96 protein-coding genes, 1 tRNA gene and 4 pseudogenes (2 of these 101 running past the window's edge) are annotated in these 114,604 nt (G+C 65.0%); 50 read left to right on the top strand and 51 right to left on the bottom strand.

All coding sequences use genetic code 11. The features are described from left to right. The 8 genes from tssH to tssA all read right to left on the bottom strand — a co-directional run. Nucleotides 1-2,630: the 5' portion of a type VI secretion system ATPase TssH gene (gene tssH, locus AC1TXO_RS25200; RefSeq protein ID WP_486404232.1), read on the bottom strand. Its footprint begins 46 nt before the window's first position; the window shows 2,630 of its 2,676 coding nt (coding positions 1-2,630); the start codon lies at nucleotides 2,628-2,630; its stop codon lies beyond the left edge, outside the window. Beyond that, nucleotides 2,623-3,672, bottom strand: coding sequence for a type VI secretion system baseplate subunit TssG (gene tssG / locus AC1TXO_RS25195; protein WP_486406910.1), 1,050 nt, complete (start codon nucleotides 3,670-3,672; stop codon nucleotides 2,623-2,625). Before tssG ends, tssH begins: the two co-directional genes overlap by 8 nt. Beyond that, the gene (gene tssF, locus AC1TXO_RS25190) at nucleotides 3,636-5,498 is read right to left on the bottom strand and encodes a type VI secretion system baseplate subunit TssF (RefSeq protein ID WP_486404231.1); all 1,863 of its coding nucleotides are present in this window, start codon (nucleotides 5,496-5,498) and stop codon (nucleotides 3,636-3,638) included. The genes tssG and tssF overlap by 37 nt, the downstream gene beginning before the upstream one ends. Then, nucleotides 5,495-6,010, bottom strand: coding sequence for a type VI secretion system baseplate subunit TssE (tssE, locus tag AC1TXO_RS25185; RefSeq protein WP_486404230.1), 516 nt, complete (start codon nucleotides 6,008-6,010; stop codon nucleotides 5,495-5,497). Before tssE ends, tssF begins: the two co-directional genes overlap by 4 nt. A 129-nt stretch (nucleotides 6,011-6,139) precedes the next feature. Further along, nucleotides 6,140-6,628: an Hcp family type VI secretion system effector gene (locus AC1TXO_RS25180; protein WP_054891227.1), complete on the bottom strand. Its 489-nt coding sequence runs from the start codon at nucleotides 6,626-6,628 to the stop codon at nucleotides 6,140-6,142. 81 nt (nucleotides 6,629-6,709) lie between these two features. Then, a complete protein-coding gene (gene tssC / locus AC1TXO_RS25175) occupies nucleotides 6,710-8,203 on the bottom strand; it encodes a type VI secretion system contractile sheath large subunit (RefSeq protein ID WP_486404229.1) in 1,494 nt (497 codons plus the stop codon). Nucleotides 8,204-8,213: 10 nt separating this feature from the next. Beyond that, nucleotides 8,214-8,729, bottom strand: a complete 516-nt coding sequence (gene tssB, locus AC1TXO_RS25170) for a type VI secretion system contractile sheath small subunit (RefSeq protein WP_054891229.1) — start codon at nucleotides 8,727-8,729, stop codon at nucleotides 8,214-8,216. A gap of 57 nt (nucleotides 8,730-8,786) precedes the next feature. After that, nucleotides 8,787-9,824 (bottom strand): type VI secretion system protein TssA, encoded by a 1,038-nt coding sequence (gene tssA, locus AC1TXO_RS25165; RefSeq protein ID WP_486404228.1) that lies wholly within the window; start codon nucleotides 9,822-9,824, stop codon nucleotides 8,787-8,789. 383 nt (nucleotides 9,825-10,207) lie between these two features. Between tssA and tagH the strand changes: the two genes are divergently transcribed. The 16 genes from tagH (at nucleotide 10,208) to AC1TXO_RS25085 (ending at nucleotide 29,791) form a co-directional block, all read left to right on the top strand. Then, the gene (tagH, locus tag AC1TXO_RS25160; RefSeq protein WP_486404227.1) at nucleotides 10,208-11,569 is read left to right on the top strand and encodes a type VI secretion system-associated FHA domain protein TagH; all 1,362 of its coding nucleotides are present in this window, start codon (nucleotides 10,208-10,210) and stop codon (nucleotides 11,567-11,569) included. A gap of 48 nt (nucleotides 11,570-11,617) precedes the next feature. Beyond that, nucleotides 11,618-12,115, top strand: coding sequence for a type VI secretion system lipoprotein TssJ (gene tssJ, locus AC1TXO_RS25155; RefSeq protein ID WP_486404226.1), 498 nt, complete (start codon nucleotides 11,618-11,620; stop codon nucleotides 12,113-12,115). A gap of 15 nt (nucleotides 12,116-12,130) precedes the next feature. Then, complete coding sequence (gene tssK, locus AC1TXO_RS25150; RefSeq protein WP_486404225.1) at nucleotides 12,131-13,465, top strand: type VI secretion system baseplate subunit TssK; 1,335 nt, start codon at nucleotides 12,131-12,133, stop codon at nucleotides 13,463-13,465. Between the two features lie 6 nt (nucleotides 13,466-13,471). Beyond that, nucleotides 13,472-14,782: a DotU family type VI secretion system protein gene (locus AC1TXO_RS25145; RefSeq protein WP_486404224.1), complete on the top strand. Its 1,311-nt coding sequence runs from the start codon at nucleotides 13,472-13,474 to the stop codon at nucleotides 14,780-14,782. Beyond that, nucleotides 14,779-18,285, top strand: coding sequence for a type VI secretion system membrane subunit TssM (tssM, locus tag AC1TXO_RS25140; RefSeq protein ID WP_486404223.1), 3,507 nt, complete (start codon nucleotides 14,779-14,781; stop codon nucleotides 18,283-18,285). Before AC1TXO_RS25145 ends, tssM begins: the two co-directional genes overlap by 4 nt. Continuing rightward, nucleotides 18,282-18,944: a type VI secretion system-associated protein TagF gene (tagF, locus tag AC1TXO_RS25135; protein ID WP_486404222.1), complete on the top strand. Its 663-nt coding sequence runs from the start codon at nucleotides 18,282-18,284 to the stop codon at nucleotides 18,942-18,944. The genes tssM and tagF overlap by 4 nt, the downstream gene beginning before the upstream one ends. Further along, a complete protein-coding gene (locus tag AC1TXO_RS25130; protein WP_486404221.1) occupies nucleotides 18,941-19,660 on the top strand; it encodes a PP2C family protein-serine/threonine phosphatase in 720 nt (239 codons plus the stop codon). The genes tagF and AC1TXO_RS25130 overlap by 4 nt, the downstream gene beginning before the upstream one ends. 8 nt (nucleotides 19,661-19,668) lie before the next feature. After that, the gene (locus AC1TXO_RS25125; protein ID WP_486404220.1) at nucleotides 19,669-22,662 is read left to right on the top strand and encodes a protein kinase domain-containing protein; all 2,994 of its coding nucleotides are present in this window, start codon (nucleotides 19,669-19,671) and stop codon (nucleotides 22,660-22,662) included. Next, nucleotides 22,662-23,366 carry an ABC transporter ATP-binding protein gene (locus tag AC1TXO_RS25120; protein WP_486406909.1) on the top strand — a complete coding sequence of 235 codons (705 nt, stop codon included), beginning with the start codon at nucleotides 22,662-22,664 and terminating at the stop codon, nucleotides 23,364-23,366. Before AC1TXO_RS25125 ends, AC1TXO_RS25120 begins: the two co-directional genes overlap by 1 nt. Next, a complete protein-coding gene (locus AC1TXO_RS25115) occupies nucleotides 23,366-24,574 on the top strand; it encodes an FtsX-like permease family protein (RefSeq protein WP_486404219.1) in 1,209 nt (402 codons plus the stop codon). The genes AC1TXO_RS25120 and AC1TXO_RS25115 overlap by 1 nt, the downstream gene beginning before the upstream one ends. After that, on the top strand, nucleotides 24,567-26,351 hold the full coding sequence (locus AC1TXO_RS25110) for a formylglycine-generating enzyme family protein (protein ID WP_486404218.1): 1,785 nt from the start codon (nucleotides 24,567-24,569) through the stop codon (nucleotides 26,349-26,351). Before AC1TXO_RS25115 ends, AC1TXO_RS25110 begins: the two co-directional genes overlap by 8 nt. Nucleotides 26,352-26,421: 70 nt before the next feature. Beyond that, complete coding sequence (tagQ, locus tag AC1TXO_RS25105) at nucleotides 26,422-27,345, top strand: type VI secretion system-associated lipoprotein TagQ (protein ID WP_486404217.1); 924 nt, start codon at nucleotides 26,422-26,424, stop codon at nucleotides 27,343-27,345. 110 nt (nucleotides 27,346-27,455) lie between these two features. Further along, nucleotides 27,456-28,370 carry an Ssp4 family T6SS effector gene (ssp4, locus tag AC1TXO_RS25100; RefSeq protein WP_486404216.1) on the top strand — a complete coding sequence of 305 codons (915 nt, stop codon included), beginning with the start codon at nucleotides 27,456-27,458 and terminating at the stop codon, nucleotides 28,368-28,370. Beyond that, a complete protein-coding gene (locus tag AC1TXO_RS25095; RefSeq protein ID WP_486404215.1) occupies nucleotides 28,370-28,831 on the top strand; it encodes a hypothetical protein in 462 nt (153 codons plus the stop codon). Before ssp4 ends, AC1TXO_RS25095 begins: the two co-directional genes overlap by 1 nt. Before the next feature lie 38 nt (nucleotides 28,832-28,869). Then, on the top strand, nucleotides 28,870-29,304 hold the full coding sequence (locus AC1TXO_RS25090) for a hypothetical protein (protein ID WP_486404214.1): 435 nt from the start codon (nucleotides 28,870-28,872) through the stop codon (nucleotides 29,302-29,304). A gap of 16 nt (nucleotides 29,305-29,320) precedes the next feature. After that, the gene (locus AC1TXO_RS25085) at nucleotides 29,321-29,791 is read left to right on the top strand and encodes a hypothetical protein (protein ID WP_486404213.1); all 471 of its coding nucleotides are present in this window, start codon (nucleotides 29,321-29,323) and stop codon (nucleotides 29,789-29,791) included. A gap of 29 nt (nucleotides 29,792-29,820) precedes the next feature. Here the strand turns inward: AC1TXO_RS25085 and AC1TXO_RS25080 are convergent, their stop codons facing one another. From AC1TXO_RS25080 to AC1TXO_RS25065, 4 genes are all read right to left on the bottom strand, one after another. Then, a complete protein-coding gene (locus tag AC1TXO_RS25080; protein WP_486404212.1) occupies nucleotides 29,821-31,203 on the bottom strand; it encodes an NAD(P)-binding domain-containing protein in 1,383 nt (460 codons plus the stop codon). A 93-nt stretch (nucleotides 31,204-31,296) separates the two neighbouring features. Beyond that, a complete protein-coding gene (locus AC1TXO_RS25075) occupies nucleotides 31,297-31,497 on the bottom strand; it encodes a hypothetical protein (protein WP_486404211.1) in 201 nt (66 codons plus the stop codon). A gap of 127 nt (nucleotides 31,498-31,624) precedes the next feature. Next, entirely contained in the window at nucleotides 31,625-32,992 is a 1,368-nt protein-coding gene (locus tag AC1TXO_RS25070; protein ID WP_486404210.1) for an ATP-binding protein, read from the bottom strand. Nucleotide 32,993: 1 nt separating this feature from the next. Beyond that, nucleotides 32,994-33,710 carry a response regulator gene (locus tag AC1TXO_RS25065; protein WP_486404209.1) on the bottom strand — a complete coding sequence of 239 codons (717 nt, stop codon included), beginning with the start codon at nucleotides 33,708-33,710 and terminating at the stop codon, nucleotides 32,994-32,996. Between the two features lie 139 nt (nucleotides 33,711-33,849). Here AC1TXO_RS25065 and AC1TXO_RS25060 point away from each other — a divergent pair, with 139 nt between their 5' ends. The 4 genes from AC1TXO_RS25060 (at nucleotide 33,850) to AC1TXO_RS25045 (ending at nucleotide 38,633) form a co-directional block, all read left to right on the top strand. Beyond that, a complete protein-coding gene (locus AC1TXO_RS25060) occupies nucleotides 33,850-36,147 on the top strand; it encodes a TonB-dependent siderophore receptor (RefSeq protein WP_486404208.1) in 2,298 nt (765 codons plus the stop codon). 152 nt (nucleotides 36,148-36,299) lie between these two features. Next, nucleotides 36,300-37,583 (top strand): arsenic transporter, encoded by a 1,284-nt coding sequence (locus AC1TXO_RS25055; protein WP_486404207.1) that lies wholly within the window; start codon nucleotides 36,300-36,302, stop codon nucleotides 37,581-37,583. 170 nt (nucleotides 37,584-37,753) lie between these two features. Next, nucleotides 37,754-38,107 carry a type II toxin-antitoxin system HigB family toxin gene (locus AC1TXO_RS25050; protein WP_486404206.1) on the top strand — a complete coding sequence of 118 codons (354 nt, stop codon included), beginning with the start codon at nucleotides 37,754-37,756 and terminating at the stop codon, nucleotides 38,105-38,107. 52 nt (nucleotides 38,108-38,159) lie between these two features. After that, nucleotides 38,160-38,633 carry a helix-turn-helix domain-containing protein gene (locus AC1TXO_RS25045; RefSeq protein WP_486404205.1) on the top strand — a complete coding sequence of 158 codons (474 nt, stop codon included), beginning with the start codon at nucleotides 38,160-38,162 and terminating at the stop codon, nucleotides 38,631-38,633. A 569-nt stretch (nucleotides 38,634-39,202) separates the two neighbouring features. Here the strand turns inward: AC1TXO_RS25045 and AC1TXO_RS25040 are convergent. The 10 genes from AC1TXO_RS25040 to AC1TXO_RS24995 form a co-directional block, all read right to left on the bottom strand. After that, a tRNA-Thr gene (locus AC1TXO_RS25040) sits at nucleotides 39,203-39,278 on the bottom strand. 97 nt (nucleotides 39,279-39,375) lie between these two features. Next, on the bottom strand, nucleotides 39,376-39,630 hold the full coding sequence (locus AC1TXO_RS25035) for a hypothetical protein (protein ID WP_486404204.1): 255 nt from the start codon (nucleotides 39,628-39,630) through the stop codon (nucleotides 39,376-39,378). 21 nt (nucleotides 39,631-39,651) lie between these two features. Beyond that, a complete protein-coding gene (locus AC1TXO_RS25030) occupies nucleotides 39,652-40,032 on the bottom strand; it encodes a hypothetical protein (RefSeq protein WP_486404203.1) in 381 nt (126 codons plus the stop codon). 18 nt (nucleotides 40,033-40,050) lie between these two features. Then, the gene (locus tag AC1TXO_RS25025; protein ID WP_043211003.1) at nucleotides 40,051-40,257 is read right to left on the bottom strand and encodes a helix-turn-helix domain-containing protein; all 207 of its coding nucleotides are present in this window, start codon (nucleotides 40,255-40,257) and stop codon (nucleotides 40,051-40,053) included. 9 nt (nucleotides 40,258-40,266) lie between these two features. Beyond that, nucleotides 40,267-40,845 (bottom strand): hypothetical protein, encoded by a 579-nt coding sequence (locus AC1TXO_RS25020; protein WP_486404202.1) that lies wholly within the window; start codon nucleotides 40,843-40,845, stop codon nucleotides 40,267-40,269. 470 nt (nucleotides 40,846-41,315) lie between these two features. Beyond that, nucleotides 41,316-42,524 (bottom strand): methyltransferase, encoded by a 1,209-nt coding sequence (locus AC1TXO_RS25015; protein ID WP_486404201.1) that lies wholly within the window; start codon nucleotides 42,522-42,524, stop codon nucleotides 41,316-41,318. An 89-nt stretch (nucleotides 42,525-42,613) separates the two neighbouring features. Then, nucleotides 42,614-43,303: an ABC transporter permease gene (locus AC1TXO_RS25010; protein ID WP_486404200.1), complete on the bottom strand. Its 690-nt coding sequence runs from the start codon at nucleotides 43,301-43,303 to the stop codon at nucleotides 42,614-42,616. Further along, nucleotides 43,303-43,995 (bottom strand): ABC transporter permease, encoded by a 693-nt coding sequence (locus tag AC1TXO_RS25005; RefSeq protein WP_486404199.1) that lies wholly within the window; start codon nucleotides 43,993-43,995, stop codon nucleotides 43,303-43,305. Before AC1TXO_RS25005 ends, AC1TXO_RS25010 begins: the two co-directional genes overlap by 1 nt. A 55-nt stretch (nucleotides 43,996-44,050) precedes the next feature. Then, nucleotides 44,051-44,803: an ABC transporter substrate-binding protein gene (locus AC1TXO_RS25000; RefSeq protein WP_486404198.1), complete on the bottom strand. Its 753-nt coding sequence runs from the start codon at nucleotides 44,801-44,803 to the stop codon at nucleotides 44,051-44,053. Between the two features lie 12 nt (nucleotides 44,804-44,815). Next, nucleotides 44,816-45,589, bottom strand: coding sequence for an ABC transporter ATP-binding protein (locus AC1TXO_RS24995; protein WP_486404197.1), 774 nt, complete (start codon nucleotides 45,587-45,589; stop codon nucleotides 44,816-44,818). 643 nt (nucleotides 45,590-46,232) lie between these two features. Here AC1TXO_RS24995 and gabP point away from each other — a divergent pair. Continuing rightward, entirely contained in the window at nucleotides 46,233-47,621 is a 1,389-nt protein-coding gene (gabP, locus tag AC1TXO_RS24990) for a GABA permease (RefSeq protein WP_486404196.1), read from the top strand. Nucleotides 47,622-47,685: 64 nt separating this feature from the next. On the opposite strand, the gene trmL is transcribed toward gabP, so the two are convergent. Continuing rightward, nucleotides 47,686-48,141 (bottom strand): tRNA (uridine(34)/cytosine(34)/5-carboxymethylaminomethyluridine(34)-2'-O)-methyltransferase TrmL, encoded by a 456-nt coding sequence (trmL, locus tag AC1TXO_RS24985; RefSeq protein ID WP_486404195.1) that lies wholly within the window; start codon nucleotides 48,139-48,141, stop codon nucleotides 47,686-47,688. Between trmL and AC1TXO_RS24980 the strand changes: the two genes are divergently transcribed. Next, entirely contained in the window at nucleotides 48,140-48,577 is a 438-nt protein-coding gene (locus AC1TXO_RS24980) for a hypothetical protein (RefSeq protein ID WP_486404194.1), read from the top strand. The genes trmL and AC1TXO_RS24980 overlap by 2 nt on opposite strands. Before the next feature lie 484 nt (nucleotides 48,578-49,061). Here AC1TXO_RS24980 and ntrC read toward each other — a convergent pair whose 3' ends face one another. From ntrC to glnA, 4 genes are all read right to left on the bottom strand, one after another. Next, a complete protein-coding gene (ntrC, locus tag AC1TXO_RS24975; RefSeq protein ID WP_486404193.1) occupies nucleotides 49,062-50,498 on the bottom strand; it encodes a nitrogen regulation protein NR(I) in 1,437 nt (478 codons plus the stop codon). Beyond that, nucleotides 50,495-51,580 carry a nitrogen regulation protein NR(II) gene (gene glnL, locus AC1TXO_RS24970; RefSeq protein WP_486404192.1) on the bottom strand — a complete coding sequence of 362 codons (1,086 nt, stop codon included), beginning with the start codon at nucleotides 51,578-51,580 and terminating at the stop codon, nucleotides 50,495-50,497. Before glnL ends, ntrC begins: the two co-directional genes overlap by 4 nt. A 264-nt stretch (nucleotides 51,581-51,844) precedes the next feature. Further along, nucleotides 51,845-52,387: a chorismate mutase gene (locus AC1TXO_RS24965; RefSeq protein ID WP_486404191.1), complete on the bottom strand. Its 543-nt coding sequence runs from the start codon at nucleotides 52,385-52,387 to the stop codon at nucleotides 51,845-51,847. A 152-nt stretch (nucleotides 52,388-52,539) separates the two neighbouring features. Further along, nucleotides 52,540-53,946, bottom strand: coding sequence for a glutamate--ammonia ligase (glnA, locus tag AC1TXO_RS24960; protein ID WP_486404190.1), 1,407 nt, complete (start codon nucleotides 53,944-53,946; stop codon nucleotides 52,540-52,542). A 414-nt stretch (nucleotides 53,947-54,360) separates the two neighbouring features. On the opposite strand from glnA, the gene thiI reads away from it, so the two are divergent. Both thiI and typA read left to right on the top strand, forming a co-directional pair. After that, nucleotides 54,361-55,815, top strand: coding sequence for a tRNA uracil 4-sulfurtransferase ThiI (gene thiI, locus AC1TXO_RS24955; protein ID WP_486404189.1), 1,455 nt, complete (start codon nucleotides 54,361-54,363; stop codon nucleotides 55,813-55,815). Between the two features lie 127 nt (nucleotides 55,816-55,942). Beyond that, nucleotides 55,943-57,763 (top strand): translational GTPase TypA, encoded by a 1,821-nt coding sequence (gene typA, locus AC1TXO_RS24950; RefSeq protein WP_486404188.1) that lies wholly within the window; start codon nucleotides 55,943-55,945, stop codon nucleotides 57,761-57,763. A 190-nt stretch (nucleotides 57,764-57,953) separates the two neighbouring features. On the opposite strand, the gene AC1TXO_RS24945 is transcribed toward typA, so the two are convergent. Continuing rightward, on the bottom strand, nucleotides 57,954-58,358 hold the full coding sequence (locus tag AC1TXO_RS24945) for a YkgJ family cysteine cluster protein (RefSeq protein WP_054895281.1): 405 nt from the start codon (nucleotides 58,356-58,358) through the stop codon (nucleotides 57,954-57,956). Nucleotides 58,359-58,544: 186 nt separating this feature from the next. Between AC1TXO_RS24945 and AC1TXO_RS24940 the strand changes: the two genes are divergently transcribed. From AC1TXO_RS24940 to AC1TXO_RS24930, 3 genes are all read left to right on the top strand, one after another. After that, entirely contained in the window at nucleotides 58,545-60,995 is a 2,451-nt protein-coding gene (locus AC1TXO_RS24940; RefSeq protein ID WP_486404187.1) for a glycogen/starch/alpha-glucan phosphorylase, read from the top strand. A gap of 196 nt (nucleotides 60,996-61,191) precedes the next feature. Next, nucleotides 61,192-62,202, top strand: coding sequence for a class 1 fructose-bisphosphatase (locus AC1TXO_RS24935; RefSeq protein WP_054895279.1), 1,011 nt, complete (start codon nucleotides 61,192-61,194; stop codon nucleotides 62,200-62,202). A gap of 3 nt (nucleotides 62,203-62,205) precedes the next feature. Next, complete coding sequence (locus AC1TXO_RS24930) at nucleotides 62,206-62,802, top strand: DUF924 family protein (RefSeq protein WP_486404186.1); 597 nt, start codon at nucleotides 62,206-62,208, stop codon at nucleotides 62,800-62,802. Nucleotides 62,803-62,854: 52 nt separating this feature from the next. On the opposite strand, the gene AC1TXO_RS24925 is transcribed toward AC1TXO_RS24930, so the two are convergent. Next, nucleotides 62,855-63,580 (bottom strand): methyl-accepting chemotaxis protein, encoded by a 726-nt coding sequence (locus tag AC1TXO_RS24925; RefSeq protein ID WP_486406908.1) that lies wholly within the window; start codon nucleotides 63,578-63,580, stop codon nucleotides 62,855-62,857. 177 nt (nucleotides 63,581-63,757) lie between these two features. Next, nucleotides 63,758-64,744: pseudogene (locus tag AC1TXO_RS24920) on the bottom strand (cache domain-containing protein); the annotation flags it as partial. Between the two features lie 224 nt (nucleotides 64,745-64,968). On the opposite strand from AC1TXO_RS24920, the gene bamE reads away from it, so the two are divergent. Next, the gene (bamE, locus tag AC1TXO_RS24915) at nucleotides 64,969-65,223 is read left to right on the top strand and encodes an outer membrane protein assembly factor BamE domain-containing protein (RefSeq protein WP_486404185.1); all 255 of its coding nucleotides are present in this window, start codon (nucleotides 64,969-64,971) and stop codon (nucleotides 65,221-65,223) included. Then, the gene (locus AC1TXO_RS24910) at nucleotides 65,220-65,792 is read left to right on the top strand and encodes a lipocalin family protein (RefSeq protein ID WP_486404184.1); all 573 of its coding nucleotides are present in this window, start codon (nucleotides 65,220-65,222) and stop codon (nucleotides 65,790-65,792) included. Before bamE ends, AC1TXO_RS24910 begins: the two co-directional genes overlap by 4 nt. A 56-nt stretch (nucleotides 65,793-65,848) precedes the next feature. Here AC1TXO_RS24910 and AC1TXO_RS24905 read toward each other — a convergent pair whose 3' ends face one another. Next, a complete protein-coding gene (locus tag AC1TXO_RS24905) occupies nucleotides 65,849-67,213 on the bottom strand; it encodes a formimidoylglutamate deiminase (protein ID WP_486404183.1) in 1,365 nt (454 codons plus the stop codon). Between the two features lie 143 nt (nucleotides 67,214-67,356). Here AC1TXO_RS24905 and hutC point away from each other — a divergent pair, with 143 nt between their 5' ends. From hutC to hutG, 11 genes are all read left to right on the top strand, one after another. Beyond that, nucleotides 67,357-68,067 carry a histidine utilization transcriptional repressor HutC gene (gene hutC, locus AC1TXO_RS24900; protein ID WP_486406907.1) on the top strand — a complete coding sequence of 237 codons (711 nt, stop codon included), beginning with the start codon at nucleotides 67,357-67,359 and terminating at the stop codon, nucleotides 68,065-68,067. Next, complete coding sequence (locus AC1TXO_RS24895; protein WP_486404182.1) at nucleotides 68,064-68,639, top strand: HutD/Ves family protein; 576 nt, start codon at nucleotides 68,064-68,066, stop codon at nucleotides 68,637-68,639. The genes hutC and AC1TXO_RS24895 overlap by 4 nt, the downstream gene beginning before the upstream one ends. A gap of 449 nt (nucleotides 68,640-69,088) precedes the next feature. Then, nucleotides 69,089-70,768, top strand: coding sequence for a urocanate hydratase (gene hutU, locus AC1TXO_RS24890; RefSeq protein WP_486404181.1), 1,680 nt, complete (start codon nucleotides 69,089-69,091; stop codon nucleotides 70,766-70,768). Between the two features lie 156 nt (nucleotides 70,769-70,924). After that, on the top strand, nucleotides 70,925-71,893 hold the full coding sequence (locus AC1TXO_RS24885) for an ABC transporter substrate-binding protein (protein ID WP_486404180.1): 969 nt from the start codon (nucleotides 70,925-70,927) through the stop codon (nucleotides 71,891-71,893). A 26-nt stretch (nucleotides 71,894-71,919) separates the two neighbouring features. Then, a complete protein-coding gene (locus AC1TXO_RS24880) occupies nucleotides 71,920-72,771 on the top strand; it encodes an ABC transporter permease (protein WP_186665766.1) in 852 nt (283 codons plus the stop codon). Continuing rightward, nucleotides 72,768-73,598, top strand: coding sequence for a quaternary amine ABC transporter ATP-binding protein (locus AC1TXO_RS24875; RefSeq protein ID WP_054894807.1), 831 nt, complete (start codon nucleotides 72,768-72,770; stop codon nucleotides 73,596-73,598). Before AC1TXO_RS24880 ends, AC1TXO_RS24875 begins: the two co-directional genes overlap by 4 nt. Nucleotides 73,599-73,606: 8 nt before the next feature. Next, entirely contained in the window at nucleotides 73,607-75,130 is a 1,524-nt protein-coding gene (locus AC1TXO_RS24870) for an HAL/PAL/TAL family ammonia-lyase (protein ID WP_486404179.1), read from the top strand. A 23-nt stretch (nucleotides 75,131-75,153) separates the two neighbouring features. Beyond that, complete coding sequence (gene hutH, locus AC1TXO_RS24865; protein WP_486404178.1) at nucleotides 75,154-76,686, top strand: histidine ammonia-lyase; 1,533 nt, start codon at nucleotides 75,154-75,156, stop codon at nucleotides 76,684-76,686. Nucleotides 76,687-76,790: 104 nt separating this feature from the next. Next, entirely contained in the window at nucleotides 76,791-78,194 is a 1,404-nt protein-coding gene (locus AC1TXO_RS24860; protein WP_486404177.1) for an amino acid permease, read from the top strand. 15 nt (nucleotides 78,195-78,209) lie between these two features. After that, nucleotides 78,210-79,415 (top strand): imidazolonepropionase, encoded by a 1,206-nt coding sequence (hutI, locus tag AC1TXO_RS24855; RefSeq protein WP_486404176.1) that lies wholly within the window; start codon nucleotides 78,210-78,212, stop codon nucleotides 79,413-79,415. Between the two features lie 10 nt (nucleotides 79,416-79,425). Continuing rightward, nucleotides 79,426-80,229, top strand: coding sequence for an N-formylglutamate deformylase (gene hutG / locus AC1TXO_RS24850; protein ID WP_486404175.1), 804 nt, complete (start codon nucleotides 79,426-79,428; stop codon nucleotides 80,227-80,229). Between the two features lie 79 nt (nucleotides 80,230-80,308). Here hutG and AC1TXO_RS24845 read toward each other — a convergent pair whose 3' ends face one another. Further along, nucleotides 80,309-86,233: an NEL-type E3 ubiquitin ligase domain-containing protein gene (locus AC1TXO_RS24845; RefSeq protein WP_486404174.1), complete on the bottom strand. Its 5,925-nt coding sequence runs from the start codon at nucleotides 86,231-86,233 to the stop codon at nucleotides 80,309-80,311. Nucleotides 86,234-86,642: 409 nt separating this feature from the next. On the opposite strand from AC1TXO_RS24845, the gene pip reads away from it, so the two are divergent. The 7 genes from pip to AC1TXO_RS24810 all read left to right on the top strand — a co-directional run bounded on the left by pip (nucleotide 86,643) and on the right by AC1TXO_RS24810 (nucleotide 95,466). Next, nucleotides 86,643-87,614, top strand: coding sequence for a prolyl aminopeptidase (pip, locus tag AC1TXO_RS24840; protein ID WP_486404173.1), 972 nt, complete (start codon nucleotides 86,643-86,645; stop codon nucleotides 87,612-87,614). Next, a complete protein-coding gene (dtd, locus tag AC1TXO_RS24835; RefSeq protein ID WP_486404172.1) occupies nucleotides 87,611-88,048 on the top strand; it encodes a D-aminoacyl-tRNA deacylase in 438 nt (145 codons plus the stop codon). Before pip ends, dtd begins: the two co-directional genes overlap by 4 nt. A gap of 263 nt (nucleotides 88,049-88,311) precedes the next feature. Then, nucleotides 88,312-90,057 carry a glucan biosynthesis protein G gene (locus tag AC1TXO_RS24830; RefSeq protein ID WP_486404171.1) on the top strand — a complete coding sequence of 582 codons (1,746 nt, stop codon included), beginning with the start codon at nucleotides 88,312-88,314 and terminating at the stop codon, nucleotides 90,055-90,057. Continuing rightward, complete coding sequence (gene mdoH / locus AC1TXO_RS24825) at nucleotides 90,050-92,623, top strand: glucans biosynthesis glucosyltransferase MdoH (protein WP_486404170.1); 2,574 nt, start codon at nucleotides 90,050-90,052, stop codon at nucleotides 92,621-92,623. The genes AC1TXO_RS24830 and mdoH overlap by 8 nt, the downstream gene beginning before the upstream one ends. Nucleotides 92,624-92,899: 276 nt before the next feature. Beyond that, nucleotides 92,900-93,697 (top strand): transporter substrate-binding domain-containing protein, encoded by a 798-nt coding sequence (locus tag AC1TXO_RS24820; protein ID WP_486406906.1) that lies wholly within the window; start codon nucleotides 92,900-92,902, stop codon nucleotides 93,695-93,697. A 79-nt stretch (nucleotides 93,698-93,776) separates the two neighbouring features. Then, a complete protein-coding gene (locus AC1TXO_RS24815; protein WP_486404169.1) occupies nucleotides 93,777-94,739 on the top strand; it encodes an amino acid ABC transporter permease in 963 nt (320 codons plus the stop codon). Next, nucleotides 94,732-95,466, top strand: a complete 735-nt coding sequence (locus AC1TXO_RS24810; protein ID WP_486406905.1) for an amino acid ABC transporter ATP-binding protein — start codon at nucleotides 94,732-94,734, stop codon at nucleotides 95,464-95,466. The genes AC1TXO_RS24815 and AC1TXO_RS24810 overlap by 8 nt, the downstream gene beginning before the upstream one ends. A 263-nt stretch (nucleotides 95,467-95,729) precedes the next feature. Here AC1TXO_RS24810 and AC1TXO_RS24805 read toward each other — a convergent pair. The 13 genes and pseudogenes from AC1TXO_RS24805 to ubiE all read right to left on the bottom strand — a co-directional run. Beyond that, a pseudogene (locus AC1TXO_RS24805) lies at nucleotides 95,730-96,300 on the bottom strand (methyl-accepting chemotaxis protein); the annotation flags it as partial. Between the two features lie 198 nt (nucleotides 96,301-96,498). Continuing rightward, nucleotides 96,499-97,539, bottom strand: a pseudogene (locus tag AC1TXO_RS24800) (methyl-accepting chemotaxis protein); the annotation flags it as partial. A 154-nt stretch (nucleotides 97,540-97,693) separates the two neighbouring features. Next, entirely contained in the window at nucleotides 97,694-98,398 is a 705-nt protein-coding gene (locus tag AC1TXO_RS24795; protein WP_486406904.1) for a methyl-accepting chemotaxis protein, read from the bottom strand. 198 nt (nucleotides 98,399-98,596) lie between these two features. Beyond that, nucleotides 98,597-99,523 (bottom strand): annotated as a pseudogene (locus AC1TXO_RS24790) (methyl-accepting chemotaxis protein); the annotation flags it as partial. Nucleotides 99,524-99,709: 186 nt separating this feature from the next. Further along, on the bottom strand, nucleotides 99,710-100,417 hold the full coding sequence (locus AC1TXO_RS24785) for a 16S rRNA (uracil(1498)-N(3))-methyltransferase (protein ID WP_486404168.1): 708 nt from the start codon (nucleotides 100,415-100,417) through the stop codon (nucleotides 99,710-99,712). Then, complete coding sequence (tatC, locus tag AC1TXO_RS24780) at nucleotides 100,414-101,205, bottom strand: twin-arginine translocase subunit TatC (RefSeq protein ID WP_486404167.1); 792 nt, start codon at nucleotides 101,203-101,205, stop codon at nucleotides 100,414-100,416. Before tatC ends, AC1TXO_RS24785 begins: the two co-directional genes overlap by 4 nt. After that, entirely contained in the window at nucleotides 101,202-101,576 is a 375-nt protein-coding gene (tatB, locus tag AC1TXO_RS24775; RefSeq protein ID WP_486404166.1) for a Sec-independent protein translocase protein TatB, read from the bottom strand. Before tatB ends, tatC begins: the two co-directional genes overlap by 4 nt. Before the next feature lie 3 nt (nucleotides 101,577-101,579). Continuing rightward, complete coding sequence (locus tag AC1TXO_RS24770) at nucleotides 101,580-101,864, bottom strand: twin-arginine translocase TatA/TatE family subunit (protein WP_054894793.1); 285 nt, start codon at nucleotides 101,862-101,864, stop codon at nucleotides 101,580-101,582. Between the two features lie 111 nt (nucleotides 101,865-101,975). Beyond that, on the bottom strand, nucleotides 101,976-102,311 hold the full coding sequence (locus AC1TXO_RS24765; RefSeq protein ID WP_486404165.1) for a phosphoribosyl-ATP diphosphatase: 336 nt from the start codon (nucleotides 102,309-102,311) through the stop codon (nucleotides 101,976-101,978). Between the two features lie 2 nt (nucleotides 102,312-102,313). Then, nucleotides 102,314-102,706, bottom strand: coding sequence for a phosphoribosyl-AMP cyclohydrolase (hisI, locus tag AC1TXO_RS24760; protein WP_486404164.1), 393 nt, complete (start codon nucleotides 102,704-102,706; stop codon nucleotides 102,314-102,316). A gap of 72 nt (nucleotides 102,707-102,778) precedes the next feature. Next, nucleotides 102,779-104,389: a ubiquinone biosynthesis regulatory protein kinase UbiB gene (gene ubiB / locus AC1TXO_RS24755; protein WP_486404163.1), complete on the bottom strand. Its 1,611-nt coding sequence runs from the start codon at nucleotides 104,387-104,389 to the stop codon at nucleotides 102,779-102,781. Next, entirely contained in the window at nucleotides 104,386-105,009 is a 624-nt protein-coding gene (locus AC1TXO_RS24750; RefSeq protein ID WP_486404162.1) for a ubiquinone biosynthesis accessory factor UbiJ, read from the bottom strand. The genes ubiB and AC1TXO_RS24750 overlap by 4 nt, the downstream gene beginning before the upstream one ends. Then, nucleotides 105,009-105,779 (bottom strand): bifunctional demethylmenaquinone methyltransferase/2-methoxy-6-polyprenyl-1,4-benzoquinol methylase UbiE, encoded by a 771-nt coding sequence (gene ubiE / locus AC1TXO_RS24745; RefSeq protein ID WP_486404161.1) that lies wholly within the window; start codon nucleotides 105,777-105,779, stop codon nucleotides 105,009-105,011. The genes AC1TXO_RS24750 and ubiE overlap by 1 nt, the downstream gene beginning before the upstream one ends. 123 nt (nucleotides 105,780-105,902) lie before the next feature. On the opposite strand from ubiE, the gene AC1TXO_RS24740 reads away from it, so the two are divergent. The 3 genes from AC1TXO_RS24740 (at nucleotide 105,903) to AC1TXO_RS24730 (ending at nucleotide 107,537) form a co-directional block, all read left to right on the top strand. Next, nucleotides 105,903-106,178, top strand: coding sequence for a polyhydroxyalkanoic acid system family protein (locus AC1TXO_RS24740; protein WP_486404160.1), 276 nt, complete (start codon nucleotides 105,903-105,905; stop codon nucleotides 106,176-106,178). A gap of 131 nt (nucleotides 106,179-106,309) precedes the next feature. Then, nucleotides 106,310-106,732 (top strand): phasin family protein, encoded by a 423-nt coding sequence (locus AC1TXO_RS24735; RefSeq protein WP_486404159.1) that lies wholly within the window; start codon nucleotides 106,310-106,312, stop codon nucleotides 106,730-106,732. A 10-nt stretch (nucleotides 106,733-106,742) separates the two neighbouring features. After that, nucleotides 106,743-107,537 carry a phasin family protein gene (locus tag AC1TXO_RS24730; protein WP_486404158.1) on the top strand — a complete coding sequence of 265 codons (795 nt, stop codon included), beginning with the start codon at nucleotides 106,743-106,745 and terminating at the stop codon, nucleotides 107,535-107,537. Between the two features lie 95 nt (nucleotides 107,538-107,632). Here AC1TXO_RS24730 and AC1TXO_RS24725 read toward each other — a convergent pair whose 3' ends face one another. The 6 genes from AC1TXO_RS24725 to hslU form a co-directional block, all read right to left on the bottom strand. Then, complete coding sequence (locus tag AC1TXO_RS24725; RefSeq protein WP_486404157.1) at nucleotides 107,633-108,247, bottom strand: TetR/AcrR family transcriptional regulator; 615 nt, start codon at nucleotides 108,245-108,247, stop codon at nucleotides 107,633-107,635. A 4-nt stretch (nucleotides 108,248-108,251) separates the two neighbouring features. Next, entirely contained in the window at nucleotides 108,252-109,934 is a 1,683-nt protein-coding gene (gene phaC / locus AC1TXO_RS24720) for a class II poly(R)-hydroxyalkanoic acid synthase (RefSeq protein ID WP_486404156.1), read from the bottom strand. A 136-nt stretch (nucleotides 109,935-110,070) separates the two neighbouring features. Next, nucleotides 110,071-110,922: a poly(3-hydroxyalkanoate) depolymerase gene (phaZ, locus tag AC1TXO_RS24715; RefSeq protein WP_063546564.1), complete on the bottom strand. Its 852-nt coding sequence runs from the start codon at nucleotides 110,920-110,922 to the stop codon at nucleotides 110,071-110,073. Between the two features lie 60 nt (nucleotides 110,923-110,982). Further along, nucleotides 110,983-112,662, bottom strand: coding sequence for a class II poly(R)-hydroxyalkanoic acid synthase (gene phaC / locus AC1TXO_RS24710; protein ID WP_486404155.1), 1,680 nt, complete (start codon nucleotides 112,660-112,662; stop codon nucleotides 110,983-110,985). Between the two features lie 233 nt (nucleotides 112,663-112,895). After that, complete coding sequence (locus tag AC1TXO_RS24705; protein ID WP_486404154.1) at nucleotides 112,896-113,273, bottom strand: gamma-butyrobetaine hydroxylase family protein; 378 nt, start codon at nucleotides 113,271-113,273, stop codon at nucleotides 112,896-112,898. A gap of 153 nt (nucleotides 113,274-113,426) precedes the next feature. Continuing rightward, a protein-coding gene (gene hslU / locus AC1TXO_RS24700; RefSeq protein ID WP_486404153.1) for an ATP-dependent protease ATPase subunit HslU crosses the window boundary here: on the bottom strand, nucleotides 113,427-114,604 show its 3' portion. The gene runs 166 nt beyond the window's last position; 1,178 of the gene's 1,344 nt are visible here — the last part of the coding sequence; its start codon lies beyond the right edge, outside the window; its stop codon occupies nucleotides 113,427-113,429.

Here is a 114,604-nt window from a genome sequence, read left to right as displayed (position 1 = left end):
CCGATGCTGACACTGGCCAGCGGCTTGCCCTCGAGCATGCGCGTGAGGAACTCGCGGCTCATGTCCGGCAGCAGGCCGTTGGTCAGGATCGCGTCGATCATCCGCCCGCCGCTTTCGGTCTCGGTGCAGCGCGAGACGATCAGGTCCACCACCGCGTCGTCGTAGGCGAAGCCGACCTTGTGCGTGGCCTCCACGCGCTTGCGGATGCGCTCCAGCTGCAGGCGGGTGATGGCCTTGAGCATGGCGTCGCTGAGCGGGTAGTAGGGGATGGTCACCAGGCGGCCGAGCAGGGCGGGCGGGAAGATCTCCAGCAGTGGCTTGCGCAGCAGGGTGGCGACCGCATCGGGTTCGGGCAGGGTCTGCGGGTTGCTGCAGATGTCGGCGATCAGCTCGGTGCCGGCATTGGTGGTGAGCAGGATCAGGGTGTTGCGAAAATCGATCTGGCGCCCTTCGCCATCTTCCATCACGCCCTTGTCGAACACCTGGAAGAAGATCTCGTGTACGTCAGGGTGGGCTTTTTCCACCTCGTCCAGCAGCACCACGCTGTAGGGCCTGCGCCGCACGGCCTCGGTGAGCACGCCGCCTTCGCCGTAACCGACATAGCCCGGTGGCGCGCCCTTGAGGGTGGAGACGGTGTGCGCTTCCTGGAACTCGCTCATGTTGATGGTGATCAGGTTCTGCTCACCCCCATACATGGCCTCGGCCAGCGCCAGGGCGGTCTCGGTCTTGCCCACCCCGGAGGTGCCGGCGAGCATGAACACGCCGATGGGTTTGTTGGGGTTGTCGAGGCCGGCACGGGAGGTCTGGATGCGCTTGGCGATCATCTTCAGCGCGTGGTCCTGGCCGATGATGCGCTTGCCCAGGTGGCTGTCGAGGTTGAGCACGGTCTCGATCTCGTTGCGCGCCATGCGCCCGACCGGGATGCCGGTCCAGTCGGCGACCACCGAGGCCACGGCCTGGTAGTCGACCGTCGGCAGGATCAGCGGGTTCTCGCCTTGCAGGGCGCCCAGGCGCTGCTGCAGGTCGATGAGCTTTTCGCGCAGCTCATGGCTGCCCTGGGCATCGACCTCCTGATCGACCACGCCGACCTGCTCGCGCAGCTGGGCGCGGGTGGCCAGCAGATCGTCGACCAGGGCCTTCTCTTCGGCCCAGCGGCTTTCCAGGTCCAGCAGGCGCTGGCGTTCTTCGGCCAGCAGCGAGTCGGCCTGGGCCTGGCGTTGCCCGGTGGCGACGCCGATGGCTGCCTCGCGGGCGATGATCTGCAGTTCGACTTCCAGTGCCTCGATACGCCGACGGCTGTCGTCCACCTCGGCCGGCACCGCGTGCAGGCTGATGGCCACGCGTGCGCAGGCGGTGTCGAGCAGGCTTACGGACTTGTCCGGCAACTGGCGCGCCGGGATGTAGCGATGCGACAGCTTGACCGCAGCTTCGAGCGCCTCGTCGAGGATCTGCACCTGATGGTGCTTCTCCATGGTCGAGGCCACGCCGCGCATCATCAGCAGTGCCTTGGGCTCGCTCGGCTCGTCGACCTGCACCACCTGGAAACGCCGGGTCAGCGCCGGGTCCTTCTCGATGTGCTTCTTGTACTCGGCCCAGGTGGTCGCCGCCACGGTGCGCAGGCTGCCACGCGCCAGTGCCGGCTTGAGCAGGTTGGCGGCATCACCGGTACCGGCGGCGCCACCGGCACCGACCAGGGTGTGGGCTTCGTCGATGAACAGGATGATGGGTTTGGGCGAGGCCTGCACGTCCTCGATGACCTGGCGCAGGCGCTGCTCGAACTCGCCTTTCATGCTGGCACCGGCCTGCAGCAGGCCGACGTCCAGGCTGCGCAGCTCGACATCCTTGAGCGCGGGCGGTACGTCACCGGCGACGATGCGCAGTGCGAAACCCTCGACCACGGCAGTCTTGCCGACGCCAGCCTCGCCGGTGAGGATCGGGTTGTTCTGCCGACGGCGCATGAGGATGTCGACCAGTTGGCGGATCTCTTCGTCGCGCCCGACGATCGGGTCGAGCTTGCCACTGCGTGCCTGCTCGGTGAGATCGACGGTGAAGCGCTTGAGTGCCTCCTGCTTGCCCATCGCCGCAGGCGCCACGGCGCCGCTGGCTTCGCCGGGCACTGCCGCAGTGAAGCCGTCGCTGGCGGCCAGGCCGTTCTCGGGGGAGTCGCCGACGTACTCGTCGAAGCGCTCGCTCAAGGCCTCGACCTTGAGCTTGGCGAACTCGCCCGACAACCCCAGCAGGGCGTTGCGCAGGCTTGGCGTCTTGAGGATGCCGACCAGCAGGTAGCCGGTGCGCACCTGGCTTTCGCCGAACATCAGGCTGCCGTAGACCCAGCCGCGCTCCACCGCTTCCTCGACCTGCGAGGACAGATCGGTGATCGAGGTCGAGCCCCGTGGCAGTCGGTCGAGGGCATCGGTCAGGTCGCGGGCCAGGCGCGCCGGCTCGACATTGAACTGGCGCACGATGCGGTGCAGGTCGCTGTCCTGCAACTGCAGCAACTGGTGCAGCCAGTGCACCAGCTCGACGTAGGGGTTGCCGCGCAGCTTGCAGAATACCGTGGCGGCTTCGATGGCCTTGTAGGCGACGCTGTTGAGTTTGCCGAACAGCGCGGCGCGGCTGATTTCACCCATGTTCCTGACTCCTTGTGCAAGGCGGTTGGACCGGCTGCGCGGCGTAATAGCGAGCGAGCTTGAGGTCGTTGGCATCGTGTTGTGGACGGCCGAGCCAGGTGTCGAAACCCAGGCGCCTGCCGGCATCGAGTTGCAGCGCGGGCACCTGCTCGCGCGCGAGAATGAGGTTCAGATCCCAGTCCAGCTCGTGGCCCTGGTGTTCGGCGACCCAGGCCGCCAGTTCGATGAAGGCCTGCCCGCCGGGCAGCAGGGCGTGGTACTGCTCAAGTGTCAGCGGGCCGAGACACAGGCGGAACTTGTGCTGGCGGTCCCACACGTAGCGGCCCAGGCACAGGTCCATGCCGAGGCGGTTGGCGTGCACCCCGAGGCGGCTGCGTTCAGGCAGTTCCAGCCACTGACCGATGTACTCCTCGATGCGCACCGGCACGCCGAAATAGCTTGCCAGGATGCTGGCCAGGCCGTCCGGGTAGCGGGTTTGTGCCGCAAGGTGGCCGGAGTAGTGCAGCTTGGCGGTGTGCGGCAGCGGGCCTTGGTCCTGCAGCTCGGGTTGGCCGCGACCGCTCAGGGCGGCCAGGCGCGCCGCCCAGTAGTCGTCGCCGGGACGGTCGTGGCTGACGGTTGGCCGCGCCTCGGCCCAGGCGCGGTAGAACAGGCTCAGCAGGCGATGGTGGAAGATGTCGAGGAAGCGCTTGCTGGTGTGATCGGCGTGGTTGCGCTGGCGCTCGCGCATGTACTCGGTCAGGTGCAGCGGTAGCGGGCCGTTGGGGCCGCCGAGGCCGAAGAAGAACTGCTCCAGGCGTGCCGGCCCCTCGTCGGCCTGGCTAACCGAGGCCAGGGTGGCCGGGGCGAAGCTGCAATCCAGGCGCTGGCCCAGGCGCACCGGCTCGTCGGCCAGGCGCTGCGCGTGGCCGAAGCGCGGCAGCTCGGGGTGTTCGGCCTCCAGGCGACGCAGCGCCTGGAAGAAGTCGAATGCCCAGGGCTCGGCCTGCATCGCCTCGAGAATGTTCACAGGGTCGGCCTGCGCCCGGGCTTGGCTTTCCAGCGCATGATCTCGCCACGTTCGCTGGTGCGCAGTACGGTTTCGGTGAAGCTGTTGATCGACACGTAGCGGGTCAGGAAGCGTTCGAACACCGCGCCCAGCAAAAACACGCCGGTACCGCGGAACGCGTTTTCGTCGAACTCCAGGGTGATCTCCAGGCCGCGGCCGAACACGATCGGCCCGGGCATCGGCAGGCGACGGGTGCAAGGCTTGCTGCTGACTTCGCGCAGGCCGTCGATCTGCAGGTGCAGCGCGCTGTCCTGGCTGTCGCCGTACAGGCGCAGCAGCTCGCGCAGGGCAGCGGCGCCCTGGCCCTGCTCGGTCAGCGACAGGTAGTTGAGCGACAGCTGGCTGATCAGGCGCCAGGCGCGGTTGTCGTGGGCGTGGCTGGCCTTGGGGCGGCTGGGGCCGGCCAGGCAGCGCACGGCAGACACCGGGGCGCTGTCGGCGAGGCTGAAGTCGCTGCGCCCGTCGCCCACGCTCATGAACAGCGGCAGGTCGCGGTTGCTGCACAGCGCGCTGATGCCCAGCTGGCGCAGGTCGTGGCGGTAGGGCGCCTGTTGGCCATCGACCAGGCTGATGAAGGTTTCGCTGCCCATGTAGCTGGAGCGCGTGCCGTTGCGTCGCTGCTCGCTCGACAGCACGCGCTGCTCGCGGCGGATGATGTAGTAGGCCTGGTCGCGGCCATAACGTGACGGGTCGCGCACGGCGTAGAAGGGCAGGAAGTCCTGGTCGGCACCGGTGCCGTGGCCGGTGACGCGCTGCAGTGAATGGATCTCGAAGTCGGTGGGGCGGGTACGGTCGGCGATCACATGGTGTTCGTTGACCTTGTCGGTCAGGTGGATACGGTCCACCCGCCGCGGGAACAGGTTGATCGCCGGGGTGCAGAAGGGCACCAGGCGCTCGGCGCCGACGCTGTTTTCCAGCGAGGAGTCGAAGCGCTCGAACAGCACCAGCAGCTCAAGCTCCTGGCCGTTGCAGCGTTTTACCGCGCGCTCCAGGCCGGCGAAGTCGACGAACAGGAAACGCTGCGGCAGGGCGAAATATTCCTGCAGCAGGCGATAGCCCTGGAACGCCTGGGGCACCACCGGCAGCGCCGCTTCGCCGTCGTCGAAACCACAGGGGCGCAGGGCCTGCTCCAGCGGGATGCGCTCTACCCAGTCGGCGCCGGGCTGGCGGGCAAATACTGCGCAGGCGCTGCCCAGCAGTTGTTCGTAGAGGCGAAACGGAGTTTCGTCGGCGCCGTTGAGGTACAGCGGCAGGTGCGTGAGCGGCAGGCTCGAGAGCGGGATTTCGGCGCCGCTGCGCAGGGTCAGGCGCAGGGCGGCACGGGCCTTGGGCTCACTGGCGGCGAGGCGGCCGAGCACGGCACCCGGGTTGCCGAAGTACTCGGCGCGCGCGACCTGCAACGGCCACAGGGTGACGTCCTGGGTGCTGCGGAATTCGCACGGGGTCTGCGAGTCGCGGCCAAGGTTGGCGCGCAGCACGCTGCCGCGTGGCAGCGGGAAACCGGCGCTGAGCGAGCCCTCGTCGGGGTCGGTCTGCAGCTGCACCACGGTCATCGACGGCGTCGGCGCCAGGTAGTGCGGGTAGGCGATCTCCAGCAGGTTGTGGGTGAAGGTTGGGTACTCGGCGTCGAGCTTGAGCTGCACGCGTGCGGTGAGGTAGGCGAAGCCTTCGAGCAGGCGCTCGACGTAAGGGTCGGCGCAATCGATCCCGGACAGCGTCAGGCGTCCGGCGATCTTCGGGTATTCGCGGGAGAACTCCGCCGCGCTTTCGCGGATATGCCGCAGTTCCTGGTTGTACAGCTCGAGCAGGCGCGGGTTCATGCGCGTCTCCGACGTTCGGCGGGCGCCACGCGCACCTGGCCCGACTCCAGGTCCAGGTCGGTCTGCAGCAGCAGCGGCAGTGCCGCTGGCTGGGCCCAGAGGTCGCCTTCGATCTCGAAGCTCAGGGCGTTGGCATTCATCTCGCCGGGGGCGACCATGGCGCGCACCTTCAGGGTGTGGGCCAGGATCCGCGGTTCGTAGGTGGAAATGGCCTGGTGGATGATGCGCTCCAGTGCCAGCAGGTCGATGTTCGAGGCGCAGTTGCCGGCCAGCGCGGGCAGGCCGTAGTTGACCACCGAGTTGCCTGCGGGGGTGTTCAGGGTGCTGGCGCTGTCGAGCAGCGAGGTGGTGTTGAGCAGCCAGGCCAGGTCGCGCAGCACCGAAGCCTTGAGCTGTTGCAGCGACAGCACGCGTTTGTCCGGGGCTTCCTGCGGGTTGCCGGGATCATCGTCGGTCAGACGATCCAGCAGCGAGGGTTGCAGGCGGTCACGGGCGGCGATGTCGGCTACCACGGGTGGATTCCTTCGAGGGGTCGGGGTCGTGTCGCCTGCTTCGCGGGCCAGTCCGCGCCCACCAAGGAGGAGAGGGGGCATCCCTTCCCGGTGGGAGCGGGCTTGCCCGCGAAGCAGACGACGCCGCTATCAGATCTTGACGTTCTGACGCACGTTCCAGCCGTACTTGATCGCGCCGCCATCCTTGGTGCCGTCGGCTTTCTGCGGCTGGTAGTCCACGGTGACCTTGGCGAAGTTCAGGGTGACGTTCTCGGTCAGGCGGTCATCGCTGCCCGAGCCGCCGGTGCTCAGCGAGCTGATGATCACCTCTTCGAGGTTGATGATCAGGTACTCGACCTGGCTCTCGCCACCGGCCTTGCGTACGGTCAGCTTGACCTTGTCGATGTGCTTGCCGCTGGAGCAGTGCGCCATCAGGTTGGGGCTGGACTTGTCGACGTACTTGGTGATCGACAGGTCCTGGATGTTGACCTTGCCGGCACCGCCGCCACCGCCCATGTGCATGTTGCCGGACTGGGACATGCCCCAGCTCCAGTTCAGCACGTCGATTTCTTCCTTGTGGGTCTTGTCCGCGGACTCGCCCTTGATGTCGCCGATCTTGATGAAAATATCTACAGCCATGATGTCCTCGGAGTTTCGCGTCGGTTGGCGGTTCTATCGGGGCTGCTGCGCAGCCCATCGCGCAGCGGCCCCGGTTCAGGCTCAGGCCCCTTTGGCCGAAGGCAGCTTCGAGACCAGGCGCAGCGACACGGTCAGCCCTTCGAGCTGGTAGTGCGGGCGCAGGTAGAAGCGCGAGTTGTAGTAGCCCGGGTTGCCCTCGGCTTCCTCGACCACCACTTCGGCTGCAGCCAGTGGGTGCTGGGCCTTGGTGGTTTCGCTGGAGTGCGCCGGGTCACCGTCGACGTAGTTCAGGATCCAGTCCTGCAGCCAGCGCTGCATCTCGTCCTTTTCCTTGAACGAGCCGATCTTGTCGCGAACGATGCACTTCAGGTAATGGGCGAAGCGGCAGGTGGCGAACAGGTACGGCAGGCGCGCAGCCAGGTTGGCGTTGGCGGTGGCGTCCGGGTCGTCGTACTCGGCCGGCTTCTGCAGCGACTGGGCGCCGATGAACGCGGCGAAATCGGTGTTCTTCTTGTGCAGCAGCGGCATGAAGCCGTTCTTCGCCAGCTCCGCCTCGCGGCGGTCGGAAATGGCGATCTCGGTCGGGCACTTCATGTCCACGCCACCATCGTCGGTAGGGAAGGTGTGCGCCGGCAGCCCCTGCACTTCACCGCCCGATTCCACGCCACGGATGCGCGAGCACCAGCCGTAGTACTTGAACGAGCGGTTGATGTTCACCGCCATGGCGTAGGCGGCGTTGGCCCAGGTGTACTTGCTGCTGTCGGCGCCGTCGGTGTCTTCCTCGAAGGCGAAGGCTTCGACCGGGTCGGTCTTGGCGCCGTAGGGCAGGCGCGCCAGGAAGCGCGGCATGGTCAGGCCGATGTAGCGCGAGTCTTCCGATTCACGCAGCGAACGCCAGCCGGCGTACTCCGGGGTGGTGAAGATCTTGGTCAGGTCGCGCGGGTTGGACAGTTCCTGCCACGAACCCATGCCCATCACCGTTGGCGATGCCGCAGCGATGAACGGTGCGTGCATGGAGGCGCAGACCTTGGACATCTCGCCGAGCAGCTCGACGTCCGGTGGCGACTGGTCGAAGTAGTAGTCGCCCACCAGGCAGCCGTAGGGCTCGCCGCCGAACTGGCCGTATTCCTCTTCGTAGAGCTTCTTGAACACCGGGCTCTGGTCCCAGGCGGTGCCCTTGAATTTCTTCAGGGTCTTGTGCAGGTCGGTCTTGGAGATGTTGAGCACGCGGATCTTCAGCTGCTCGTCGCTCTCGGTGTTGTTGACCAGGTAGTGCAGGCCGCGCCAGGCGCTTTCCAGTTTCTGGAAGTCGTCATGGTGGATGATCTGGTTGACCTGTGCGGTGAGCTTGGCGTCGATGGCGGCGATGATCTGCTCGATCGAGCCGATGGCGTCGTTGGAGACCAGGTTGGTCTGTGCCAGCGCCTGCTCGGCCAGGGTGCGCACGGCGCTTTCGACGGCCTCCTTGGCGCGTTCGGTCTTGGGCTTGAATTCCTGCAGCAGCAGGTTGGCGAATTCGCTGGCCTGCTCGGTGGCGGCCGGCTGGGGCTGGGTATCGCGCAATGGATCGGTCATGGCGGGCTCCTCAGGCGCTCGGCTCGTTGTCGGAAGGTTTCGGGGCGCTGGCCAGGGCCTGCAGCAGGGCAGGGTCCTTGATGGCCTTGAGGATGATGTCCTCGGCGCCGGTCTTGCCGTCCATGTAGGTCAGCAGGTTGGCCAACTGAGTGCGTGCCTCGAGCAGCTGGTTCAGCGCATCGACCTTGCGGGCCACGGCGGCCGGGCTGAAGTCGTCCATGCTCTCGAAGGTGATGTCCAGGCTCAGGTTGCCTTCGCCGGTCAGCTCGTTGGGGACGTTGAACGCCACCCGCGGCTTCATCGCCTTGAGCCGCGAGTCGAAGTTGTCGACGTCGACTTCGAGGAACTTGCGGTCGGCCACGGCGGGCAGGGGTTCGGCCGGCTTGCCGGCGAGGTCGGAGAGCACGCCCATGACGAAGGGCAGCTGGACCTTCTTCTCGGCGCCATACAGTTCGACGTCGTACTCGATCTGCACTCGCGGCGCCCGGTTGCGCGCGATGAATTTCTGGGAGCTGTCTTTGGCCACGTGGTTCCTCCTGGTCGCCGCTGGGGGCGCTGTCGTTCGTTGCGGCTTTCGGTGGTATCAGTCGTCCTGGGGCCCGCGCAGGTTTTCGAACTGCGAGAGGCCGTCGGGGATCAGGTCGCGCACGATGGTCGCGAAATCGGCGTCGACCAGGTTCTTCGCCCGGCGCAACAGCACCGGCAGCGGGCTGGAGGGCTCGTGGCGGGCGTAGTACTGGAGCAGGCGCTCGAGGCTCTGCTGCACGTCGTCGCGGCTGTTCACCTCGCCTGGCCGTGCGGCAGGGCGGGAGGCAGGCACGCTGGCGGACGGCGCCGAATGAGGGTCGTCGAGGGTGTCCGCCTGCGCCTCGCCGGCCTGGACGGCCAATGGCGTTCCGCCGGGGGCGTAGTCGGCCAGCACCTGCTGCGCCAGGCGTAGCGGTTGCTTGAGGGCAGACAGGTCGACACCGCTGGCCGAGCCGACCTGGTCGCTGACCCGGCGCTCGATCGCTTCACAGGCCTCACGGGCCTCGGTCAGGGCCTGGCGGGTCTGTTCGAGCTCGTCAGGGTCGGCGTCACGCAGGGCGGCGGCCAGTGCCTCGACGCTCAATTCCTCGCTGGCGAAGTGCTGCAGGCCGGCAGCGTGCAGGGCGGCACGCAAGGTGACCGGCCCGAAGGCGCGCGAGCGTGCCAGCACGGCCTCGCGCAGCAGGGCGATGTTGGCGTCGCAGGTCAGGCCGGACAGCGCGTTGACGCGCACCGTCGGGTCGTTGTCGTCGGAAGCGTCGAGTTGCGGGTGCAGGTGCAGCCAGTATTCGCCGAGCAGATCGCGGATCAGCCCCAGGCTGGCGGCAAGGCCGGTGAAGCCCTGCAGCGCAAGGTTGGACTGCACCAGGAAGTGGGTGATGCGCAGGTCCTTGCTGCGTTGCAGCAGGTCGGTGCAGGTCTGTTCGATGGTGCGCCACTGCGGCGGTTCGGCAGCTTGCACCGCGTCGCCCATGACCCGTTCCGGACGCCCTTGGGCATCGCGTTCGAGTTGCAGGAAGTCCGCGTCGTATTCGAGATCTTCACCGCAGGGGAAGTCTTCGGAAACAGCGGCGAGCAGCAGCGACGAGTTCACCAGTAATCGATCTCCATATCGGCTCGTGGCTGGGCTTTGATGCGCGAAGTTGCAAATGTGAACTGGCGCACAAACTTGTAGAAGAGTGAGCGATTGATATCACTGTGATATCAGTGCTTGGCTCTAAAGTTGCGCATTTATGGTTTATTTCCAAAATGCTGTCAAGGTAAGCTATCCGCCCCCGAGTGGAGGTGTGACCCAGTCTGCAGGATTGGACGCCCGCTTGTCGGATGCAATCAAAGTGCCTTGGTGCTGTGGTTAAATTCGCCGATCTGTGGTGATCCTGTAGTCATTGTGTCGAATAAGTGCGGCCGTTTTACAAGGCCGGGCCGCTGTCCCCTCATTTGAATGGAATCAAGATACATATATATGCAGGAGGCGTGATGGCACTTTGCCTAACTATCACTAGTTACCACAAGATCACTCCCGGACAATGTTCCGAGAAGACTGTGGAGAACGGTGCCGTCAGCATTGGGCGAAGTCCGAACAACGACTGGGTATTGCCCGACCCTGAGCGGTTGGTGTCTTCGAATCATTGTGTAGTCCAATTCCGAGATGGTCGTTACTACCTGACTGACAACAGCACCAATGGCGTTGAACTGGTACATGCGGGGGTGCGCCTTCGTCGTGGAAACAGCGAACCGCTGATGGATGGCGAAGTTATCCGCATCGGCGAATACGAGATCCAGGCGCGTATCGACTCCGGGTTCTCGCTGGGTGACAGCAGCCCGTCGGAGGCGCAGAGTTTCGAGGCCTTGCTGGCCAATCAGGCGCCCCCTTCAAGTGCCCCCATCGCGGCTGCGCCAGCGGCATTCCTGCAGGGAGCGTCGAGTCACGACACGCTGCCGGACATCTTCGACTTCCTCGGGCCTTCCAGTGTGCCGGCGGCCAGCCAGCCCGATCATGTCCCGGCCCAGCAGCACGACTTCCGCCCCCCGGCCCCGGTGACACCGGCATCCGCGCCGTCCGCACCTGCACCGGTGGCGCCCGGAGTGATCCCGGCTGACTGGAACCTGTTCGGTGATGCGCCGCCATCCGCGCCTGCACCCGAGCCCATCGCGCCATTGGCCCCGGCGCCTTCGCAGCAGGTTCCGCAGCCTGTGCCGGAGCCGGTATCCACGCCTGTGCCGGCGCCCTCCGCCACCCCGGTGGCCGAGCAGGCACTGCTGCAGGCCTTCCTGCGGGGTGCCGGCATCGAGCACCTGCGCATCGACGCCGACGATGCCGCTGCGCAGATGGAAGCGGTGGGCCGCAGCTACCGCCTGATGGTCGAAGGGCTGATCGACGTGCTGCGCGCGCGCAGCAGCCTCAAGGGCGAGTTCCGCATGCAGCAGACCACCATCGCCCCGGTGCAGAACAACCCGCTGAAGTTCGCTCCCAACGCCGACGAGGCGCTGTTGCTGCTGCTGCGCCAGGGCAACCAGGCGTTCATGCCGGCCGACCAGGCGGTGCGCGACAGTTTCGACGACCTGCGCGCCCACCAACTGGCGGTGATGGCCGGTGTCGAGGCGGCGATCAAGCACCTGCTGTCGCGCTTCGAGCCGGGCAGCCTGGAGGCCCGCCTGGCCCCGGCTGCAGGCCTGGCGAAATTGTTCGGCGGCTCGCGACAGGCTCACTGCTGGCAACAGTTCACCGAGTTGTACGGGCAGATATCCCGCGAAGCGCAGGACGATTTCCAGGACCTGTTCGGCCGCGAGTTCAGCCGTGCCTACGAGGCCCATAACGCCCGACTGCAACGCCCCTGAGGCTGATCCTCGGGGCAGGAAGAATACCAATACGTCATGAGGACGAGGATGAGCGCAACAAGACTGATCGCAGCCCTGGCTTTCGTGCTGCTCGGTGCCTGCAGCAAGGATGCGTCGGTCGTGCCGAGCTCGGACGCTGAGCCGGCAGAGCCGGGCGTCACCCTGTACTTCAGCGCCGCCGCCGGGCTCAACCCCGGCGCCGATGGCACGCCGGCACCGGTGCGGGTGCGCATCTTCGAGCTGAAGAACGCCGCTGCCTTCGAGCGCGCCGACTACTTCGCCCTGGCCGAACGGGCCCAGGCCACCCTGGGTGCCGACCTGATCGACCAGGACGAAGTGCTGCTGCAGCCCGGCCGCCAACTGCACCTGGACCGCCCGCTGAACCCGGCCACTCGCCAGGTCGGCCTGGTGGTGGGCTACCGCGAGGTCGACCGGGCGCAGTGGCGCAGCGTGCTGGCGGTGCCACCGCGTGACTACCAGATCAGCCTCGATGTGCGCGCCGTGCGCAGCGCCGTGGCCACCCCACAACCTGTGCCTGCCCGCTAGGCAAACGGAGAACCCATGTCCTGGAACAATCGCGTGGTCTGGTCGGAAGGCATGTTCATCACGACCCAGCATTTCCAGCAGCAGGACCGCTATCTGGAAAACCTCATCGACGCCCGCAGCCGACCGCTGTCCAATGCCGCCTGGGGGTTCTCCGAACTGCTGGTCGACCAGGGCCTGCTGGCCCAGGGCAAGCTGGCGATCCTCAGCGCCCGGGGCCTGCTCCCGGACGGCACCCCCTTCGACATTCCCCGTGACGACCTGCCGCCGCCGGTCCTGGAAATCCCCGACGACCTGCGCGACGGCGTGATCCACCTGGGCCTGCCGCTCAAGCGGGCGGGCGCTCGCGACACGGTCGACGAGGGCGACGCCGTCGATGGCGCGCGCTATGTGGCGCGGGTCAGCGAGGTGCGCGACGACAACGCGCCGTTCGAGAACCGCGCCCCGCTGGCCCTGGGCAGCCGTGCGTTGCGGCTGCTGCGCGAGGAAGATGGCCTGGGCGATTTCGCCGCGCTGAGTGTGGTGCGCATCCGCGAGAAACGCGCCGACCGGGCACTGGTGCTCGATGACAGCTACATTCCGCCGCTGCTGGATGTGGCGGCGAGCAACCCGCTGGCGAATTTCCGCAGCGAGCTGCTCGGCTTGCTGCACCAGCGTGGCGAAGCGCTTGCCGGGCGCGTGGTGGCCTCGGCCAACGGTGGTGCTTCGGAGATCGCCGATTTCATGCTGCTGCAACTGGTCAACCGCGCCCAGCCGTTGATCGAGCACCTGGGCCAGCTCAGCCCGCTGCACCCCGAGCGCCTCTACAGCGAACTGGTGGCACTGGCGGGCGAGTTCGCCACCTTCACCCGTGAGGGCCGCCGCCCGGAAAGCTTCCCGGTGTACCAGCACGATGACCTGGCAGCGACCTTCCAGCCGCTGATGGCCTCCTTGCGCGAAGCGCTGTCGATGCTGATCGACAGCAAGGCGGTGGCGATCCCTATCGTCGAGAAAGCCTATGGGGTGCATGTGGCGATGCTCGCCGACCGCAGCCTGCTGGACAGCGCCAGTTTCGTGCTTGTGGTGCGCGCCGACGTCCCCGGTGAAACCCTGCGCAGCCGGTTCGGCCAGCAGAGCAAGATCGGGTCGGTGGAACACATCCGCGACCTGGTCAACCTGCAGCTGCCGGGCATCGGCCTGCTGCCGCTGCCGGTGGCACCACGGCAGATTCCGTTCCATGCCGGCTCCACCTATTTCGAACTCGATCGCGGCAGCGAGCACTGGAAGCAACTGCAGCATTCGGGTGGCTTCGCCTTCTACGTCGCGGGCGAATTCCCTGGCCTGAACCTGGCCTTCTGGGCCATTCGAGGATAAGCCGCGATGCAGCACGACGACCCGCAGGCCAACGACCGCACGCAGTTCATGCCCCGCCCGGGGGGGCGCGGCCCGCAGCCGGGCGCTGCGCCCCAGGCCGCGCCCCCGCCACCGTTTAACGTACCTGCCGAGCCGTTGGCGCCGGGTCAGGGCGAGGGGCTCAACCCGCTGGAGCAGGCTGCCGGCCCGCTGCTGGCGCTGCTCACCCGGCTGCGCAACACCATCGCCCACCCGGCCCCGGCGAGCCTGCGTGCGCAACTGCTGGCCTACCTGCGCCAGTTCGAAGAGCGTGCCGAAGCCAGTGGTGTGCCGCGCAACGAGGTGCTGCTGGCGCGCTACGCCCTGTGCACGGCGCTCGACGAAGCGGTGCTGAGCACGCCCTGGGGCAGCAGCAGCGACTGGGGCAAGCAGAGCCTGCTGATCACCGTGCACAACGAGGCCTGGGGTGGCGAAAAGGTATTCCAGTTGCTCGAGCACTGCCTGCAGAGCCCGCGTGAGCGCCTGAACCTGCTGGAGCTGCTGTACCTGTGCACCAGCCTGGGCTTCGAGGGCCGCTACCGTGTGATGAACGGCGGCCGCGCCCAGCTCGAGGCGTTGCGCGAGCGTACCGCCGCGACCATCCGCAGCGCCCGAGGCGAAATCGAGCGCGAACTTTCGCCGCACTGGCGCGGCGTGTCGGTCAGCCGTGACCGCCTTGCCCAGTTCGTGCCGCCCTGGGTCGGGCTGGCCGTGGCCCTGGCCTTGCTGCTGCTGTTGCTGTTCGGCCTGCGCCTCAAGCTCGCTGCTGACGCCGAGCCGGTGTTCCGCGGCATCCATGCCCTGGGCGAAATCCCGGTGCAGGCCATGGACCGCCCGGTGGTGCAGCCCAAGCCGGTGGAGCGTCCGCGCCTGGCCGGCTTTCTCGCCGACGACATCAAGGCCGGTCGGGTTTCGGTGGAGGATGCGGTGGACCGCTCGGTGGTGACCATTCGCGGCGACGAACTGTTCGCCTCTGCCAGCGCCAGCATCAAGGGCGACTTCGAGCCGTTGATGCTGCGCATCGCCGAGGCGGTCGCCAAGGTCAAGGGCAATGTGCGCGTCACGGGTCACAGCGACAACCAGCGCATCGCCACGATCCGCTTCCCTTCCAACTGGGCGCTGTCCCAGGCCCGCGCCGAAGAGGTCAAGGCCATGCTCGCGGCGCGTACCGGTCAACCGCAGCGTTTCAGCGCACAAGGGCTGAGCGACACCGAACCACTGGCGTCGAACGATACCGCGCAGGGCCGGGCGAAGAATCGCCGGGTTGAAATCACTGTTCTGGCGGAGGGCGTCGAGTGAAGGCGTTTTTCAGTTTTGTCATCCGTTGGGTGGTCCCGGTACTGGGCCTGATCGCCCTCAGCCTGATCATCTGGTTCATCGGCCCGCTGCTGGACGTGCTGGCGCCGCCTGCGCCACGCTGGATCCTGATCATCCTGTTGTTCGCCGTGTGGATTGCCTACCGTGCCTGGCGCATCGTCCAGGCCCGTCGCCAGGCTGCGAAGGTCATGGAGAGCCTGGCGGCCGAGACCGCCCCGGACCCTGCGAGCCTGGCCACCGCCGAAGAGCTGGCGACCCTGCGCCAGCGCATGGACGAGGCCCTGGCGCTGCTGAAGAAGGCGCGCCTGGGCGGTGATGAGCGGCGCAACCTCTACGAGCTGCCGTGGTACGTGATCATCGGCCCGCCCGGCTCTGGCAAGACCACCGCGCTGGTCAACTCCGGCCTGCACTTCCCGCTGGCCGCGCAGCTTGGCGAAGGCGCCATCCGTGGCGTCGGCGGCACGCGCAACTGCGACTGGTGGTTCACCGACCAGGCCGTACTGCTCGATACCGCCGGGCGCTACACCACCCAGGACAGCCATGCCCAGGTCGACAAGGCCGCCTGGCTGGGCTTTCTCGACCTGCTGAAAAACCAGCGCTCGCGGCGCCCCATCGATGGCGCCTTCATCGCCATCAGCCTGTCCGACCTGTTGCTGGGCAGCGATGCCGAACGTGCGGCGCACGCCGTGGCGATCCGCACCCGTATCCAGGAGCTGTACAGCCAGCTCGGTGTGCGGTTCCCGATCTACCTGATGCTCACCAAGCTCGACCTGGTGCCGGGCTTCATGGAGTTCTTCGACAACCTGAACAAGGAGGAGCGCGCCCAGGTATGGGGCATGACCTTCGCGCTGGACGACGGCCAGCAGGGCGATGGTCCGCTGGCCCAGTTCGGCCAGGAGTTCGGCCTGTTGGAGCAACGGCTGAACCAGCGGCTGGTCGAGCGCCTGCAGCAGGAGCGCGATCCGGCGCGGCGCGACCTGGTCTACGGTTTCGTCCAGCAGTTCGCAGCACTGCGCGGCAACCTCGGCAGCTTCCTCGACGGCGTGTTCAAACCCAACGCCTTCGAGGCGCGGGCGCTGCTGCGCGGGGTGTACTTCACCAGCGGCACCCAGGAAGGCAGCCCGATCGACCGCCTGATCGGCAGCATGGCCCAGAGCATGGGCCTGGACCGCGCGCACCTGGCGCGCCAGAGCGGCACCGGGCGCAGCTACTTCATCGAGAAGCTGTTCACCGCCGTGGCCTTCGCCGAGCGCGGCCTGGTCGGCAGCAATCCCAAGGTCGAGCAGCGGCGCAAGTGGATCACCCGTGGCGCCCTGGCGCTGAGCGTGGCCCTGGTGCTGGTGGTCGGCACCCTGTGGACCCTGAGCTACCGGGCCAACCAGCAGTACATCGCCGAGGTCGACAGTCGCCTCAAGCCGCTGGGCAAGAGCGTGCAGGAGCTGAGCCCGGCGCAGCGCGAGGTGATCGAGGTGCTGCCGCTGCTCAATGCCGTGCGGCGCCTGAGCGATGATCCGCCGGCCTGGGCCGAGGGGCTCGGGCTGTACCAGGGCGACATGCTCGAGAGCGAATCCACCAGCGTCTACCGCAAGCTGCTGATCGCCATCTTCGCTCCGCGCCTGGTCACACGCATCGAGGAACAGCTGTACGCCGGTGGCCCGTCCGACTATCTGTACGAAGGGCTCAAGGCCTACCTGATGATGGCCGACAGCGAGCACTACGAGCCTGATTTCCTCAAGGCCTGGATCAGCCTCGACTGGGAACGCCATCTGCCGCGCGACCTGGCACCGGAACAGCGTCAGGCCCTGGAGCAGCACCTGGCCGCACTGTTCGACAAGCGTCCACCGAATGCACGCCTGGACCAACGCCTGATCGACGATACCCGCCGTCAGCTGCAGCAGTTGCCGGTCGCGCAACGCGTCTACGACCGGGTCAAGCGCCAGAAGCTGCCCGCCGGGGTCAGTGATTTCCGTATCAGCGATGCCGCCGGCCGCGACGCTGCGCTGGTGTTCCAGCGCAAGAGCGGCAAACCGCTGACCGACCCGCTGCCGGGGATCTTCACCGTCGAGGGTTACCGCAAGGCGTTTCTCGCCGCCAGCGTCGCCCACAGTGAAACCCTCGCCGAGGAGCGCTGGGTGCTTGGCCGCGAGCTGAGTGAGGCCAGTGATGCCAAGCGCCTGGCAGACGATGTTCGCCAACTCTACTACCAGGACTACATCCGTCATTGGGACGCGCTGCTGGCCGACCTGGATTTCGTGCCGATCACCAGTGTCGGGCAGGCCGCCGATGTGCTGCGGGTGCTGTCCGGGCCGACCTCGCCGATGAAGAAACTGCTGCAGGCGGTGGCCAGGGAAACCGACCTGCAACAGCCCACCACGCTGGACAAGGCCCAGGCCAAGGTCGAGCAGGCGGGCGTCGATCAACTGCGTCAGCGTCTTGGCGGCCTGCTCGGTGACACGCCGATCCCTGGCGCCGAGCCAGGGGCCCGCGAGCTCGATCCGGTAACCGCGCACTTCGCCGAACTGGCCGAGCTGGTCGACGGTGGCGAAGGCCAGCCAAGCTCGATCGATGGCCTGCTCGCCGATCTCAACGCCTTGTACGTGCAGGTCAGTGCCATGGTCGGCGCCAGTGGCGAAGCCCTGCTCGGCGAGGCCAAGAACCAGGCGCAGGCCGCCTCGCAACGGGTGTCGCTGGGCGCCGCACGGCAACCGAAGCTGGTGCAGAACCTGGTCGGCTCGGTGGTCGGCTCGACCAACGCCATCGTCATGGGGGGCGTGCGCAACCAGCTCAATGCCGCCTGGACCAGCGAAGTGGTCAACGTCTACCGCCAATCCCTCAGCGGCCGCTACCCGCTGACCGCCGGCAGCTCGCGCGATGCCACGCTGGAAGACTTCGGCCAGTTCTTCGGCGTGGGCGGGGTGATGGACAACTACTTCCGCAAGTACCTGCAGCCTTACGTCAACACTTCCACCTCACCGTGGAGCTGGCAGCCAGGTGCGGCGCAGAAGCTGGGGATCAACGCCGGTGTGCTGAACACCTTCCAGCGTGCGGCGACCATCCGCGATGCCTTCTTCCGCAACAGCAGCGGCCTGCAGCCGGGCGTGCGCTTCGAGCTCAAGCCGGTGGCAATGGACGCCTCGATCACCCAGTTCCTGCTCGACCTCGACGGCCAGCAGGTCAGCTATGACCACGGGCCGAGCCGCCCGGTGTCGCTGCAGTGGCCGAACCCCAACAGCATCGGTGTGGTGCGCCTGTCGATCTCGCCGCCCTCGGCCAGCGGCCGTTCGGGGCTGACGTTGGAAGGCCCGTGGGCGTGGTTCCGCCTGCTCGACCAGTCCGACCTGATTGCCGGTACTTCGCCCGAGCGCTTCAGCCTGCGCCTGCGCGTCGATGGGGCCAGCGTGTCCTACGAGCTGCGAGCCAGCAGCGCCTTCAACCCGTTCCGCAGCCGAGTGGTCAGCGGTTTCAGCCTGCCGGAGCGCTTGTGAACGACGTCGGCTTCTACGGAAAGATGGTCTGTCGCGGTGATTTCATCAGCCGCGACCTGCCACAGAGCTTCATCCAGCCCTGGGACCAGTGGCTGGCCGCAGGTATCCAAGCCAGCCAGAAGCAGTTGGGCGACCAGTGGTTGCAGGCCTACCTGGTCAGCCCGCTGTGGCGCTTCGCCCTGGCGCCCGGCGTGTGTGGCCCGCAAGCGGTGATCGGGGTGGTGATGCCGAGCATCGACCGGGTGGGGCGGTACTTTCCGCTGACGGTGGCCCAGGTGCTGGAACCTGAGGTTTCGGTGGCGCTTGCCGTGGTGGGGGCCGACGAGTGGTTCGAGCAGGTCGAGGCCGCCTTGCTGGGCACGCTGGAGGAGGGCGCGCAGTTGGAGGCATTCGAACGTGCCGTGCGGCCTTATCAGGCGACCACCCCGCGCCTGCAGGCAATAGCCAACGTGCCGGCGGTGGGAGGCTTGCAACGCCTGCAGGCGACCACCCCCGAAGGGCGCGAGCGAGCGCTGGCCGAATGCGCCTGCCAGGGCATGAGCCTGTGGTGGGGGCGAGGCTCGGAGCGGATTGCGCCGGGGCTGATGCGTTATCCGGGCTTGCCACGCAGCGAGGATTTCGCCGGTTTTCTTCTGGGTAGCGAGGCAGTACGGGCATGACCGACCTGCAGTACAGCGCGGCCAGCTACAGCCATGTCGGCATGGTGCGCAAGATCAACGAGGACGCCTGCCTGGACCTGACCTGGGCAGGCCTGTGGGCGGTGGCCGACGGCATGGGTGGCCATGCCGCGGGCGATTACGTCAGCAGCCTGGCGGTGGACAGCCTGCGGCGTCTGCCCATGCTCGACTCGCTGGATGAATTCGCCGACGAAGTGCGTGACGGCCTGGCGTGGGTCAACCTCACGGTGCGCGAGGAAACCGCACGCCGTGGCGTGGCGATGATGGGCAGCACCGTGGTGATCCTGGCGGCGCGCGGCGACCGGGCCATCGGCCTGTGGGCCGGTGACAGCCGCCTGTATCGCCTGCGCGACGGGCACCTGGAGCGGCTTTCCCACGATCACAGCTACGTCCAGGAACTGCAGGACAGCGGCCTGCTCAGCGAGGCCGAGGCCCGCGTGCATCCGCGCGGCAACATCGTCACCCGCGCCATCGGCGTCGAGGACCGTCTCGAGCTGCAGGCCGTCAGTCTGCAGGTGCGCCCCGGCGACACCTACCTGCTGTGCAGCGATGGCCTGACCAAGACCGCCGAAGACCTCGAGATCGGCGAGGTGCTCATCCATGCCGATCCCTACCAGGTGGTCCGCAGCCTGGTCCACCTGGGCCTGACCCGAGGCGCTCCCGACAACATCACCGCCGTGGTGGTGAAGGCCAATTGAAGAACATCATGGACATGCAGATCCCCGGATTCGACATCGACGGCGAAATTGGCCAGGGCGCCATGGCCAGCGTGTACCTGGCCACCCAGCGCTCGCTGCAGCGCAAGGTCGCGCTCAAGGTGATGGCGGCGAGCCTGGCGGCCGACCCGACCTTCTGCGAGCGCTTCCTGCGCGAAGGCCGCACCCTGGCACGCCTGGCCCATCCGAACATCGCCACCATCCACGACATCGGCAATGTCGGCGAGCTGTACTACATGGCGATGGAGTACCTGCCCAGCGGCACGCTCAAGGAGCGCATCGCCGCCGGTCTGACGCCGGAGCAGGGGCTGCTCTATGTGCGGCAGATGGCCCAGGCGCTGGGTTATGCCCATGCCCAGGGGCTGGTGCACCGCGATGTGAAGCCGGCCAACATCCTCTTCCGTGCCGACGGCACCGCGGTGCTGTCGGACTTCGGCATCGCCAAGTCGCTGGATGACCACACCCAGTTCACCCAGGCCGGTTTCGCCGTCGGCACCCCCAGCTACATGAGCCCGGAGCAGGCGCGCGGGCTCGAGATCGACGGGCGCGCCGACCTCTATGCGCTGGGCGTGGTGCTCTACGAGATCCTGGTCGGCAAGCTGCCCTACAGCGGCACCGATGCGCTGTCCACGGCACTGGCGCACCTGACCGAACCGTTGCCCGAACTGCCCATCGAGCATGGTCGCTATCAGGACATCCTGCGCGGGTTGCTGGCCAAGGATCCGAACGAACGCTTCGCCGATGCCGCCGCCCTGCTGGCAGCACTGGACCGCCTGCCTAACGACGGCCCCGAAAGCACGGTGATCCGGCCGCTGGCGGTGCCTCCAGCGGCCCCTGAGCTGGCGGGGCTGACGCCGGTGTCCATCGAGATTCCCCAGACGCCACCGACACCCGAACCGATCAGGCGTGAACCGACGCAGAGCCGCCCTGCGCCGGCGGCTGCGCCGAAGAAAAAACCTGCCGTGGCGCTGCTTGCGGTGGCGGTCGCTGCGGCGCTGGGGCTGGCGGCGGGCGGATATTGGCTGTTCGCCGGCAGCGCCAGGCCTGTCGTCGAAACGGCCGCGACCCTGGCCCCCGCCCAGCCCGAAGCGCTGCCGCCAGTGGCCGACCCGGTACAGAACGATGAGCGCCCGCTGCTCATGCCGGGCAAGAAGACCCTGTTCCAGCGCGTTCTGACCAAGCCTGGCGCCCGTCTGGCCGACAGCCCGGGCGGCGCGGCTACGGGCGAAAGCCTGCCTGCGTTCTCGGTGCTCTACGTGTATCAGCGCAAGGACATCGGCGGCCAGGCCTGGATGCAGGTCGGCGCTGCCAGTGATGGCCTGCGCGAAGGCTGGCTGCCTGCCGAACAGACCAGTGACTGGAAACAGAGCCTGGTGCTCAAGTTCACCGAGCGCTCCGGTCGTGCGCCGGTGATGTTCATGCGTCAGCCCGACGCGGTGCAGCAGTTGCTCGACGACAGCACCCGGGCGCGCGCGCAGCTGCTCAAGGCGCAGAACGATCCGGCCCAGGTGCCCGACGTGCTGGCGCTGGAGCCTGCCGCCAACGCAGTGCCGCAGGACCAGTTCTACCTGATGCCGATCTTCGATTACCGCGAGAGCTTCGATGCCGAGGGCCAGCCGGTGCAGTTGCTCAACATCGCCTCCATCGATCCGGGCGCCAGCGCATCGGCCACCGCGCCGAAGGCTGCGGGGCTGAGCGGGGCCGGCGACAACAGCTTCCGCACCGGCATCGTGCTGGTGGTGGACACCTCGGTGTCGATGCAGCCCTACATCGACCGGGTGCGCCAGGTGGTCAGCGAACTACAGCAGCAACTGGCCGCCCGTGGCGAGCTGGACAGCGTCAGCTTCGGCCTGGTGGGCTTTCGCAACAGCATCAAGCGCACGCCGGGCCTGGACTACCTGAGCAAGACCCTGGTCAGCCTCGAGGAAGGCCGCGATCCGGCACGCTTTCTCAAGGCTGCATCGCAGGTCAAGGCCACCACGGTGTCCAGCCATTCGTTCAATGAAGACGCCTTCGCCGGTGTCATGCAGGCGGTCGAAGGCATGGACTGGTCCGGCTACGGCGGGCGTATCGTGCTGCTGGTCAGCGATGCGGGCGCGCTGCGCAAGAGCGACCCCGAGAGCAGCACGCGGATGAACGAGGCCGAGGTGCGCCAGGCGGCGCTGAGCAAGCAGGTCAAGATCTACGCCCTGCACCTGCGCACCCCGGCCGGCGTGAAGAACCACGGCTCGGCCGAGCAGCAGTACCGCGTGCTCACCGCCGACAGCAACCCGCAGATCGGCGACCTCTATGTCGGCGTGCCGGGTGGCGATGTGAACGCCTTCGGCCAGCGCGTGCAGGAGATCGGCTCGACCTTCGCCGACCTCGTCCACCAGGTGCGCAACCAGCAACCCCAGACGGTGCCGCTGCTCACTGCCGGTTCCAGCCTGGCGGCCAAGTCCCAGGCCGTGGGCTACGCCATGCACATGGACTTTCTCGGCCGGCGCAGCGCCAGCCAGGCGCCGCAGCTGGTCAGCGCCTGGACCGCCGACCGCGACCTGACCAACCCGGCGCTGCCGAGCCTGCAGGTGTGCGTGATGCTGACCAAGCTGCAGCTCAACGACCTGCAGCAGTCGCTCAAGCTGATCGTCGATGCGGCGCGCAAGACGCGCAGCTCGCCCGGCGATTTCTTCAACGAGATCGCCAGCGCCAGTGCCTACATGAGCCGCGATCCCGGCGCGCTGAGCAAGGGCGCCAACCTCGCCCAGGGCGGTGTGCTTGGCGAATACCTCGACGGCCTGCCGTACCGCAGCAAATCGCTCAGCATGACCCAGGACCTGTGGCTGTCGCTGTCGGTTGCCGAGCAGGAGGACTTCATCGACGAGCTCGACTCGAAGATCCGCCTCTACGAAACCTTCCACAACGACATGGCCAACTGGGTGCGCTTCGGCAATGCCGAGCCGGGCGACGCCCTCTACCGTGTCCCGCTGTCGACGCTGCCGTGATGATCAGCCTGCAGGGCGTGCACAAGACGCGCGGACGCTACTGCCTGCAGATCGACGATCTGCGCCTGGGCGCCGGTGAGCGTGTGGCGCTGGTCGGCCCCAGCGGTTGCGGCAAGAGCACCTTGCTCGATCTGTTGGCGCTGGTGCTGGCGCCGGACGCCGCCGAAGGCTTCAACCTGGCGCTGAAGGGCGGGGTGCAGGATATCGCCGCGCTCTGGCGGGGCCGTCGGCTCGACCGCCTGGCCGCGCTGCGCAGCCGCCACCTGGGCTATGTGCTGCAGGCCGGTGGCTTGCTGGGCTTTCTCGATGTACGCAGCAATATCCGCCTGCCGCGCCAGTTGCTCGGCCTGGCCGATGATGGTGGCGTGGAACGGCTGGCGGCAGCGCTGGATGTCGGCGACCAGCTGGACAAGCGCCCGGCCGATCTGTCCCTCGGCCAGCGCCAGCGCGTCAGCTGCGCCCGGGCACTGGCGCACACGCCATCGCTGCTGCTGGCCGACGAGCCGACCGCCGCACTGGATCCGGTCAACGCCGGGCGGGTGATGCAACTGCTGTTGCACCAGGCCCGTGAGCACCGGGTGACCTGCATCATCGCCACCCACGACGAAGCGCTGGCGCATGACGCCGGGCTGCGGGTGTTGCGCATGCAGTGTCGGCGCGATGCCGACGGCGGCGTCACCGCGACCCTGGGGCAGGCTGCCTGATGCGCCCGCTGCTGATCGCCGGGCTGGCCTGGCAGGACTACCGCACCGACGCGCGGCTGTCGGCCTGTGCGGTGCTGGCGCTGGTGGCGGTGATTGCGCCGCTGATGGTGTTGTTCGGCCTGAAGTTCGGCCTGATCGGCAGCCTCACCGAGCGCCTGCAGCGTGATCCGGGCGTGCGCGAGGTCATCCCGCTGGGCGGCGGCCGCTTCAATGCCGATTTCATCGCCGGGCTCGCAGCGCGTCCGGATGTGGCCTTCGCCATCCCGCGCACCCGGCAGATCGCGGCCACCGCCGAACTGCTGCTGCCCGCCCAAGGGCGTGGGGTGACGGTCGAGATGCTGCCGACGGCCATGGGCGATCCGCTGCTCGACGGCGCGGTCGCCCCCGATGCCGCCGACCTGCGCGACGTGGTGTTGAGCTTCACTGCGGCGGAAAAGCTCGGTGCCCATGCCGGCGACCACCTGCAAGCCAGCTTCAATCGCCAGCGTGCGGGCGAGATGCAGTGGCGCCAGACCTCGCTGCACGTGCGCGCCGTGCTGCCACTGGCAGCGTTCGAGCGCGATGCGTTGTTCGCTCCGCTGGCCTTGCTGGAGGCTGCCGAGGACTACCGCGATGGCCGGGCGGTGCCGGCCCTGGGCTGGGCGGATGAGCTGGAGGCTGGCAGCCGCGAGCGGGTGTACCCGGCTTTTCGCCTGTATGCCCGCACGCTCGAAGACGTCGAGCCGCTGCGCCAGTTCTTCGCCGAGCGCAAATTGCTGGTCTCGACCCAGGCTGCGCAGATCGCCCAGGTGCAGTCGCTGGCACGCAACCTCGACCTGGTGTTCTGGATCATCGCCGCGTTGGCCGTGGCCGGGGCGGTTGCGGCGGTTGCCGCCGGCGCGGTGGCGGCAGTCGAGCGCAAGCAGCGCGAACTGGCGGTGCTGCGCCTGCTGGGCCTTGGTACCGCCGCGCTGCTGTTGTTCGTGGTGCTGCAGGCGCTGTACAGCGGCCTGCTCGCCGCCGCCCTGGCGGCGCTGCTGTATGCCCTGGCCGAGCTCGGCCTGAACCGACTGTTCATGCAGGTGCCCGGCGAATACGCCGCTCACCTGTTGCCCATGCACTATCTCGTCGCGCTGCTCGCCGTGCTGTCGGCCAGCACCGCTGCCGCTGCCCTGGGTGGCTGGCGGGTGACGCGGATCGACGCCTCGCAAGGAATTCGTGATGTCTGAACTTCGCCTCAAGGTCGCGGCCTTGATCGTCACTACCCTGGGTCTTGTGGCCTGCTCCCCGGCTGACGGCGAGGACAAGCCCAAGCCACAGGCTTCGGCCATCAACACCACTGCGCCTGACTCCGCCGCCACCAGCAAGCTGGACAACCCCAAACCCCTGGCCGACGACGTCAGCCTGCCGTTGCCCTGTGGTGGCGAGATCGTCTTCCGGCATGTCTACGTGCTGGCGCAAGGCAGCCTCGACGACCGCGAGGTCAACCTTGGCTACCCCTTCAGCGAGGGCGATGCGGGCTACAGACAGTCCTTCATCTCCGGCTATCGGCGCGACTTCATCAATGGCCAGTTCAGCCTGCAGGACTTGTCTCCCGCCTGGCAGAAACAGGTCGGCGCCAGCCTGCCCAAGGTCGAGGCCGGCAGCCCGCTCAAGCCGATGATGTATTTCATCGGCAAGTACGAAGTGACCGCACGCCAGTATGCGCAGGTCATGGCCCAGGCCCAGTCGCTGGCCAGTGGCGAGGCCGAACCTGCCTGCGAAGCGGTTACCGAGGCGGCGGGTCGCCTGCCCAAGGTCAAGCTGTCGCGCTTCGAGGCCGAGCGCTTCGCGGCGGTGTACAGCGCCTGGCTGATGAAGCACCACCGCGACCTGCTGCCGGTCAGCGGCCGCGGCAGCAAGGCCGAGGACGGGGGCATCGGTTTCGTGCGCCTGCCCACCGAAGTGGAATGGGAGTTCGCCGCCCGTGGCGGTTCGGCGGTCAGCCGCCAGGAGCTCGATGGCCGCCTGTTCCCACGCAAGGTCGAGGGCAGCGACAGTGACGGGCCGCTGGCCGACTGGGCAGTGTTCAACCAGGTCGCCGGTGGCACCGGGCAGGCGGCGCGGCTGATGCCGATCGGGACCAAACAGCCCAACCCGCTGGGGCTGTTCGATGTGATCGGCAACGCCGCCGAGATGGTCCAGGAGTCGTTCCAGCTGGTGCACGCCGGACGCCGGCAGGGCGCTTATGGCGGCTTCGTGGTCAAGGGCGGCAACTACCTGGAAGGCGAGACCACGCTGTTCACCGGCATGCGCCGCGAATACCCGCTGTTCGGCGCCGACGGCACCGAGCAGCGTAACGAGACCACCGGTTTTCGCGTCGCCATCGGCGCGCTCTCAGCGCCGCGCTCGCGTTACCAGGAGCTGTTCGAGCAGTGGCAGAAGGAGGGGCGCCTGGCCGGGCTCACCGATGACATCAATGCTGCCGATGACCCGACCACGCGCCTGGACGGCATCATCGCCGCCGCCAGCGACCCGCGTCTGCAGGCCGAGCTTGGCCTGGTCAACGAGGAGCTCAAGCGCAATGTCTCGCTGATCGCCCGCCAGCGCGAAGAAGCGGCTGGCAACCTGATCCAGTCGGCGGCCCTGGTGGCCGAGACCATCAACAACTACAACATCCGCCTGACCAACCTGCAGAACACCCAGGCCAAGGCCCAGGCGGCGGGCGACCAGACCAGCGCCAGCATGTATGCCGCCGCCATCGCCAACGGCCGCAGCGCGCTGGACGGCGCGCTGGCGATCTACATCGACAACCTGGCCAGCGGCACGCACTACACCGACGCGGTGATCCAGGCGCAGTTCCAGCGAGTCAAGCAAGAGCTCGAGCGCAAGCCGGTGCTGGGCAGAAGCCTGGAGACCCGCGCCACCCTGTTCGTTCGCCACGTCGGGGAGTACCGCCAGAACCGGCGGGCCGACCCGGCGACGATCCTCAAGGAGCTGCTGGCCTCGGCCGCTCCGCGACCCTGAAAACCCTGAAGACGACCCCCGGCCAGCATGAAGCAGGCCGGATCAGTACAACCCGAGAGAGAACCCGACCATGCGCTTGAATCGCACCTCCCTGATCACCGCTTCCAAGGCCCGTGCCGCCCTGTTGCTGGCTGCCGGTTTCAGCAGCGTCCTGCTGACCGGCTGTGCCGGCTCGCCGGTTTCCAAGATCGGTGCAACGACCAAGGTGGAGTACTACCCCAACTGCTACGAGCCGGTGCAGCACCTGCGTTCCACCGACGGCGACATGACCCGCTCGGTCGCTACCGGCGCACTGCTCGGCGCGGTCGGCGGCGCCCTCACCGGCGCGTTGGTGGACGGTGACAACCGTGGCCGCAACGCCGCCATCGGCGCTGCTGGCGGCGCGCTGGTCGGCGGTGCGGCAGGCTACTACACCGAGCGCCAGAAGCAGATCAGCGACGACAAGCAGCGTATCGCTTCCTACGCCGCCGACATCGACAAGAGCGCCGCCGACCTGGACCGCACCACTCAATACGCCAAGGCGTCCCAGGCCTGCTACCAGCGCGAGTTCGCCAGCCTGATCCAGAACCGCAAGGCCAACCGTATCAACGACACCGAAGGGCGCAAGCGCCTGGCCGAGATCGTTGCTGGCCTGAACGAGTCGAACGAGCTGCTCGGCACTGTCAACGGTCGTCTGGGTGAGAACCTGAACAACTACACCCAGGCTTATGAGCAGGACCTCAAGCAGGTGGGCGTGCAGCGTTCGGAAGTGGCGGCGGTGGTCCAGCCTCCGAAGGCGACCGGCAAGACTGGCACCAAGAAGGGCCAAGCTGCGGGCAAGACCAACAGCAAGGTGCCGACCGAGGCAGTCGCCACCGAGAAGACCCTGCAGAACGCCACCGGCAAGAAGACCGAGGCCCAGCAGGTGGCCAAGGCGGGCGTGGACCAGGTCAACAGCATGTGCCGCAACCCGGACATGGGCGACTGGGCACCGGTGCCTTGCCCGAACGTTTGATGGCATGGCGGGAGCGCGCTGCGCTCCCTTCGCGACGCAAGGCCGCATCTGCAAGGAGCGGCTTTGTGCTGCGGACAGGCCAGCCTGTAGCTGAGTAAGGACACGTATTCATGAGAGACCTTCTGGTCAACGAATTGGCCAATACCTCGCAGTTTCTGGCGCAGCAGCGCCTGCAGGGGCGCATCGACCAGCAGAAGCTGTTCAAGGCGATCGATGCCGACCCTGGCATCGTCGGTGCGGGTGTCGTGTATATCGATGCCGACTACAACGTGATCGTGCTGCGCGAGTTTCAGCCGATCTGCAGTATCAAGCCCAAGCGCGTCATCCTGCGCGAGGCACCTCGCTACATTGCGCCCCAGCAATTCATGAACCAGTTGCAGACCAACCCGCGTGAGTCGCGCGTGGTCAAGGAGGCGGTAGGCACCACGCTCTCCTGCGCTAGTGCGATCCTGGGTTGGGTCGTCATGTTCAGCGGCACTATCGCCGTCCCCTTCTCCGGCGGTGTGAGCCTCGCGCTTACCGTTGCCGGATATGCAGCAGCAACCGCCAGTACCGCACAGTGCTTTATCGGTGTTGCCAGGACGGTCAACGAGGTCAACGACCCGTCAGCCAATGATGCGATGGATCAGGAGGCCTGGTACAGGGCAGCGACACCGTTGCTCGACGGTATATCGCTGATCGGCGTCGGCAGCTCGGCCCTCACGACTGTACGCTTCCTGCAGGTGCGCAAGGCTGCCACGGGCGCCAATTGGCTCGACCTGACCCGTTCATTGAGCCGTCAGCAGCGTAGCGCTCTCACCCGCGAGTTGCTGTCGATCAAGCATCCTTCGCTTACCGCCAAGCAACTCAAGCTGCAACAGAGCACGGGTGAGCTGATCAAGCGTCACACGCCCACGCAGATCAAGCACGCCACTCAAACACTGATCAAGGATTCGCTTGGCGCTTCCATCGGTTTTGTCGGCAGCGGGACGGTGCAGGACAAGACCAAGAGCATCGCTCTGGGCCTCTATGAGGAGTTCGAGTAATGAGTCGGCACCCTGACCTTCAGAAGTTTCTCGATCGCTACTTCATGGTGTTCCTGGCGGGGTATTTTCTCTCGCTGTACGCCATGGCCGGGACGTTCTCTTTGGTGTGGAGTACCTATTGCCGTGACTGCAGCCGGGAGATCAACTATCCGCTCAGCCTTGGTGTGCTGGTGGTGACGCTGGTCACGGCGCATGCCGCCGTAGTGCGAGGTCGTGATTGGGGGGTATGGATGGTCGCCGCCCTTTGTATCGGCTCCGTGGTTTTCCTGTTGCCGACCTACGGTTTCAGGCCGCACATGGGGATCTTCCTGAGCATCATAATCGTCGCGCTGCTGGCATTGCTGGTACTCAACAGCAAGAAATACCGAGAGATGCGCGTGCTACTCGCCGAGTATCGACACAAGCGTCAAGCCGAGAGAGCTTCAAAAGCCCAGCGACCCAAAGTTCGACGGTCTCGATGATGGGCGAGTATCAACGTGATATTGGACTCCACGCATTCATGCAGCGTTACTTCTCGAGGTTCATGGCTGCGTATTTCTTGTCCATCTACGCTATTGCAGCAACGTTCTGGCTGGTGTGGCACACCTACTGTAAGGCGTGTACCCGCGAGACGGTATTTCCCGTCAGCCTGTTCACAATAGTGGTTATTTTCGTCACTGCGCATGCCGCGGTCGTGAGAGGGCGCAACTGGGGAGCCTGGTTGGTCGCAATGTTTTGTGTAGGTAGCATCATCATTGCGCTGCCGACGTATGCATACCGGCCTCATATGTTCATCTATTCAAGCGCTCTGCTGACTGGCTTGCTTGCGCTTCTGGTACTCAACAGCAAGAAATACCGAGAGATGCGGGTACAGCTTTTCAATTATCGACAAAAACGCAAAGTCGATCGCCTGGCAGTGGCAAAGCGCCCCAAGGTGCAGCGCGCTCGCCGATGATTGGAATATGTGGCTGATGGCTTTCATGAAAAATCGGCGAGGCATCGATCCGGTGCTCCACGATGTAGAGCGTGTACTGGGATATCAGGCGTTTATGAAACGCTACTTTCCAGTATTCCTGCTGGGCTTTTTCGTCTGTGTGCTCTCGGTAGCACTGTCGCTGGCTTTGTGGATCGATGAGCACTGGCGCAGTCATCCAGACAACCCTCTCTACACCCTGGCCTCAAGCATGGCGCTGGTGTTACCGCTGTGCTTGGGTCACTTCACGATGATTCGTGGGTACCAGTGGGCAATAGGGGCAGTCTTGCCTGTACCGATTGTTGCGTTGTTGATGGCACTCAGCTTGTTGGGCAGTCGCCTTGATTCGGCTCTGTTGGCAATTACCCTGGCTCTGCCACTGCTGGCGCTGCTGGTGCTCAACAGCGGGCGACACAGAGAGATGCGCAGACGGCTCGTGGAGCTGCGGCAGGCCCGTACCCGGCGCTGAAGCGCCGGGCCCGTAAACGCCATCGCGCCTCAACGCTCCGGTCGCAGCACCTTCACATCCCCAGGCTCCGCCGTTTCCCGCAGGTACTCCTCCAGCGAGTCATCCAGCGCCTTGATCCAGCGGGTGTGGTGCGGCACCGAGGCGGTGCCGGTCATCACCGAGCGGTACGAGCGGTCGCGGTAGCCCATGATGTCGTGCTTCTTGTCGTTCTTCCATTTGAGGAAGATGCGGTTTACCGCGTCGATGTCGAAGCGTGGATAGTCGGTCTGCTCGATCAGGCGGGCGATGTAGCTGCCCTGGAATTCGTACATCGAGGCGGTGGTCTGCAAGGCCTCTTCCTCGGCGCGCCAGTGCTCGCTGTCGGCGCGCATGGCGGCCAGGTCGGGCAGGGCGATGCGGCCGAGGATCACGTCGCGCACGAACCAGGCCTGGGCGTCGAACAGGTTGAAGCTGTACCACAGGTCCTGCATCCCCAGGTACATCAGCTGCGGGTTGGCCTCCCACACCACGCCTTGGTACAGGCCCAGCGGCCACAGACGGTTGCCGGTACGCAGGGTCAGCTCGTCGGGCAGGAACGGGAAGTGGTGCTGGTAGCCGGTGCAGAGGATGATCGCATCGACGCGCTTGCTCGAGCCGTCGGCAAAATGTGCGCGGTCGCCGTCGACCCGCTGCAACTGCGGGCGCTCTTCCCAGCCCTTGGGCCATTTGTAGCCCATCGGTTGGGTGCGGTAGGCGCTGGTGATCGAGCGCGCGCCGTACTTGTAGCACTGTGAGCCGATGTCTTCGGCGGAGTAGCTGCTGCCGATGATCAGCACATCCTTGCCGGCGAATTCCAGCGCATCGCGGAAATCATGGGCGTGCAGGATGCGGCCGGAGAAGCGCTCGAAGCCGGGGAACGACGGCACCTGGGGCGTGGAGAAATGCCCGCTGGCGACCACCACGTAGTCGAACACCTGCTCGTAGCGCTGATTCTGGGCGTAGTCGTGGGCGGTGAGGGTGAAGGTGCGGCTGGCGCTGTCGAAGCGCACGTCCTTGACCACGGTGTCGAAGCGAATGTACTGGCGCACATCGGCTTTTTTCACCCGACCCTGGATGTAGTCCCACAGCACTTCGCGCGGCGGATAGGAGGAAATCGGCCGTCCGAAATGTTCATCGAAACTGTAGTCGGCGAACTCCAGGCATTCCTTCGGGCCGTTGGACCAGAGGTAGCGGTACATGCTGCCATGCACCGGCTCACCGTGCTGGTCGAGGCCGGTGCGCCAGGTGTAGTTCCACATGCCGCCCCAGTCGGCCTGCTTCTCGAAGCAGACCACCTCGGGCATGGCCTCGCCTTTGGCGTGGGCGGATTGGAAGGCACGCAGTTGCGCCAGGCCGGAAGGGCCGGCGCCGATAATGGCGACGCGAGTAGTCATGAAAAAGTCCTGTGATCACGGAAGAAGGGCAAGACCTCCCCAACCCTGAACGGCAACGGGCCGAGGGCAGTGGAAGCGCGGAAAATTCAGGAGTCAGCAGGCAGGCGGAGGCACGGGGCGCTTGCGCTTGTGCGCCAGCAGGACGTCGCGGGGCGGGATCGACAGGGTGTGGAACAGTGTCGAGAGCGGGGAACAGCCAAGGCTGGAGACGACGGCGGGGAAGGGCCCGGTGGACTTGCCGGTCAGGTGGGCAAGCGGGCCATACGGCCGACGGATACGTGTGATCTCGTGCATGGGGGCGTGGTTAGCCTCTTTTCGTTATGGATGCCTTTTTAGCTATAACGCATTGGGGGTGGGGGTTCAAGGTTTGGGGCAGTTCATCCTGTGGGGCGGGATTGCCCGCGAAGAGTCCACTGCGGTCTCACCGGGGCAACACCACGGTCGCCGTCAACCCACCGCCATCCCGGTTTGCAAGCCGCAACTCACCGCCATGGCTGGCCGCTATCCGTTGGGCAATGCTCAGGCCCAACCCGTAGCCACCAGACGCCTGGTTGCGTGAGCTTTCACCGCGCACGAACGGATCGGTGACAGTATCGAGCAAGGCCACGGCAATACCCGGCCCGCGATCCTCGACGTGGATGCGCACCTGCGCCGCATCGGCCTCCAGCCGCAGTGAAACCGCCTGGCCATACCGCAGGGCATTAACCAGCAGGTTCTGCAGGCAGCGCTGCAGCAGCAGGGCGTCGACCCGCACCTTGCCCACCTCACCCTGGATCGGCAGCGGCTCCTCGGCACTGGCCAGGTCCGCGCACAGGCGCGCCACCAGCCGGTCCAGGTCCACCTCCTGCAGGTTCTGCTGCTCGCCGGCCCGCAGGTAGTCCAGGACCTGGCCGATCATGGCGTCCATCTGCGCGATGTTGTGCCGTAGCCGCTCCTTGTGCTCACCGTCTTCCAGCCGCTCCAGGCGCAGGCGCATGCGGGTCAGCGGCGTGCGCAGATCGTGGGAGACGGCGGCGAGAAAGTAGGCCTTGTCGTTGACCATGGCGATCAGTCGCTGCTGCATGGCGTTGAATGCCTGCGCTGCCTGACGCACTTCCTCGGGGCCTTCCAGCGGCAGTGCCGGCTGCTCCAGGTTGCGCCCCAGGCCACGGGCGGCATCGGCCAGGCGCCGCAGCGGGCGCAGGCACAGGCGCACGGCCACCAGGCATACCAGCAGCACGGCGACGATGCGCAGGGCATAGACGCGCAGCAGATAGTCGCTGATCAGCACCCACGCCGACTCGCCGCTCCAGCCCTGCAACTCTTCGCCATCGATCAGCAGCCAGTGGCCGTCGTCCATCGGTACGGCGAACTGCAGATGCGCCTGGGCGGTGCGCAGGCCGAACAGGCTGCGCCAGACGATCGGCTGGCCGAGTTCGTCGGTCAGTTGCACCTTGAGCAGATGCGCCTGCTGGTTGTGACCGAGCTCGTAGGTCAGGGCCTGGTGCAGCAGCAGCTCGATGCGGTGGCGACCCCGGCGGTCGTCGCGCTGGGCCTTGGGCAGCGACTCGGCGCAGCGCAGGTGGTAGCGCGCCGGCACCTGCAACTGCCCGGCATGGCAGTCGGCCTGGGCGATCAACGGCGCACTGCGTGCAGCGATCAGTCGCACCGGGGCTTCGAACACCTGGGCGAAGCGCACATCGAACCAGATGCTGCTGGACATCAACTGGATCAGCAGGGTGCCGCTGATCATGATCAGCAGCAGTTGGCCGAACAGCGTGCGTGGCCACAGGCGGCGCAGCAGGCGCACTTCAGGCGCCTGGCTCGCGGGCGATGCTGAGCAGGTAGCCTTCGTTGCGAATGGTGAGGATCTGCGCGCTGCCATTGGCGGCGCGGCGCAGCTGCTGGCGCAGGCGGCTGATGCACATGTCCACCGAGCGGTCGTCGGGCAGGTGGTCGCGGCCAAAGGCGCTGCGCGTCAGGTGATCGCGCGAGACCACGCGATTGTTGGCGTCGAGCAGCTCGCGCAGCACGCGGTAGTCGGAGCGGGGCAGGGTGAGGGCCTGGCCGTCGGGGTGGACCAGCAGGCGCTTGATGTGGTCGAGGCTGAAGCCGGCGAACTGCTGGGCCTCGCTGGCGGCTTCCTCGGCGGCTGGCTCGAGGCGCTGCGGGCGGCGCAGCACCGCCTTGATCCGCGCGATCAGCTCGCGGGGCTCGAAGGGCTTGGCGAGGTAGTCGTCGGCGCCCACCTCCAGGCCGATGATGCGGTCCAGTGTGCTGCCCTTGGCCGACAGCATGATCACCGCCAGCCCCGGCTGGGCCTGCAACTGCCGGCACAGGCTCAGGCCGTCTTCGCCGGGCAGCATCAGGTCCAGCACCACCAGCTCGACCTTGTGTCGCGCCAGGTGTCGGCGCATCTCGTCACCGTCGGCGGCAGCGAGCACCTGATAACCGGCATCGGTCAGGTAATCGCAGAGAAGTTCGCGGATCTCGTCGTCATCGTCGACGACCAGCAAGGTCGTGCTCATTGTGCGGGGCACCTGTCGAGGGCGCATCCAGGGCGCCCGTTACCTTCCATTACATCCCCGTACAAGCCGGGCATGGAGCCCAGAGGGCACATCCCTAGAATCGTAGCAAAAACCATCTGCGAATACGAAACCTTCCCAAATGAAACCTCTGAATCTCGTCCGCAATTGCGCGCGCTTCACCCGTGGCGGCAGTCGCCTCTCACCGCTGGCCCTGTGTGTCGCCTTCAGCCTGTCTGCCGGTGCCTTCGCCGCTGACGGCCAGCCCCTGGAACTGGGCGCCACCAACATCGAAGACAGCGCACTGCCCAGTGCCGACGATGCCGGCCAGCTCGGTTATACCGTCGAAAGCACCCGCAGTTCCACCGGCCTGAACCTGACCCCGCGCCAGACCCCGCAGTCGGTGACCAGCATCACCCGCCAGCAGATGGACGACCGCGACGTGCACAGCATCGAGCAGGCACTGGACACGGCGCCGGGGATCAGCGTCAGCAAGATGGAGGTGGGCGGGCGTACCGACTTCCGTGCCCGCGGCTACTCGATCAGCAACTGGAAGATCGACGGCCTGCAGTTCCCCGGCGGTTCCGACTTCAGCGGCAGCGGCAACGCGCTGAACCTGGACCTGTACGAGCGCATCGACATCGTTCGCGGCGCCAACGGCCTGCTCGGCGGCACGGGCGATCCGTCGGCGACGGTCAACCTGATCCGCAAGGCGCCGACCCGCACCTTCGGCGGCAGCGCCTACGCCACCTATGGCAGCTGGGACAAGCGCCGCCTGGGCGCCGACCTCAACCTGCCGCTGTCCGAAGACGGCCGCCTGCGCTCGCGCTTCGTGGTCACCCAGGAGGATGCCAACTCCTTCCGCGACAACCAGTCCGAGCGCGCCCGTGCTGCACTGGCCAACTTCGAGTTCGACCTGGACGACGCCACCACCCTCGGCGCCGGCTACCAGTACGAGTACAACAAGGTGGTCGGTGGCGGCTGGGGCGCCAACATCCCGATCTGGTACGGCGACGGCAGCAAGACCGACCTGCCGCGCAGCACCAACGTGGTGCCGAGCTGGAGCTTCGGCGAGTACATCACCCGCACCACCTTCGGCTCGCTGCAGCACCGTTTCGACAACGACTGGACCCTGGACCTCAAGGGCTCGCAGAGCACCACCGACGCCCTCAACCACCGTGGCCTGGCCAAGGTCAACTCGTCCGGGCGCGGCGTGTACGGCGGCTACTGGGACCAGGACGGCAGCGGCGCGGTGCTCAACGGCCTGCACAGCTCCAGCGACACCACCCAGCAATCGGCGCAGATCGACCTGTCCGGCCCGTTCCAGGCATTCGGCCGCACCCACCAGGCGATGGTCGGCTACAACGACAGCCGCACCGTGGCCTGGTCGCCGGAGTACACCTGCACCATGGTCAGCGCCAACCGCGTCAGCGCCCCGGCCCTGGGCTGCCAGTTCCGCGCCAACAACGGCTTCCCGCTGAGCAACTGGCTCGACGGCGTGGATGGCGACTACGACATGCTTGCCTCGCAGACCGGCCGCCACAGCAAGATCACCACCCGCCTGCAGGGCATGTATGCCGCGACCCGCCTGAGCATCACCGACCCGCTGTCGGTAATCCTCGGCGTGCGCAGCACCGATTACTCGGCCACCACCCGCAACGTCAGCGGCGTGCGCAGCAACCAGCAGAACAACGGCATCGTCACCCCGTACCTGGGCGCAGTGTACGACCTTAACGACACCTACTCGCTGTACGCCAGCTACACCGACATCTTCAACCCGCAGACCGAAGAGACCGCCAGCGGTACCAAGGTCGAGCCGATCCGTGGCCAGAGCTACGAGACCGGGATCAAGGCCGCCTGGTTCGATGGCCGCCTGAACGCCTCGGCGGCGTACTTCCGCACCAAGCAGGAGAACAAGGCCGTCACCGATGGCGACCTGCTGACCCCGACCGGCGCCACCGCCTACAAGGCAGGCTCCGGCCAGGAAACCGACGGTATCGACCTGGAACTGGCAGGCGCCCTGACCGACAACTGGAACGTCTACGCCGGCTACACCTACCTGCACTTCCGCCGCCTCGACAGCGACGGACGCAGCGACCCGTCGCACCTGTTCAAGGCCTCGACCACCTACCGCCTGTCCGGTCCGCTCGACCGCCTGACCCTGGGTACCGGCGTGACCGCGCAGACCAACATCCGCGCGCTGTCCACCCCGGCCGGCCAGCCGACCAACGGTGTCAGCCGCAGCTCCAGCGACGTGAACTGGTCCGGCTACGCGATCTGGAATGCCATGGCCAAGTACCAGCTGACCGACGACACCAGCGTCAGCCTCAATGCCAACAACCTGTTCGACAAGCACTACTACACTCGCTACGGGTTCTATGCCGGGGCGATCTATGGCGACCCGCGCAACCTGTCGCTGACGGTCAGCACGGCGTTCTGACGATCCTGTAGCACCTGTTGCAAACCCCATATGGAAATTCGTATGTTCGGATTTCCATATGTCCGGGTGCGACCATGATCACTCCCACGCAAGCCTCCAGGCCCTTCCCCGACGAATCCCATTCCAGCCCCGGCGAGCGGTGTGCCTAGCCGATGCTGGCCGCCGCTTCGGTTTTCGTCATCACGCTGGTCCTGGTCATCTGGCAGCCCAAGGGGCTCGGAGTCGGCTGGAGCGCCAGTTTCGGCGCACTGCTGGCGCTGCTGCTCGGCGCGGTGTCGCTGCACGATATCCCCGCCGTCTGGGCGATCATCTGGAACGCCACCGCCACCTTCATCGCGATCATCATCGTCAGCCTGCTGCTCGACGAAGCCGGCTTCTTCGAGTGGGCTGCGCTGCACGTGGCGCGCTGGGCGCGCGGCGATGGCCGACGGCTGTTCGCCTTCATCGTCCTGCTCGGCGCGGCGGTGTCGGCACTGTTCGCCAATGACGGCGCAGCACTGATCCTCACCCCCATCGTCATGTCGATGCTGCTGGCGCTGCGTTTCTCGCCCAACGCCACCCTGGCCTTCGTCATGGCCGCAGGCTTCATTGCCGACACCGCCAGCTTGCCGCTGGTGGTGTCGAACCTGGTGAACATCGTCTCGGCCGACTACTTCGGCCTCGGCTTCACCGCCTATGCCTCGGTGATGCTGCCCGTGAACCTCGCCGCAGTGGCCGCGACCCTGCTGGTGCTGTTCCTGTACTTTCGCCGCGACATTCCCGCGCGCTACGCCCTCGACGAACTCAAGGCGCCGGCCCTGGCCATCCGCGACCGCGCCACCTTCCGCGTCGGCTGGCTGGTGCTGCTGGCACTGTTGGCCGGGCTGTTCGTCCTCGAACCCCTGGGCGTGCCCGTCAGCGCCGTGGCAGCCGTCTGCGCGGCCGTACTGTTCGCCGTCGCCGCCCGCGGCCACGTCATCTCCACCCGCCGCGTGCTGCGCGAAGCGCCCTGGCAGATCGTGGTGTTCTCGCTGGGCATGTACCTGGTGGTGTACGGCCTGCGCAACGCCGGCATGACCGACGCCCTCGCCGCCGTCCTCGACCGCCTCGCCGCCCACGGCCTGTGGGCCGCGACCCTTGGTACCGGCGTGATCGCCGCACTGCTGTCGTCGGTGATGAACAACCTGCCCAGCGTGCTGGTCGGTGCCCTGTCGATCCAGGCCAGCGGCGCCGAAGGCCTGGTGCGCGACGCGATGATCTACGCCAACGTCATCGGCTGCGACCTCGGCCCGAAGATCACCCCCATCGGCAGCCTCGCCACCCTGCTGTGGCTGCACGTGCTGGCGCGCAAGGGTGTGCGCATCACCTGGGGGTACTACTTCAAGGTCGGCATCCTGCTCACCGCGCCGGTGCTGCTGATCACCCTGTCCGCCCTGGCACTGCGCCTGGGCCTTTGAAAACCGCCACACGGCGGGGAGCGAGCGATGCGAATCTGGCCTAGGCATGCTGCTGTTGACCCCGCCCAAGCTCGCTAGAGCAATTTATCTGCCGAGCAGATATCTGTTTGACAGATATCTGGATATGAGATAAAGTTTGCTGTATGGAAGGACGCCGGAGACCAAAAAATATGCGAGTGGTAACAAAGGCGGCGATTGCACAAGCCATTGAAACGTACAGCCAGTGGAAAGAGCCACTGAACTTGTGGCTGACCACCTTTGACAGGCCACCCCTTCGGTTTGAGTCCTTCGAGCAGATTCGTGACGTTTGGGTCACCGCCTCAGGATGGAACGTTGATCGCATCCCTCACTCAAAGCTGAGGCACATGAGCAAGAAAGGACCCCTTGATATCTATATCTTTGATATCAAGAAAAATGAATGTCGAATCATCGCGTGGATCAACACGCGAACCGGCACCATCTACATGAAAGACATTCTGCCCCACGCTGGATATGACAAGTGGTGCAGAAGTGATGTTAAGTAGCTGATCAGGAAGATTGGCTCTATTTATGTATAATGCAATTATAGGTGACAAGATGAAGCGTGATAAGATCGAAGCCACTGGACTAGATTCCTTCATAGCTGATATTTCACCAATGCTTGATGGCCTGAGTGATCAGATAGCCACAATGTCCAAGCTGCTAGCTGCATGTCATGACCCAGTTCAGGATGATGATGACTTGCAGGGACGGATGGCGTTGATTGATGAACTCTATTCTCATGCGGATAGTGAAGGTCACGCAGCAGCACGTTTTGCGGAGATGGTTGCTGATCGAGTGTATGAATACGAAGCTGAAACGGTTTTGATACCTCAATCCTCCCAGTCGGAAGCGCTCGCGTTTCTGATGTCGGACAGAGGAATTAAACAAAAAGATTTGTCTGGTATTGCAACACAAAGTGCGGTTTCTGAAATGCTGAACAACAAAAGAAAAATGACTGTTGCGCAGATAAAAGGCTTTGCTGATTTCTTTAAGGTGCCGGTTGAGTTTTTTATGCACGGTGCAGTCTAAAGAGATTTTAGATTTTTCTAAGCATATAGAGGCGACGTTCTATAATGAGCCAATGAGTAGTTTGGTTCGAACGCTTGAAATGGTGTACCCAAAGCCCCTCCGCACTAAATGCGGTTTGGGGCTTTTTAATGGTTAGGTAAGGTTTGATTTGCAGCGTGAGCAAGGTAAATCGTTAAGCTAGGTGAGCAGGCTAACGACGTTCTCAAGCACCACCCAGCGAGGTTGAGTGTAAGTGCTCCATGAACCCTGGCTATCCAAAGAAGGGCGAGCGCTTAGCTATGCAAATGGCATGCAAATCCAAGGCAGGAGGGCTTTTGTAATCCTCCATCCACCAGTTGCTTGGGCTTGAGAAGCAGAGTTGAGCGGCGGCAGGCGTTGTCGGTAAGGGGAGCCGTTGTGCGAGCCATAAGGGTACTTTCCAATGTCGAATTGGTAGGTATCCTTAAAAGTACCCTTATTAGCGCTGGCTACCCTCGGAATCCGACGGAACGCCAAAACGAAAAAACCCGCCAAAAGGCGGGTTTTTCGGGGGTTCCAGAGATTTTGAAAGCTTTCTATGGAACCTTGAATGGTGCCGGCACCAGGAATCGAACCCGGGACCTACTGATTACAAGTCAGTTGCTCTACCATCTGAGCTATACCGGCACAGGGGCGTCATTATAGCGATCGGTTGGCTGCTGTAAACCACTTCCTTGCATTCAACGCGAAATCGCCTAAGTCGCCGCCCTCAAAGGAGAAAATCCTACCAGCCGCGGTGGATGCTGTTGACGCTCGGTTCGGGCTCGGCGGGGTTGAAGAACAGCTTGTGGTTGTCGCAGCCGCGCTTGCGGCAACGGTCGTCCACCCGCAGGGGCAGGCCGCGGTCGCCGCCGAGCTGCATGCCGGGGGTTTCCCAGCCGAGGTTCGAGGTCTTCGGGGTGTAGCTGCTAATGCTGCTGGAGCAGCCGCTCAGGGCCAGGCCGAGGGCCAGAAGGGTGAAGGGCGTGGTGTATTTCACGTGTCGAAATCCGTTCATCTATCAGTCTGGGTTGCGGATGCGCTGGATGGTGCCACCGCAGGCCATGTAGCAGCTGTCGTAGTCGCGGCCGCAACTGTAGCTGGACGAGCTGCCGAAGGGGTAGCTCGGTTGGTAGCAGTTGTGACGCGCTTCCTTCTTGCTCTTGCCGGTCTTGCAGTACTGGTAGGCACGCATCTCGGCCTGGTACAGGGCGCGCTGGCTGTTTTCTTCCAGACGCTCCATCTGCTGGCAATGCCTGCGCTCGCTCGAGCAGCTGTTGATGCAGTTCATGCCATGCGCGCTGGGCGGTGGCGAATACCTATAGCTGTAGCTCGGGCCGCAGCCGCTGATCAGCCAGGCGGCCAGCAGTACGGCGAGTAAACCTTTGTGGGGCAAATGCATGGGTGTTGCAGTCCTCGATCATTCCTCGCTGAACTCCAGCAGGTCGCCGGGTTGGCAGTTCAGCGCGCGACACAGCTTCTCCAGGGTCTCGATCTTGAAACCCTTGATCTTGCCGTTCTTCAGCAGCGACAGGTTCGCTTCCGTTATACCGATGATTTCCGCCAGGTCCTTGGAACGGATCTTGTTCCGGGCCATGACGACGTCGAGGCGGATGATTATCGGCATAAGGGCTTGCTAGACATAACAGTTGTGTTCATCGCTGATGGTCTTGGCGTCACGCATGAGCAGCGAGAAGGCGCAGAGCAGGATGCCTTTCATGATCTCGTAGACAGCCTCGGATGATACACCGATCGACACGCTGAAGCTTCTTTCCCCGGCAGGCAGGTCGATGGCCAGGGCCAGGCCTTCGAAGGTGCCGATCAGCGACCACAGCAGCGGCGAGCCGATGCACAGCAGCCCGACCCACCAGAGCAGGCGGATGTTGGGCAGGGTCCAGGTCTGGCCCTTGGACAGGCGCATGAAGAACAGGCCGGTCAGCAGCAGGGCGAATGCCGAGATGCTGGTGGGAATCATGTCGAGGAAGAACACCAGGCCGATCGCCAGGTGGGACGGTTGGTAGCCCTCGGCCAGGAGCAGGGGCATCTGGTCGCCGTAGGCTTGCAGGTAGGCGGAAACCACGGTGGGGTAGTCGAGCAGCCAGAGCAGCGGGGTGCCGCCGAACTCGACAGCGGCGGTGGTCCAGGCCAGAAGGGCGGCCAGGGCGCCGATGGTGCGCAGGCGGGAGCGCGCATAGGCGACGGATCTACTGTTCATGGGGTGCCTCCGTACAATGATGAACGGTTCGGATTATTCTTGATAAATTATCGTAATACAATAATTTATTTTGCTGTAATGGCTTTTGCGACGTTTGGCCGCAGTGGGGGGGTGAATCAGGATACGGACGGTGGGGGAGTGGGTTTAGCTGCGAAGAAGGCTCCGCGCTGAATGGCACGGGCTATGCCCGTGTTCGCGGGACAAGTCGGAGCGCCGAACCGCCGCCCCCACAGGAATTGGGCTGGCCTTTGGATTTTCAGCAAGGGATTTGGCTTATGCACAAGCGGCATGCAGGCGCTGCGCGAAAGGCATGCCGAGGAGTGTGGCCGTTGGTCTTTGCGCAAAGGCCTGTTTTTGCTGGTTTTCGCTTACCGGAGGGAATAAGCGAAGCGCCCGAAATAGCCGCTGGATCCAATAAATCGTGAATTTCATCACAAGCTTGTTCACAGACTTATCCACAGGTTTTCCGGCTAGTTTCGTTCTCCCAGCAGCAGCAGGTTGCGGGGTGTGAGGGGGTAGTCGCAGAACAGCCCCAGGCGCACCCCGTAGCCCTGCTCCTGGAGGAACAGCGCACGGTCGAGCACCAGCCACAGTTCCAGCGGGCGACGGAACAGGTTGCGCAGCAACTCGAGATTGCGCACCTGCGCCAATCGTTGCCAGCCTGCGGCCTCCAGGGCGGCCCAGTCGGGATTGCCGCTGAGCGGTACTTCGCGCAGGGCGGCGAGGTCACGGCAGTAGTTTTCGAAGGACTTTTCCAGCCAGGCCGTCGGCAGCGAGGGGGTGGGCAGGTAGTCGTCGGTCTGGCGCTGCTGGCGTTGCAGCAGGTCGAAGCCCAGGCGGCGGGCCATCGACGTGTCGCGCTGGCGGCGTGTGCGGGCGCTGGAGGTGACGGCTTCGCTCAGTGGCAGGCCGAGGTCGCGGATGTTCAGTCGCAGTTGCGAGGCCTGCGCGGCGTTGGACAGTGGCTGGTAGTGCTCGGTCTGGATGCGGTTGTAGCAGCACGGGGCGACGGCGATCTGCGGGCAGCGCTGGGCGCTGGCCAGTTGCAGCAGGCGCACGTGCAGGTCGCCGCAGGCGTGCAGGGCGACCGCGCTCCTGTCGCTGTCCAGGTGCTGGACGCTGTCGCTCGCCATCACGTCCTGCTGCAGGTGGTGTGCGGGCAGGTGGTGGTGGTCGCTGAGGGCTTGCCCGGCGCTGACCAGCTCGGCGTCGTACTCCAGGCAGGTGAGTTGCTGGCCGGGCTGCAGCAGGCGTCGGCCGAGGTGGCCCTTGCCGGAGCACCAGTCCAGCCAGTGGCGGGTGGGCTGGCTGAAGCTCAGGCGGCTGCCGAAGGCTTCGATCTGCTGCCATTTGCGGCCGGGGACGTGGGCGTCCAGGCGGCGGCTGCCCGGGTGCAGTGGCGCCAGGGGCAGTTCGCCGACGCTGGAAAGCTGCCTGGCCTGCTGCGCGAGCTGCGGGAAGGGCGCGGGCGCAGGCAGCGCGTCATCGGCGGCTTCGGCCTGTTCCAGGGTGCGGTTGCGCAACCACTGGGCGAGTTCGGGGTGCCGGGATTCCCATTCCAGGTGCAGGGCGGTGAAGGGGCGGGGTTTCCACAGGGTTTCGTGCTGGAGCAGGAACTGGTCCAGGGCCTGGAAGCGCGCGTTCAGTTGGTCGGTCTGGAGGAATGGGGTTGGGAGCATGATGGCCGGTCGGTGGGGCGGCCTTCGCGGGCAAGTCGCAGCGGTTCGCCGCTGCGACTTGCCCGTGAAAAGCTCAGCGCGGTTTCAGATCAGCGGCCCTGGCAGGCGTCGACGCGCAACCAGCGCTCGAGCAGCTTGAAGCCCTGCACCAGGAAGAACGAGATCAACAGGTAGAACACGCCCGCAGCAAAGAAGATCTCCACCGGCAGGTAGGTGCGGGCGATGATCGTCCGGGCCATGCCGGTCAGTTCCAGCAGCGTCACGGTACTGGCCAGGGCACTGGCCTTGAGCATCAGGATCACTTCGTTGCTGTAGGCCGGCAGGCCGATGCGCGCGGCGCGCGGCAGCATGATGTAGAACAGCGCCTTGCCCCGTGACATGCCCAGGGCACGGGCCGCCTCGATCTCGCCCTTGGGGATCGCCTGCAGTGCGCCACGGAGGATCTCGGCGATGTAGGCGGCGGTGTGCAGGGTCATGGTCAGCACGGTGCACCAGAACGGATCGCGCAGGTACGGCCACAGCGAGCTGCTGCGCACCACGTCGAACTGCGCCAGGCCGTAGTACACCAGGAACAGCTGCACCAGCAGCGGTGTACCGCGGAAGAAGAAGATGTAGCCGTAGGGCAGGGCGCGCACGTACCAGTGGCGCGAGGAGCGGGCGATGCCCAGCGGGATGGCCAGGATCAGCCCGGCGATGACCGCGATGGCCACCAGCTCCAGGGTCAGGGTCGCGCCCTGGGCCAGGCGTGGCAGCCATTTGATGATGACTTCCCAATTCATTACGCCGCCCTCATGAAGCCGCGAGCGGCGCGTTTTTCCAGGAAGTGCATGCCGGTCATGGCGACGATGGTCAGGCACAGGTAGATGCAGGCGGCGACGGCGTAGAAGGTGAACGGTTCCTTGGTCACGGTCACGCCGATCTGCGCGTGGCGCATGATTTCTTCGAGGCCGATCACCGACACCAGCGCGGTGTCCTTCATCAGGATCATGAACAGGTTACCCAGGCCCGGCAGGGCCACGCGCCACATCTGCGGCAGGATGATCCGCGAGAGGATGCGCCCCTTCGACAGCCCCAGGGCCAGGCCCGCTTCACGGTGCCCCTTGGGGATGGCGAGGATGGCGCCGCGGAACACCTCCGTGGCATAGGCACCGAAGCACAGGCCCAGGGCGATCACGCCCGCGGCGAAGGCGCTGAGTTCCAGGCCCGGCATGTTCAGGGCATCACCGAGGCTGCTCATCAGGCCTACGGTGCCGAAATAGATCAGCAGGACCCACAGCAGCTCGGGCACGCCGCGAACCAGGGTCGAGTAGGTGCCGCCAAGCCATTGCAGCGGCTTGAGCGGAGAAGTCTTGGCCAGGGCGCCGAGCAAGCCGAGGACCAGCCCCAGGAGCAAGGCACAGAGCGCCAGTTTTACGGTCATCAGGGTGCCAGCCAACATGGCCGGACCGAATCCGTGCAGGTCGATATTCATGGGCAGGGTCGTTCTAGGGACCGGCACGCCGCAAGGGCGTACCGGTCAGGGCGAATCATTCGATGCTGAACGGGAAGTACTTGTCGTTGATCTTCTTGTACGTGCCGTCTGCCTTGATTTCGGCCAGGGCCTTGTTCAGGTCGTCGCGCAGCTTGGTGTCACCTTTGCGCACGGCGATACCGATCTTGTCGCTGTCCATCACCGGCTCGCCCTTGAACTCGTAGTTCATGCCGTCCTTGCTCTTGAGCCACTCGTACTGCACGTACTTGTCGGCGAGGATGCCGTCGATACGGCCGGCAACCAGGTCGAGGTAGGCGTTTTCCTGGGTGTCGTAGAGCTTGACGTCAACGCCTGGGAAGTTGTCTTCCAGGTAGGTGCCGGCCAGGGTGGCGCGCTGGGTGCCGATGGTCTTGCCCTTGAGCGAGGCCTTGTCGGTCTTGAAGTCGACGTTCTTCGGCGCGATGAACTGCAGCTTGTTGGAGTAGTAGGGGTCGGTGAATTCCACGGCCTGCTTGCGCTCGTCGGTGATCGACAGCGACGACACCAGGAAGTCGAACTTCTTGGCGTTCAGGGCGGGGATGATGCCGTCCCAGTCGGAGGTCACGACCGAGCACTCGACCTTCATCTTGGCGCACAGGGCGTCGCCGATGTCCTTGTCGAAGCCGACCACGTTACCGCTGGCATCCTTGTTGTTGAACGGCGGGTAGGCCGCCTCGATACCCATGCGCAGTTTTTCCGCGGCCAGGGCGTTGGCCGACATCACCAGCGTGGCGGCAGCGGCCAGGAGGAATTTCTTGTAGGTCTGCATGTGTTGCTCCGTTTAGCGGTGGCTGGACATGAATTGCTTGCAACGCGCCGAGGTCGGGTTTTCGAAGACCTGTTGCGGCGATCCTTGCTCTTCCACGAGGCCCTGGTGCAGGAAGACCACTTCACTGGACACCTGGCGGGCAAAGTTCATCTCGTGCGTTACCAGCAGCATGGTACGGCCTTCGTCGGCCAGTGCGCGGATAACGTTAAGCACTTCCTGGACCATTTCCGGATCGAGCGCCGAAGTCGGCTCGTCGAACAGGATGACCTTGGGCTTCATGGCCAGGGTGCGGGCGATGGCGGCGCGCTGCTGCTGGCCACCGGAAAGCTGGGCGGGATAGCTGTGGCGCTTGTCGAAGATGCCGACCTTGTTGAGCAGTGCCTCGGCCGCTTCGATGGCCTCGGCCTTGCTCTGGCCGAGCACCCGGCGCGGCGCCTCGATGATGTTGTCGAGGATCGACATGTGCGGCCACAGGTTGAAATTCTGGAACACAAAGCCGATTTCGCTGCGCAGGCGGTTGATCTGCCGGTTGTCGGCAGCGATCAGGTCGCCGGTCTTGGTGGCCTTGAGCTTGAGGGCTTCGCCGGCAACCAGGATCTCGCCCTGGTGCGGGTTCTCGAGCAGGTTGATGCAGCGCAGCAGGGTGGACTTGCCGGAACCGGACGAACCGAGGATCGAGATCACGTCACCGTCACGCGCGGTCAGCGAAATGCCCTTGAGAATTTCCTGGTCGCCGTAGCGTTTGTGCAGATTGCGGATTTCCAGCGCGGGCGTGGCCTGGGCCATGTGCGGTCCTCATGTGTTCGGGTGCGTTCCCAGCTGTTGGCGGCCTTCCTGGCGAGCGCAACGCTAGCATAGCGGCGTAATGGCGGCCAACCGGGTCGCAAGGGGCTCGGGTCGCTGGCGGGACAGTTTGTCGCATCGCTGCAGTGCAACGTCGCGCCGATGTCCGCAATGCGATGCGCTTGGCGCCGGAGCCTTGATGAAAAAAGGCGCGATGGTGCCAGTTTTGGACGGGGGAGGGAAGCGCTTTTGCTTATGTCTGGCGGTGGGGCCTTCGCTCAAACGTAGGATCGGGCTTGCCCGCGAAGGCCACGCCACCGACTCAAGGTTGCACTTAGAGGTTGCACCTTTTGCGCCCTAAATCGGTGCGCAGGTGTTACCAAGGACTACCCTCGGAGCATTTGTAAGTGAGTATTTCAGTAATGCACACTGGGCCTGCGCGCTTGCATGGGCATTCGGTCAGGACCTGGCCGAATGCCCGCAAAGCCACGCCATTCGTGACCGCGGGAAAACCCGCACGAATGTTTTTTCCGCGCTGGCGCACTTATTGCCAGCAGGAAAGCGCCGATTGCCGACGCGTCTAGATCAACCCCTGGCGCGCCTCTCATCCGCAATCGGGTGGTCCACTCCTTACAAAGGTAGTTTTATGAGCGGTAAGCACAATTCCAATGACCTCGCTCAGGGGCTCAAACAACGGCATGTCACCATGCTGTCCATTGCTGGCGTGATCGGCGCCGGTCTGTTCGTCGGCTCCGGCCACGCCATCGCTGCAGCCGGCCCGGCTGTGCTGCTCGCCTACGCCGCTGCCGGCACCCTGGTGGTGCTGGTGATGCGCATGCTCGGCGAAATGGCCGTCGCCTCGCCGGATACCGGTTCGTTCTCGACCTACGCCGACCGCGCCATCGGGCGCTGGGCCGGCTTCACCATCGGCTGGCTGTACTGGTGGTTCTGGGTCCTGGTGATCCCGCTGGAGGCCAACGCCGCTGCAGCGATCCTGCATGCCTGGTTCCCGGCCGTGGACCTGTGGGCGTTCTCGCTGGTCATCACCCTGGCGCTGACCATCACCAACCTGTTCAGCGTGAAGAACTACGGCGAGTTCGAGTTCTGGTTCGCCCTGCTCAAGGTGCTGGCGATCATTGCCTTCATCGTCGTCGGCTGCGCGGCCATGTTCGGCATGGTGCCGGGCAGCCAGGTCAGCGGTGTCAGCCACCTGTTCGACACCCAGGGCTTCATGCCCAATGGCCTCGGCGCAGTGCTGGCAGCCATGCTGACCACCATGTTCTCGTTCATGGGCACCGAGATCGTCACCATCGCCGCCGCCGAATCCAAGGATCCGGGCAAGCAGATCAGCCGCGCCACCAACTCGGTGATCTGGCGTATCTGCCTGTTCTACCTGGTGTCGATCTTCCTGGTCGTGGCCATGGTGCCGTGGAACGATCCGACCCTGGCCGAGAAAGGCTCCTACCAGACCGTCCTCAGCCTGATCGGCGTGCCGAACGCCAAGCTGATCGTCGACATCGTCGTGCTGATCGCCGTGACCAGCTGCTTGAACTCGGCGCTGTATACCTCGTCGCGCATGCTGTTCTCGCTGAGCAAGCGTGGCGACGCGCCAGCCGTGGCCCAGCGCACCACCAAGGCAGGTACCCCGCACTGGGCGGTGATGCTGTCGACCGCTGCCGCCTTCCTCTGCGTGTTCGCCAACTTCGTCGCACCGGCGCAGGTGTTCGAGTTCCTGCTGGCCAGCTCCGGGGCCATCGCCCTGCTGGTGTACCTGGTGATCGCCGTTTCGCAGCTGCGCATGCGTGCCCAGCGTGAAGCGCGCGGCGAGCAGATCTCGTTCAAGATGTGGCTGTTCCCGGGGCTGACCTGGGCGACCATCGCCTTCATCGTGGCGGTGCTGGTGGTCATGGCGCTGCGCGAGGATCACCGCATCGAGATCATCGCCACGGCCCTGCTGAGCATCGCCGTGGTGGCTGCAGGCCTGCTGCTGCACCGCAAGCGTGGTGCGGCCGGGCGGGTGGCGCTGGACAACTGATCGGCGTCGTTGAATGAACAAGGCCGCGTCCTGTGAGGGACGCGGCCTTTTTCATGGGCGCTGTTCAGGCAAAGCCTTGCTGGCGCCACGCCTCGTAGACCGTCACCGCGACCGTGTTGGACAGGTTCAGGCTGCGGCAGCCCGGGCGCATGGGCAGGCGCAGGCGTTGCTCGGCCGGCAGGCTGTCCAGCACTTCGCTCGGCAGGCCGCGGCTCTCGGGGCCGAACAGGAACGCATCGCCCGGCTGGTAGGCCACTTCGTGGAACGGGTGCGAGGCCTTGGTGGTGAAGGCGAACAGGCGCGGCTGGCCAAGGCTCTGCAGGCAGGCTTCGAGGCTCTCGTGGCGCTTGAGCGTGGCATACTCGTGGTAGTCCAGCCCTGCACGGCGCAGGCGCTTGTCGTCCAGTTCGAAGCCGATCGGCTCGATCAGGTGCAGGTCGCAGCCGCTGTTGGCGCAGAGGCGGATGATATTGCCGGTATTCGGCGGAATTTCGGGTTGAAAGAGGATGACGTGAAACATGCACGGCTCCAGGCACGATGATGACGAGCATTCTACCCTCGAACCGGACCCGCGTTCGAAGGCCTGGCCGCGTGTATTGCTGTCGATGGCGATAGTCGGGGTGATGGTGGGGCTGATGATCGGCCGCCTGACCGCTCCCGAAGAGCGTGTGCTCGAGCGGGTCGAGGTGGTGCAGGACGGCCTCGACCTGTGGTTCAACGAGCAGACGAAGCTGCATGGCGAGAATGTCGAAGGGACGGTGGCGCTGGTGTTCCAGGCCGAGGGCAAGGCGCAGCGGGGTCAGCTGAGCCTGCAGGGCAAGCCGGTGGGCTGGCGCTTGCAGCAGGGCGAGGAAGGGCTGGTGCTGACGGTGGTGGCCGCGCGTCCCCTGAGCGGTACCTGGACCGCTGCAGAGGACGCCGGGCGCTGGCGGGTGCAGGTGAGGCTGCACGAATAAAAGAGGGGATGTCTCGGCCTGCCTGTACCAAGGTCCCCAAAACGGGCGATGTTGCGAATAAAAGAGGGAGTCCCGGCCTGCCTGTACCGAGGTCCCCGAAACGGGCGGTGTTGCGAATAAAAGAGGGGATATCCCGGCCTGCCTGTACCGAGGCCCCCAAAACTGGAGATACAGTACCTGTTGCAGGGGGCGTGCCAGTTTTGAAAGGCCCGCAATTACTGGGCTTTCAGGGTGTTTTTGCCGAGATTCAAGGGGATTTGTGCCTTGTCGAGGTGCAAGTGGCACAGGATCGGTGCATGAGAGGGCTGGAGGGGTAACCAGGCTATCCATCTGTGTGGGAGCGGGTGTGTGGGAGCGGGCTTGCCCGCGAAAAAGACACCGCGGTGCATGGCACGGGTTACGCCCGTGTTCGCGGGACAAGCCCGCTCCTACAGGAGCCGGGCTTGCTTTTGGATCGGTTGAGCGCAGCGCGACGCCTCAGGCGTCAGTGATCCTCACCCTCATCGTCATCACCCCCATCGACCTTCATCCCCAGCTCCTTGATCTTGCGGGTCAGGGTGTTGCGCCCCCAGCCCAGCAACACTGCGGCATCGCGTCGGCGGCCAGCGGTGTGCTTGAGTGCGGTCTCGATCATGATCCGCTCGAAGCTCGGCACGGCGCTGTCGAGCAGGTTCGACTGCCCGCGTGCCAGGGCCTGGTCGGCCCACTGGCGCAGCGCTTGCTCCCAGTTGGTGACCGGGGCGGCGTCGTGGGGCAGGTTGAGCAGCTCCGGCGGCAGGTCGCCGATCAGCACCTCGCGGCTCGAGGCCATCACCGTGATCCAGCGGCAGGTGTTCTCCAGCTGGCGCACGTTGCCGGGCCATGGCAGGTTGCGCATGAACTCCTCGGTTTCCGGCTTCAGCAGCTTGGGCTCGACGGCCAGTTCGCGCGCGGCGCGGCCGAGGAAGTGGCGGGCCAGGGCCGGGATGTCTTCGCGACGGTCGGCCAGGCGCGGAATGTGGATGCGGATCACGTTCAGGCGGTGGAACAGGTCTTCGCGGAACTTGCCGGCCTGCACCAGTGACTCCAGGTTCTGGTGGGTCGCGGCGATGATGCGCACGTCGACCTTGACCGGCACATGGCCGCCGACCCGGTAGAACTCGCCATCGGCCAGCACTCGCAACAGGCGGGTCTGGGTGTCGGCGGGCATGTCGCCGATCTCGTCGAGGAACAGCGTGCCGCCGTCGGCCTGCTCGAAGCGTCCACGGCGCAGGTTGGCCGCGCCGGTGAAGGCGCCTTTCTCGTGGCCGAACAGTTCGGACTCCATCAGGTCCTTGGGAATCGCCGCCATGTTCAGCGCAATGAACGGCGAGGCTGCCCTTGGGCTGTGACGGTGCAGGGCGTGGGCCACCAGTTCCTTGCCGGTGCCGGACTCGCCGTTGATCAGCACGGTGATGTTGGAGTGGCTCAGGCGGCCGATGGCGCGGAACACCTCCTGCATCGCCGGCGCCTCGCCGATGATCTCGGGCGTGCGCGCCAGGACCGGTGGCGCCTCGAGCGCCTGCTGCTCCTGGGCGTGCTGGTTGGCACGCTTGACCAGCGATACCGCCTCGTCGACGTCGAACGGCTTGGGCAGGTACTCGAAGGCACCGCCTTGGTACGAGGCCACCGCGCTGTCGAGGTCGGAATGGGCGGTCATGATGATGACCGGCAGGCGCGGGTGCTCTTCGCGGATCTGCGCGAGCAGGTCCAGGCCGCTGGTGCCGGGCATGCGGATATCGGAAATGATCACGTCCGGCTGTTGCCGGGCCAGGCGGCCCATGACCCCGTCGGCGCTGTCGAAGCTCTGGGTGGTCATGCCCTCCTGCTGCAGGGCTTTTTCCAGGACCCAGCGGATGGAGCGGTCATCGTCGACGATCCACACGGTTTCACTACGGCTCATGGGGCTGTGGCTCCTTGTTCCAGGGGCAGGAAGATCGAGAAGGTGGTGTGGCCGGCGTGGCTTTCACACTCGATCAACCCCTGATGCTGACTGATGATGTTTTGGGTGATGGCCAGCCCCAGCCCGGTACCGTCCGGGCGGCCGCTGACCATTGGATAGAAGAGGGTGTCCTGCAGCTCGGCGGGGATGCCCGGGCCGTTGTCGATGATCTCGACGCGCGCGACAAGGCGATGGCGCACGTGGCCGATGGTGAACTGGCGCACGGCGCGGGTGCGCAGGGTGATGCGCCCCAGGCGCAGTTCGTTCTGGCCGCCGATGGCCTGCATGGCGTTGCGTACGATGTTGAGCACCGCCTGGATCATCTGTTCGCGGTCGATCAGCACGTCCGGCAGGCTCGGGTCGTAGTCGCGCACCAGGGTGATGCCGCCTTGGCTTTCCGCCTCGACCAGGCTGCAGACCCGTTCGAGCACTTCGTGCACGTTGGTCATCGACAGCGACGGCAGCTTGTTCGAGCCGAGCATGCGGTCGACCAGGTTACGCAGGCGATCGGCTTCTTCGATGATCACGTTGGTGTAGTCGCGCAGGCCGTCCTCGGGCAGTTCGCGGGCCAGCAGCTGGGCTGCGCCGCGGATGCCGCCGAGGGGGTTCTTGATCTCGTGGGCCAGGCCGCGCACCAGCATCTTGGTGGTTTCCTGCTTGCTCAACTGCGCTTCTTCCTTGGTGATGCGCAGCAGGCGGTCGCGCGGATGCACCTCGAGCAGCAGCAGGGTGCTGCCCTGGTGCAGGATCGGTGTGACGGCATAGTCGACGGTGATGCTCTGGCCAGTCAGCGAGGTCAGCTGGGCTTCGCGCTTGGTGAACGGGTGCGCCTGTTCCACGGCCTGGCGCAGGGAGTTGAGCGCCTCGGTCGATTCGGTGAACAGTTCGCTGATGAACTGGCCATGGCTGCGCTGGCCGCTGACGGCCAGGAGCATTTCCGCCGCCGGGTTCATGTACTCAAGGCGCAGTTCGCTGTTGAGCAGCAAGGTGGCGGTGGTCAGGTTGTCCAGGAGCAGACGGTGCTGTGCATCGCTGATGGTCATGGGGCGTCGTTGACCTCGTTTGGCGCTGTTCTGGCACATGGCGCCCCCGGCTTGGCCAAGGGGCGGGCACGCTGGTGATCCGCTGATGCCGTGAAAATGCAAGAAACAAACCAAGGCTCCGAAAAGAAGCGGAATTACCCGACAAAGCGCTGGATATGCGCAAAATCGGCTCAGAAACTTCCGCTTTACCGTTTCGCCTGACCTAATTTGGGGTGCATTGCGGGGCGCTCAGCGGATTTGTGCACCAATATAGAGCATAGTGCTTCAGGGCTGTTGGCACAGGTTGGCGGTGGCCCTGATCAGGAACAGTCGGCGCGGAGCCTCGGTCGAGCGCAGGGCGATGGCCTCGGCCAGTGCTGTGTTGCAATGCCCATGTTGCTGCTGGTCGAAGCGGGCGAGGGTGTCGAGCAGACGCGCCTGGAGCTGGTCGAGCGCTGGGCGGATTTCGCCGGCGAGATCGCGGCGGGGGTCGTCCGGCGCCCTGTGCAGAAAGTGCCACTGGGTGAGCAGGTGGTATTGGCGAAGCTTGTTGGCCTCGATCTGGTCAGCGAAGAACAGCGCTGCGCGTTCGGGCTTCAGTGAATGAGCAGGCGCCGCCTGGCGGACCTTGTCCAGTACCAGTTGCTCGCGAGGGCGGTCCTGTACTGGTTGACCGCTGTCCCATTTGTGCAGGGCAACGGCCCGGGCGATGTCCAGGCGTTGCTCGATGCTGTCGAGCAGTGGTTCGAACGGTGTTTCCGGGGGCGTGTCGTTGGTGCAGCCGGACAGGCTGAGCACGCAGAGAAGTGGAAGTGGGGCAAGGCGCATTCTGGCAATCTCCCTTTGAGTGGAGAGGCGAGTGTGGCCAATGTTGCGCGGTGCACCAGTAGGATGCATCCGAGTCGGTTGAGTGTAAAAACAGAAACGGCCTCGCGAAGGAGGCCGTTTCCCTGACGTTCACGGCGCGTACGCCGCTCGCATCAAACGCTGTAGTACAGGTCGTATTCCAGCGGGTGAACGAAGGTACGGACCTTGATTTCCTCTTCCGACTTCAGCTCGATGTAGGCATCGATGAAGTCGTCGGAGAACACGCCGCCCTTGGTCAGGAACGCACGGCCCTTGTCCAGCTCTTCCAGGGCTTCTTTCAGGCTGCCGCAAACCTGCGGGATTTCCTTGGCCTCTTCAGGCGGCAGGTCGTACAGGTTCTTGTCGGCGGCATCGCCTGGGTGGATCTTGTTCTGGATACCGTCCAGGCCGGCCATCAGCAGTGCAGCGAAGCACAGGTACGGGTTGGCAGCCGGGTCCGGGAAGCGCGCTTCGATACGGCGGGCTTTCGGGCTGGAAACGTATGGGATACGGATCGAGGCCGAACGGTTGCGGGCCGAGTAGGCCAGCATGACCGGGGCTTCGAAGCCAGGGACCAGACGCTTGTAGGAGTTGGTGGCCGGGTTGGTGAAGCCGTTCAGGGCCTTGCCGTGCTTGATGATGCCGCCGATGAAGTACAGGGCGGTGTCGGACAGGCCGGCATAGCCTTCGCCGGAGAAGGTGTTCTTGCCGTCCTTGGAGATCGACATGTGAACGTGCATGCCCGAGCCGTTGTCGCCGTACAGCGGCTTCGGCATGAAGGTCGCGGTCTTGCCGTAGGCATCGGCGACGTTGTGCACGCAGTACTTCAGGGTCTGGACTTCGTCAGCCTTGGTCACCAGGGTGTTGAACTTCACACCGATTTCGTTCTGGCCGGCAGTCGCCACTTCGTGGTGGTGAACTTCGATGACCAGGCCCATTTCTTCCATGGCGTTGCACATGGCAGTACGGATTTCGTGGTCGTGGTCGCACGGCGGAACCGGGAAGTAGCCACCTTTGACGGCAGGGCGGTGGCCCTTGTTGCCGCCTTCGACGTCCTGGTCGGTCATCCAGGAGCCTTGCTCGGAGTAGATCTTGAACATCGAGCCGGAAATGTCCGACTTGAACTTGACCTGGTCGAAGATGAAGAACTCAGGCTCCGGGCCGACGAACACGGTGTCGCCGATGCCGGTGGTCTTGAGGAACTCTTCGGCGCGCTTGGCGATGGCGCGCGGGTCGCGGTCGTAGCCTTGCATGGTGGAAGGCTCGATCACGTCGCAGACCAGGATCAGGGTCGGCTCTTCGGTGAACGGGTCCAGTACTGCGGAGTTGTCGTCCGGCAGCAGGATCATGTCGGAGGCTTCGATACCTTTCCAGCCTTCGATGGACGAGCCGTCGAACATCTTGCCGGCTTCGAAGAATTCATCATCCAGCGCATCGCGAGCCGGCATGGTGACGTGGTGCTGTTTGCCTTTGGTGTCCGTGAAACGCAGATCAATCCACTTGACGTCATGATCTTTGATGAGTTGAACCGACTTCGACATGTTGTCCTCCGGATGGTCTAGAGCGCGCTTGGCCGCTGCCCTGGAAAAAGGGTGTCGCCGGGCGCGGATAGTCGGCCAAGCTTACCTGCATCACAAGAGAGCAAATTGCATGCCAGTGCCCGAAAATGGCGAGGGTGGGGTAAAAATGGGCGTTTGCGGGCAGTTTGCGAGGACGAGGCGTAAGGTTGTGCACTCATAAAAGGCACTTGTCATGGTTGCTGCACTGTTATGGTGCACTGTTTTGGGGCTTGTGCGTTCTTTGAGGGCCTCTTCGCGGGCAAGTCGGGGCGCCGTCAATCCCACCCGAAAGCCTCTCGAACAAACCTCTGATCAAAAGTTGCTCAAACCTCGAGCCATTTCCGCTATAATTCGCGCCCCTCATTTTCGGCAGGCCCCGGGCGCGCTGTTAACCCAATGAAACTTATCGTCAAAGTCTTCCCAGAGATCACCATCAAGAGCCGGCCGGTGCGCAAGCGCTTCATCCGCCAGCTCGGCAAGAACATCCGCAACGTGCTCAAGGATCTGGATCCGGAGCTCGCGGTCGATGGTGTCTGGGACAATCTCGAAGTGGTCACCCGCATCGAGGACGAGAAGATCCAGCGCGAGATGATCGAACGCCTGACCTGCACCCCAGGGATCACCCACTTCCTGCAGGTGCAGGAGTATCCGCTGGGCGACTTCGACGACATCGTCGACAAATGCAGGCAGCACTTCGGCCATCTGCTGGCTGGCAAGCGCTTCGCCGTGCGCTGCAAGCGCGGCGGCCACCACGACTTCACCTCGATGGACGTCGACCGCTACGTCGGCAGCCAGCTGCGCCAGCAGTGCGGCGCCGCCGGCATCGACCTGAAAGCCCCCGAAGTGATGGTGCGCATCGAGATTCGCGACCAGCGCCTGTACGTCATCCACAACCAGCACAACGGCATCGGCGGCTACCCGCTGGGCGCGCTGGAGCAGACCCTGGTGCTGATGTCCGGTGGCTTCGACTCCACCGTGGCCGCCTACCAGATGATGCGCCGTGGCCTGATGACCCACTTCTGCTTCTTCAATCTCGGCGGGCGTGCCCACGAACTGGGCGTGATGGAAGTCGCCCACTACCTGTGGAAGAAGTACGGCAGCAGCCAGCGCGTGCTGTTCATCAGCGTGCCGTTCGAGGAAGTGGTCGGCGAGATCCTCGGCAAGGTCGACAACAGCTACATGGGCGTCACGCTCAAGCGCATGATGCTGCGCGCCGCAGCGCGCATGGCTGACCGCCTGCAGATCGACGCGCTGGTCACCGGCGAGGCCATCTCGCAGGTCTCCAGCCAGACCCTGCCCAACCTGGCGATCATCGATTCGGCCACCGACAAGCTGGTACTGCGCCCGCTGCTGGCCAGCCACAAGCAGGACATCATCGATACCGCCTACCAGATCGGCACCGCCGATTTCGCCAAGCACATGCCTGAATACTGCGGCGTGATCTCGGTGAACCCGACCACCCATGCCAAGCGCCACCGCATGGAGCATGAAGAAAAGCAGTTCGACATGGCCGTGCTCGAGCGTGCCCTCGAGCGCGCCAAACTGATCTCCATCGACCACGTGATCGACGAGCTGGGCAAGGATATCGAGATCGAGGAAGTGGCCGAGGCGCTGCCGGGCCAGATCGTCATCGACATCCGCCACCCCGACGCCCAGGAAGACGAACCGCTGCAGATCGACGGCGTCGAGGTCCAGGTGCTGCCGTTCTACGCGATCAACAGCAAGTTCAAGCAGCTCGATGCCAACCGGCAGTACCTGCTTTATTGCGACAAGGGTGTGATGAGCCGTCTGCACGCACACCACCTGCTCAGTGAGGGACATGCCAATGTGCGTGTTTATCGTCCGGCATAAGACGCCAGGGCTGTATGGCGGCAGCATCCGCCATCGCCCTCCCGACCCGCGGGCCCGCTGAGCCTTTTACCTTCATATTGGCCGCCTAGACTGGCGGCAAACCGAATCCTCTGCACGAGATACAGTTGTGATCGAAAATCTGCGTAACATCGCCATCATCGCCCACGTTGACCATGGTAAAACCACCCTGGTCGACAAACTCCTGCGCCAGTCCGGCACCCTGGAGCGTAACGAGCTCAACGACGAGCGCGTGATGGACTCCAACGACCAGGAAAAAGAGCGCGGCATTACCATTCTGGCGAAAAACACCGCCATCAACTGGAACGGCTACCACATCAACATCGTCGACACCCCCGGCCACGCCGACTTCGGTGGCGAGGTGGAGCGTGTGATGTCGATGGTCGACTCGGTGCTGCTGCTGGTCGACGCCCAGGACGGCCCGATGCCGCAAACCCGCTTCGTAACCAAGAAAGCCTTCGAAGCCGGCCTCAAGCCAATCGTCGTGATCAACAAGGTCGACCGTCCGGGCGCGCGTCCTGACTGGGTTCTGGACCAGATCTTCGACCTGTTCGACAACCTCGGCGCCACCGACGACCAGCTGGACTTCCAGGTGGTCTACGCCTCGGCCCTGAACGGCATCGCCGGTCTGGACCACACCGCCATGGGCGAAGACATGACCGCCCTGTACCAGTCGATCGTCGACAACGTACCTGCGCCGAACGTCGACCGTGACGGTTCGTTCCAGATGCAGATCTCGGCACTGGACTACAACAGCTTCCTCGGCGTTATCGGCGTTGGCCGTATCGCCCGTGGTCGCGTCAAGCCGAACACCCCGGTCGTCGCCATCGACACCGACGGCAAGAAGCGCAACGGCCGTATCCTCAAGCTGATGGGCCACCACGGCCTGCACCGCGTCGACGTCGAAGAAGCCCAGGCTGGCGACATCGTCTGCATCAGCGGTTTCGACGAGCTGTTCATCTCCGACACCCTGTGCGCTCCGGACGCAGTGGAAGCGATGAAGCCGCTGACCGTCGACGAGCCGACCGTTTCGATGACCTTCCAGGTCAACGACTCGCCGTTCTGCGGCAAGGAAGGCAAGTTCGTCACCAGCCGCAACATCAAGGATCGTCTGGACAAGGAGCTGCTGTACAACGTGGCCCTGCGCGTTCAGGAAACCGATTCCCCGGACAAGTTCAAGGTCTCCGGCCGTGGTGAGCTGCACCTGTCGGTTCTGATCGAAACCATGCGCCGCGAAGGCTTCGAGATGGCCGTGGGTCGTCCTGAAGTGATCATCCGCGAAGTGGATGGCGTGAAGCAGGAACCGTTCGAGAACGTCACCATCGACATCCCTGAAGAATCCCAGGGCAAGGTCATGGAAGAGATGGGCCTGCGTAAGGGCGACCTGACCAACATGGTCCCGGATGGCAAGGGCCGTGTGCGCCTTGAGTACAACATCCCGGCCCGTGGCCTGATCGGTTTCCGTAACCAGTTCCTGACCCTGACCAACGGTGCAGGCATCCTGACCTCGATCTTCGATCGCTACGACACCATGAAGTCGGGCCAGATGTCCGGCCGTCTGAACGGTGTCCTGGTTTCGGTCGAGACCGGCAAGGCACTGACCTACTCGCTGGAAACCCTGCAGGCGCGCGGCAAGCTGTTCGTCGAGCACGGCCAGGAGATCTACAACGGTCAGATCATCGGTCTGAACAGCCGTGACAACGACCTGGGCGTGAACCCGACCAAAGGCAAGAAACTCGACAACATGCGTGCTTCGGGCAAGGACGAAGTCATCGCCCTGGTTCCGCCGGTCCGCCACACCCTCGAGCAGGCCCTGGAATTCATCCAGGACGACGAGCTGTGCGAAGTGACGCCGAAGTCGATCCGTCTGCGCAAGAAGATCCTGGACGAAGGCGAGCGTACCCGCGCTGCCAAGAAAGCCAAGAACTGAGTTAGCTCAGGCGCAATGAAAACGCCCCCGGTCGAAAGGCCGGGGGCGTTTTTTTGTCTGCTGGATTTGTATTCGCCTTGCTGGCCTCTTCGCGGGTAAACCCGCTCCCACAGGTGCTGCGCAGGCCTCGGGCATTGCCCTTTCCCTGTGGGAGCTTGCCCGCGAAGAGGCCCGTACCGGCGCTACAGGCCTATCGCCCGACCACCTTGGGCTTGTACGCACAATACCCAGGTCGCGGCCCGACCTTGGGGTGATTGCGGCAGGTGTCCGGGCGCTTGTCATAAATGGTGCACAGCCGGCTCTTGCGGTCCAGATACATGCAATCGTCGTTGCTCATCCGGGTCAGGGTGAAGATGCCCGACTTCTGGTTGAAGCGCTCGATGATGCCTTCTTTCTGCAGACGCTTGGCCACGTTCTTCGGCGGCTCGTCCTTCTCGAACTCGTCCACCACGCCGATACGGATCAGATCCTTGATCTTGACCTCCACGGGCAGGGTACAGCAGGTCGAATGGCAGCCATGGCACATGCTGCTGGTGTAGCGCTGCCAGGTCTCGAGACGGTCGACTTCGGCGGCGGCGATCAGGGTCGGTTTCATTTTAATAGTGGGCGGATCACGGTCTTGGGGCGCGCGATCATACCGGAGTTGTTCAATTTGTGAACAACCTTTTGCCGGAATCGCTGAAGCGGCATGAAAACTGCGAACCGTGTCCTTCACTGTCTGTCGAAGGGTCTAGTCTCATCAATCTCCCTCCGTATTCGTCAACTTGCCCGAGGATGCCGCATGTCCCAGGAACCCAAAGCTCGTGACGCCGAGGTGGCCGCTTTTCGCGCCGCTGTACTGGACAAGCTGACCTACGCGGTCGGCAAGGACCCGGAGCATGCCTTCGACCATGACTGGTTCGAAGCCATCGCCCTGGCCGCCCGCGACCACATGGTCGATCACTGGATGGATCACACCCGCCAGGCCTACCGGCGCAGCCAGAAGCGGGTGTACTACCTCTCCCTGGAATTCCTCATCGGCCGGCTGCTGTACGACAGCCTGAGCAACCTGGGCTACCTGGAGATCGCCCGCGAAGCCCTGGAAGGCCTGGATGTGGACCTCGAGCGCATCCGCCTGCTCGAGCCCGACGCAGCCTTGGGCAACGGTGGCCTGGGGCGTCTGGCGGCGTGCTTCATGGAGAGCATGTCGACCCTCGGCATCGCCGCGCACGGCTATGGCATCCGCTACGAGCATGGGCTGTTCCGCCAGGCCATCGTCGATGGCTGGCAGCAGGAGCAGACCGAGAACTGGCTGGATTTCGGCAACCCCTGGGAGTTCGAGCGCGCCGAGGTGATCTACCCGATCAGCTTTGGCGGCAGCGTCGAGACCCTGTACGACGCCCATGGAAATGCGCGCCAGGTGTGGACGCCGGGCGAGACGGTGCGGGCGGTAGCCTACGACACCCCGGTGGTGGGCTGGCGCGGGTCCAGCGTGAACACGCTTCGGCTGTGGCGTGCCCGCGCGCTGGAAGAGCTGCACCTGGAGCGTTTCAATGCCGGTGACCACCTCGGTGCCGTGGCCGAAGTGGCGCGTGCCGAGAGCATCTCGCGGGTGCTCTATCCGGCCGACAGCACCGAAGCGGGGCAGGAACTGCGTCTGCGCCAGGAGTACTTCTTCGTTTCGGCATCGCTGCAGGACCTGCTGCGCCGTCACCTGAACATGCACGACAACCTGCTCAACCTGCCTGATTCGGCGGCGATCCAGCTCAACGACACCCACCCCTCGATTGCTGTCGCCGAGCTGATGCGGCTGCTGGTCGACCAGCACGAAATCGCCTGGGACACCGCCTGGGAACTGACCGTCGGCACCCTGGCCTACACCAACCACACGCTGTTGCCCGAGGCCCTGGAAACCTGGCCGGTGGCATTGATGGAGCGCATGCTGCCGCGACACATGCAGATCATCTACCTGATCAACGCGTACCACATCGATGCCCTGCGCGCCAAAGGCCTGCACGACTTCGACGTGCTGCGCGCAGTGTCGCTGATCGAGGAGGATAACGGCCGGCGGGTGCGCATGGGCAACCTGGCGTTCCTCGGCTCGCACAGCGTCAACGGCGTATCGGCGCTGCACAGCAAGCTGATGAAGAGCACGGTGTTCGCCGAGTTGCACAAGCTCTATCCGCAGCGCATCAACAACAAGACCAACGGCATCACCTTCCGCCGCTGGCTATACCAGGCCAATCCGCAACTGACCGGCATGCTGGTCGAGGCGCTGGGCGCCGAGGTGCTGGACGATCCTGAGGGCAAGCTCAAGGGGCTGGAGCCGTACGCCGAGAAAGCCACCTTCCGCAAGCAGTTTGCCGCTCAGCGCCTGCACAGCAAGCGCGCGCTGGCGAGCATCATCCAGGATCGCATCGGCGTGACGGTCAACCCCGAGGCGCTGTTCGACGTGCAGGTCAAGCGTATCCACGAGTACAAGCGCCAACTGCTCAACCTGCTGCACACCGTGGCGCTGTACCAGGCCATACGCAACGACCCCTCGACCCAATGGGCGCCGCGGGTGAAGATCTTCGCCGGCAAGGCAGCGGCCAGCTATCACCAGGCCAAGCTGATCATCAAGCTGACCAACGACATCGCCCGGGTGGTCAACAACGACCCGACCGTGCGCGGCCTGCTCAAGGTGGTGTTCCTGCCCAACTATAACGTCAGCCTGGCCGAAAGCATCATCCCGGCGGCCGACCTTTCCGAGCAGATCTCCACCGCCGGCTACGAGGCCTCCGGTACCAGCAACATGAAGTTCGGTCTCAATGGCGCGCTGACCATCGGCACCCTCGATGGCGCCAACGTCGAGATGTGCGAGCAGGTCGGGGCGCAGAACATGTTCATCTTCGGCCTCACCGCCCAGCAGGTCGAGGCGCGCAAGCGCTCGGGCGACTTTGCTGCGGCAGCGGCCGTAGCGGCTTCCGGGCGCCTGGGCGATGTGTTGCAGGCGATCCGCAGCGGAGTGTTCTCGCCGGACGATCCGGGGCGCTATACCGGGCTGATCGACGGTCTGGTGGGCTACGACCGCTTCCTGCTGTGCGCCGACTTCGACGCCTACTGGGATGCGCAGCGGCGGGTCGAGGAGCTGTGGCATACGCCGCAGGAGTGGTGGCGCATGGCGGTGCTCAATACCGCACGGATGGGCTGGTTCTCGTCGGACCGGACCATTCGCGAGTATGCGACCGAGATCTGGAAGGCATTGGACTAGTGGGGTGTCGGGGGCGGGCCATCGCGGGGCGGGCCTGCTCCCACAGGTGTCTTGCGACAGGGGCGCCTGCGACCAACTGCCTGAACTCATTGCCCGAACCACCGTCTGATCCGCCAGGCGACGCTCTTTGCTCGCTAGGCTGTCACTCTCCCTGTAAACTGCGGGGGTTTTTCCCCTTTTCCTTTCGGAGCCATACATGTCCCGCGTTACCCTGAGTCGCTATCTGATTGAGCAGACCCGCAGCAACAACACTCCTGCCGATCTGCGCTTCCTGATCGAAGTGGTGGCGCGCGCGTGCAAGGAAATCAGCCACCACGTGTCCAAGGGCGCCCTGGGCGGCGTGCTGGGCAGCATGGGCACCGAGAACGTGCAAGGCGAAGTGCAGAAGAAGCTCGATGTCATCTCCAACGACATCCTGCTCGAAGCCAACGAGTGGGGCGGTCACCTGGCCGGCATGGCTTCCGAAGAGATGGACAACGCCTACCAGATCCCGGGCAAGTACCCCAAGGGTGCCTACCTGCTGGTCTTCGACCCGCTGGACGGTTCGTCGAACATCGACGTCAACGTTTCGGTCGGCACCATCTTCTCCGTGCTGCGTTGCCCGAACGAGTACCTGAGCCAGAACGAAACCCTCAACGAGAACGCCTTCCTGCAGCCAGGCACCCAGCAGGTCGCCGCCGGTTATGCGATCTACGGCCCGCAGACCATGCTGATCCTCACCCTCGGCAACGGCGTCAAGGGCTTCACCCTGGACCGCGAGCTGGGCAGCTTCGTCCTGACCCACGAAAACATCCGCGTCCCGGAAACCACCGCCGAGTTCGCCATCAACATGTCCAACCAGCGTCACTGGGAAGCCCCGGTGCAGCGCTACGTGGGCGAGCTGCTGGCCGGTGAGACCGGTCCGCTGAAGAAGAACTACAACATGCGCTGGATCGCCTCGATGGTGGCCGACGTGCACCGCATCCTGACCCGTGGCGGTCTGTTCATGTATCCGCGCGACGCTCGCGAGCCGAGCAAGCCGGGCAAGCTGCGCCTGATGTACGAAGCCAACCCGATGTCCTTCATCATCGAACAGGCCGGCGGCGCATCGACCAACGGTTACGAGCGCATCCTCGACATCAAGCCGGAAAGCCTGCACCAGCGCGTGTCGGTGATCCTCGGCTCGAAGGAAGAGGTGGAGCGCGTCACCGCCTACCACAAGGAGTAAGTCATGCTCGCACCTTGGCAGCCGTTGCTGGAATGGTGGTTCGGTTGGGGCACCAGTGCCCAGGCCGTGGCTGACGAGAAGAACACCCGCTGGTTCGGCAAGCATGACGATGCCGAAGGCCGGGCACTGTTCGGCGACCTCGTCGAACAGGCCCTGGCGGGCGGGCTCGACGAGTGGCAGCAGAGCCCGCAGGGCTGGCTGGGCTTGTTGATCCTGCTCGATCAGCTGCCGCGCATGATCCATCGCGACACGCCGCGCGCCTTCGAGGGCGACCGGCGTGCCCAGGTGGTGGCCATGCAGGGTCTGCAGAAGGGCTGGGACTACCAGCTGCTGCCGATCCAGCGCGTGTTCGTGCTGCTGGTGCTGGAGCATGCCGAGGTGCTGGACTGGCAGAACCTGTGCGTGGAGCGCTACCAGATGCTGCTCGACGAGCAGCCCGAGGCCAATCGCCGGTTGTTCGAAGGCTTCCTCGACTATGCCGAGCAGCACCAGCGCGTCATCGCGCGGTTCGGACGTTTCCCGCACCGCAACCTGATGCTCGGGCGGCCGAGCACCAGTGAAGAGATGGACTTCCTGCTGGAGCCGGGTTCCAGGTTCTAGATCAGCGCAGCCTTCTTCGCGGGTGAACCCGCGAAGAAGGCGCCGCCGAACCTTAGATCCTGAAACTCCCCACCAGCTGCTTCAACCGGTCGACCTGATGCTCCAGGTCGTTGCAGGCACGCAAGGTGCTCTGCAGGTTCTGCACCCCTTGCTGGTTCAGCGTATTGATCTCGGTGATGTCGACATTGATCGACTCGACCACGGACGTCTGTTCCTCGGTCGCGGTGGCCACCGACTGGTTCATGCCGTCGATCTCGCCGATGCGCTGGGTCACGCTGCCCAGGCGGTCGCCCGCGCGGTTGGCGATCTCGACGCTGTGATCGCTGTGCTGCTGGCTCTGGTTCATGGTGCTGACCGCCACCTGCGCGCCGGCCTGCAACTCTTCGATCAGCCCCTGTACCTGCTGCGCCGATTCCTGGGTGCGGTGCGCGAGGTTGCGCACTTCGTCGGCCACCACGGCAAAGCCGCGTCCGGCCTCGCCGGCCCGGGCCGCCTCGATGGCGGCGTTGAGCGCCAGCAGGTTGGTCTGCTGGGAGATGCCGCTGATCACGTCGAGAATCTGCCCGATATTGGTGGTGTGGGCGTTGAGCGTCTCGATGTTGCCGCACGAATCGCTGATCCGCGCCGACAGCTTGTTCATCACGTCGATGGTCTGGCCGACCACCTGCTGGCCTTCCTCGGCCAGGTCGCGAGCGTCGCTGGAGTGCTGCGAGGCGAGGGCGGCGTTCTGGGCGATTTCCTGGGCAGCGGCGCCCAGCTGGTTGATCGCCGCCGCCACGCTGCTGGTGCGGCTGGACTGCTGGTCGGCATTGTCGATCGAGGCATTGGAGGCGCTCACCACCTGCTTGGCTACGGCGTTGACCTGGCCGGTGGCCGAGGCCACTTCGCGGATCGACTCGTGGATGCGCTCGACGAAGCGGTTGAACGACTGGCCCAGGCTGCCGAACTCGTCCTGGCCGTGGATGGTCAGGCGCCGGGTCAGGTCGCCTTCGCCCTCGGCGATGTCGCGCATGGCACGGCCCATCACGTGCAGTGGTTCCATCAGCACGCGGATCAGCAGGCCGAGCAGGGCGATGATCACCACCACCGCGATCAGCGTGGCCACCACCGCCGAGGTGCGCAGTTCGCCGAGCATGGCGAAGGCGGCGTCCTGATCCAGGACCAGGGCGACGTACCAGTCTGCCGGCACGCCATCGACGTGGGTGAAGCTGATGAACTGGCTGCGACCGTCCGCCTCGACCTCGGCCAGGCCCTTGGCGATGCGTGGCGTGGCGCCGGGGTAGAGGTCGGCCAGGCTCTTGAGGGCCATCTCGCCGTTGGGGTGGATGAGCACCTTGCCCTCGCCGTTGACGATGAAGGCGTGGCCCTTGCCGCCGAAGTCCAGCGCGTTGACCAGGTTGCTGATGGTCTGCAGGTCGGTGTCGACGCCGCTGACGCCGATCAGCTGGCCGCCCTGCTGCACCGGGGCGGCAAGGGTGATCACCAGCTTGCCGGCCGAGGCCGAGATGTAGGGTTCGGTGATGATGGTCTGGTTGGCGGCGCTGGCGGCCTTGTACCAGCCACGGGCGCGCGGGTCATAGTCTGGCGCGCGATTGCCGACCGGCACCGACTGCATGCGCCCGTCCTTGCCGCCGAAGTAGGTGAGCTGGAAGTTCCCGGCATACACCGGCAGCGCCAGGCTGCGGTCGAGGCTGGCTTTCTCCGGGCCGTCGACGGCGATCTGCTGGGCCAGTGACTGCAGCAGTTGCATGCGGCTGTCGAGCCAGGTGCGGATGTTGCCCGCGGTCAGGTTGCCGAGTTCCTGCAGGTTGCTTTCGGTGTCGCTGCGCAGTGACTGGCGCTGGCGGTAATCGTTGAACAGCACGAAGCAGGTGAACGCGACGGCCACCACGAGGGCGGCGGCCACCAGGATCTTGTGGCTGAACTTGAGGTTTTTTGTCATGTGCAAGGTCTGCGCAGGCATTTCAGGAGAGAGGGTGCGGCAAAAGGCCACATCGCTGAATGCTATGTCGCCCGTGATGAATTAGCCATGAGACTTTTGTGACAAGACCCGACCAACGGCATGCTACGAAAGCGGGGGTGGCAGGGAACCGGGGAGGCATTTTCCCTTCTAAGCTCTCTGCAGGCCGTCTCGCCTGTTGCATCCATCTCCAGGAGAGCCTCTTCATGTCGCTGCGTTCCCTCGCCCTGTTGTCCTTGCTGGTCGTCCTGACCGCCTGCAGCAAGATCAACCAGGAAAACTATTCCAGGCTCAAGGCCGGCATGAGCAAGGCCGAGGTCGAGCAACTGCTGGGCTCGCCGAAGGAGTGCTCCGGTGCGCTCGGCATGAGCAGTTGCACTTGGGGGGACGAGAAGAGCTTCATCAGCGTTCAGTACGCGGCCGACAAGGTACTGATGTACTCCGGGCAGGGCCTCAAATGAAGCGCGTGCATCTGCTGCTGGCGCTGGGCCTGGCGCTGGTGCTGGGTGGCTGTGTCAGCTCGTCGGTGGATTCGCTGGCACCCAAGACTGCCGGCAACGTCGACCTCAAGCGCTACCAGGGCAAGTGGTTCGAACTCGCGCGTCTGCCGATGCGCTTCCAGGAAGGCTGTGCGCAGTCCGAAGCCCATTACAACCTCAAGCCCGATGGCAGCCTGGGCGTGCTCAACCGTTGCCGCACCGAGGGTGACGAGTGGTTGCGTGCCGAGGGGCATGCCGGCATCGAGGAGCCGGGGCATACCGACAAGTTGTGGGTGGAGTTCGACAACTGGTTCACCCGCCTGGTGCCGGGGCTGACGCGGGCGGATTACTGGATCCTGTACGTGGACGATCACTACCGCACGGCCATCGTCGGCAGCCCGAACCGCAAGTACCTGTGGATCCTGTCGCGCAACCCGAGCCTGCCGGCCTGGGAGCGCGAGAACCTGCTGTCGAAGGCGCGCCAGCAGGGGTACGACACCAGCCGCCTGATCTGGCGGGTGTCGGACAAGGCGATCGTCGCCCGGCATTGAGTCTGCCGGGCTGCAGATCCAGGCCTGGCGCGATCCGCAGGTGATCGCGCCGGCTTTCAGCCCAGCAGCGTGCGCAATACCGCGGCGAACGCCTGTGCGCTTTCCTCTTCGTGGTCATGCCGCCCCTGGCGCACCACCCACCGCCCGTTGACCATCACATCGCGCACCTGACGGTCGCTGCCGGCGAACAGCCAGCGGTTGAGGATCGCATCGCCGCTGGCGGTCGCCAGGTACGGATCCTGCCCGTCGAGCACCAGCCAGTCGGCGCGCTTGCCCACGGCCAGTTCGCCAATGTCTTGCCCCAGTGCCTGCGCACCGCCTGCCAGTGCGGCGTCGTAGAGGGTGCGGCCGACCATCGGCTGGTCGCTGCGGTACAGGCGGTTGCGCCGCTGGTCGCGCAAGCGCTGGCCGTATTCCAGCCAGCGCAGTTCCTCGACCACGCTCAGCGAGACGTGGCTGTCCGAACCGATGCCCATGCGTCCGCCCTGGGCCAGGAAATCGACGGCCGGGAAGATGCCGTCGCCCAGGTTGGCCTCGGTGGTCAGGCACAGCCCCGCCACCGCGCCGCTGCGGGCCATGGCGCTGACTTCGTCGGCTTCGACGTGGGTGGCGTGGACCAGGCACCAGCGCGGGTCGACCTCCACGTTCTCGTAGAGCCACTGCACCGGACGACGCCCGCTCCAGCTCAGGCAGTCGTTGACCTCTTTCTGCTGTTCGGCAATGTGGATGTGCACCGGGCAGGCCCGGTCGCTGGCATTCATCACTTCGGCGATCTGCTGTGGCGTCACCGCGCGCAGCGAGTGGAAGCACAGGCCCAGGTGCTGCGCGGGCTGTGCGGCCAGGATCGGCTTGAGCTGCTGCTGCAGGCGCAGGTATTGCTCGGTGGAGTTGATGAAGCGGCGCTGGCCGTCGTTGGCTGCCTGGCCGCCAAAGCCGGAATGGCTGTACAGCACCGGTAGCAGGGTCAGGCCGATACCGCTGGTACTCGCTGCGGCGCTGATCTGGCGTGACAGTTCGGTCGGATCGGCGTAGGGCTTGCCGCTGTTGTCGTGGTGCACGTAGTGGAATTCGGCCACCGAGGTGTAGCCGGCCTTGAGCATCTCGATGTACAGCTGCCGGGCGATGACCTGAAGTTGATCGGGCGTGATCAGGCCGACCAGGCGGTACATCAGGTCGCGCCAGGTCCAGAAGCTGTCGTTGGGGTTGCCGACCACTTCCGCCAGCCCGGCCATGGCGCGCTGGAAGGCATGGGAGTGCAGGTTGGGCATGCCTGGCAGCAGCGGGCCGGCCAGGCGCTCGGCACCGTCGGCGCTGGCGTCGGCGGCGATGCTGCTGAGCCGTCCGTCGGCGGACACCTCCAGGCGGACATTGCTGGCCCAGCCCGAAGGCAGCAGGGCACGTTCGGCGAAGTAGGCGGACATCACTCGGTCATCCTGTATCGTTATTTGTATATACATATACAGACGTTTGCCTGCCGGGTAAACTGCGGCAAGCTACCGTCAATCACTTTGCACAAGGATGCATAGCCGTGCCGACACCTTCCGTCTCCGCGCTGGTGGCCCAGATGGCCGAAGGGCCGGCGCCGCTGTATGCCCGGGTCAAGCAGATGATCGTCCAGCAGATCGAAAACGGCAGCTGGCCGCCGCATCATCGTGTGCCGTCGGAAAGCGAGCTGGTCAGCCAGCTGGGCTTCAGCCGCATGACCATCAACCGCGCCCTGCGCGAACTCACCGCCGAGGGCCTGCTGGTGCGCATGCAGGGCGTCGGTACCTTCGTCGCCGAGCCCAAGACCCGTTCGGCGCTGTTCGAAGTCAACAACATCGCCGATGAAATCGCCAGTCGCGGCCACCAGCACCGCTGCCAGGTGATGATTCTGGCCGAGGAGGCCGCAGGCTCCGAGCGCGCCCTGGCCCTGGACATGCGCGAGGGCCAGCGGGTGTTCCATTCGCTGATCGTGCACTTCGAGAACGATGTGCCCGTGCAGATCGAGGATCGCTACGTCAACGCGGCAGTTGCCCCGGATTACCTGCGCCAGGACTTCACCCGGCAGACGCCCTATGCGTACCTGTCCCAGGTCGCGCCGCTGACCGAGGGCGAGCACGTGGTCGAGGCGATCCTGGCCGAGCCCGACGAATGCAAGCTGCTGCAGATCGAGCGTGGCGAGCCGTGCCTGCTGATCCGTCGGCGCACCTGGTCGGGCCGCCAGCCAGTGACTGCCGCACGCCTGATCCACCCCGGTTCCCGTCATCGCCTGGAAGGACGTTTCAGCAAATGAGCCAGTTGCAGTTGTTGCGTGCCCGTGACTACCCGCGCATGCCCTGGAAGAACGGTGGCGGCTTCACCGAGGAGATCACCCGTGATGCCGGCGACGGCCTGGACGGGTTTGGCTGGCGCCTGTCGATTGCCGACATCGAGGCCTCCGGCGGCTTTTCCAGCTTTGCCGGTTACCAGCGGATCATCAGCGTGCTGCAGGGCGATGGCATGTGCCTGAGCGTCGATGGTCAGGATTCCCGGGCGCTGTTGCCGTTCGATGCCTTCGCCTTCGGTGGTGAGAGCCAGGTGGGCTGCACGCTGCTGGGCGGGGCGATCCGCGACTTCAACCTGATCTATGCGCCGAACCGCTACCGCGCGCGGCTGCAGTGGTTCATGGGGGGTGCTCGCCTGTTCAGTGCGGCAGAGACCGTCCTGGTGTTCAGTGCCGAGGCGGACCTGCGCGTCGGGGTCCAGGGTGAGGAGTCGATGCTTGGGTCGTATGACTGCCTGCAGCTCAGTGGCAACGCAGGCTTGCTGGAGCTCGAGGTCTCGGGGCGCTGCTGTGTCATCGAGTTGAGCCCTCGACTGTTGTAAGTCTTAAGAGCGCTATCGCGGGACGAGCCCGCTCCTGCAGATTCAGCGTCGGTCTGGCTGACGTATCGAACCTGCAGGAGCGGGCTCGTCCCGCGACAGGGCCCCGAAAACCCTGCAAAACAGTTACCCGGTAACGCCCGCAAACAGCGCACCCTGTTACCAAACGCCCCAGAATGGCGCAACGCCATCTACTGCTGAATCTCCCACCCACGCCACTCCAGAATTTTTTATCCAGCCGCTTGCGCCTTGAATCACAAGGGCTGCAGCCCTGCGCGCAGACATCCGAATCCACCTTTTCGCACGACTTGGCAATTCAATTGCATATGCTTGTATGTACAAGTAAAGATAAGTGCGCAATAGTGGATAGGCCGTCCCATCGCGCACGGTACAGACAGCCCCGGCCCGCCGATCTCGTCGGGTTTGAATAGATCGCTCAAGGAGCACCTTTCGTGACTGACAAAAAGCCCACCACCTTCCGTGACGTCGAGATCCGTGCCCCGCGTGGCACCCAGCTGAACGCCAAGAGCTGGCTGACCGAAGCACCGCTGCGCATGCTGATGAACAACCTCGATCCGGAAGTGGCCGAGAACCCCAAGGAACTGGTGGTCTACGGCGGTATCGGCCGCGCTGCGCGCAACTGGGAGTGCTACGACAAGATCGTTTCCACTCTGAAAGAACTCAACGACGACGAAACCCTGCTGGTGCAGTCGGGCAAGCCGGTCGGCGTGTTCAAGACCCACAGCAACGCCCCGCGTGTCCTGATCGCCAACTCCAACCTGGTGCCGCACTGGGCCAACTGGGAGCACTTCAACGAGCTGGACGCCAAGGGTCTGGCCATGTACGGCCAGATGACCGCCGGCAGCTGGATCTACATCGGTAGCCAGGGCATCGTCCAGGGCACCTACGAAACCTTCGTCGAAGCTGGTCGCCAGCACTACAACGGCGACCTGACCGGCAAGTGGGTCCTGACCGCAGGCCTGGGCGGCATGGGTGGCGCGCAGCCACTGGCGGCCACCCTGGCCGGCGCCTGCTCGCTGAACATCGAATGCCAGCAGGTCAGCATCGACTTCCGCCTGCGCACCCGCTACGTCGACGAGCAGGCCGCCGACCTGGACGACGCCCTGGCGCGCATCGCCAAGTACACCGCCGAAGGCAAGGCCGTTTCCATCGCCCTGCACGGCAACGCTGCTGAAATCCTGCCGGAGCTGGTCAAGCGTGGCGTGCGTCCGGACATGGTCACCGACCAGACCAGCGCTCACGATCCGCTCAATGGCTACCTGCCGATCGGCTGGACCTGGGAGCAGTATCGCGACCGCGCCAAGACCGACCCGGCTGCCGTGGTCAAGGCCGCCAAGCAGTCGATGGCCGTGCACGTGCAAGCCATGCTCGACTTCCAGAAGGCCGGTGTACCGACCTTCGACTACGGCAACAACATTCGCCAGATGGCCCAGGAAGAGGGCGTGAAGAATGCCTTCGATTTCCCAGGCTTCGTGCCGGCCTATATCCGCCCGCTGTTCTGCCGCGGTATCGGTCCGTTCCGCTGGGCTGCGCTGTCGGGTGACCCGCAGGACATCTACAAGACCGACGCCAAGGTCAAGGAGCTGATCCCGGACGACGAGCACCTGCACCGCTGGCTGGACATGGCTCGCGAGCGTATCAGCTTCCAGGGCCTGCCGGCGCGTATCTGCTGGGTTGGCCTGGGCCTGCGCGCCAAGCTGGGCCTGGCGTTCAACGAAATGGTCCGCAGCGGCGAGCTGTCGGCGCCGGTGGTGATCGGCCGCGACCACCTGGACTCCGGTTCCGTGTCGAGCCCGAACCGTGAAACCGAATCCATGCAGGATGGCTCTGATGCAGTGTCCGACTGGCCGCTGCTCAACGCCCTGCTGAACACTGCAGGCGGCGCTACCTGGGTGTCGCTGCACCACGGTGGTGGCGTGGGCATGGGCTTCTCCCAGCACTCGGGTGTGGTGATCGTCTGTGACGGTACCGACGAAGCCGCCGCGCGTATCGCCCGTGTGCTGACCAACGACCCGGCCACCGGCGTGATGCGTCATGCCGATGCCGGTTACCAGATTGCGATCGATTGCGCCAAAGAGCAGGGTCTGAACCTGCCGATGATTACTGGTTGAGTGGCCTCGGGGACGCTTTGCGTCCCTTCGCGGGCAAGCCCGCTCCTACAGTAGGAGCGGGCTGGTCCCGCGATGGGCCACGCATTGGCCCCGGGTGATCCACCTTCTTTGCAAGGACTGCCGATTTCCACTTCAAGAGTTTGGGAGCGTCACGCAATGAAAACCAACAAGACCTTGCTTGCTTCGCTGTTCGCCCTTGGCCTGCTCGGCGCCGCCGGTGCCACTCAGGCCGCTACCTGGTGCGAATCTGGCAAACCGGTGAAGTTCGCCGGACTGAACTGGGAAAGCGGCATGCTGCTGACCGACGTGATGCAGTTCGTGCTCGAGAAGGGCTACGACTGCAAGACCGACAGCCTGCCGGGCAACTCCATCACCATGGAGAACGCCCTGGGCACCAACGATATCCAGGTGTTCGCCGAGGAATGGGTAGGCCGTAGCGAAGTGTGGAAAAAGGCCGAGGCGGCCGGCAAGGTCGTTGGCGTCGGTGCGCCGGTGCAAGGCGCCGTCGAAGGCTGGTACGTACCGCGCTACGTGATCGAGGGCGATGCCAAGCGCAAGCTCGAAGCCAAGGCTCCTGACCTGAAGAACGTCGCCGACCTGGGCAAGTACGCCAGCGTCTTCAAGGACCCGGAAGAACCGAGCAAAGGCCGCTTCTACAACTGCCCGGCCGGCTGGACCTGCGAGCTGGACAACAGCCAGATGCTCAAGGACTACGGCCTGGAAGACAAATTCACCAACTTCCGCCCGGGCACCGGCCCGGCGCTGGATGCCGCAGCGCTGTCGAGCTACAAGCGCGGCGAACCAATCCTGTTCTACTACTGGACCCCGACCCCGCTGATGGGCCAGATCGACCTGGTCAAGCTCGACGAAAAGCCGGGCGTGGACAAGACCGTGTCGATCAAGGTCGGCCTGTCGAAAGTGTTCCACGAACAGGCGCCGGAACTGGTCGGCGTGCTGGAGAAGGTCAATATCCCGATCGACCTGCTCAACCAGAATCTGGGGCGGATGAGCAAGGAGCGCATCGAATCGCCGAAGCTGGCCAAGATCTTCCTGAAGGAACATCCTGAAGTCTGGCAGGCGTGGGTCAGCGAAGACGCTGCCAAGAAGATCAATGCGGCGCTCTGAGCGTCCTCACCTGATGAGTGGTACCTATGTTTCCTGACAATCTGACATTCTCCATCGCCGACTGGGTCAATGGTTGGGTCGATGCGCTGGTGACCAACTACGGCGATGTGTTCCGGCACATCTCCGACACCCTGCTGTGGGCCATCGTCAACCTCGAAGGCCTGCTGCGCGCCACGCCCTGGTGGCTGATGCTGGGTGTGGTCGCGGTCATCGCCTGGCATGCCACCCGCCGTATCCTGCCGACGCTGGTGATCACCGGCCTGCTGTTCCTGGTCGGCGCTGTCGGCCTGTGGGACAAGCTGATGCAGACTCTGGCACTGATGCTGGTGGCGACGCTGATCTCGGTGCTGGTGGGCATTCCGCTGGGCATCCTTTCGGCGCGCAGCAACCGCCTGCGGGCGGTGCTGATGCCGCTGCTGGACATCATGCAGACCATGCCCAGCTTCGTGTACCTCATCCCGGTGTTGATGCTGTTCGGCCTGGGCAAGGTGCCGGCGATCTTCGCCACCGTGATCTACGCGGCGCCGCCGCTGATCCGCCTGACCGACCTGGGGATTCGCCAGGTCGATGGCGAAGTGATGGAGGCGATCAACGCCTTCGGCGCCAACCGCTGGCAGCAGCTGTTCGGCGTGCAGTTGCCGCTGGCGCTGCCGAGCATCATGGCCGGCATCAACCAGACCACCATGATGGCCCTGTCGATGGTGGTGATCGCCTCGATGATCGGCGCCCGTGGCCTGGGCGAGGATGTGCTGGTCGGCATCCAGACCCTCAACGTCGGCCGCGGGCTCGAAGCGGGCCTGGCCATCGTGATTCTCGCGGTGGTGATCGACCGCATTACCCAGGCCTATGGTCGGCCACGTCATGAGGTGAGCAAATGAGCACTCAGCCGATCAGCAAGATCGAAGTGAAGAACGTCTTCAAGATCTTCGGCGAGCGCGCCGGGGAAGCCCTGCAACTGATCCGCGAAGCGCGCAGCAAGGAGCAGGTGCTGTCGCAGACCGGTTGCGTGGTCGGGGTCAACGACCTGTCGCTGTCGATCGGCAGCGGCGAGATCTTCGTCATCATGGGCCTGTCCGGCTCGGGCAAGTCCACCCTGGTGCGCCACTTCAACCGCCTGATCGACCCCACCAGCGGGCAGATCCTGGTCGATGGCGAAGACATCCTGCAGTACGACATGGAGGCCCTGCGCGAATTCCGCCGGCGCAAGATCAGCATGGTGTTCCAGAGCTTCGGCCTGCTGCCGCACCGCAACGTGCTGGACAACGTCGCCTATGGCCTGAAGGTGCGCGGCGAGAGCAAGCAGCTGTGCCAGGAGCGCGCGCTGCAGTGGATCGAGACCGTGGGCCTGAAGGGCTACGAGAAGAAGTACCCGCACCAGCTCTCCGGTGGCATGCGCCAGCGCGTGGGCCTGGCCCGGGCGCTGGCTGCCGACACCGACATCATCCTCATGGACGAGGCCTTCAGTGCCCTCGACCCGCTGATCCGCGCCGAAATGCAGGACCAGTTGCTCGAGCTGCAGAAGACCCTGCACAAGACCATCGTGTTCATCACCCACGACCTGGACGAGGCGGTGCGCATCGGCAACCGCATCGCCATTCTCAAGGATGGCCGCCTGATCCAGGTCGGCACGCCGCAGGAGATCCTCCACTCGCCGGCCGACGAATACGTCGACCGCTTCGTCCAGCGCCGCGCCGTTGCGGTATGAGGAGCAGCATGTCGAAACCTGAAGTCGTCGTCATCGGCAACGGCCCGGTGCGTTGGCAGGACATCGCCGCCGTGGCCCGCCACGGCGCGCGCCTGGAACTGGCGCCGCAGGTCTGGGCGCGTATCGACAACGCCCAGGCCATCGTCCGGCGCATCGTCGACAGCGGCGAACGCGCCTATGGCGTGAACACCGGCCTGGGAGCGCTGTGCAATGTGTCGCTGCAGGGCGAGCAGCTCAGCGCCTTGTCGCGCAACACCTTGCTCAGCCATGCCTGCGGCGTCGGCCCGGCGCTGCCGGATGACCAGGCGCGGGCGATCATCTGCGCCGCCATCGTCAACTACAGCCATGGCAAGTCAGGGCTGCAGCGCTCGGTGGTCGAGGCGTTGCTGGCGCTGCTCGAGCATGGCATCACCCCGCAGGTGCCTGCGCAGGGTTCGGTGGGCTACCTCACGCACATGGCCCATGTGGGCGTGTGCCTGCTGGGCGTGGGCAAGGTCAGTTACCGCGGGCGTATCGTCGAGGCCGCCGAGGCCCTGGCCGATGCCGGGCTGGCTGCGGTGCAACTGGGGGCCAAGGACGGACTGTGCCTGGTCAACGGCACGCCGTGCATGACCGGCCTGGCCAGCCTGGCGCTGGACGATGCCAACCGCCTGCTGCAATGGGCCGACGTGATCGGTGCCATGAGCTTCGAGGCCCAGCGTGGCCAGATCGCCGCCTTCGATCCCGAGATCATTGCCCTCAAGCCGCACCCGGGCATGCAAGTGGTGGGTGAGAACCTGCGCGCGCTGCTCGACGGCAGCGAGGTGATCGCCTCGAGCAAGGGCATCCGTACCCAGGATGCCCTGAGCATCCGCTCGATCCCGCAGGTGCATGGCGCGGCCCGCGACCAGTTCGCCCACGTGGTGCGCCTGGTCGAGGCCGAGCTCAACGGCGCCAACGACAATCCGCTGCTGCTGGGTACGCCGGACGATTTTCGCGTGGTCTCGCAGGCCAACCCGCACGGTCAGTCGGTGGCCCTGGCGGCCGACCTGCTGGCGATCGCCATGGCCGAGATCGGCTCGATCGCCGAGCGCCGCCTGGACCGCCTGGTCAATCCGCACGTCAGCGGCTTGCCGGCGTTCCTGGTCAGCAACCCGGGCGTGAATTCGGGGATGATGATCGCCCAGTACGTCGCCGCCTCGCTGTGCGGGCAGAACCGCCAGCTGGCACAACCGGCGGTGCTCGACAACTTCGTCACCTCGGGCTTGCAGGAAGACCACCTGAGCATGGGCACCAATGCCGCGCTCAAGCTGCACCAGGTGCTGGAGAACTGCACGCAGATCCTCGCCATCGAGTACCTGCTGGCCGCCCAGGCCTTCGAGTTCCTCAAGGACCAGCGTTTCGGCGCCGGCACCGATGCCGCCTGGCGCCTGCTGCGCGAGACGGTGCCCGCCTACCTGCAGGACCGCTGGCTGGCGCCGGATATCGCCAGTGCCGCGGCCCTGCTCAAGGATCCACGGCTGCCGCAGCCGGTACTGGCTGCGCTGCACTAACCAAAATAACAAGGAGCATGAACATGGAAGCTTTGACCCTGACCCCCGGCCAGTTGACCCTGGCCCAACTGCGCCGTATCCACCAGGCGCCGGTGCGCCTGAGCCTGGATGCCGGCGCCGGTGCCGCCATCGATGCCAGCGTTGCCTGCGTCGAGCGCATCCTCGCCGAGGACCGCACCGCCTATGGCATCAACACCGGCTTCGGCCTGCTGGCCTCGACCCGCATCGCCAGCCACGACCTGGAAAACCTCCAGCGTTCGCTGGTGCTGTCGCACGCGGCCGGTATCGGTGCGCCGCTGGACGATGCGCTGGTACGCCTGATCATGGTGCTGAAGATCAACAGCCTCAGCCGCGGCTTCTCCGGTATCCGCCGCAAGGTCATCGATGCGTTGATCAGCCTGGTCAATGCCGAGGTCTACCCGCACATTCCGCTCAAAGGCTCGGTCGGCGCCTCGGGCGACCTCGCGCCGCTGGCGCACATGTCGCTGGTGCTGCTGGGCGAGGGCAAGGCGCGCTACCAGGGGCAATGGCTGGATGCCAATGAAGCGCTGGCGGTTGCCGGCCTCGAGCCGTTGACCCTGGCCGCCAAGGAAGGCCTGGCCCTGCTCAACGGTACCCAGGCGTCCACCGCCTATGCGCTGCGCGGCCTGTTCCAGGCCGAAGACCTGTTCGCCGGTGCCATCGCCTGCGGCGCGCTGACCGTGGAAGCGGCACTGGGTTCGCGCTCGCCGTTCGATGCCCGTGTCCATGAAGTGCGCGGCCAGCGTGGCCAGATCGACGCGGCCGCCTGCTACCGTGACCTGCTGGGCGACTCCAGCGAGGTTTCGCAATCGCACAAGAACTGCGGCAAGGTCCAGGACCCGTACTCGCTGCGTTGCCAGCCGCAGGTCATGGGCGCCTGCCTGACCCAATTGCGCCAGGCTGCCGAGGTGCTGGCGGTGGAATCCAACGCCGTCTCCGACAACCCGCTGGTGTTCGCGGCCGAGGACGAAGTGATTTCCGGCGGCAACTTCCACGCCGAGCCGGTGGCCATGGCGGCCGACAACCTCGCCCTGGCCATTGCCGAGATCGGTTCGCTGAGCGAGCGGCGCATCTCGCTGATGATGGACAAGCACATGTCGCAGCTGCCGCCGTTCCTGGTGGAAAACGGCGGGGTCAACTCTGGCTTCATGATCGCCCAGGTCACCGCCGCCGCACTGGCCAGCGAGAACAAGGCGCTGTCGCACCCGCACAGCGTCGACAGCCTGCCGACCTCGGCCAACCAGGAAGACCACGTGTCGATGGCACCGGCTGCGGGCAAGCGCCTGTGGGAAATGGCCGAGAACACCCGTGGCGTGCTGGCCATCGAGTGGCTGGGCGCCTGTCAGGGCCTGGACCTGCGTGAGGGGCTCAAGACCTCGACCAAGCTGGAGCAGGCGCGCCAGACCCTGCGTCGTGAGGTGCCGCACTATGACCGCGACCGTTTCTTCGCGCCCGACATCGAAGTGGCGGTGCAACTGCTGGCTGAAGGGCGCCTGACCGCGCTGCTGCCGGCCGGAGTATTGCCAAGCCTCTGATCGCTGTCGATGCCTTCGCAAGGCAAGCCCGCTCCTGCAGCCGAACCTGCAGGGCCGGGCTCGCCTGGCGATGAGGCCCCCGAGAACAACAATAAGGACGAACCATGCAGCAGGCACAAGGACTCAAACGCGGGCTGACCGCCCGACACATTCGATTCATGGCCCTGGGATCGGCCATCGGCACCGGGCTGTTCTACGGCTCGGCCTCGGCGATCCAGATGGCCGGGCCAGCGGTGCTGCTGGCCTACCTGATCGGCGGCGCCGCAGTATTCATGGTCATGCGCGCCCTCGGCGAAATGGCCGTGCACAACCCCGTGGCCGGCTCTTTCGGCCAGTACGCCAGCACCTATCTCGGGCCGCTGGCCGGGTTCGTGCTTGGCTGGACCTACGCGTTCGAGATGATCATCGTGTGCATCGCCGACGTGACCGCGTTCGGCATCTACATGGGCTTCTGGTTCCCCGAGGTGCCGCGCTGGATCTGGGTGCTGGGCATCGTGTTCCTGATCGGCGGCCTGAACCTGTGCAACGTCAAGGTGTTCGGCGAGATGGAGTTCTGGCTGTCGCTGCTCAAGGTCGGCGCCATCGTCGCAATGATTCTCGCCGGTTTCGGCATCATGGCCTTCGGCCTGGGCCAGGTGGGCAGCGGGGCCACGGTCGGGGTCGCCAACCTGTTCGAGCACGGCGGCTTCCTGCCCAATGGCGTCGCTGGCCTGATCGCCTCGTTCGCGGTGGTGATGTTCGCCTTCGGTGGCATCGAGATCATCGGCATCACCGCTGGTGAGGCGAAGGATCCCAAGCGCGTGATCCCCAAGGCGATCAACGCCGTGCCGCTGCGCATCCTGCTGTTCTACGTGCTGACGCTGTTCGTGCTGATGTGCCTGTACCCCTGGCCGCAGATCGGCACCCAGGGCAGCCCCTTCGTGCAGATCTTCAGCAACCTCGGTATCGGCTCGGCCGCTGCGGTGCTGAACGTGGTGGTGATTTCCGCCGCGGTATCGGCGATCAACAGCGACATCTTCGGCGCGGGTCGCATGATGTACGGCCTGGCCGAGCAGGGCCAGGCGCCACGCGGCTTTGCGCAGCTGTCGCGGCACGGCGTGCCGTGGTTGACGGTGCTGGTGATGGGCGCGGCGCTGCTGCTGGGCGTGCTGCTCAACTACCTGATCCCGGAAGACGTCTTCCTGCTGATCGCCTCGATCGCCACCTTCGCCACCGTGTGGGTGTGGCTGATGATCCTGGTCACCCAGGTGGCCATGCGCCGGCGCATGAGCCGCGAGCAAGCGGCCGCGCTGGAGTTCCCGGTGCCGTTCTGGCCGTGGGGCCCGGCGCTGGCGATTGTGTTCATGTTGTTCATTTTCGGTGTGCTCGGCTACTTCCCGAACACCCAGGCGGCGCTGCTGGTGGGCGTGGCGTGGGTGGTGTTCCTGGTGCTGTCCTACCTGTTGTGGTGCAAGCCGCGCTCAGGGCAGGGCCAGGTCGCCCGGGAGCAGGCCGAACTGCACCGCTGACTTGTGGAGAGCTTTATGAGAACCCTCTGGCAGCACTGCCACGCGGCCACCATGGCCAACGGCAGCTACTCGATCATCGAGGATGCGGCGATCGTCACCAATGCCGGGCGGATCGAATGGATCGGCCCCCAGGCCGAACTGCCGGGCGTCGATGCCCAGCACGTGGTCGACCTGGGCGGTGCCTGGGTCACCCCCGGCCTGATCGACTGCCACACCCATACGGTGTTCGGCGGCAACCGCAGCGGTGAGTTCGAGCAGCGCCTGCAGGGCGTCAGCTACGCCGAGATCGCCGCCAATGGCGGCGGTATCGCCAGCACTGTGCGTGCCACCCGCGCCGCCAGCGAGGACGACCTGCTGGCCAGCGCCCGCCAGCGCGTGCAGGCGCTGCTGCGCGACGGCGTGACCACGCTCGAGATCAAGTCCGGCTATGGCCTGGACCTGGCCAACGAGCGCAAGATGCTGCGCGTTGCCCGGCGTATCGGCGAAGAGCTGCCGGTGACCGTACGCGCCACCTGCCTGGCGGCTCACGCATTGCCGCCGGAGTACGCCGGTCGCGCCGACGACTACATCGCCCATATCTGCGATGAGATGCTCCCGGCCCTGGCCGCCGAAGGGCTGGTGGATGCGGTGGATGCCTTCTGCGAGCACCTGGCGTTCTCGCCGGCGCAGGTCGAGCGGGTGTTCATCAAGGCGCGTGAGCTGGGGCTGCCGGTCAAGCTGCATGCCGAGCAACTGTCGTCGCTGCATGGTTCGAGCCTCGCGGCGCGCTACCAGGCGCTGTCGGCCGATCACCTGGAGTTCATGACCGAAGAGGACGCCATCGCCATGGCTGGCGCCGGTACCGTCGCAGTGCTGCTGCCGGGGGCGTTCTATTTCCTGCGTGAAACCCAGCTGCCACCGATGGACGCCCTGCGCCGCCATGGGGTGAAGATCGCCCTGTCCAGCGACCTCAACCCTGGCACCTCGCCGGTGCTGTCGCTGCGCCTGATGCTGAACATGGGCTGCACCTTGTTCCGCATGACGCCCGAAGAAGCCCTGGCCGGCGTTACCCTGCACGCCGCCACGGCCCTGGGCCTGGGCGACAGCCATGGCTCGCTGGAGGTGGGCAAGGTTGCCGACTTCGTCGCCTGGCAGATCGACCGCCCTGCCGACCTGGCCTACTGGCTGGGTGGCGACCTGCCCAAGCGCGTGATGCGCCTGGGCCACGAAATTTCCCACTGAGCGAGGCGTCATGGACAAGGTATTGAGTTTTCATCAAGGTCGCCTGCCGCTGCTGATCAGCATGCCCCATGCCGGCCTCAAACTGACCCCCGCCGTCGAGGCGGGGCTGGTCGATGCGGCCCGGAGCCTGCCGGACACCGACTGGCACATTCCGCAGCTCTACGATTTCGCCCGCGATCTGGGGGCCAGCGTGGTGGCGGCCGAGTACTCGCGCTTCGTCATCGACCTGAATCGCCCGGACGATGACAAGCCGCTGTATGTCGGCGCCACCACGGGGCTGTATCCGGCGACGCTGTTCGAGGGCGAGCCGTTGTTCAAGGATGGGCAGGTGCCGTCGGCTGACGAGCGTGCGACTTATCTGGAGAGGATCTGGCGCCCCTACCACGACACCCTCCGTCAGGAGCTGGATCGTCTGCGCGCCGAGTTCGGCTACGCCCTGTTGTGGGATGCCCATTCAATTCGCTCGCTGATCCCGCACCTGTTCGACGGCAAGCTGCCGGACTTCAACCTGGGCACTTTCAATGGCGCGAGCTGCGACCCGGTACTGGCCGAGCAGCTGAAGGCGGTGTGCGCCGATGAGTCGGACTACAGCCATGTACTCAACGGGCGCTTCAAGGGCGGCCACATCACCCGCCACTATGGCGATCCGGGCAATCACGTTCATGCCGTGCAGCTGGAACTGGCGCAGAGCACCTACATGAACGAGGTGGAGCCGTTCGGCTATCGCCAAGACCTGGCGGAGCCGACGCAGGCGGTGTTGCAGCGCCTGTTGCAGACGGTCCTGAAGTGGGGCCGGGAGCGTTACGGACGCTGATGCACACAGGCGTTGGCGCACCGGCGCGGACCGGTTGAAAAACAACCCCATCATGGAGTGCTCCATGATGGGGTTTTCGTTACCGGTTCGAGGTACCGGCGGTGTTACGTTGCCGCTGCTCGATGGTCAGGCGGTGGATCAGCGCCTGGACCTGCTGCTGGTAATCCGCCTCCAGGCTTCGGTACTCATCGCCGAGTTGATCGATGCTGCGCTCGGGATACTGCTCCGGCAGATCCAGCACCTGGGCCTGGTACGCATCTTCGAGTTGGCTGAACTGTCCGGCATGCGTGTCGCGCAGGTAGTCCGTCCAGAACGGCTGCTGGGCGGCGAAGCGCAGCAGTTCCTCGCCGCGCTCGCCATCGCGTACCAGCCCGCGCGCGGCATCCAGTTCTTCAGTCGTGGCCCTGGCCACACCACGGTAGAGCATGTTCTGCGGCGGCAGCGGCAGCTCCAGGCTATCGGCCCAGTGCAGGCGGTAGGCCAGGCGCACCTCGGCTTCGTCGCGGTTGCCCGCCTGCTCGCGAGCAAGCTGGTCCAGCCGCTCCAGACGATACAGGCGCGTGGCGAGCCTCAACAGGCCCGGGCCACGTTCGGCCTCGGGCAGGCCGTCGACTTCCCGGCTGATGAACAGCTGCCGCTCGATCTGGTTGAACACCAGCCAGACACCATCGTGACAGGTCTGTTGCTGGGTGTCCGGCTGTAGCAGCGCGTCGCTGGCGATGGCGTTGAACAGGTCGCGTTGCTCGGCGGTGCTGGCGGCAGTTTCCAGGACTGCCCAGACGCTCTCGACCAGCGCACCGCGGGTGCTGGTACTGCGGTAGGCCGAAGTGCCGGTCATGCGCCCGACCAGCCCCATCAGGTTCTGCGCCTGGGGATCGCTGCTCAATTGCTGCCATACCTGTCGACGGCGGGTGATCTGCTCAGGTGTGCCAGTCAGCCAGGTCTCAAGGTTCGGTACTTCTTCAGGGTCAGGGGTCGAGACATAGTCTTCGCTGCCGCTCGAGTGGCCGAGGTCGGAATGGTCGGAAACCTGTTCCGGTCGCAGTTCTTCAGGCAGGTCGGCTTCCACCGTGTAGGTCCGGCTGCCATAGCCGTTTTCACTGATGTCCTGCAGTGTCTCGTAGCTCAGGGGGTTGTTCAGCAGCGATATCAGGGTGTGTCGGCCCAGGCTTGGCGGGTTGCTGCGGATGTGGTCTGGCAGTGCGGTGATGTTGTTATTGTCCAGGTCCAGGGTTTCCAGAGACGACAGCCGGTCTACCCAGGCAGGCCAGGCATCGAGCGCGCTCGCGCGCAGGTTCAGGACTCGCAGGTTGCCGGGCAGCCCGGCCTGGGCGCCGATTGCGCCGATACGATTGCCACGCAGGTTCAATTCGACCAGGCCAGGAATCCTTGCCAGAGTGGCCAGGGCCGGTTCTTCGATCAGCAATCCGTTGTTCTCGAGGTTCAGCGAGATCAGGCGGGGCAGCTCCAGCAAGGCCATTGGGATGGAGGGCATCGCCTGGCCCAGCTCGCTCAGGGTCAACACCTCGACCCTGGGGAACATTCTCAGCGTCGTGTCGAGTGCGTTGTCCTGTATACGGCTGCGCCACAAGGTGAGGTTGGTGATCCGTTCGATGAAGAACGCCGGCAGTCGTGGTGGGAACTGCGCCAGGTTGACGCCTACGAGCGACAGCCCTTGCAGGTCATGCCTGACTTGCCCGCGCCAGCTTTGTGCGATGCTGGTGCAGATCAACCTCCTGTCCATCAGGCGTTGCATTGGAAGGGGAACCGGATGGGTGTTGGTGGCCCATGGGTCGAGAACTGCACGGAGTTGATCGCGCTCTGTCTCGAGATGGGTCAAACGGGCTTCCAGACCAGGTGAAATGTCCATTTCCAGCCGTGCGCCCCTTACTGGCTGTGGTAGACGTGGGAAAGCATCGTAGTCCAGAGGCTCTCTGTCGAGCCGCCAATCGCGTATGAAGTGTTCCGATAGCGGATTGCCCTGCAGGCGGATCACGGTCTGCAGATCGCTGAACATTGAGGTCAGCGCGGCAGGCACCGTGTACAGGGTGTTGCTGCGCAGCGAGAGTGTCTGCAGCGCTTGCAGCCTGTCCAGCGTCAGCCAGCTCGGCCATGTCTGCAGGTTCATGCGTTCAAGGCCCAGGTAGCTCAGTGTCATGCCTGTCAGCACGGGGGAGAATGCGGCATCCAGTTCACTCGCCAGGGTGTTGCCGCTCAGGTCGAGGTGTTCAAGCCGGCTCAATGCCGCGAAGTCCTGAAAGTGGGTCGCATCCAGCCGCAGTCCCAGGTCGAGTAGCGACAGCTCGCGCAAATCGGGCAGGGTGCTGGAAACTGCAGCGGTCAGCGTCCGGTTCCTGAGGGGATGGGGCATGCCTGGCACACTGTCGATCACCAGTGCCGAGGCTTGGGGGAAGTGTTCCAGGAAGCGCGATAGCGTGTCGTTGGCCCAGGCGATGCGGGTCAGGGTCAGACGCCCGATGCGTTGCAGCAGGAAGGCCGGCAGATTGCGTGGAAAGTGCACCAGGTCCACGTCTTCAAGCCTGAGTTCGGCGGTCGAGCTGGCAAGCTCCGACAGGCTCGTGCGCAACCAGAGGGTCCAGATCGCGCGGCGGATGCTGTTGCGCTCACGGTTGGCCTGCGTCGTCTGCCGAGCCGGTTCCCAGCCATCCAGGGCTGTTTGCAATCTGGCGCTTTCGTCGCTCAGCACGGCAATGCGGTTGTTGATCTGCGTTGCATCCAGGCCTGCTTCGTCGAGGGCCGTGAGCATCGCTTCGGCATTGCTGCCGCTCTCGATGGCGACATCGCTCCAGCCCGAGGCATCGAGCATGGGGTCGTTCAGCAGGTAGCGTGCCGATACCTCGTTGCCAGGGAGCGGATTGCCTGTGCGGTCGAAGTACTGACCGTCGATGACCAGGGTCGTGGCATTGGGGAATCGCTGCAGGAGTGCCCGGCTGTTCGGTTCGCCGATATCCATGGCGCTGTCCGGCAGGCGGGTGTTCAGCAGGTGCAGGGCATCGACCCGCTCCGGCACGAAGGTCGGCAACTGCTGGGGGAAGTCGGCCAGGTCGACGTTGAACAGGTAGAGGTTGCCAGAGGAGGGCTGGATCTGTGGCAGGTAGCTGGCGTGCCAGAACTGCCAGATGGCGGCATTGGTACGTCGGCGGCTGTCGGCGGACGCCAGCGGATCGACCCGTTGACCTGACTGTTCACCCCACGCATCCATGGCGCTGCGCAGATCCTGGTATTCATCCAGCAGCCGGCTCAGTTGCTGGAAGATCTGTTGGTTGTCCAGGCCTGCGGCCTCGAGCGCGGCTAGCATGGCATCAGGGGTCTGGCCGAATACCACGTCACGGCGCAGCCAGCGCAGCATGTCCAGCAGCGATTCGCGCAGGATGAGCCCGGCGCCGGCACCGGTCAGTACCTGTACTTCGCGTCCACGTGCCAGGCCCATCTCGGGATCGCTGCCGTGACGGGTGATCTCCAGCCCGAGCGCGCGCCTGAGCGCCTGGCGCGGCAGCAGCGGGCCTTCCAGTACGGTCTGCTGCAGCCGGGCGCTGTCCCAGGTGCCGGGGAAGCCCAGGGCATTGCGCTGGGCGTCGGGCAGGGCATGGAGGATCGATGCGTAGATGGTGTCATGTCCATGCAGGTGCAGGTCGTCGTGGTCGAAGGCTTCGTAGCCGTCGTTGGCGTAGACCAGTACCTTGCGGATCGGCGCTGCTTCATCACCCACGCTCGACAGCAGGCGGCCTCGTCGCGAGAAGTCGCGGATCTCCAGCCTGACGTCGTCCTGCCAGCCCGGCAGCCGGTGCACACTGTGCAGGACTAGCGCGCCGGTATCTGCCGTGTGGGGAGGCGAGCTCAGGAACAAACCCTCGTATGCGCGGCTCAGGCGCAGTTCTTCCTGGCTGGCCTCCAGTTCCAGCAACATGCGCAGCGGAATTTCATGGTTGTGCAGTTGCGCCTGTTCGTCGGCGGTGGCCTGCCGGGCGATTTCCTCGACAACGGCATTCGGCAGCTCGGGATAGTGTTGCGTCATCACTTCACTGCCCGGTACTTCGTGGCCGATCAGCGCGGCGTAGCGGCGGTTGAACTCGGCGTTGCGCGCGGCGCTGCTGGCGTTGGGCAGCGCGCCGACGATCTCCTCGTCGAGGCCGAAGCGCGCGAGGGTGTCGAGCAGCAGCCCCGATGGACGCTGGTTCTGGCTCAGCATCTGGCGCAGCTCGAGTTCGTGCACGCCGCTGACGTCCAGGACACGCTGCCGGAGGCTGGCCGGCAGGCGTGCAGCAGCAGGGTGTGCCCTTTGGATCAGCGCCGAGCCTTGCCATTGGCCCGGGCGGTCCAGCTCGTGCAGCCATGCACCGGCACCGTTGTGGCGCACCACCGGCTGGTAGGCGTCGTCGCGGCTCGGGTGCACCAGGCGATGTTCACCGCCGGGTCGAGGCTGTTCGAGGCAGTAGAGCTTGTCCTCCAGGGCCAGCCAGGTCTTGTCTTGATAGTGATACAGGCCGAATTCGTCGGGGCGCAGATCAGCGGGCAGGAGAATATCGTGGGCGAAAGGGGCGATGTCTGGCTTCCACAGCCGGGGCTGCCCGTCAGGCATCTGCACCGGGCCGAGGTCTTCGATGAACGACGGTGTTTCGACCGTGAGCTGTTCGGTGGCCGGGATCGGAGCGCCGCCCGAGACGCTGGTCAGCAGCGCAACCGCCGCGACATTCTCCAGCACATCCACCAGATAGCCCCAGGCCTCGTCCTGCTCGCCCTTGGTCCAGGCGTCGATGCCTTCATAGGTTTCATAGGCCAGCTGCGCGACGTTGATCAGCAGCATGGCCTGACCGATTACCGGGACGACGAAGGCTGCGACGTTGGCGAAGGTGAAGGCCAGGCTGGCGAAATAGAGGATGCGCTCGTGCAGTGTCCGGGCATCCACTTCGGCGGTGGCCACGGCGTGGAAGGCCGCGTTGGCGCGTAGTGACGCGTCCTTGCGGCCGAGCAGGGCCTCGAACAGCGGGCGCGGGTCGATGTCCTCGCGCAGGTGCAGCTTGGCCTTGGGGTCGCGAGTGCGCTTGAGGATGGCCCATCCCGGGGTGAGGAAAGCGCCTTGGCGGGTGTAGGGCATGACGCAATCGAGGATCTTTTTCGTCAGGCTGGCCCGCTTGGCCTCGGGCATGAACTGCTGGAAGAACGACCGGTAGCTGTCGTCCAGCAATTTGTCGCGCAGGTCCTCGCTGAACGCCGTGGTGGAAGGGTATTCCTTGAGCGGGGACCGCGGGTCGCCGGGGATGTACGCGAGGATAGGCAGGGTGTCGGTAGCCCCGTCGCGATCAGGACCGATGATCAGCGGACCCTGCAGCGGGATGTCCCATAGCTTCAGGAAGCTGCAGGTCACGGTGCGGCCACCCTGCTGTGCAGGCTGATTGCTGGCCATCTGCAGCAGGCACTGGTGGAAGGGGCGGCTGATGTCACCCTTCATGTAGGCGACATGCGCTTCCAGCTTGAGAGCCGAGCCTTCCAGCTTGCGACGAGCGTGGGTGATCGCCATCGCGGTTGTCGCATCTTTGCTGTCCGGGGTTGCCTTCGAGTGCAGGGTGTCGTCGATCAGCTTCTGGTACTTCGCACCCAGGTCGAGCTCGCGGCACAGGGTGGCAAAGTCGTGGGCGGGAATGCTGGGGAGGCGTTCGCCGGTCACCGAGATGTCGCGAATCGGGTCGTGAGCGAATACTGCTGCCGGGGCGCGTCCTGGCAGGTTCATGCCGCCGCGTACGGTGCTCGCCTGCGGGAAGTTCTGCAGGGCCGCATTGAGCAGGGTGTGCGTGCCGCGGCGCAGCGCCATGTGCAATTCCACGACCGGATCATCGGAAATACCCTCGAAGTTGATCCGCGTATCGGTCAGGCTGGCGTTGAAAACACAGGCCCTGCGCACATCCACACTGATGCCGAAGCGCTCCTTGATGGCCGAGCTCAACAAGGGGGCGGCAAAGTGCTCGAGGGCGGGAAGGGCGGGCATGAGCCCATCCAGGTCTTTCTTGAAGCTCCGCCACAGGGCATGTTCGCGTTTGAAGGCCTGGACCACATCCGGCATGGTGCGGGCCGCCTGCCTGAGCCAGGGCAGTAGTGTCGTGCCTGCCTGTCGCAGGAACCTATGATCTTCGGCCGAGCTTTGCCCGGCCCATGTCGGCAACTTCCGGCTGACAAGGTCGTAGTGGAGGGTCGAGGGAGCAGGCGATGCGGGGGTAGGGGTCATGACGGCGTTCCTGAGTTTCGGGAACTCAGTGTCCGAAGTCATTCAGGGCCTGGTGCGGCACATAAGTCTCGGCACCGGGCGCTGGCTGTCATGACGTGATCCAGGCTGCGCCCCGACGCGAATCAGGTTTATGATGGCACCTGCCGAAGATCAGCCCTTCATGGAGTGCGCAATGCAGACCCTCTACCCTCAGATCAAACCCTACGCCCGGCACGATCTGGCCGTGGAAGCGCCGCATGTGTTGTATGTCGACGAAAGTGGTTCGCCCGAAGGTCTGCCGGTGGTGTTCATCCACGGAGGTCCGGGCTCGGGCTGCGATGCCCAGAGCCGTTGCTATTTCGACCCGAACCTGTACCGCATCATCACCTTCGACCAGCGCGGTTGCGGGCGTTCCACGCCGCACGCGAGCCTGGAGAACAACACCACCTGGCACCTGATCGAAGACCTTGAGCGCATTCGCGAGCACCTGGGCATCGACAAATGGGTGCTGTTCGGCGGCTCGTGGGGCTCGACCCTGGCGCTGGCCTACGCTCAAACCCACCCCGAGCGCGTGCATGGCCTGATCCTGCGCGGCATTTTCCTGTGCCGCCCGCAGGAGATCGAATGGTTCTACCAGGCTGGTGCCAGCCGTCTGTTCCCCGATTACTGGCAGGACTACATCGCGCCGATTCCGTCGGAGGAACGCGGTGACCTGGTCAAGGCCTTCCACAAGCGCCTCACCGGCCACGACCAGATTGCCCAGATGCAGGCCGCCAAGGCCTGGTCGACCTGGGAAGGCCGTACCGCCACGCTGCGTCCGAACCCGCTGGTGGTCGATCGCTTCTCCGAGCCGCAGCGCGCGCTGTCGATCGCCCGCATCGAATGCCACTACTTCATGAACAACGCCTTCCTCGAACCGGACCAGTTGATCCGCGACCTGCCGAAGATCGCCCACCTGCCGGCGGTGATCGTGCATGGCCGCTACGACGTGATCTGCCCGCTGGACAACGCCTGGGAGCTGCACCAGGCCTGGCCGAACAGTGAGCTGAAGGTGATCCGCGACGCCGGCCACGCGGCCTCCGAGCCGGGTATCACCGATGCCCTGGTGCGCGCCGCCGACCAGATGGCACGGCGCCTGCTCGACCTGCCCCTGGAAGAAGCATGAAGGGCCTGCTGCAGCGTGTACGCGGCGCACGGGTCGAGGTCGAAGGCGAGATCGTCGGCGCTGTAGACCAGGGTTTGCTGGTGCTGGTGGCGGTCGAGCCTGAAGATACCCGCGAACATGCCGATAAGCTCTTGCACAAGCTGCTGAACTACCGGGTGTTCGGTGATCCGCAGGGCAAGATGAACCTGTCGCTCAAGGATATCGGCGGCGGGCTGCTGCTGGTGTCGCAGTTCACCCTGGCGGCCGATACCCGTAGTGGCATGCGGCCAGGTTTTTCCACGGCAGCGCCGCCAGCGCTCGGTGCCGAGCTTTTCGACTATCTTCTGCAGCAGGCTAAGCTTCAGCATTCGATTGTCGAGAGTGGCCGGTTCGGCGCGGACATGCAGGTTCATCTGGTCAATGATGGCCCCGTAACATTTATGTTACAAATATGAGCCGCAAAAACCCCTTGTTTGTAGGAAAACAAGGGGTTTTGTACGATAAATAGTTTGTCCAGCCTGATGCGTTGTAACGCAGCGTGCTGGATAATCGCGCGCTGCGTGAGCCTGCGTTCGCAGGTTCGTTTCACTCTGACTCGAGCATTGTCTGGATCCGTTTGGGGAATCATTGCGCCCTCGCGGGGTCCGAACAGTGCTCGCCAACCCGGCATTGGTCGCTGGCCGTTGGTTTCATGATCTGTTTACGGCGAGGGTTGCTCGTGATTGTAAGTCCCTGTAATGCACCAAGAATCCCCGGCAATCGGCTGCGCAAGGCCTTGTTGGCAGGCGCAGCGCTGGTTGGCCTGATGAGCGCTGGCCAGCTGTGGGCATTCAATCTTGACGATGTTGCAGCCAAGGCAAAGGATCTGGCCGGCCAGAAATTCGAAGCACCGAAGAGCAACCTGCCTCCGGTGTTCCGCGACATGAAGTACGCGGACTATCAGAAAATCCGCTTCATCCAGGAAAAGGCCGAATGGGCGAATGACAAGACCCCGTTCAAGCTGTCCTTCTATCACCAGGGCATGCACTTCGACACGCCGGTGAAGATCAACGAGATCACCGCCAGCAAGGTCGAGGAGATCAAGTACGACCCGAGCCGCTTCGAGTTCGGTGACGTACCGCATGACGCCGACGCCACCAAGAACCTCGGCTACGCGGGTTTTCGCGTGCTCTACCCGATCAACAAGCCTGACAAGCAGGATGAGATCATGACCCTGCTGGGCGCCAGCTACTTCCGCGTGGTCGGCAAGGGCCATGCCTATGGCTTGTCCGCCCGTGGCCTGGCCATCGACACCGCGCTGCCGTCGGGCGAAGAGTTCCCGCGCTTTCGCGAGTTCTGGATCGAGAAGCCCAAGCCGGCCGACAAGCACCTGGTGATCTACGCGCTGCTCGACTCGCCGCGCTCCACCGGCGCCTACAAGCTGATCGTGCGTCCGGGCGACGACACCATCGTCGACGTCAAGTCCAAGGTCTTCCTGCGTGATCACGTCAGCCGCCTGGGCATCGCCCCGCTGACCAGCATGTTCCTGTTCGGCCCGAACCAGCCGTCGAAGGTGCAGAACTACCGTCCTGCCCTGCACGACTCCGAAGGCCTGTCGATCCACGCCGGTAACGGCGAATGGCTGTGGCGTCCGCTGAACAACCCGAAACACCTGGCCGTGAGCAACTTCAGTGTCGAGAACCCGCGCGGTTTCGGCCTGATGCAGCGCCAGCGCGCCTTCAGCGACTTCGAAGACCTCGACGACAACTACCAGAAGCGTCCAAGCACCTGGATCGAACCCAAAGGCGACTGGGGCAAGGGTACCGTCGACCTGGTCGAGATCCCGACCGCCGACGAGACCAACGACAACATCGTGGCGTTCTGGAGCCCGGAAACCCTGCCTGAGCCGGGCAAGCCGTTCGAGTACAACTATCGCCTGCACTGGACCATCAGCGAGCCGAAGTTCCAGGCCCAGGACCTGGGCTGGGTCAAGCAGACCCTGCGCTCCACCGGTGACGTCAAGCAAGCCAACCTGATCCGTCAGGCCGATGGCAGCGTGGCCTTCCTGGTCGACTTCGACGGCCCGGTGCTGGCGGCACTGCCGGAAGACACCGCCGTGCGCAGCCAGGTCAGCGTCGGCGACAACGCCGAGCTGGTCGAGAACAACCTGCGCTATAACCCGGAGATCAAGGGCTGGCGCCTGACCCTGCGGTTGAAGGTCAAGGATCCGAAGAAGTCCACCGAGATGCGTGCCGCGCTGGTACGCGACGTACCGGTCGAGGCACCGAAGGAAACCAAAGCAGCCGAAACCAAGCAGGACAAGGCTGCCGCCAAGCACGCCAAGGCTCAGCACGCCAAGGCCGAGAAGGCCGAGAAAGCTGCCGAGCAACCAGCCGCCGATGCGGCGTCCACCAACGGGGCCCCGGCCACCACCGAGAAGGTGCTGACCGAAACCTGGAGCTATCAGTTGCCTGCCGATGAGTAACTCGAACGCAAGGCCGGAATCGCTTGGCGAGTACCTGGCCCACCTCCCTCTGAGCGACGAGCAGCGGGCAGAACTTGCCAGCTGCACCTCGTTCGGCGAGCTCCACCAACGCCTGGCGGCCCATCCGGCCGCCAACGCCACCGAGGCCGTGCAGGCCTCGGTGGGCCCGCGCCTGACCGTCGGCAGTGCCGCCGAGCTCGAAGAGGCCGAGATGCTCGGCGTCGACGGCGGTGGCCGCCTGTGCCTGAAGATCGCCCCGCCGATCAATCGCACCAAGGTCCTGCCCGAGCCATGGCGCACCAACGTCCTGGTGCGCATGTGGCGGCGCATGACCGGTCGCCCCAATGCCCCGCAACCGCCCAAGCGCGAGCTGCCGCCGGCCCGCTGGCGTCGCGTCGGTTCGCTGCGCCGCTACATCCTGCTGGCGCTGATGATCGGCCAGACCATCGTCGCCGGCTGGTACATGAAGGGCATCCTGCCGTACCAGGGCTGGTCGTTCGTCGATCTGGACGAAGTGGTCAACCAGCCGATCTGGGACACCGTCGTGCAGGTCTGGCCGTACGCCTTGCAGACTTCCATCCTGATTCTCTTCGGCATCCTCTTCTGCTGGGTGTCGGCGGGCTTCTGGACCGCGTTGATGGGCTTCCTCGAGCTGCTCACCGGCCGCGACAAGTACAAGATTTCCGGCAGCAGTGCCGGCAACGAGCCGATCCCGAGTGATGCGCGTACGGCGATCGTCATGCCGATCTGCAACGAGGATGTGCCACGGGTCTTCGCCGGCCTGCGCGCGACCTTCGAGTCGGTGGCCGCCACTGGCAACCTCGACCGCTTCGACTTCTTCGTGCTCAGCGACACCAACGACACCGACATCGCAGTCGCCGAACAGCAAGCCTGGCTGGAAGTGTGCCGTGAAGCGAAAGGTTTCGGCCGTATCTTCTATCGCCGCCGCCGGCGCCGAGTGAAGCGCAAGAGTGGCAACCTCGACGACTTCTGCCGTCGCTGGGGTGGCGACTACAAGTACATGGTGGTGCTCGACGCCGACAGCGTGATGAGCGGCGAATGCCTGAGCAGCCTGGTGCGCCTGATGGAGGCCAACCCGGACGCCGGTATCATCCAGACCGGGCCGAAGGCCTCGGGCATGGACACCCTCTACGCACGCATGCAACAGTTCGCCACCCGCGTCTACGGCCCGCTGTTCACTGCCGGCCTGCACTTCTGGCAACTGGGTGAATCGCACTACTGGGGGCACAACGCGATCATCCGCATGAAGCCCTTCATCGAGCACTGCGCCCTGGCGCCGTTGCCGGGCAAGGGTGCCTTCGCCGGTGCGATTCTCTCGCATGACTTCGTCGAGGCTGCGCTGATGCGCCGTGCCGGCTGGGGTGTGTGGATCGCCTATGACCTGCCGGGCAGCTACGAAGAACTGCCGCCGAACCTGCTCGACGAGCTCAAGCGCGACCGTCGCTGGTGCCATGGCAACCTGATGAACTTCCGCCTGTTCCTGGTCAAGGGCATGCACCCGGTGCACCGCGCGGTGTTCCTCACCGGGGTGATGTCGTACCTGTCGGCGCCGCTGTGGTTCCTGTTCCTGGTGCTGTCGACCGCATTGCTGGCGACAAACACGTTGATGGAGCCGCAGTACTTCATCGAACCGTTCCAGCTCTATCCGCTGTGGCCGCAGTGGCACCCGGAGAAAGCCATCGCGCTGTTCTCCACCACCATCGTGCTGCTGTTCCTGCCCAAGCTGCTCAGCGTCATCCTGATCTGGGCCAAGGGCGCGACCGAATTCGGTGGGCGGATCAAGGTCACCCTGTCGATGCTGATGGAGATGCTGTTCTCCATGCTGCTGGCGCCGGTGCGGATGATCTTCCACACCCGCTTCGTGCTGGCCGCGTTCCTCGGCTGGGCGGCGACCTGGAACTCGCCGCAGCGTGACGACGACTCCACCCCGTGGAGCGAGGCGGTGCGCCGTCACGGCCCGCAGACCTTGCTCGGCTTCGCCTGGGCGGGCCTGGTGGCCTGGCTGAACCCGAGCTTCCTGTGGTGGCTGGCACCGATCGTCGGTTCGCTGGTGCTGTCGATCCCGGTCTCGGTGATCTCCAGCCGCGTGCGCCTGGGCCTGGCGGCCAAGGACGAGCGTCTGTTCCTGATCCCCGAGGAATACGCCACGCCGCACGAGCTGCTGGCGACCGACCAGTACACCCACGAGAACCGCTGGCATGCCCTGCATGACGGCTTCGTCCGTGCCGTGGTCGATCCGCGCCAGAATGCCCTGGCCTGCGCCATGGGCACCGCCCGTCACGGCCAGGCCGAGGCGATCGAGACGCTGCGCGCCGAGCGCATCGCCAAGGCGCTGGAAGCCGGCCCGAAGGGCCTCGACGGCAACACCCGTCTGGCCCTGCTGAGCGACCCGGTGGCGCTGTCGCGCCTGCACGAGCGGGTGTGGGCCGAGCAGAACGAGGCGTGGATCAAGGTGTGGCGCAACTCCATCGCCAACGATCCGCACTCGCCGCTGTTGCCGCTGCATCCTGAGGGTGAAGGCCAGCCGGCACTCGTCGGCGCCTGATCGCTACGGAGGCCGCTTTGCGGCCCATTCGCGGCACAAGGCCGCTCCTGCAGGGGAATGCATCCTCCCGCAGGAGCGGCCTTGTGTCGCGAAACGACGGCGAAGCCTTCGCCGGCAATGTCCCCGCGTCTGATGATTTTTGGCCAACAAAGTCCCCCCCGGCTCTAGGTCCGAGCGCCTGCATGCGTTAGCATCCCTCCCGACATAGCGCATCGGTCGGAACGATCGTGCACACAATAAAATTCTGCGTACTTCTTGCTAGGGGACTTGGTGATGATGAAGAAATACCTGTCGCGCGTGCTGCTCGGCGTCACCGCGCTGGTCGCGGTCACGGCCGCCCAGGCCGGTGCCATCGACGATGCGGTCAAGCGCGGCACCCTGCGCGTGGGCATGGACCCGACCTACATGCCGTTCGAGATGACCAACAAGCGCGGCGAGATCGTCGGCTTCGAGGTCGACATCCTCAAGGCGATGGCCAAGTCCATGGGCGTCAAGCTGGAAACCGTCTCCACTGCCTATGACGGCATCATCCCGGCCCTGCTCACCGACAAGTTCGACATGATCGGCAGCGGCATGACCCTGACCCAGGAACGCAACCTGCGCCTGAACTTCAGCGAACCCTTCATCGTGGTCGGCCAGACCCTGCTGATCCGCAAGGAACTGGCAGGCGAGATCAAGTCGTACAAGGACCTGAACAACGAGAAGTACCGCCTGACCTCCAAGCTCGGCACCACCGGCGAGATGGTCGCCAAGAAGCTGATCGGCAAGGCCAAGTACCATGGCTACGACAACGAGCAGGAAGCGGTGATGGACGTGGTCAACGGCAAGGCCGACGCCTTCGTCTACGACGCACCGTACAACGTGGTCGCGGTGAACAAGGCAGGCGCCGGCAAGCTGGTCTACCTGGAAGAACCGTTCACCTATGAACCGCTGGCGTTCGGCCTGAAGAAGGGCGACTACGACAGCATCAACTTCATCAACAACTTCCTGCACCAGATCAAGCACGACGGGACCTACGATCGAATCCACGACAAGTGGTTCAAGAAGACCGACTGGCTGAAGGACATGGAATAAGAGCCAGGCCACAAGCCCAGGCTATGACCCCGACGCGCAGGTAACCCCCTGCGCGTTCGCATTTTACGGAAGCACCCACGTGATCAAACACAAGAAAGCCCAATGGCCCTGGCATGCGCTGACTGCGCTGGTGCTGGTGGGTCTGGCGCTGAGCCTGTACATGGCCACCTCGATGATCTCCTACGAGTGGCGCTGGAACCGCGTGCCGCAGTACTTCGCCTTCCAGGCCGAAGACGTGCAGCGTGCCGCGGCCTACGGCACCGTCGAGGACATCGTCGTGTCCGGCAACGACGCCCGGGTCACCCTCAAGGGCGAGGACGGCGAGGAGCAGGTGCTGGATATCGCCAAGGACAGCCTGCTGCTCAGCCGTGGCGACGATGTCGCCGAGGGCGACCAGATCGGCGTCACCCGTCACTGGACGGCCGGGCCGCTGGCCTGGGGGCTGTGGACCACCTTGTGGATCTCGGTGCTGTCCGGTGCGTTCGGCCTGGTGATCGGCCTGTTCGCCGGCCTCTGCCGGCTGTCCAGCAACCCGACCCTGCGCGATCTGTCGACGGTGTATGTCGAACTGGTACGGGGCACGCCGCTGCTGGTGCAGATCTTCATCTTCTACTTCTTCATCGGCACCGTGCTCAACCTGTCCCGCGAGTTCGCCGGGGTGGCGGCGCTGGCGCTGTTCACCGGCGCCTATGTGGCCGAGATCGTGCGCGCTGGCGTGCAGTCGATCGCCAAGGGGCAGAACGAGGCGGCGCGCTCGCTGGGCCTGAACGGCGCCCAGTCGATGCGCCACGTGATCCTGCCGCAGGCCTTCAAGCGCGTGCTGCCGCCGCTGGCCGGGCAGTTCATCAGCCTGGTCAAGGATACCTCGCTGGTTTCGGTGATCGCCATCACCGAGCTGACCAAGAGCGGCCGCGAGGCCATCACCACGTCGTTCTCGACCTTCGAGATCTGGTTCTGCGTGGCGGGCCTGTACCTGCTGATCAACCTGCCGCTGTCGCACATCGCCAGCCGGCTCGAGCGGAGGCTTGCGCAAAGTGATTGAAGTCCGTGACCTGCTGAAAGTCTTCGATACCCGCGGCCAGGTGGTGCGTGCCGTGGACAACGTCTCCACCCAGGTGGCCAAGGGCGAAGTGGTGGTGGTGCTGGGGCCGTCCGGCTCCGGCAAGTCGACCTTCCTGCGCTGCCTGAACGGGCTGGAGCATTTCGACGAAGGTCGCGTGGCCATCGACGGCTTGCGCCTGGAAGACCCGAAGACCGATATCAATGCCTATCGCCGTGAAGTCGGCATGGTGTTCCAGCACTTCAACCTGTTCCCGCACATGACCGTGCTGGAGAACCTGTGCCTGGCCCAGAAGGTGGTGCGCAAGCGCAGCAAGGCCGACCGCGAAGCCAAGGCCCGTGCGCTGCTGGAGAAGGTGGGCATTGGCCAGAAGGCCAACGAATACCCTTCGCGCCTGTCCGGTGGCCAGCAGCAGCGCGTGGCCATCGCCCGCGCCCTGGCGATGGACCCGAAGGTCATGCTGTTCGACGAACCGACCTCGGCGCTCGACCCGGAAATGGTCGGTGAGGTATTGGACGTCATGAAGACCCTGGCCCAGGAAGGCATGACCATGGTCTGCGTGACCCACGAGATGGGCTTTGCCCGGGAAGTGGCCGACCGCGTGCTGTTCTTCGACCATGGCAAGTTGCTGGAAGACTCGGCGCCGGCCGCGTTCTTCGCCGCGCCCAAGGATCCGCGCGCCCAGGCGTTCCTGCGCCAGGTGCTCTGACCGGGTCGCCGCTGGCACGGGCAAGCCCAACCCCGCAAGGGCAACTGTCTTGTTCAACGTCCAAAGGCCAGCCCAATCCCTGTGGGAGAGGGCTTGTCCCGCGATCACCGGCAAGGCCGGTGCCGTGCCCTACAGGCTGAACCTCCCGACCATCCCCCTCAGTTGCTGGCCCAGCTGCTCCAGTTCACCACTGGAGGTGGCCGTCTGTTCGCTCGCCGCACTGGTGTGATCCGACGCCTCGCGTACGCTGATCACGCTGCGGTTGATCTGCTCGGCCACCACGCTCTGCTCCTCGCTGGCGGTGGCGATCTGCTGGTTCATGCCCTGGATGTTCGACACCGTCCGGGTGATCTGCCCCAGGGCATCGCCCGCCCGTCGGCTCAGCTCGACGCTCTGGTCGGTGAGGGTCCTGCTGCTGTCGAGCAGTGAGGTCACCTCGTCGGTGCCCTGGTGCAGGCTTGCGATCAGGTGCTCGATTTCCTCGGTGGACTGCTGGGTGCGCTGGGCCAGGCCACGGACTTCGTCGGCCACCACCGCGAAACCGCGCCCGGCCTCGCCGGCACGCGCCGCCTCGATAGCCGCGTTGAGGGCAAGCAGGTTGGTCTGCTCGGAGACCGACTTGATCACGTCGAGGATGCTGCCGATGCGCTGGCTTTCGCCGGCCAGGTGTTGCATCGAGGCCAGGCAACGGTCCATCTGCATTGCCAACTGGTCGATGCGCGCAATGGCCTCGGCCACCACCTGGTCGCCCATCTGCGCCTGCTGGTCGGCCTCGGTTGCCGCCAGCGAGGCATGCTCGGCGTTCTGCGCCACTTCCTGCACCGTGGCGCTCATCTGGTTCATCGCCGTGGCCACCTGGTCGGTTTCTTCACGCTGCTGGGTGATGCGCTCGAGGGTGTCGGCGCTGGCACCGGCCAGTTGCGTGGCGGCTTGCGACAGGTGCCCGACGCTCTGGTCGATACCGCCGATCAACTGGCGCAGGCTCAAGGTCATCTCGCGCATGCTGCCCTGCAGTTGACCCATCTCGTCGCGGCGCTCGACCGTCTCGACATGACTGAGGTCACCACGGGCGATGCGCGCGGCCTGGGCCAGGGTCTGGCGCAGCGGCTGGGTGATCTGCCGGGTGATCAGCCAGCCGGCCAGCACGCCCACGATCAAGGCCAACAGGGCCACGCTGGTCAGTACCGAGCGTGCAGCGGTGGCCTCGTGGTCGCGCTGGGCGACCTTCTGCTCGGCCAGGGTCAGGCTGGCGGCCCTGAGTTCATTGCCGCCGGTTTCCATGGCGTTCTGCAGTTGCTCCACCCGGATCGCCGCGCGCCGGTATTGCTCCAGGCTGCTGCGATACTGCTGCAAGGCCTGCTCGGGCCGGACCAGCAGCTCGCCAGGCAGACCCAGCGGTGCCAGGGCCTTGAGCATCTGCGCCAGGCTGGCCTGTGCCGCGTCGAGTGCGCTGTCGCCGACCTTGGCGAAGTCCTCGACCGGCGAGAAGGTGTAGGCGGGTACCAGGCTTTGCTGGTTGGCGCTGTCGACCTGGCGGGTCAGGTTGTCCATCACCCCGAGCAGCCCGCTCTGCTGGCCGTCGGCGGGCAGCCGGAGCAGGGCCTGGGTCTGCAGGTCGTCGATGACCTCGTCCAGGGTCTTGTCGCGCTCCTGCATGGCGTTGCGCAACTGCGTGCGGCTGTCCACGGCGCGCAGCAACTCGGTGAAGTCTTCACGCAGACGCTGCAGCTGGCGCAGTTTCTCGGTGAGCAATTGGCGCGACTGGTCGACGCTGCTGCGTTGCTGCAGCACGCTGAGCCTGCTGTCGAGCTGGTCGAGGATCTGGCCGATACGGGCCTTGCTGGCATCGTCCGAGAGCACGCGGAAGGTGATGCGCTCGGCGCGCAGGTCTTTGCTCAGGTCATTGATCTGGACGATCTCGCTGAGCTGTTGCGAGCGTTCGATGGCCCCGTCCAGGGCACGCCAGCCACTGACCGTGGTGGCGAGGGTGAGCAGCAGGACCACGGCGAAGCCGAGGGTGAGCTTGAGCCGTACGCTCAGGTTGGCGAGGCGGCGATTGAGGTATCCGAACATGGCGAGTCTCCGTCCATATGAGAGAAGGACCATGCTGTTGTGTGGCCAGCATGGACCTTCCGCTCATCGGCCGGAAGCGCGTGGGACTCGACCTGTAAATGCTGTGGGAAATATCTACGTAAACCGGGGGAATATTCCGTGTCGTTCCGCCCCGTCAAAGGCGGAAGCGCGCGACCAGACCCTGCAAGTGCGTGCCCAGCCGCGCCAGCTCGACGCTGGAGCTGGCGGTCTCTTCGCTCGCCGCTGACGTCTGGTCGGAAATATCCCGTACATTCATCACGCTGCGGTTGATCTCCTCGGCCACCGCGCTCTGTTGCTCGGCCGCCGTGGCGATCTGCTGGTTCATCGACTGGATCGACGACACGGTACGGGTGATGGTCTCCAGCGAGCTGCCGGCACGCCGGGTCAGCTCGACGCTGCTGTCGGTCAGCTCGCGACTGTTGTCCATCACGCTGGCCACGCGCTGGGTGCCGCCCTGCAGGCTGGCGATCAGTTCCTCGATCTCTTCGGTCGACTGCTGGGTGCGTTGGGCGAGGCTGCGCACTTCGTCGGCTACCACGGCGAAGCCACGGCCGGCCTCACCGGCACGGGCCGCTTCGATGGCAGCGTTGAGCGCCAGCAGGTTGGTCTGTTGCGCCACCGACTTGATCACGTCGAGAACGCTGCCGATCTTGTCGCTCTCGGTCTTGAGCTGGCCCATCGCTTCACTGGAGTGCCCGACTTCGGCGGCCAGGCGCTCGATCTGGGCGATGGCCTCGGCCACCACGCGGTCGCCTTCTCGGGCTTGCTGGTCGGCCATCAGGGCCGCTTCCGACGCCTGCTCGGCGTTGCGCGCCACTTCCTGTACGGTCGCTGCCATTTCGTTCATGGCGGTGGCGACCTGGTCGGTCTCGACTTTCTGGTTGTTGACCCCGGCGCTGGTCTGCTCGGTCACCGCCGACAGTTCTTCGGCGGCGCTGGCGATCTGGGTGACGCCGTCGCCGATGCCGCCGATCAGCTCGCGCAGGCCGTGGGTCATGCGCTGCATGCTGGCCTGCAACTGGCCGAGTTCGTCGCGGCGTTGCACCTGCAGGTCCTGGCTCAGGTCGCCGTTGGCCACGCGTTCGGCAGCGCCGAGGGTCTGGCGCAGGGGCACGACGATCTGCCGGGTGATGGCCCAGGCGGCAATGATGCCCAGCAGCAGGGCCAAGGCACTGGCGGCGCCCAGCAGGGTCTTGGCCTGCTGGGCGCCGCTGTTGCGCACGGCGGTCTGCGATGCGGTCATCTGCGTGCCGGCTTCCATCAGCACCCGACCCTGCGCAACCATGTGCTGCAAGGTCTGCTCGGCGGTGCTCTGTGCGGTGCCGAACTGGTTCACCGCATCGCGATAGGCGCCCATGGCGTTCGCGGCATCGTCGAGGCTGGCGGCGTATTCGGCGGGCACCCTGGCCGGCAGGGCCCTGAGCACGGCGAGCGCCTGGTCGATGGCATCCAGCGCGGTCTGCTGGAATTCGGCCTTGCCGCTGTAGGTGTAGCCGCGCACCTGGAAGCGCGCCTGCTGGAGCAAGGTGCTGGCCTGCACGATCTGCTGATAGAGGCTGATGTCGCCACCCTGCAACAGGCGTTGCTGAACCTGGCCGATCAGCGCAGCGGCCTTGTCGGCGCTGTCACCCAGCACACTGCGTGCGGCTTCACGGCGCTGGCCGGCCTGCTTGAGGTCGGCGAAGGCCTGGCGGTACTGACGCACGGCTTCGCGCTGCTGCTCCAGGCGCTGGCGGTCCTGCGGATGCTCGATCTGCCCGAGCATCATCTCGACCTGCTGCTCGAGCTTGCCGAGCGCCTTCTCCAGCTCACCGGCCGAGGCCTCGTCGCGGTTGCGTTCGTACTGCTGGCGGGCGATGCGCAGGTCCTGGCTGTAGCCGAGGATCAAGGAGATGTTGCCCAGCTTGTCACCGCGGTCGATCACCGAGTCCAGGCCGCGCCAACCCGTGGCGGTGATCGCCATGGTCAACAACAGTACAAGGCCGAAGCCGACCCCCAGCTTGCGGCTGACGCTCACGTTTCCCAGCGACTGGACAACCTTTCCGTACATGACGATCTCCCCGGCGACTCGAAAAGCCAGAATGTTCTTGTGTTGCAAGGCCATCGGCCTGACGGGGAGAAACTTGATGGGAGAATGCTGACTACTTGGTCAGAAAATTCGCGAGAGCAGTGCCGTGACCGCCGTTTCCACTCGCAGGATGCGCTCGCCCAGCTGTACCGGCGCCAGTCCGGCCTTGCCCAGCAACTCCACCTCGTAGGGGATCCAGCCGCCTTCCGGGCCGATCGCCAGGGTGACCGGGCCTTCCACTGCTCTCGGACAGGCGGGGTAGGGGCCGGGGTGGCCGACCAGACCGAGGGTGTCTGCGGCGATGGCCGGCAGGCGGTCTTCGACGAACGGCTTGAAGCGCTTCTCGATGATGATTTCCGGCAGCACCGTGTCGCGTGCCTGCTCGAGGCCGAGAATGAGGTTTTCACGGATGCTCTCGGGCTGCAGGAACGGCGTCTGCCAGAAGCTTTTCTCGACCTTGTAGCTGTTGACCAGGATAAGCCTCGGCACGCCGAGGGTGGCGATGGTCTGGAACAGTCGGCGCAGCATTTTCGGGCGCGGTACTGCCAGCACCAGGGTGAGCGGCAGTTTGCTGGGCGGTGGCTGGTCGAAGCTCACCTGCAGTTCGGCCTCGTGCCCCTCCAGGCGCACCACCTCGGCCCGGCCCATCAGGCCACCGATGCGCCCCACGCGCAGCTGGTCACCCAGCACCACGCGATGGATGTCCTGCATGTGGGTGAAGCGCCGGTCGGCCAGCACGACACGGTCGGCCGCGACGAAGTCGGCCTCCTCGAGCAGCAGCAGGTTCACGCCTGGGTCGCTGGCGGCTGGTCGTTGTGGTCGTCCGCCGCTTCGTCCTGCGGATGGCTGCGCTTGCGGATCAGCCCGCCGAACAGCACACCGACCTCGAACAGCAGCCACATGGGCACGGCCAGCAGGGTCTGCGAGAAGATGTCCGGCGGTGTCAGGATCATGCCGACCACGAAGCAGCCGATGATCACGTAGGGGCGGATCTTCTTCAGGTACTTCACATCGACCACGCCGATCCACACCAGCAGCACCACGGCCACGGGAATCTCGAAGGCCACGCCGAAGGCGAAGAACAGGGTCATGACGAAATCGAGGTAGCTGGCGATGTCGGTCATCATCGACACGCCTTCGGGCGTGGCGCTGGCGAAGAAGCCGAAGATCAGCGGGAACACCAGGAAGTAGGCGAAGGCCATGCCGGCGTAGAACAGGACGATGCTGGAGATCAGCAGCGGGATGGCGATGCGCTTTTCATGGCGGTACAGGCCCGGTGCGATGAAGCCCCAGACCTGCTGGAGGATGAACGGGATGGCCAGGAACAGCGAGACGATCATGGTCAGCTTGAACGGCGTCAGGAACGGCGAGGCCACGTCGGTGGCGATCATCGTCGCGTTGGCCGGCAAGTGCGCACGCAGGGGCGCCGAAACCAGGGTGTAGATCTGCTGGGCGAAGGAGAACAGCCCGGCGAAGATCAGGAAGATGACGGCAACGCACCGCAGCAGGCGGGTGCGCAGTTCGGTCAGGTGCGAGACCAGCGGCATCGGCTGGTCGTGTTCCGGAGTTTCGCTCATGGGGCTCGGGGCGGCTGGTGCGGCTCAGGGGTGGTCGTGGGCGCTGCGGGTTCAGCATGGGCGTCGGCGACGGGGGCCGGCGTTTCGCTCACGGGCGGTGTGGCTGTCGGCTGCGCGGGCGCTGCCTGCGGATTGAGGATGCGCTTGGCTTCCTGTTCCATCTGCAGGATGTGCTCGTTGTGCAGCTGGCGGCGGATGTCGTCGGCGCCGATTTCGCGCTCGACTTCCATCTTGATGCTGTTGAAGCTGCGCTTGAGCCGGCCGATCCACAGCCCCGCGGTACGCGCGGCGCCGGGCAGGCGCTCGGGGCCGAGCACCAGCAGGGCGACCAGGCCGACGAGCAGCAGCTCGCTGAAGCTGATGCCGAACATGGGTCAGTCTTTCCGTTGTGGCTCTTGGACCGGCTGAGCCTGGCCCTCGATGGTGTGCGGCTGGCTCAGCGGCGCGGTGTTGTGCGGCTGCTGGGTCGGTTGCACGGAAGGCTGGACCGGCGGCGGGGTCTGCTCGGCGGGCTTGCTCTCTTCTTCGTTCATGGCCTTGCGAAAGCCCTTGATCGATTCGCCCAGGTCGCTGCCGAAGTTCTTCAGTTTCTTGGTGCCGAACACCAGCACCACGACGACCAGCAGGACGATCCAGTGTTTCCAGTCAAAAATACCCATGTTCGTACTCCTGAAAAATATGTGTCGGCCTGTGGCGGTGGGGCTGCATTGCAGCCCGTTGCGGCACATGGCCGCGCCTACAGGGATCAGCGGGTCCCGAATGTCCGGTGTTCAGGCAGACGGCTGGCGCGCGGCCTTCTCGTCGTGCCCGGAAAGCCCGAAGCGGCGGTCCAGTTCGTCCAGTACTGCCTGGGGGTGTTGCCCCAGCGCGCTGAGCATCACCAGGCTATGAAACCACAGGTCTGCGGTCTCATAGATGACATCACTGCAATCTTTGCTCGCGGCGGCATCCTTGGCGGCGATGATGGTCTCGATCGATTCCTCGCCAAGTTTCTCCAGAATCTTGTTCAGGCCCTTGTGGTAGAGGCTCGCCACGTAGGAGCTGTCAGGCGCGGCCTGCTTGCGTTGTTCGAGCACCTCGGCCAGGCGATCCAGTGTGTCGCTCATGTTCAGTGCCCCGCGTGATAGATGGTTTCAGGATCTTTCAGGACCGGATCGACGGTTTTCCACGCGCCGTTCTCGAAGACGCGATAGAAGCAGCTTTCACGGCCGGTGTGGCAGGCGATCTGGCCCAGTTGCTCGACTTTGAGGATGATCACGTCGGCGTCGCAGTCCAGGCGCAGCTCATGCAGTTTCTGCACATGGCCGGACTCCTCGCCCTTGCGCCACAGCTTGCCACGCGAGCGCGACCAGTAGATGGCACGGTGCTCGGCGGCAGTCAGGGCGAGGGATTCGCGGTTCATCCAGGCCATCATCAGCACGCGCCCGGTCTGGTGGTCCTGGGCGATCGCCGGTACCAGGCCATCGCTGTTCCACTTGATCTCGTCCAGCCAGTCTTTCATCGTCGACTCCAAAACAGGCCCGCTCCTGCACGGGCCCTTTGCGCCTAGTGTGCCAGCCAGCAGCGCGGCTGGCTATCGGCGCACGATCAGGTAGAGGCCGGCGGCCAGCATCAGCCACGCAGGCCAGGCGGCCGGGGCGCTGAGGCTCGCGGCGCCGGCCGCGAGGGTTGCGCCGCCGCCGAGCAGGCCGGCCCCCAGCAGGCGCAGCGCCCAGTTGTCGCAGGTGCGGCGCCGCTCGGGCAGTTGCGGGTCCTGCAGGTGCGGCTGCGAGAGGCGTTCGAGCAGGTCGCGGGTCATGTCGGCCAGGTGCGGCAGCTGCTCGGCCTGGCTGTAGAGGTTGCCGAACACCGCCTTGGGGCTCATGCGCTCGCGCATCCAGCGCTCAAGATAAGGCTTGGCGGTGCTCCACAGGTCGAGGTCCGGGTACAGCTGGCGGCCCAGGCCTTCGATGTTGAGCAGGGTCTTCTGCAGCAGCACCAGCTGTGGCTGCACTTCCATGTTGAAGCGCCGCGCGGTCTGGAACAGGCGCATCAGCACCTGGCCGAAGGAAATATCCTTTAACGGTTTTTCGAAGATCGGCTCGCACACGGTGCGGATCGCCGCTTCGAATTCGTTGACCTTGGTGTGAGCCGGCACCCAGCCCGAATCGATGTGCAACTGCGCCACCCGGCGGTAATCGCGCTTGAAGAAGGCGATCAGGTTGCGTGCCAGGTAGTCCTGGTCTTCGGCGGTCAGGCTGCCGACGATGCCGCAGTCGATGGCGATGTACTGCGGGCTCCAGGGCTTGACCGTGCTGACGAAGATGTTGCCCGGGTGCATGTCGGCGTGGAAGAAGCTGTCGCGGAACACCTGGGTGAAGAACACCTCGACGCCGCGTTCGGCCAGCAGCTTCATGTCGGTGCGCTGATCGGCCAGGGTGGCCATGTCGGTGACCGGCACGCCGTAGATGCGCTCCATCACCAGCACTTTCGGGCGGCACAGGTCCCAGTACACCTGCGGCACGTACATCAGATCCGAGCCTTCGAAGTTGCGCCGCAGCTGGCTGGCGTTGGCCGCTTCGCGCAGCAGGTCGAGCTCGTCGTAGATGGTCTTCTCGTAGTCGCTGACCACTTCCACCGGGTGCAGGCGACGGGCATCGGCCGAGGCCCGCTCGGCAACCTTGGCGATCAGGAACAACCAGGCCAGGTCCTGGGCGATCACCGGCTTGAGGCCCGGGCGCACGACCTTGACCACCACTTCCTCACCGCTCTTGAGGCGCGCAGCGTGCACCTGGGCGACCGAGGCGGAAGCCAGCGGCTCGACGTCGAAGCGGCTGAACACCTCGCCCACCTTGGCGCCGAGCTGCGCCTCGATCAGTGCCACGGCCTTTTGCGGGTCGAACGGTGGCACGCGGTCCTGCAGCAGCATCAGCTCGTCGGCGACGTCGGTCGGCAGCAGGTCGCGGCGGGTGGACAGCAGTTGGCCGAACTTGATGAAGATCGGCCCCAGATCCTGCAGCGCCAGGCGCAGGCGTGCGCCACGGCTGAGCTCGCTGGGCTTGCGCGGCAGCCAGCGCCAGGGCAGCAGCAGGCGGATGCTGAGCAGCCACCAGGGCAGGGGCAGGTCGAACAGCAGGTCATCGAGGCGGTAGCGGATCACGACGCGCTGGATGCGCAACAGACGGCGGACGGCGAGCAGCTTCATGCGTTATCGCTGGAATCAAGAGTGTGGGAAAGGCGCTGGATGCGCGCCTCGAGACGTTCGATATCGACCTTCAGCGCATCGAGCTCGCTGAATGCCGCTTCGGCTTCGCGCTGCCCGACCAGGGTGCGCGATTCCTCGGCGAGGTATTCGGACAGGTTCTGGCTGAAGCGCGACAGGCCCTCGCGGGTCCACCGTGCGCGCAGGCGCAGGTGGCCGGCGATCAGCGCGGTGGGGACCGGCCCCAGCCAGCGCGCCAGTTCGTACTCCCAGTCCAGCTCCAGGTCCTGCAGCACGCCAACCAGATCAAGCAGCACAGCGCTGTCGCCATGCAGTTCGACCTGCGGGCTGTGCAGCACGGCGTTCTTGTCCTTGGCGAAGGCCAGCTGGGCCAGGCTGCCGGCCGGGGCGCGCAGGGTGCAGTCGACCTCGCCCTCCCAGTGCGCGGCAAGCATCAGGCCCTCTTCGTCGGGCAGGATGAACAGCTGCAGGGCCGGCTGGCGGCAGTCGATGGCAATCACCTTGCCTTCGAGCGCACCCAGGCGCGGCAGCGCCGTGCTGTCCATGCGCAGCACACGGTTGAGTCCGTGCTCGACGCTGGCGAGCAGGCCGGCCAGGAGCATCAGGGCTTGATTCCCCGGTGCACGGCGACGATGCCGCTGGTCATGTTGTGGTAGGTGACGCGGTCGAAGCCGGCATCGACCATCATGCTTTTCAGCGTTTCCTGGTCGGGGTGCATGCGGATCGACTCGGCCAGGTAGCGGTAGCTCTCGGCGTCGTTGGTGATCAGCTTGCCGGCCAGCGGCATGAAGGCGAAGGAGTAGGCGTCGTAGGCCCGCGACATCAGCTTGTTGGTGGGCTTGGAGAACTCCAGCACCAGCAGCCGGCCACCGGGCTTGAGCACGCGCAGCATCGAGCGGATGGCCTCATCCTTGTGCGTCACGTTGCGCAGGCCGAATGCGATGGTCACGCAATCGAAGTGGTTGTCGGGGAAGGGCAGCTTTTCAGCATCGGCCTGGACGAACTCGATGTTGCCGGCCACGCCGCGGTCGAGCAGGCGGTCGCGACCGACCTTGAGCATCGACTCGTTGATGTCGGCCAGTACCACCTGGCCGGTCGGGCCGACCAGGCGCGAGAACTTGGCGGCCAGATCACCGGTGCCGCCGGCGATGTCGAGCACGCGGTTGCCGCTGCGCACGCCGGACAGCTCGATGGTGAAGCGCTTCCACAGGCGGTGCATGCCGCCGGAGAGCACATCGTTCATCAGGTCGTACTTGGCGGCCACGGAGTGGAAGACCTCGGCGACCTTCTTCGCCTTCTGGCTCTCGGGCACGTCCTGGTAGCCAAAGTGGGTGGTGGGTTCGGCGTGGTCGCCTTTGCGCTGGTCGTTCATATCGCTTCACCGGAAAAAATTACCGCCATTCTAGGGCGAACGGGCGGATTTGTCTTGGCGGGGTGTGCCGCCTCGCAGGCGCGGGCATAATGCCGATCATGTCTTCATTGCCTGGATACCCGCATGACTCAGATCAGCGTCGAACGTAAACATTCCCTCGGCCGCGAAGCCGCCCGTGCCAAGGCCGAAAGCCTGGTCGACAAGCTCTCGCGCGAGTACGACCTCAAGGCCACCTGGAACGGCGACCGCGTGGATGTCGCGCGCAGCGGCGCCAACGGCAGCGTGCACATCGGTGACGACACCATCCGCGTCGAGCTGAAGCTGGGCATGATGCTGTCGATGATGAGCGGGACCATCAAGGGCGAGATCGAACGCGCCCTGGACAAGGCGCTGGCCTGAGGATCGGGGCTGCCCGACAGCCCTGGCCGTTCACCTTAGGGTGAGAATTCTAATTTCCCACCCTATCTTCATGCTCAAGCCCATATCCCAAGGGCAGTTCCTCCATCCACACCGAACCTGAGGTGCAGAGCATGGCCAAGTTGACCCTGAAAAAGAACCAAGACGCCCAGGACAGCACCCTGAGCGAAGTGCGCGGCTATGCGCGCAAGATCTGGCTGGCAGGCGTGGGCGCCTACGCCCGTGTCGGCCAGGAAGGTTCCGACTACTTCAAGGAGCTGGTCAAGGCCGGCGAAGTGATCGAGAAACGCAGCAAGAAAAGCCTCGACAAGAAGATCGACGCGGCCAACGGTCAGCTCGATGAGGCGGTCGATGAAGTGAGCCGCGTACGCGGCAAGGTCGAGGTCGGGCTCGACAAAATCGAGAAGGCTTTCGACGCACGGGTGGCCCGCGCCTTGAATCGCATCGGCATTCCGTCTAAACATGACGTTGAGGCGTTGTCCATCAAACTCGAACAGCTGACCGAGTTGCTCGAGCGTGTCGCGCGCAAACCATAAGGAGAGCAGGATGGCTGGCAAGAAGAACACCGAAAAAGAAGGCAGCTCCTGGATCGGCGGGATCGAGAAATACTCCCGCAAGATCTGGCTGGCAGGTCTGGGTATCTACTCGAAGGTCGACCAGGATGGTCCCAAGCTCTTCGATTCGCTGGTCAAGGATGGCGAGAAGGCCGAAAAGCAGGCGAAGAAAGACGCCGATGCCGCCAAGTCGGCCACCAGCTCCCGCGTCTCCGATGTGAAGGACCGCGCGCTGGGCAAGTGGAGCGAGCTGGAAGAAGCCTTCGACAAGCGCCTGAACAGCGCCATCTCGCGCCTGGGCGTACCGAGCCGTAACGAGATCAAGGCACTGCACCAGCAGGTCGACAGCCTGACCAAGCAGATCGAAAAGCTGACCGGCGCCTCGGTTGCCCCGGCCTCCCGTGCTGCAGCGAGCAAGACCGCTGCCAAGCCATTGGCCAGGACTGCGGCGGCGAAACCTGCTGCCAAACCGGCGGCTGCCAAGGCTGCTGCGGCCAAACCGGCTGCCAAGACCGCTGCGGCCAAACCGGCGGCCAAGCCCGCTGCCAAAGCTGCCGCTGCCAAGCCGGTCGCCAAGCCTGCGGCGAAACCAGCAGCCAAACCGGTAGCCGCCAAGCCTGCGGCCGCGAAGAAACCTGCTGTGAAGAAAGCCCCGGCCAAGCCGGCTGCGGCGAAACCGGCCGCCGCCAAGCCCGCAGCTCCGGCAGCCAGCGCGGCACCGGCAGCCAGCGCGGCAGCGCCTGGCAATACGCCGTCGGCACCGGTGAGCCCGGCTAGCCAAGGCTGATATCGCGGCTTGCGTTTCGCGGGCAAGTGGCAACGGCGGTTCGCCGCTGCTACTTGTCCGCGAATACCTCAGTGGCAACAGCGCAAGATCAGGCCCTACACGTCCAGATATTTCCCCGCCAACTGCTCCGCCGCCCTGCGCGCCGGTTCCTGCAGATGCGGTGCCACCAGCATCATCACCTGGTACACCACGATCCCCACATCGCCCTCGCGCCCCAGTACCCGCTGGTAATCCAGCGAGAACAGCAGCGTCAGCGTGATCTGCTCCACCAGTTGCCCCAGCGCCTGAGTTTCGCTCACCACCAGCCCCTGACTCTTCAGGCTGGCCAGCAATGCTGCCAGCGTGCGCTTGACTGCGGTGATGAGCCCGCGCATGCCACGCGCCAGCTTGGGCAGGCGACCGGTGAGGTTGGACAGGTCCTGGAACAGGAAGCGGTACTGGGCCATGCGCTCGACGATCAGGTGCAGGAACAGCCAGTAGTCCTCGGCGTCCAGGCGTACTTCCAGCGGCGGGTCGAGCAATGGCATCAGCTCTTCCTCGAAGCGCTCGAACAGCCCCAGCACCAGCGGCTCCTTGCCGTGGAAGTGGTAGTACAGGTTGCCCGGGCTGATGCCCAGCTCGTTGGCGATTTCCAGGGTCGAGACGTTCGGCTCGCCCTGGCGATTGAACAGTTCCAGGGCGCAGGCCAGGATGCGGTCGCGGGTCTTCATAGGCTCAGCGCGCCATCACGTAGCTGCCGGGCGCAGGCCCGAGCGGTGGATAGGTGGTGTTGCCCAGCTCGTGCCTGGGCGGCTTGAGGCTGCCCGAACGGCGGCTGATCCATTCCAGCCACTGCGGCCACCAGGAGCCTTCGCTGCGCGTGGCATCGTGGAACCAGGCGCGCGGGTCGCTGGAGAGCCGGGGGTTTTCCAGGTAATAGGCCTTGGGGTTGCCGGGCGGGTTGATGATGCTCTGGATGTGCCCGCTGTGCGACAGCACGAAACGCCGTTCGCCGCCCAGCAGCAGGGCCGAGCGGTACACCGCGTCCCAGGGGGTGATGTGGTCGTTGCTGCCGGCCACGGTGAAGCTGTCGACCGTGACTTGCTGGAGGTCGATCGGGGTGCCGCACACCTCCAGGCCGCCCGGCTGCACCAGCGGGTTGAGCTTGAAGAAATCGAGCAGCTCGCCGTGCAGCGCGGCGGGCAGGCGGGTGTTGTCGGCGTTCCAGTAGAGAATGTCGAAGGCAGGTGGCGTCTTGCCGAGCAGGTAGTTGTTGATCCAGTAGTTCCAGATCAGGTCGTTGGGCCGCATCCAGGCGAAGATCCGCGCCACTTCGGCACCGTCGAGCACACCGCGCTGGTATGAGCGGCGCTTGGAGGCCTCGATGGTCTGCTCGTCGGCGAACAGGCTGGCCGGGCTGTCGAACTGGCTGTCGAGCAAGCTCACCAGGTAGGTGGCGCTGCGCACCTTGCGCAGTTGCCCCTTGGCCTGGAGGTGGCCCTGCAGCGCGGCCATGGTCAGGCCGCCGGCGCAGGCGCCCATCAGGTTCGGGTCACGGTTGCCGCTGATGCTGCGGCAGGCGTCCAGCGCTTGCGCAAGCGCCTGTACATAGCTCGACAGGCCCCATTCGCGGTGGCTCGGGTCAGGGTTGCGCCAGCTGACCATGTACACCTGCAGGCCGTTCTTGAGCATGTACTGCACGAAGCTGTTGGTCGGGCCCAGGTCGAACACATAGAACTTGTTGATCTGCGGCGGCACCACCAGCAACGGGCGGGCGTACTGTTTCTCGCTCATCGGCCGGTACTGGATCAGCTCCAGCAGCTCGTTGCGAAAGACCACGGCGCCAGGGGTGGCGGCAAGGTTGCCGCCCACTTCGAAGGCGCGCTCGTCGACCTGGCGCGGCAGGCCGTCGTTGTGGCGCAGGTCGTCGAGCAGATGGCCCAGGCCACGCACCAGGCTCTGACCGCCGGTGTTGAGCACTTCCTTGACCGCCAGCGGATTGAGCGGTGAGTTGCTCGGCGACACCGCGTCGGTGAGCAGGTTGAACAGAAAGTGCGCGCGGGCCCGGTCGTCGTCGGCCAGCGAGCTTTCCTCGATCCACTGGCGGGTCTGCTTCTGCCAGGCCAGGTAGGCCTGCAGGCTGCGCCGGTAGAAGGGGTTCTGGCTCCAGGTCGGGTCGTTGAAGCGGGCGTCGCGCGGGTGCGGCTGGTGCGGGGTGTCGCCGAGCAGAACGCGGCCCAACTGGCCGCCCAGGCTCAGCAGGTGATGGGCGGTGTGCAGCGGGTTGCGCAAACCGATGCGGCCGACCTGGCGCAGGGTCGAGACCAGATCGCGACCGCGCAGGCCAGCGATGGCGTTCTGCACATTCATGCTCGTGGCCGGGACAGGCGTCGCCCCTTTTGCCGGTTTGTCCTTCATGGCAACAATCCCTCGTCGATCCTTGTCTGCGGTGCTGCCTTCGCGGGCAAGCCCGCTCCCATCTGCACCGGATCCGTGGGAGCGGGCTTGCCCGCGAAGGCAGCACCGCCGAGTAACTGAATGTCCTGGCGCCCGCTTACCTGCGCGCCACCGGTCGCGGATGCATGACCGCACGCTGGCGCTCTTCCTGGAGGAATTTCATGATGATCGGAGCGACGGCCTCGGCGCGGGTGATCAGAAAAAGATGGCCGTCGTCGATTATGTGTAGCTGGGCATTGGGAATCCGCCAGGCCAGCAGGCGCATGTTGATCAGCGGAATCAGCGGGTCATCGTCACCGGCCAGCACCAGGGTCGGCTGGTGGATCTTGTGCAGCCAGTGGATGCTGGTCCAGCCAAGCCCTGCGAACAGTTGCCAGTAGTAGCCGGTCTTGCCGCCGGAGCGCACCTTGGAGGCGTGGTGCAGCGCCAGGTCCGGGTCGCGGCGGAAGGCGCCGCCATAGATCATCGGCGCAATGCGGATTACGTGCGACGGCTGCACATAGCGCCGCGGGCTGGCCATCATCCAAAGCACCTTGGGTTTGCCGGGCACCATGAAGGCCCCGGCGGCGGTGGCGGCGAGCACCAGTTTCTTGCAGCGCTCGGGGTAGTCGTGGGCAAACTGCTGGGCCAGCGCCCCGCCCCAGGACACGCCGATGACATTGACCTGGCCGTAGTCCAGGTAGTCGAGCATGCGCGCGGTGAGTTTGGCCAGGCCTGGGAAGCGATAGGGATGGCGCGGCGTGGACGAGCCGCCGACACCGGGCACGTCGAAGGCGATGACTTCCAGGTCCGGGTCCAGCGCCTCGATGAACGGGAACACCAGCTCGAGGTTGGCGCCAATGCCGTTGAAGATCAGCAGTGGCGTCAGGTGCGGCTTGCCGGGGCGGACGGCGGTGCGGATGGACTGGTTGTCCAGCTCGACGGTCCTGAATACGTAGGGTTGCGACATGCGCCTGACTCTGTGGTTGATGAAGCGCCGTGGCCCGTCGGGCAGCCACGGCGGTACGGCTCAACGCTCGTGGACGTAGGTCCCGGGCGCTGCCTCGCCTGCGCTGTAGGCACGGTTGCCCAGGCGCGTCGGCGCCTTCTTCAGCTCGCCGGCGCGTTCGCCCAGCCAGGTCTGCCAGTGCAGCCACCAGGAGTCGGCATGCTTGACCGCGTTTTCCTGCCAGGCCAGCGGGTCGTCCGGGCGGTCCTCGCCAGTCATGAAGCGTGCCTTGGGGTTGCCCGGCGGGTTGAGGATGCTCTGGATGTGGCCGCTGTTGGAGAGCACGAACTCGATCTTGCCGCCGAACAGGTGCGCCGAGCGGTAGCACGACTGCCAGGGGGTGATGTGGTCGGCGGTGCCGGCGACGCTGTAGATGTCGCACTGCACCTTCTTCAGGTCGATGGCGGTGCCCGAGACCTCCAGCGCGTCGGCACGGGTCAGCGGGTTGTTCTTGAACATTTCGATCAGGTCGCCGTGGAAGGCGGCCGGCAGGCGCGTGGTGTCGTTGTTCCAGAACAGGATGTCGAAGATCGGTGGCGCATTGCCCAACAGGTAGTTGTTGACCCAGTAGTTCCAGATCAGGTCGTTGGGGCGCATCCAGGCGAATACCTTGGCCATGTCGCTGCCTTCGAGCACGCCGGCCTGGTAGGAGTGGCGCTTGGCGGCCTCGAGCGTCTGTTCGTCGACGAACAGCGCCACCTGCGTGTCGACCGTGGTGTCGAGCACGCTCACCAGCAGCGTGAGTGCATTGACCTTGGATTCGCCCAGCGCCGCGTAATGCCCCAGCAGCGCCGTGCAGGTGATGCCGCCGGAGCAGGCACCGAGCATGTTCAGGTCCTTGCTGCCGGTGATCGCCAGTACCGCGTCCACCGCTTCCTTGAGGGCGTCGATATAGGTCGACAGGCCCCATTCGCGCTGGGCTTTGGTCGGGTTGCGCCAGCTGATGATGAAGGTCTGCTGGTTGGAGCGCAGGCAGAAGCGTACCAGGCTCTTTTCCGGGCTGAGGTCGAAGACGTAGAACTTGTTGATCTGCGGCGGTACCACCAGCAGCGGGCGGCTGTGCACCTGCTCGGTGATCGGCCGGTACTGGATCAGCTCCAGCACGTCGTTGCGAAACACCACGGCGCCTTCGGTGGTGCCGAGGTTCTTGCCGACCTCGAAGGCCTCCATGTTCACCTGGCTGGGCATGCCGCCGTTGTTGACCATGTCCTTGGCGAGGTTGGACAGGCCATCGAGCAGGCTCTTGCCGCCGGTTTCGAAGAAGCGCTTGACCGCCTGCGGGTTGGCCAGGGTGTTGGTCGGCGCCATGGCCTCGGTCATCAGGTTGATGACGAACTGCCCGCGGCTGATGTCCTGGGGCGACAGGTCGCTGTCGGCGATCCAGTCGTTGAGCTCCTTGCGCCAGGCCAGGTAGGTCTGCAGGTAGCGGCGGTAGAGCGGGTTCTGGCTCCAGGCCGGGTCGTTGAAACGGCGGTCGTCGCTTTCGGGGTGCAGGGCGGATTTGCCCAGCAGCACGTTCTTCAGTTCCAGGCCGAAATGCGCCACGTGCTTGGCACTGTGCAGCGGCTGACGCACCGCCTGGCGCAGAACGGTGCGCGCGGAGCTCAGCAGGTCCTTGCGACGAATGCCGATGACCGGATTCAGGCCCAGGGTGTTTTCCGAGGCCTGTTTCTGCAGCTCATCGTTGTTCTTGTTACTCATCTACGACGCTCCGTTGTCCTGAGACGAGTACCGGCTGCCTGTGGCGGGTACACAGACGACCGCCCGGTACTGCTGCTCGGGTGACCAGTGATAACGAACAGATGCAGGAACTTGCCAGCCCCATTGGTTACCCGACTTTCGTGTAATGCGCAAGACAGCCAGTCATTGGCTGTCTGTAAGTCATTCAAACAGAACGCATTAGAAAATGCGCTCTAACGAGTCGGAGCCTTGACCTAGAGCATCAGCCGGACCACGGCCTCGGACGGGTCGCGGGATTTGCCGGCCTTGTGCAGTTCGTCGAGGTACTCGGCCCACAGCTGTTCCTGGCGCAGGCACAGTTGCTCGAGGTATTCCCAGGTGAACAGGCCGCTGTCGTGGCCGTCGTCGAAGGTCAGTTTCAGGGCGTACTGGCCAGCCGGCTCCAGGCCGCTGAGGCCGACGTTGATCTTGCCGAACTGCAGGATGGGGTTGCCGTGGCCCTGGACTTCGGCGGAGGGGGAGTGCACGCGCAGGAACTCGGCGGGCAGGTGGTAGACCTCGCCGGGGGCGTAGGTGAGTGTGAGGGTTTTCGAGGCTTTGTGCAGGTTGATGGCGGTGGGTAGGCGGGCCATGGGGGAATCTCTCGGCAGCTGATGGAACAAGCTTCCAGCTTCTGATGGAGGGATTCAAGGGCCCGTTCGCGGGCAAGCCCGCTCCCACAGGGGCACCATATACCTCGGCATTGTGGTGACCCCAGGGGAGCGGGCTTGCCCGCAGCGGTGGTATTACAGGATGTAACGCGACAGGTCTTCGTTCTGCGCCAGCTCGCCGAGGTGGCTGTTCACATAGGCGGCGTCGATGTTGATCGGCGTCTCGTCGTGCGCGCTGGCCAGGTCGCCGGCACTGAACGACACCTCTTCGAGCAGGCGCTCGAGCAGGGTATGCAGGCGACGGGCACCGATGTTCTCGGTCTTCTCGTTGACCTGGAAGGCGATCTCGGCCAGGCGCTTGATGCCCTCGTCGGCGAAGGCGATGTTCAGGCCCTCGGTCTTGAGCAGCTCGCGGTACTGTTCGGTGAGCGAGGCGTGCGGCTCCTTGAGGATGCGCTCGAAGTCCTCGGGTGTCAGGGCCTTGAGTTCGACACGGATCGGCAGGCGGCCCTGCAGTTCCGGTACCAGGTCGCTCGGCTTGCTCAGGTGGAACGCGCCGGAGGCGATGAACAGGATGTGGTCGGTCTTGACCATGCCCAACTTGGTGTTGACGGTGCAGCCCTCGATCAGCGGCAGCAGGTCGCGCTGCACACCTTCGCGGGACACATCGGCGCCGCCGACGTTGCCGCGCTTGGCCACCTTGTCGATCTCGTCGATGAACACGATGCCATGCTGCTCGACTGCTTCCAGCGCCTTGGCCTTGAGCTCTTCCTCGTTGACCAGGCGGCTCGCCTCCTCGTCACGGACCATCTTCAGCGCCTCCTTGACCTTGAGCTTGCGCGCCTTGCGCTTGCCCTTGCCCATGTTGGCGAACAGGCTCTGCAGCTGGTTGGTCATCTCTTCCATGCCGGGAGGCGCGGCGATTTCCACGCCCACGGCATCGGCGACCTCGATCTCGATTTCCTTGTCGTCCAGCTCGCCCTGGCGCAGGCGCTTGCGGAACAGCTGGCGGGTGTTGGAGTCGCCACTGGACTGCTGGGCTTCCTCGCTGAAGCTGCTGACCCGCGCCTGCGGCAGCAGGGCGTCGAGGATGCGGTCTTCGGCGGCGTCTTCGGCGCGGTGGCGCACGCGGACGATTTCCTGCTCACGCAGCATCTTCAGTGCGGCATCGGCCAGGTCGCGGATGATCGACTCGACATCACGGCCAACGTAGCCGACTTCGGTGAACTTGGTCGCTTCGACCTTGATGAACGGTGCGTTGGCCAGCTTGGCCAGGCGCCGGGCGATTTCGGTCTTGCCGACGCCGGTGGGGC

The organism is Pseudomonas sp. FA117 (assembly GCF_057370475.1).
The sequence above is the reverse complement of the archived record's forward strand: the minus strand, read 5'-3'. Positions and strand labels throughout refer to the sequence as shown.

Coding starts and splice junctions, on each gene's coding strand:
- tssF (WP_486404231.1), bottom strand. CDS start 5,498: ATGAACCCGCGCCTGCTCGAGCTGTACAACCAGGAACTGCGGCATATC.
- AC1TXO_RS25180 (WP_054891227.1), bottom strand. CDS start 6,628: ATGGCTGTAGATATTTTCATCAAGATCGGCGACATCAAGGGCGAGTCC.
- tssC (WP_486404229.1), bottom strand. CDS start 8,203: ATGACCGATCCATTGCGCGATACCCAGCCCCAGCCGGCCGCCACCGAG.
- tagH (WP_486404227.1), top strand. CDS start 10,208: ATGGCACTTTGCCTAACTATCACTAGTTACCACAAGATCACTCCCGGA.
- tssJ (WP_486404226.1), top strand. CDS start 11,618: ATGAGCGCAACAAGACTGATCGCAGCCCTGGCTTTCGTGCTGCTCGGT.
- tssK (WP_486404225.1), top strand. CDS start 12,131: ATGTCCTGGAACAATCGCGTGGTCTGGTCGGAAGGCATGTTCATCACG.
- AC1TXO_RS25145 (WP_486404224.1), top strand. CDS start 13,472: ATGCAGCACGACGACCCGCAGGCCAACGACCGCACGCAGTTCATGCCC.
- AC1TXO_RS25130 (WP_486404221.1), top strand. CDS start 18,941: ATGACCGACCTGCAGTACAGCGCGGCCAGCTACAGCCATGTCGGCATG.
- AC1TXO_RS25125 (WP_486404220.1), top strand. CDS start 19,669: ATGGACATGCAGATCCCCGGATTCGACATCGACGGCGAAATTGGCCAG.
- AC1TXO_RS25120 (WP_486406909.1), top strand. CDS start 22,662: ATGATCAGCCTGCAGGGCGTGCACAAGACGCGCGGACGCTACTGCCTG.
- AC1TXO_RS25115 (WP_486404219.1), top strand. CDS start 23,366: ATGCGCCCGCTGCTGATCGCCGGGCTGGCCTGGCAGGACTACCGCACC.
- AC1TXO_RS25110 (WP_486404218.1), top strand. CDS start 24,567: ATGTCTGAACTTCGCCTCAAGGTCGCGGCCTTGATCGTCACTACCCTG.
- tagQ (WP_486404217.1), top strand. CDS start 26,422: ATGCGCTTGAATCGCACCTCCCTGATCACCGCTTCCAAGGCCCGTGCC.
- ssp4 (WP_486404216.1), top strand. CDS start 27,456: ATGAGAGACCTTCTGGTCAACGAATTGGCCAATACCTCGCAGTTTCTG.
- AC1TXO_RS25095 (WP_486404215.1), top strand. CDS start 28,370: ATGAGTCGGCACCCTGACCTTCAGAAGTTTCTCGATCGCTACTTCATG.
- AC1TXO_RS25090 (WP_486404214.1), top strand. CDS start 28,870: ATGCAGCGTTACTTCTCGAGGTTCATGGCTGCGTATTTCTTGTCCATC.
- AC1TXO_RS25085 (WP_486404213.1), top strand. CDS start 29,321: ATGGCTTTCATGAAAAATCGGCGAGGCATCGATCCGGTGCTCCACGAT.
- AC1TXO_RS25080 (WP_486404212.1), bottom strand. CDS start 31,203: ATGACTACTCGCGTCGCCATTATCGGCGCCGGCCCTTCCGGCCTGGCG.
- AC1TXO_RS25075 (WP_486404211.1), bottom strand. CDS start 31,497: ATGCACGAGATCACACGTATCCGTCGGCCGTATGGCCCGCTTGCCCAC.
- AC1TXO_RS25065 (WP_486404209.1), bottom strand. CDS start 33,710: ATGAGCACGACCTTGCTGGTCGTCGACGATGACGACGAGATCCGCGAA.
- AC1TXO_RS25060 (WP_486404208.1), top strand. CDS start 33,850: ATGAAACCTCTGAATCTCGTCCGCAATTGCGCGCGCTTCACCCGTGGC.
- AC1TXO_RS25055 (WP_486404207.1), top strand. CDS start 36,300: ATGCTGGCCGCCGCTTCGGTTTTCGTCATCACGCTGGTCCTGGTCATC.
- AC1TXO_RS25050 (WP_486404206.1), top strand. CDS start 37,754: ATGCGAGTGGTAACAAAGGCGGCGATTGCACAAGCCATTGAAACGTAC.
- AC1TXO_RS25045 (WP_486404205.1), top strand. CDS start 38,160: ATGAAGCGTGATAAGATCGAAGCCACTGGACTAGATTCCTTCATAGCT.
- AC1TXO_RS25030 (WP_486404203.1), bottom strand. CDS start 40,032: ATGCATTTGCCCCACAAAGGTTTACTCGCCGTACTGCTGGCCGCCTGG.
- AC1TXO_RS25025 (WP_043211003.1), bottom strand. CDS start 40,257: ATGCCGATAATCATCCGCCTCGACGTCGTCATGGCCCGGAACAAGATC.
- AC1TXO_RS25020 (WP_486404202.1), bottom strand. CDS start 40,845: ATGAACAGTAGATCCGTCGCCTATGCGCGCTCCCGCCTGCGCACCATC.
- AC1TXO_RS25015 (WP_486404201.1), bottom strand. CDS start 42,524: ATGCTCCCAACCCCATTCCTCCAGACCGACCAACTGAACGCGCGCTTC.
- AC1TXO_RS25010 (WP_486404200.1), bottom strand. CDS start 43,303: ATGAATTGGGAAGTCATCATCAAATGGCTGCCACGCCTGGCCCAGGGC.
- AC1TXO_RS25005 (WP_486404199.1), bottom strand. CDS start 43,995: ATGAATATCGACCTGCACGGATTCGGTCCGGCCATGTTGGCTGGCACC.
- AC1TXO_RS25000 (WP_486404198.1), bottom strand. CDS start 44,803: ATGCAGACCTACAAGAAATTCCTCCTGGCCGCTGCCGCCACGCTGGTG.
- AC1TXO_RS24995 (WP_486404197.1), bottom strand. CDS start 45,589: ATGGCCCAGGCCACGCCCGCGCTGGAAATCCGCAATCTGCACAAACGC.
- gabP (WP_486404196.1), top strand. CDS start 46,233: ATGAGCGGTAAGCACAATTCCAATGACCTCGCTCAGGGGCTCAAACAA.
- AC1TXO_RS24980 (WP_486404194.1), top strand. CDS start 48,140: ATGCACGGCTCCAGGCACGATGATGACGAGCATTCTACCCTCGAACCG.
- trmL (WP_486404195.1), bottom strand. CDS start 48,141: ATGTTTCACGTCATCCTCTTTCAACCCGAAATTCCGCCGAATACCGGC.
- ntrC (WP_486404193.1), bottom strand. CDS start 50,498: ATGAGCCGTAGTGAAACCGTGTGGATCGTCGACGATGACCGCTCCATC.
- glnL (WP_486404192.1), bottom strand. CDS start 51,580: ATGACCATCAGCGATGCACAGCACCGTCTGCTCCTGGACAACCTGACC.
- AC1TXO_RS24965 (WP_486404191.1), bottom strand. CDS start 52,387: ATGCGCCTTGCCCCACTTCCACTTCTCTGCGTGCTCAGCCTGTCCGGC.
- glnA (WP_486404190.1), bottom strand. CDS start 53,946: ATGTCGAAGTCGGTTCAACTCATCAAAGATCATGACGTCAAGTGGATT.
- thiI (WP_486404189.1), top strand. CDS start 54,361: ATGAAACTTATCGTCAAAGTCTTCCCAGAGATCACCATCAAGAGCCGG.
- AC1TXO_RS24945 (WP_054895281.1), bottom strand. CDS start 58,358: ATGAAACCGACCCTGATCGCCGCCGCCGAAGTCGACCGTCTCGAGACC.
- AC1TXO_RS24940 (WP_486404187.1), top strand. CDS start 58,545: ATGTCCCAGGAACCCAAAGCTCGTGACGCCGAGGTGGCCGCTTTTCGC.
- AC1TXO_RS24935 (WP_054895279.1), top strand. CDS start 61,192: ATGTCCCGCGTTACCCTGAGTCGCTATCTGATTGAGCAGACCCGCAGC.
- AC1TXO_RS24930 (WP_486404186.1), top strand. CDS start 62,206: ATGCTCGCACCTTGGCAGCCGTTGCTGGAATGGTGGTTCGGTTGGGGC.
- bamE (WP_486404185.1), top strand. CDS start 64,969: ATGTCGCTGCGTTCCCTCGCCCTGTTGTCCTTGCTGGTCGTCCTGACC.
- AC1TXO_RS24910 (WP_486404184.1), top strand. CDS start 65,220: ATGAAGCGCGTGCATCTGCTGCTGGCGCTGGGCCTGGCGCTGGTGCTG.
- AC1TXO_RS24905 (WP_486404183.1), bottom strand. CDS start 67,213: ATGTCCGCCTACTTCGCCGAACGTGCCCTGCTGCCTTCGGGCTGGGCC.
- hutC (WP_486406907.1), top strand. CDS start 67,357: ATGGCCGAAGGGCCGGCGCCGCTGTATGCCCGGGTCAAGCAGATGATC.
- AC1TXO_RS24895 (WP_486404182.1), top strand. CDS start 68,064: ATGAGCCAGTTGCAGTTGTTGCGTGCCCGTGACTACCCGCGCATGCCC.
- AC1TXO_RS24885 (WP_486404180.1), top strand. CDS start 70,925: ATGAAAACCAACAAGACCTTGCTTGCTTCGCTGTTCGCCCTTGGCCTG.
- AC1TXO_RS24880 (WP_186665766.1), top strand. CDS start 71,920: ATGTTTCCTGACAATCTGACATTCTCCATCGCCGACTGGGTCAATGGT.
- AC1TXO_RS24875 (WP_054894807.1), top strand. CDS start 72,768: ATGAGCACTCAGCCGATCAGCAAGATCGAAGTGAAGAACGTCTTCAAG.
- AC1TXO_RS24870 (WP_486404179.1), top strand. CDS start 73,607: ATGTCGAAACCTGAAGTCGTCGTCATCGGCAACGGCCCGGTGCGTTGG.
- hutH (WP_486404178.1), top strand. CDS start 75,154: ATGGAAGCTTTGACCCTGACCCCCGGCCAGTTGACCCTGGCCCAACTG.
- AC1TXO_RS24860 (WP_486404177.1), top strand. CDS start 76,791: ATGCAGCAGGCACAAGGACTCAAACGCGGGCTGACCGCCCGACACATT.
- hutI (WP_486404176.1), top strand. CDS start 78,210: ATGAGAACCCTCTGGCAGCACTGCCACGCGGCCACCATGGCCAACGGC.
- hutG (WP_486404175.1), top strand. CDS start 79,426: ATGGACAAGGTATTGAGTTTTCATCAAGGTCGCCTGCCGCTGCTGATC.
- AC1TXO_RS24845 (WP_486404174.1), bottom strand. CDS start 86,233: ATGCCCGCCCTTCCCGCCCTCGAGCACTTTGCCGCCCCCTTGTTGAGC.
- pip (WP_486404173.1), top strand. CDS start 86,643: ATGCAGACCCTCTACCCTCAGATCAAACCCTACGCCCGGCACGATCTG.
- dtd (WP_486404172.1), top strand. CDS start 87,611: ATGAAGGGCCTGCTGCAGCGTGTACGCGGCGCACGGGTCGAGGTCGAA.
- mdoH (WP_486404170.1), top strand. CDS start 90,050: ATGAGTAACTCGAACGCAAGGCCGGAATCGCTTGGCGAGTACCTGGCC.
- AC1TXO_RS24820 (WP_486406906.1), top strand. CDS start 92,900: ATGAAGAAATACCTGTCGCGCGTGCTGCTCGGCGTCACCGCGCTGGTC.
- AC1TXO_RS24795 (WP_486406904.1), bottom strand. CDS start 98,398: ATGGCAGCGACCGTACAGGAAGTGGCGCGCAACGCCGAGCAGGCGTCG.
- tatC (WP_486404167.1), bottom strand. CDS start 101,205: ATGAGCGAAACTCCGGAACACGACCAGCCGATGCCGCTGGTCTCGCAC.
- tatB (WP_486404166.1), bottom strand. CDS start 101,576: ATGTTCGGCATCAGCTTCAGCGAGCTGCTGCTCGTCGGCCTGGTCGCC.
- AC1TXO_RS24770 (WP_054894793.1), bottom strand. CDS start 101,864: ATGGGTATTTTTGACTGGAAACACTGGATCGTCCTGCTGGTCGTCGTG.
- AC1TXO_RS24765 (WP_486404165.1), bottom strand. CDS start 102,311: ATGAGCGACACACTGGATCGCCTGGCCGAGGTGCTCGAACAACGCAAG.
- hisI (WP_486404164.1), bottom strand. CDS start 102,706: ATGAAAGACTGGCTGGACGAGATCAAGTGGAACAGCGATGGCCTGGTA.
- ubiB (WP_486404163.1), bottom strand. CDS start 104,389: ATGAAGCTGCTCGCCGTCCGCCGTCTGTTGCGCATCCAGCGCGTCGTG.
- AC1TXO_RS24750 (WP_486404162.1), bottom strand. CDS start 105,009: ATGCTCCTGGCCGGCCTGCTCGCCAGCGTCGAGCACGGACTCAACCGT.
- ubiE (WP_486404161.1), bottom strand. CDS start 105,779: ATGAACGACCAGCGCAAAGGCGACCACGCCGAACCCACCACCCACTTT.
- AC1TXO_RS24740 (WP_486404160.1), top strand. CDS start 105,903: ATGACTCAGATCAGCGTCGAACGTAAACATTCCCTCGGCCGCGAAGCC.
- AC1TXO_RS24735 (WP_486404159.1), top strand. CDS start 106,310: ATGGCCAAGTTGACCCTGAAAAAGAACCAAGACGCCCAGGACAGCACC.
- AC1TXO_RS24730 (WP_486404158.1), top strand. CDS start 106,743: ATGGCTGGCAAGAAGAACACCGAAAAAGAAGGCAGCTCCTGGATCGGC.
- AC1TXO_RS24725 (WP_486404157.1), bottom strand. CDS start 108,247: ATGAAGACCCGCGACCGCATCCTGGCCTGCGCCCTGGAACTGTTCAAT.
- phaC (WP_486404156.1), bottom strand. CDS start 109,934: ATGAAGGACAAACCGGCAAAAGGGGCGACGCCTGTCCCGGCCACGAGC.
- phaZ (WP_063546564.1), bottom strand. CDS start 110,922: ATGTCGCAACCCTACGTATTCAGGACCGTCGAGCTGGACAACCAGTCC.
- phaC (WP_486404155.1), bottom strand. CDS start 112,662: ATGAGTAACAAGAACAACGATGAGCTGCAGAAACAGGCCTCGGAAAAC.
- AC1TXO_RS24705 (WP_486404154.1), bottom strand. CDS start 113,273: ATGGCCCGCCTACCCACCGCCATCAACCTGCACAAAGCCTCGAAAACC.